Origin of the sequence: Mesorhizobium atlanticum, assembly GCF_003289965.1 — a bacterium.
In the GTDB taxonomy this organism is placed as follows: Bacteria; Pseudomonadota; Alphaproteobacteria; order Rhizobiales; family Rhizobiaceae; genus Mesorhizobium; species Mesorhizobium atlanticum.
The window spans coordinates 501660-614820 of sequence record NZ_QMBQ01000004.1 but is presented as its reverse complement, the minus strand read 5'-3'; the positions used below and the strand labels follow the sequence as shown (position 1 = coordinate 614820).

Annotated in this window: 105 protein-coding genes and 1 tRNA gene (2 of these 106 only partly in view); 69 read left to right on the top strand and 37 right to left on the bottom strand. The window is 64.5% G+C overall.

Features of this window, described 5'->3' with window-relative positions; genetic code table 11:
* The 7 genes from DPM35_RS16590 to DPM35_RS16560 form a co-directional block, all read right to left on the bottom strand.
* A protein-coding gene (locus tag DPM35_RS16590) for a UdgX family uracil-DNA binding protein (protein ID WP_112128324.1) crosses the window boundary here: on the bottom strand, nucleotides 1-70 show its 5' portion. Its footprint begins 611 nt before the window's first position; only the first 70 of its 681 coding nucleotides appear in the window; its start codon is at nucleotides 68-70; the stop codon falls past the left edge of the window.
* Between the two features lie 54 nt (nucleotides 71-124).
* On the bottom strand, nucleotides 125-1531 hold the full coding sequence (locus DPM35_RS16585; RefSeq protein ID WP_112128323.1) for a glutamine synthetase family protein: 1407 nt from the start codon (nucleotides 1529-1531) through the stop codon (nucleotides 125-127).
* An 11-nt stretch (nucleotides 1532-1542) separates the two neighbouring features.
* Nucleotides 1543-2922, bottom strand: coding sequence for an aspartate aminotransferase family protein (locus DPM35_RS16580; RefSeq protein WP_112128322.1), 1380 nt, complete (start codon nucleotides 2920-2922; stop codon nucleotides 1543-1545).
* A 138-nt stretch (nucleotides 2923-3060) separates the two neighbouring features.
* On the bottom strand, nucleotides 3061-4035 hold the full coding sequence (locus DPM35_RS16575) for a WD40 repeat domain-containing protein (protein WP_112128321.1): 975 nt from the start codon (nucleotides 4033-4035) through the stop codon (nucleotides 3061-3063).
* Between the two features lie 114 nt (nucleotides 4036-4149).
* Nucleotides 4150-4677 carry a GNAT family N-acetyltransferase gene (locus DPM35_RS16570; RefSeq protein WP_112128320.1) on the bottom strand — a complete coding sequence of 176 codons (528 nt, stop codon included), beginning with the start codon at nucleotides 4675-4677 and terminating at the stop codon, nucleotides 4150-4152.
* Nucleotides 4674-4952: a type II toxin-antitoxin system TacA family antitoxin gene (locus DPM35_RS16565; RefSeq protein ID WP_112128319.1), complete on the bottom strand. Its 279-nt coding sequence runs from the start codon at nucleotides 4950-4952 to the stop codon at nucleotides 4674-4676. The genes DPM35_RS16570 and DPM35_RS16565 overlap by 4 nt, the downstream gene beginning before the upstream one ends.
* An 80-nt stretch (nucleotides 4953-5032) precedes the next feature.
* The gene (locus DPM35_RS16560; protein WP_112128318.1) at nucleotides 5033-6082 is read right to left on the bottom strand and encodes a CobW family GTP-binding protein; all 1050 of its coding nucleotides are present in this window, start codon (nucleotides 6080-6082) and stop codon (nucleotides 5033-5035) included.
* A 386-nt stretch (nucleotides 6083-6468) separates the two neighbouring features.
* Here DPM35_RS16560 and DPM35_RS16555 point away from each other — a divergent pair, with 386 nt between their 5' ends.
* Entirely contained in the window at nucleotides 6469-6942 is a 474-nt protein-coding gene (locus DPM35_RS16555) for a MarR family winged helix-turn-helix transcriptional regulator (RefSeq protein ID WP_112128317.1), read from the top strand.
* 88 nt (nucleotides 6943-7030) lie between these two features.
* Here DPM35_RS16555 and DPM35_RS16550 read toward each other — a convergent pair whose 3' ends face one another.
* The gene (locus tag DPM35_RS16550) at nucleotides 7031-7927 is read right to left on the bottom strand and encodes an AraC family transcriptional regulator (RefSeq protein ID WP_112128316.1); all 897 of its coding nucleotides are present in this window, start codon (nucleotides 7925-7927) and stop codon (nucleotides 7031-7033) included.
* A gap of 45 nt (nucleotides 7928-7972) precedes the next feature.
* On the opposite strand from DPM35_RS16550, the gene DPM35_RS16545 reads away from it, so the two are divergent.
* The 5 genes from DPM35_RS16545 (at nucleotide 7973) to DPM35_RS16525 (ending at nucleotide 12296) form a co-directional block, all read left to right on the top strand.
* Nucleotides 7973-8380 carry a DUF2000 family protein gene (locus DPM35_RS16545; RefSeq protein WP_112128515.1) on the top strand — a complete coding sequence of 136 codons (408 nt, stop codon included), beginning with the start codon at nucleotides 7973-7975 and terminating at the stop codon, nucleotides 8378-8380.
* Nucleotides 8381-8798: 418 nt separating this feature from the next.
* A complete protein-coding gene (locus tag DPM35_RS16540) occupies nucleotides 8799-9683 on the top strand; it encodes a DMT family transporter (protein ID WP_181592052.1) in 885 nt (294 codons plus the stop codon).
* A gap of 65 nt (nucleotides 9684-9748) precedes the next feature.
* On the top strand, nucleotides 9749-10771 hold the full coding sequence (locus tag DPM35_RS16535; RefSeq protein ID WP_051334212.1) for a LacI family DNA-binding transcriptional regulator: 1023 nt from the start codon (nucleotides 9749-9751) through the stop codon (nucleotides 10769-10771).
* On the top strand, nucleotides 10768-11751 hold the full coding sequence (locus tag DPM35_RS16530; protein WP_112128315.1) for a 2-hydroxyacid dehydrogenase: 984 nt from the start codon (nucleotides 10768-10770) through the stop codon (nucleotides 11749-11751). Before DPM35_RS16535 ends, DPM35_RS16530 begins: the two co-directional genes overlap by 4 nt.
* Before the next feature lie 152 nt (nucleotides 11752-11903).
* The gene (locus DPM35_RS16525) at nucleotides 11904-12296 is read left to right on the top strand and encodes a hypothetical protein (RefSeq protein ID WP_112128314.1); all 393 of its coding nucleotides are present in this window, start codon (nucleotides 11904-11906) and stop codon (nucleotides 12294-12296) included.
* 27 nt (nucleotides 12297-12323) lie between these two features.
* Here DPM35_RS16525 and DPM35_RS16520 read toward each other — a convergent pair whose 3' ends face one another.
* On the bottom strand, nucleotides 12324-13097 hold the full coding sequence (locus DPM35_RS16520) for a gamma-glutamyl-gamma-aminobutyrate hydrolase family protein (protein WP_112128313.1): 774 nt from the start codon (nucleotides 13095-13097) through the stop codon (nucleotides 12324-12326).
* A gap of 242 nt (nucleotides 13098-13339) precedes the next feature.
* Between DPM35_RS16520 and DPM35_RS16515 the strand changes: the two genes are divergently transcribed.
* Complete coding sequence (locus DPM35_RS16515) at nucleotides 13340-14449, top strand: TRAP transporter substrate-binding protein (RefSeq protein WP_112128312.1); 1110 nt, start codon at nucleotides 13340-13342, stop codon at nucleotides 14447-14449.
* 251 nt (nucleotides 14450-14700) lie between these two features.
* Here the strand turns inward: DPM35_RS16515 and DPM35_RS16510 are convergent, their stop codons facing one another.
* From DPM35_RS16510 to DPM35_RS16495, 4 genes are all read right to left on the bottom strand, one after another.
* A complete protein-coding gene (locus DPM35_RS16510) occupies nucleotides 14701-15723 on the bottom strand; it encodes a zinc-dependent alcohol dehydrogenase family protein (RefSeq protein ID WP_112128311.1) in 1023 nt (340 codons plus the stop codon).
* Nucleotides 15724-15836: 113 nt separating this feature from the next.
* On the bottom strand, nucleotides 15837-17627 hold the full coding sequence (locus DPM35_RS16505; RefSeq protein WP_181592043.1) for a TRAP transporter large permease: 1791 nt from the start codon (nucleotides 17625-17627) through the stop codon (nucleotides 15837-15839).
* The gene (locus DPM35_RS16500; RefSeq protein ID WP_112128310.1) at nucleotides 17624-18229 is read right to left on the bottom strand and encodes a TRAP transporter small permease subunit; all 606 of its coding nucleotides are present in this window, start codon (nucleotides 18227-18229) and stop codon (nucleotides 17624-17626) included. Before DPM35_RS16500 ends, DPM35_RS16505 begins: the two co-directional genes overlap by 4 nt.
* A gap of 186 nt (nucleotides 18230-18415) precedes the next feature.
* Nucleotides 18416-19321, bottom strand: a complete 906-nt coding sequence (locus tag DPM35_RS16495; RefSeq protein WP_112128309.1) for a branched-chain amino acid ABC transporter permease — start codon at nucleotides 19319-19321, stop codon at nucleotides 18416-18418.
* Between the two features lie 193 nt (nucleotides 19322-19514).
* Here DPM35_RS16495 and DPM35_RS16490 point away from each other — a divergent pair, with 193 nt between their 5' ends.
* The 6 genes from DPM35_RS16490 to DPM35_RS16465 all read left to right on the top strand — a co-directional run bounded on the left by DPM35_RS16490 (nucleotide 19515) and on the right by DPM35_RS16465 (nucleotide 28209).
* Nucleotides 19515-20123 carry a CGNR zinc finger domain-containing protein gene (locus tag DPM35_RS16490; protein WP_112128308.1) on the top strand — a complete coding sequence of 203 codons (609 nt, stop codon included), beginning with the start codon at nucleotides 19515-19517 and terminating at the stop codon, nucleotides 20121-20123.
* Nucleotides 20116-20646, top strand: a complete 531-nt coding sequence (locus DPM35_RS16485; protein ID WP_112128307.1) for a hypothetical protein — start codon at nucleotides 20116-20118, stop codon at nucleotides 20644-20646. The genes DPM35_RS16490 and DPM35_RS16485 overlap by 8 nt, the downstream gene beginning before the upstream one ends.
* A gap of 197 nt (nucleotides 20647-20843) precedes the next feature.
* Nucleotides 20844-24317, top strand: coding sequence for an indolepyruvate ferredoxin oxidoreductase family protein (locus DPM35_RS16480; RefSeq protein WP_112128306.1), 3474 nt, complete (start codon nucleotides 20844-20846; stop codon nucleotides 24315-24317).
* Between the two features lie 148 nt (nucleotides 24318-24465).
* The gene (locus tag DPM35_RS16475; protein ID WP_112128305.1) at nucleotides 24466-26781 is read left to right on the top strand and encodes a putative bifunctional diguanylate cyclase/phosphodiesterase; all 2316 of its coding nucleotides are present in this window, start codon (nucleotides 24466-24468) and stop codon (nucleotides 26779-26781) included.
* 321 nt (nucleotides 26782-27102) lie between these two features.
* Entirely contained in the window at nucleotides 27103-27867 is a 765-nt protein-coding gene (locus DPM35_RS16470; RefSeq protein WP_112128304.1) for an N-acyl amino acid synthase FeeM domain-containing protein, read from the top strand.
* Between the two features lie 192 nt (nucleotides 27868-28059).
* Nucleotides 28060-28209, top strand: a complete 150-nt coding sequence (locus DPM35_RS16465) for a DUF3096 domain-containing protein (RefSeq protein WP_073989262.1) — start codon at nucleotides 28060-28062, stop codon at nucleotides 28207-28209.
* Between the two features lie 9 nt (nucleotides 28210-28218).
* Here the strand turns inward: DPM35_RS16465 and DPM35_RS16460 are convergent, their stop codons facing one another.
* Nucleotides 28219-29034 (bottom strand): alpha/beta fold hydrolase, encoded by an 816-nt coding sequence (locus DPM35_RS16460; protein ID WP_112128303.1) that lies wholly within the window; start codon nucleotides 29032-29034, stop codon nucleotides 28219-28221.
* 233 nt (nucleotides 29035-29267) lie between these two features.
* Here DPM35_RS16460 and DPM35_RS16455 point away from each other — a divergent pair, with 233 nt between their 5' ends.
* The 4 genes from DPM35_RS16455 (at nucleotide 29268) to DPM35_RS16440 (ending at nucleotide 32652) form a co-directional block, all read left to right on the top strand.
* Nucleotides 29268-29492: an aa3-type cytochrome c oxidase subunit IV gene (locus DPM35_RS16455; protein WP_042645175.1), complete on the top strand. Its 225-nt coding sequence runs from the start codon at nucleotides 29268-29270 to the stop codon at nucleotides 29490-29492.
* An 85-nt stretch (nucleotides 29493-29577) separates the two neighbouring features.
* Complete coding sequence (locus tag DPM35_RS16450; protein WP_112128302.1) at nucleotides 29578-30831, top strand: Re/Si-specific NAD(P)(+) transhydrogenase subunit alpha; 1254 nt, start codon at nucleotides 29578-29580, stop codon at nucleotides 30829-30831.
* Nucleotides 30831-31253 (top strand): proton-translocating transhydrogenase family protein, encoded by a 423-nt coding sequence (locus tag DPM35_RS16445; protein ID WP_112128301.1) that lies wholly within the window; start codon nucleotides 30831-30833, stop codon nucleotides 31251-31253. Before DPM35_RS16450 ends, DPM35_RS16445 begins: the two co-directional genes overlap by 1 nt.
* A 1-nt stretch (nucleotide 31254) precedes the next feature.
* Nucleotides 31255-32652, top strand: coding sequence for an NAD(P)(+) transhydrogenase (Re/Si-specific) subunit beta (locus DPM35_RS16440; protein ID WP_112128300.1), 1398 nt, complete (start codon nucleotides 31255-31257; stop codon nucleotides 32650-32652).
* 127 nt (nucleotides 32653-32779) lie between these two features.
* On the opposite strand, the gene DPM35_RS16435 is transcribed toward DPM35_RS16440, so the two are convergent.
* From DPM35_RS16435 to DPM35_RS16420, 3 genes are all read right to left on the bottom strand, one after another.
* A complete protein-coding gene (locus DPM35_RS16435; protein ID WP_112128299.1) occupies nucleotides 32780-33697 on the bottom strand; it encodes a hypothetical protein in 918 nt (305 codons plus the stop codon).
* A 241-nt stretch (nucleotides 33698-33938) separates the two neighbouring features.
* On the bottom strand, nucleotides 33939-36410 hold the full coding sequence (gene gyrB / locus DPM35_RS16425) for a DNA topoisomerase (ATP-hydrolyzing) subunit B (RefSeq protein ID WP_112128297.1): 2472 nt from the start codon (nucleotides 36408-36410) through the stop codon (nucleotides 33939-33941).
* A 242-nt stretch (nucleotides 36411-36652) separates the two neighbouring features.
* Nucleotides 36653-37225, bottom strand: a complete 573-nt coding sequence (locus DPM35_RS16420; protein WP_112128296.1) for an NADPH-dependent FMN reductase — start codon at nucleotides 37223-37225, stop codon at nucleotides 36653-36655.
* Between the two features lie 181 nt (nucleotides 37226-37406).
* Here DPM35_RS16420 and DPM35_RS16415 point away from each other — a divergent pair, with 181 nt between their 5' ends.
* Nucleotides 37407-38777: a cytochrome P450 gene (locus DPM35_RS16415; RefSeq protein WP_112128295.1), complete on the top strand. Its 1371-nt coding sequence runs from the start codon at nucleotides 37407-37409 to the stop codon at nucleotides 38775-38777.
* 9 nt (nucleotides 38778-38786) lie between these two features.
* Here DPM35_RS16415 and DPM35_RS16410 read toward each other — a convergent pair whose 3' ends face one another.
* The 6 genes from DPM35_RS16410 to DPM35_RS16385 form a co-directional block, all read right to left on the bottom strand.
* Nucleotides 38787-39770: a complex I NDUFA9 subunit family protein gene (locus DPM35_RS16410; RefSeq protein WP_112128294.1), complete on the bottom strand. Its 984-nt coding sequence runs from the start codon at nucleotides 39768-39770 to the stop codon at nucleotides 38787-38789.
* A 376-nt stretch (nucleotides 39771-40146) separates the two neighbouring features.
* Nucleotides 40147-41148, bottom strand: coding sequence for an Ldh family oxidoreductase (locus DPM35_RS16405; RefSeq protein ID WP_181592042.1), 1002 nt, complete (start codon nucleotides 41146-41148; stop codon nucleotides 40147-40149).
* A 95-nt stretch (nucleotides 41149-41243) separates the two neighbouring features.
* The gene (locus DPM35_RS16400) at nucleotides 41244-42053 is read right to left on the bottom strand and encodes an ABC transporter permease (protein ID WP_112128292.1); all 810 of its coding nucleotides are present in this window, start codon (nucleotides 42051-42053) and stop codon (nucleotides 41244-41246) included.
* Entirely contained in the window at nucleotides 42053-42763 is a 711-nt protein-coding gene (locus DPM35_RS16395) for an ABC transporter permease (protein ID WP_112128291.1), read from the bottom strand. The genes DPM35_RS16400 and DPM35_RS16395 overlap by 1 nt, the downstream gene beginning before the upstream one ends.
* Before the next feature lie 150 nt (nucleotides 42764-42913).
* Entirely contained in the window at nucleotides 42914-43711 is a 798-nt protein-coding gene (locus DPM35_RS16390; protein WP_112128290.1) for a transporter substrate-binding domain-containing protein, read from the bottom strand.
* 57 nt (nucleotides 43712-43768) lie between these two features.
* A complete protein-coding gene (locus DPM35_RS16385; RefSeq protein ID WP_112128289.1) occupies nucleotides 43769-44584 on the bottom strand; it encodes an ABC transporter ATP-binding protein in 816 nt (271 codons plus the stop codon).
* Nucleotides 44585-44793: 209 nt separating this feature from the next.
* Between DPM35_RS16385 and DPM35_RS16380 the strand changes: the two genes are divergently transcribed.
* From DPM35_RS16380 to DPM35_RS16360, 5 genes are all read left to right on the top strand, one after another.
* Entirely contained in the window at nucleotides 44794-45666 is an 873-nt protein-coding gene (locus DPM35_RS16380; protein ID WP_112128288.1) for a dimethylarginine dimethylaminohydrolase family protein, read from the top strand.
* Nucleotides 45636-46313, top strand: coding sequence for a TetR family transcriptional regulator C-terminal domain-containing protein (locus DPM35_RS16375; protein WP_112128287.1), 678 nt, complete (start codon nucleotides 45636-45638; stop codon nucleotides 46311-46313). The genes DPM35_RS16380 and DPM35_RS16375 overlap by 31 nt, the downstream gene beginning before the upstream one ends.
* Before the next feature lie 95 nt (nucleotides 46314-46408).
* Entirely contained in the window at nucleotides 46409-47989 is a 1581-nt protein-coding gene (locus tag DPM35_RS16370; RefSeq protein WP_112128286.1) for a 5-guanidino-2-oxopentanoate decarboxylase, read from the top strand.
* A gap of 5 nt (nucleotides 47990-47994) precedes the next feature.
* Nucleotides 47995-48948, top strand: a complete 954-nt coding sequence (locus DPM35_RS16365; RefSeq protein WP_112128285.1) for a capsular polysaccharide synthesis protein — start codon at nucleotides 47995-47997, stop codon at nucleotides 48946-48948.
* Nucleotides 48949-49101: 153 nt separating this feature from the next.
* Nucleotides 49102-49809 carry an SDR family NAD(P)-dependent oxidoreductase gene (locus tag DPM35_RS16360; protein ID WP_112128284.1) on the top strand — a complete coding sequence of 236 codons (708 nt, stop codon included), beginning with the start codon at nucleotides 49102-49104 and terminating at the stop codon, nucleotides 49807-49809.
* A 135-nt stretch (nucleotides 49810-49944) separates the two neighbouring features.
* Here the strand turns inward: DPM35_RS16360 and rpsA are convergent, their stop codons facing one another.
* From rpsA to aroA, 3 genes are all read right to left on the bottom strand, one after another.
* Entirely contained in the window at nucleotides 49945-51642 is a 1698-nt protein-coding gene (gene rpsA / locus DPM35_RS16355; RefSeq protein WP_040988866.1) for a 30S ribosomal protein S1, read from the bottom strand.
* A 196-nt stretch (nucleotides 51643-51838) separates the two neighbouring features.
* Nucleotides 51839-52489, bottom strand: coding sequence for a (d)CMP kinase (cmk, locus tag DPM35_RS16350; RefSeq protein ID WP_112128283.1), 651 nt, complete (start codon nucleotides 52487-52489; stop codon nucleotides 51839-51841).
* A gap of 100 nt (nucleotides 52490-52589) precedes the next feature.
* Nucleotides 52590-53948: a 3-phosphoshikimate 1-carboxyvinyltransferase gene (gene aroA / locus DPM35_RS16345; RefSeq protein ID WP_112128512.1), complete on the bottom strand. Its 1359-nt coding sequence runs from the start codon at nucleotides 53946-53948 to the stop codon at nucleotides 52590-52592.
* A gap of 194 nt (nucleotides 53949-54142) precedes the next feature.
* Here aroA and DPM35_RS16340 point away from each other — a divergent pair, with 194 nt between their 5' ends.
* The 3 genes from DPM35_RS16340 (at nucleotide 54143) to DPM35_RS16330 (ending at nucleotide 55289) form a co-directional block, all read left to right on the top strand.
* Nucleotides 54143-54538, top strand: coding sequence for a TIGR02300 family protein (locus DPM35_RS16340; protein ID WP_112128282.1), 396 nt, complete (start codon nucleotides 54143-54145; stop codon nucleotides 54536-54538).
* 165 nt (nucleotides 54539-54703) lie between these two features.
* Nucleotides 54704-54779: transfer RNA gene (locus tag DPM35_RS16335), tRNA-Ala, on the top strand.
* A gap of 153 nt (nucleotides 54780-54932) precedes the next feature.
* The gene (locus DPM35_RS16330; protein ID WP_245431556.1) at nucleotides 54933-55289 is read left to right on the top strand and encodes a hypothetical protein; all 357 of its coding nucleotides are present in this window, start codon (nucleotides 54933-54935) and stop codon (nucleotides 55287-55289) included.
* A gap of 13 nt (nucleotides 55290-55302) precedes the next feature.
* Here the strand turns inward: DPM35_RS16330 and DPM35_RS16325 are convergent, their stop codons facing one another.
* The gene (locus DPM35_RS16325) at nucleotides 55303-56415 is read right to left on the bottom strand and encodes a lactonase family protein (protein WP_112128281.1); all 1113 of its coding nucleotides are present in this window, start codon (nucleotides 56413-56415) and stop codon (nucleotides 55303-55305) included.
* Between the two features lie 262 nt (nucleotides 56416-56677).
* Here DPM35_RS16325 and DPM35_RS16320 point away from each other — a divergent pair, with 262 nt between their 5' ends.
* From DPM35_RS16320 to DPM35_RS16285, 8 genes are all read left to right on the top strand, one after another.
* The gene (locus DPM35_RS16320) at nucleotides 56678-57229 is read left to right on the top strand and encodes a MaoC family dehydratase (protein WP_112128280.1); all 552 of its coding nucleotides are present in this window, start codon (nucleotides 56678-56680) and stop codon (nucleotides 57227-57229) included.
* Nucleotides 57230-57232: 3 nt separating this feature from the next.
* Nucleotides 57233-58393 carry a CaiB/BaiF CoA transferase family protein gene (locus tag DPM35_RS16315; protein WP_112128279.1) on the top strand — a complete coding sequence of 387 codons (1161 nt, stop codon included), beginning with the start codon at nucleotides 57233-57235 and terminating at the stop codon, nucleotides 58391-58393.
* Nucleotides 58394-58407: 14 nt separating this feature from the next.
* Nucleotides 58408-59535: an ABC transporter substrate-binding protein gene (locus DPM35_RS16310; RefSeq protein ID WP_112128278.1), complete on the top strand. Its 1128-nt coding sequence runs from the start codon at nucleotides 58408-58410 to the stop codon at nucleotides 59533-59535.
* 26 nt (nucleotides 59536-59561) lie between these two features.
* Nucleotides 59562-60746, top strand: coding sequence for a substrate-binding domain-containing protein (locus DPM35_RS16305; protein WP_112128277.1), 1185 nt, complete (start codon nucleotides 59562-59564; stop codon nucleotides 60744-60746).
* Between the two features lie 200 nt (nucleotides 60747-60946).
* Nucleotides 60947-61684: an ATP-binding cassette domain-containing protein gene (locus DPM35_RS16300; RefSeq protein ID WP_112128276.1), complete on the top strand. Its 738-nt coding sequence runs from the start codon at nucleotides 60947-60949 to the stop codon at nucleotides 61682-61684.
* The gene (locus tag DPM35_RS16295) at nucleotides 61677-62414 is read left to right on the top strand and encodes an ATP-binding cassette domain-containing protein (RefSeq protein WP_112128275.1); all 738 of its coding nucleotides are present in this window, start codon (nucleotides 61677-61679) and stop codon (nucleotides 62412-62414) included. Before DPM35_RS16300 ends, DPM35_RS16295 begins: the two co-directional genes overlap by 8 nt.
* Complete coding sequence (locus DPM35_RS16290) at nucleotides 62411-63352, top strand: ABC transporter permease (protein WP_112128274.1); 942 nt, start codon at nucleotides 62411-62413, stop codon at nucleotides 63350-63352. The genes DPM35_RS16295 and DPM35_RS16290 overlap by 4 nt, the downstream gene beginning before the upstream one ends.
* Nucleotides 63353-63357: 5 nt before the next feature.
* Nucleotides 63358-64323, top strand: coding sequence for an ABC transporter permease (locus DPM35_RS16285; protein ID WP_112128273.1), 966 nt, complete (start codon nucleotides 63358-63360; stop codon nucleotides 64321-64323).
* A gap of 65 nt (nucleotides 64324-64388) precedes the next feature.
* Here DPM35_RS16285 and DPM35_RS16280 read toward each other — a convergent pair whose 3' ends face one another.
* Together DPM35_RS16280 and DPM35_RS16275 are read right to left on the bottom strand one after the other, a co-directional pair.
* A complete protein-coding gene (locus tag DPM35_RS16280; protein WP_112128272.1) occupies nucleotides 64389-65228 on the bottom strand; it encodes an amidohydrolase family protein in 840 nt (279 codons plus the stop codon).
* A 65-nt stretch (nucleotides 65229-65293) separates the two neighbouring features.
* The gene (locus tag DPM35_RS16275) at nucleotides 65294-66082 is read right to left on the bottom strand and encodes an IclR family transcriptional regulator (RefSeq protein ID WP_245431555.1); all 789 of its coding nucleotides are present in this window, start codon (nucleotides 66080-66082) and stop codon (nucleotides 65294-65296) included.
* Between the two features lie 167 nt (nucleotides 66083-66249).
* Here DPM35_RS16275 and DPM35_RS16270 point away from each other — a divergent pair, with 167 nt between their 5' ends.
* From DPM35_RS16270 to DPM35_RS16220, 11 genes are all read left to right on the top strand, one after another.
* Nucleotides 66250-67566 (top strand): ABC transporter substrate-binding protein, encoded by a 1317-nt coding sequence (locus tag DPM35_RS16270; RefSeq protein WP_112128510.1) that lies wholly within the window; start codon nucleotides 66250-66252, stop codon nucleotides 67564-67566.
* A 120-nt stretch (nucleotides 67567-67686) separates the two neighbouring features.
* Nucleotides 67687-68583: a carbohydrate ABC transporter permease gene (locus DPM35_RS16265; RefSeq protein ID WP_112128270.1), complete on the top strand. Its 897-nt coding sequence runs from the start codon at nucleotides 67687-67689 to the stop codon at nucleotides 68581-68583.
* A gap of 2 nt (nucleotides 68584-68585) precedes the next feature.
* Nucleotides 68586-69452, top strand: a complete 867-nt coding sequence (locus DPM35_RS16260; protein WP_112128269.1) for a carbohydrate ABC transporter permease — start codon at nucleotides 68586-68588, stop codon at nucleotides 69450-69452.
* Nucleotides 69453-69457: 5 nt separating this feature from the next.
* Nucleotides 69458-70555, top strand: coding sequence for an ABC transporter ATP-binding protein (locus tag DPM35_RS16255; RefSeq protein WP_112128268.1), 1098 nt, complete (start codon nucleotides 69458-69460; stop codon nucleotides 70553-70555).
* Nucleotide 70556: 1 nt separating this feature from the next.
* Entirely contained in the window at nucleotides 70557-71669 is a 1113-nt protein-coding gene (locus tag DPM35_RS16250) for a mandelate racemase/muconate lactonizing enzyme family protein (protein WP_112128267.1), read from the top strand.
* A gap of 10 nt (nucleotides 71670-71679) precedes the next feature.
* A complete protein-coding gene (locus DPM35_RS16245) occupies nucleotides 71680-72009 on the top strand; it encodes an L-rhamnose mutarotase (protein WP_095817634.1) in 330 nt (109 codons plus the stop codon).
* Entirely contained in the window at nucleotides 72002-73075 is a 1074-nt protein-coding gene (locus DPM35_RS16240) for a Gfo/Idh/MocA family protein (RefSeq protein WP_112128266.1), read from the top strand. The genes DPM35_RS16245 and DPM35_RS16240 overlap by 8 nt, the downstream gene beginning before the upstream one ends.
* Before the next feature lie 8 nt (nucleotides 73076-73083).
* Complete coding sequence (locus DPM35_RS16235) at nucleotides 73084-73530, top strand: MaoC/PaaZ C-terminal domain-containing protein (protein ID WP_112128265.1); 447 nt, start codon at nucleotides 73084-73086, stop codon at nucleotides 73528-73530.
* 17 nt (nucleotides 73531-73547) lie between these two features.
* Nucleotides 73548-74279, top strand: coding sequence for an SDR family oxidoreductase (locus DPM35_RS16230; RefSeq protein WP_112128264.1), 732 nt, complete (start codon nucleotides 73548-73550; stop codon nucleotides 74277-74279).
* Nucleotides 74280-74332: 53 nt separating this feature from the next.
* The gene (locus DPM35_RS16225) at nucleotides 74333-75610 is read left to right on the top strand and encodes an L-fuconate dehydratase (protein WP_112128263.1); all 1278 of its coding nucleotides are present in this window, start codon (nucleotides 74333-74335) and stop codon (nucleotides 75608-75610) included.
* 66 nt (nucleotides 75611-75676) lie between these two features.
* Nucleotides 75677-76333 carry a DUF2161 domain-containing phosphodiesterase gene (locus DPM35_RS16220; protein WP_112128262.1) on the top strand — a complete coding sequence of 219 codons (657 nt, stop codon included), beginning with the start codon at nucleotides 75677-75679 and terminating at the stop codon, nucleotides 76331-76333.
* Between the two features lie 27 nt (nucleotides 76334-76360).
* Here DPM35_RS16220 and dgoD read toward each other — a convergent pair whose 3' ends face one another.
* Both dgoD and DPM35_RS16210 read right to left on the bottom strand, forming a co-directional pair.
* Nucleotides 76361-77509: a galactonate dehydratase gene (dgoD, locus tag DPM35_RS16215; RefSeq protein WP_112128261.1), complete on the bottom strand. Its 1149-nt coding sequence runs from the start codon at nucleotides 77507-77509 to the stop codon at nucleotides 76361-76363.
* 14 nt (nucleotides 77510-77523) lie between these two features.
* Nucleotides 77524-78213, bottom strand: coding sequence for a FadR/GntR family transcriptional regulator (locus DPM35_RS16210; protein WP_112128509.1), 690 nt, complete (start codon nucleotides 78211-78213; stop codon nucleotides 77524-77526).
* Nucleotides 78214-78481: 268 nt separating this feature from the next.
* Between DPM35_RS16210 and DPM35_RS16205 the strand changes: the two genes are divergently transcribed.
* The 4 genes from DPM35_RS16205 (at nucleotide 78482) to DPM35_RS16190 (ending at nucleotide 82777) form a co-directional block, all read left to right on the top strand.
* Nucleotides 78482-79474, top strand: a complete 993-nt coding sequence (locus DPM35_RS16205) for an arabinose ABC transporter substrate-binding protein (protein WP_112128260.1) — start codon at nucleotides 78482-78484, stop codon at nucleotides 79472-79474.
* A 70-nt stretch (nucleotides 79475-79544) separates the two neighbouring features.
* Nucleotides 79545-81056: an L-arabinose ABC transporter ATP-binding protein AraG gene (araG, locus tag DPM35_RS16200; RefSeq protein ID WP_112128259.1), complete on the top strand. Its 1512-nt coding sequence runs from the start codon at nucleotides 79545-79547 to the stop codon at nucleotides 81054-81056.
* Nucleotides 81057-81065: 9 nt separating this feature from the next.
* Entirely contained in the window at nucleotides 81066-82016 is a 951-nt protein-coding gene (araH, locus tag DPM35_RS16195) for an L-arabinose ABC transporter permease AraH (RefSeq protein ID WP_112128258.1), read from the top strand.
* The gene (locus DPM35_RS16190) at nucleotides 82013-82777 is read left to right on the top strand and encodes an SDR family oxidoreductase (protein WP_112128508.1); all 765 of its coding nucleotides are present in this window, start codon (nucleotides 82013-82015) and stop codon (nucleotides 82775-82777) included. The genes araH and DPM35_RS16190 overlap by 4 nt, the downstream gene beginning before the upstream one ends.
* Nucleotides 82778-82967: 190 nt before the next feature.
* Here DPM35_RS16190 and DPM35_RS16185 read toward each other — a convergent pair whose 3' ends face one another.
* Entirely contained in the window at nucleotides 82968-83915 is a 948-nt protein-coding gene (locus DPM35_RS16185) for a GlxA family transcriptional regulator (RefSeq protein WP_112128257.1), read from the bottom strand.
* Nucleotides 83916-84031: 116 nt separating this feature from the next.
* Here DPM35_RS16185 and DPM35_RS16180 point away from each other — a divergent pair, with 116 nt between their 5' ends.
* The 7 genes from DPM35_RS16180 (at nucleotide 84032) to DPM35_RS16150 (ending at nucleotide 91165) form a co-directional block, all read left to right on the top strand.
* A complete protein-coding gene (locus DPM35_RS16180) occupies nucleotides 84032-84739 on the top strand; it encodes a DJ-1/PfpI family protein (RefSeq protein ID WP_112128256.1) in 708 nt (235 codons plus the stop codon).
* A 120-nt stretch (nucleotides 84740-84859) separates the two neighbouring features.
* Nucleotides 84860-85591, top strand: coding sequence for a FadR/GntR family transcriptional regulator (locus DPM35_RS16175; RefSeq protein WP_112128255.1), 732 nt, complete (start codon nucleotides 84860-84862; stop codon nucleotides 85589-85591).
* A complete protein-coding gene (locus tag DPM35_RS16170; protein WP_112128254.1) occupies nucleotides 85588-86790 on the top strand; it encodes a PLP-dependent transferase in 1203 nt (400 codons plus the stop codon). The genes DPM35_RS16175 and DPM35_RS16170 overlap by 4 nt, the downstream gene beginning before the upstream one ends.
* Before the next feature lie 27 nt (nucleotides 86791-86817).
* On the top strand, nucleotides 86818-88095 hold the full coding sequence (locus DPM35_RS16165; RefSeq protein ID WP_112128253.1) for an ABC transporter substrate-binding protein: 1278 nt from the start codon (nucleotides 86818-86820) through the stop codon (nucleotides 88093-88095).
* Nucleotides 88096-88322: 227 nt separating this feature from the next.
* Nucleotides 88323-89246 carry a carbohydrate ABC transporter permease gene (locus DPM35_RS16160; RefSeq protein ID WP_112128252.1) on the top strand — a complete coding sequence of 308 codons (924 nt, stop codon included), beginning with the start codon at nucleotides 88323-88325 and terminating at the stop codon, nucleotides 89244-89246.
* Nucleotides 89246-90094: a carbohydrate ABC transporter permease gene (locus DPM35_RS16155; protein ID WP_112128251.1), complete on the top strand. Its 849-nt coding sequence runs from the start codon at nucleotides 89246-89248 to the stop codon at nucleotides 90092-90094. Before DPM35_RS16160 ends, DPM35_RS16155 begins: the two co-directional genes overlap by 1 nt.
* Before the next feature lie 3 nt (nucleotides 90095-90097).
* Nucleotides 90098-91165: an ABC transporter ATP-binding protein gene (locus DPM35_RS16150; RefSeq protein WP_112128250.1), complete on the top strand. Its 1068-nt coding sequence runs from the start codon at nucleotides 90098-90100 to the stop codon at nucleotides 91163-91165.
* Here the strand turns inward: DPM35_RS16150 and DPM35_RS16145 are convergent.
* Entirely contained in the window at nucleotides 91162-92988 is a 1827-nt protein-coding gene (locus DPM35_RS16145) for a dipeptide ABC transporter ATP-binding protein (RefSeq protein WP_112128249.1), read from the bottom strand. The two genes, DPM35_RS16150 and DPM35_RS16145, sit on opposite strands and share 4 nt — an antisense overlap.
* A gap of 190 nt (nucleotides 92989-93178) precedes the next feature.
* Here DPM35_RS16145 and DPM35_RS16140 point away from each other — a divergent pair, with 190 nt between their 5' ends.
* From DPM35_RS16140 to DPM35_RS16100, 9 genes are all read left to right on the top strand, one after another.
* Nucleotides 93179-94537: an LLM class flavin-dependent oxidoreductase gene (locus tag DPM35_RS16140; protein WP_112128248.1), complete on the top strand. Its 1359-nt coding sequence runs from the start codon at nucleotides 93179-93181 to the stop codon at nucleotides 94535-94537.
* Between the two features lie 11 nt (nucleotides 94538-94548).
* Nucleotides 94549-95322, top strand: a complete 774-nt coding sequence (locus tag DPM35_RS16135; protein WP_112128247.1) for a DUF427 domain-containing protein — start codon at nucleotides 94549-94551, stop codon at nucleotides 95320-95322.
* Nucleotides 95323-95373: 51 nt separating this feature from the next.
* Nucleotides 95374-97014: an ABC transporter substrate-binding protein gene (locus DPM35_RS16130; RefSeq protein WP_112128246.1), complete on the top strand. Its 1641-nt coding sequence runs from the start codon at nucleotides 95374-95376 to the stop codon at nucleotides 97012-97014.
* Between the two features lie 31 nt (nucleotides 97015-97045).
* Nucleotides 97046-98005 carry an ABC transporter permease gene (locus tag DPM35_RS16125; RefSeq protein WP_112128245.1) on the top strand — a complete coding sequence of 320 codons (960 nt, stop codon included), beginning with the start codon at nucleotides 97046-97048 and terminating at the stop codon, nucleotides 98003-98005.
* On the top strand, nucleotides 98002-98889 hold the full coding sequence (locus tag DPM35_RS16120; RefSeq protein WP_112128244.1) for an ABC transporter permease: 888 nt from the start codon (nucleotides 98002-98004) through the stop codon (nucleotides 98887-98889). Before DPM35_RS16125 ends, DPM35_RS16120 begins: the two co-directional genes overlap by 4 nt.
* A 52-nt stretch (nucleotides 98890-98941) precedes the next feature.
* A complete protein-coding gene (locus tag DPM35_RS16115) occupies nucleotides 98942-99427 on the top strand; it encodes a hypothetical protein (protein WP_112128243.1) in 486 nt (161 codons plus the stop codon).
* 118 nt (nucleotides 99428-99545) lie between these two features.
* Nucleotides 99546-100985: an aldehyde dehydrogenase family protein gene (locus DPM35_RS16110; protein WP_112128242.1), complete on the top strand. Its 1440-nt coding sequence runs from the start codon at nucleotides 99546-99548 to the stop codon at nucleotides 100983-100985.
* A gap of 146 nt (nucleotides 100986-101131) precedes the next feature.
* On the top strand, nucleotides 101132-101707 hold the full coding sequence (locus DPM35_RS16105; protein ID WP_112128241.1) for a DUF1349 domain-containing protein: 576 nt from the start codon (nucleotides 101132-101134) through the stop codon (nucleotides 101705-101707).
* 91 nt (nucleotides 101708-101798) lie between these two features.
* Complete coding sequence (locus tag DPM35_RS16100; RefSeq protein WP_112128240.1) at nucleotides 101799-102800, top strand: glycosyltransferase family 10 fucosyltransferase; 1002 nt, start codon at nucleotides 101799-101801, stop codon at nucleotides 102798-102800.
* 9 nt (nucleotides 102801-102809) lie between these two features.
* Here DPM35_RS16100 and DPM35_RS16095 read toward each other — a convergent pair whose 3' ends face one another.
* The 4 genes from DPM35_RS16095 to DPM35_RS16080 form a co-directional block, all read right to left on the bottom strand.
* Nucleotides 102810-104375 carry a glycosyltransferase gene (locus tag DPM35_RS16095; protein WP_112128507.1) on the bottom strand — a complete coding sequence of 522 codons (1566 nt, stop codon included), beginning with the start codon at nucleotides 104373-104375 and terminating at the stop codon, nucleotides 102810-102812.
* Nucleotides 104376-104397: 22 nt separating this feature from the next.
* Nucleotides 104398-106497, bottom strand: coding sequence for a glycosyltransferase (locus DPM35_RS16090; RefSeq protein ID WP_112128239.1), 2100 nt, complete (start codon nucleotides 106495-106497; stop codon nucleotides 104398-104400).
* 12 nt (nucleotides 106498-106509) lie between these two features.
* A complete protein-coding gene (locus DPM35_RS16085; protein ID WP_112128238.1) occupies nucleotides 106510-107160 on the bottom strand; it encodes a bifunctional DNA primase/polymerase in 651 nt (216 codons plus the stop codon).
* Nucleotides 107161-107317: 157 nt separating this feature from the next.
* Entirely contained in the window at nucleotides 107318-108097 is a 780-nt protein-coding gene (locus DPM35_RS16080; RefSeq protein ID WP_112128237.1) for a helix-turn-helix domain-containing protein, read from the bottom strand.
* Between the two features lie 109 nt (nucleotides 108098-108206).
* On the opposite strand from DPM35_RS16080, the gene DPM35_RS16075 reads away from it, so the two are divergent.
* The 4 genes in view from DPM35_RS16075 to DPM35_RS16060 are tightly spaced (at most 14 nt apart) and all read left to right on the top strand, a layout consistent with a single transcriptional unit that may run on beyond the window.
* A complete protein-coding gene (locus tag DPM35_RS16075; RefSeq protein ID WP_112128236.1) occupies nucleotides 108207-110348 on the top strand; it encodes a hydantoinase/oxoprolinase family protein in 2142 nt (713 codons plus the stop codon).
* Nucleotides 110349-110362: 14 nt separating this feature from the next.
* Nucleotides 110363-112558, top strand: coding sequence for a hydantoinase B/oxoprolinase family protein (locus tag DPM35_RS16070; RefSeq protein WP_112128235.1), 2196 nt, complete (start codon nucleotides 110363-110365; stop codon nucleotides 112556-112558).
* Between the two features lie 6 nt (nucleotides 112559-112564).
* Nucleotides 112565-113071, top strand: a complete 507-nt coding sequence (locus tag DPM35_RS16065) for an acetone carboxylase subunit gamma (protein WP_112128234.1) — start codon at nucleotides 112565-112567, stop codon at nucleotides 113069-113071.
* Nucleotides 113072-113077: 6 nt separating this feature from the next.
* Nucleotides 113078-113161: the start of a glucose 1-dehydrogenase gene (locus DPM35_RS16060; protein WP_112128233.1), read on the top strand. Its footprint extends 687 nt past the window's final position; 84 of the gene's 771 nt are visible here — the first part of the coding sequence; its start codon is at nucleotides 113078-113080; the stop codon falls past the right edge of the window.

Genomic DNA, 113161 nt, shown 5'->3' with positions numbered 1-113161 from the left:
GCGCAGGAATGCGTCCGGCTGGACGCTTCGCGTCGCGCTGCAAGGCCGTTGTTGGCGGTGTTGTTGCCATCGTTCTGTCTCGCCCGCTTTCAAACTTGAAATGGGCGAGCCTGGCGATGGTTCCTCACACCTCGTGCAGATAGAGGTGGTAGTCCAGCTCGCTGACCGTGCGGGCGACGCGCAGATATTCGGCCTGCTTGATCGCCACGAAGGTCCGGTGCAGGTCTGGGCCGAGCGCCGATTTCAGGAAATCGGATCCCCTGGCCGCCTCGATCGCGGCGCGCCAGTCGGCCGGCATGGTCGATATTTCGCTCGCCTGCTCGTAGCCGTTCCCGGTGGTCTCTGGCCCTGGATCCAGGCCTTCGTCGAGCCCTTTGACGATGCCGGCCAGCACCGTCGCCGCCACCAGATAGGGATTGGCGTCGACGCCCGACGGCCTATGCTCGATGCGGCGGTTCCTGGCGTCGCCCGCCGGCACGCGCAGCGCCACCGAGCGGTTGTTGACGCCCCATGTCGGCGCCACCGGCGCGTAGGATTGCGAGACGAAGCGCCGCCATGAATTGGCGTGCGGCGCAAACACCAGCATCGATTCCGCCATGGTGTGGATCAACCCGCCAAGCGCGTTGAGCAGCTTCGGCGACCATTTCTCGCCGGTCGTCTCGGTGAAGACGTTGCGGCCGGCATCATCTTGCAGCGAGACATGGAAATGCATGCCGGAGCCGGCATAGGCCTCGATGGGCTTGGCCATGAAACAGGCGGTGACGCCGTGCCGCCGCGCCTGGGCCCGCACCAGCCGCTTCAGCATGACGAGGTCGTCGGCTGCCCGCATCACGTCCTTGCGGTAGTTCAGCGTCAGCTCGTACTGGCCGGGCGCGTATTCGGAAATGACGGTCTCGGCCGGAATGCCTTGCGCCTTGGCCGCTGCATAGATGTCGGAAAACAGCGGCTCCATGCCATGCAGATGGTCGACCGAATAGACTTCCGTCTTGGCAGAACGGCGGCCGTCGAGCACCGCGCGGGCAGGCTGCACCTTGCCGTCCGCGTCGCGTTCATTGGCAAGCAGAAAGAATTCCAGCTCGAAGGCGCCGGCCGGATGCAGGCCGCGCGCCGCCAGCAATTCCACCTGCCTTGCCAGCACCAGGCGCGGATCGGAGGTCATCGGTTGGCCATCGAGATGGTACATCGACATCAGCACCTGGCCGCGCGCCGGATTGGTGCCGTAGAGCGGAGCCAGCGTGCCCGGGATCGGCCATGCCCTGAGGTCGCCGTCGCCGGTGTCCCACACCAGGCCGGTCTCGTGGACGTCCTCGCCGGTGATGTCGAGGCCGAGGATCGAGATCGGCAGATGCCGGCCGTTCTCGAAAATGCCCACCAGCTCGTGCCGGCGTACGATCTTGCCGCGGCCTATGCCGTTGGCGTCGGTGAGCACGATGTCGAATGCCTCGATCTCCGGATGCGCGGCGAGAAAGGCCTTCGCCTCGGCGGGCGTCGAGCCGGAAGGGGACGTGGTAACGGCGTTCGGATTGTCCATGGCCGCTTTTCTCACGCCGTAAGCCGGGCCGCAACCGCGGCGAAGGCGGCGATCAGTCGGCTCACCTGCGCGGAAGTCGTCACCGGCGAGATCAGCATCATGTTGTGGAACGGCGCGATCAGCACGCCGCGATTGACCAGCGCGACATGGATGGCTGCTTCGAGCTCCGGCGCATGCGCCTTCTCGGCCTCGCCGCCGTTGTGAAGCGGTCCCGGCGCGCAGATGAACTCGACGCGCGCGCCGACCCGCGCGACATGCCAGGGCAGCTTGTTGCGCTGGATGACGGCGGTCAGCCCCGCGTCGAGCCGGCGTGCCAGCCGGTCCATATGCGCGTAAGCCTCCTCCGTCATCACCTCTTCCAGCGTCGCGCGCATCGCCGCGAATTGCAGCGGGTTGGCCGACAGCGTCGTGCCCATGCCGGAATAGCCGGGCTCCTTGGTCCGATTGTAGGCGCCGTAGCGGGTGGCGACCTCCTCGCTCATGCCCCAGATGCTCGCCGGCACGCCGCCCGCCACCGGCTTGCCGAGCACGAACAGGTCCGGTTCCAGCCCGTGCTTCTTCGTATAGCCGCCGGGACCGGTGGAGATCGTGTGAGTCTCGTCGATCAGGAGCAGCGTGCCGGCTGCCCGCGTCAGGCGCCGCAGCGCGTCGTGGAAGCCTGGATCCGGCAGCACCATGCAGGAATTGGTCAGCACCGGCTCGGTGATGACGCAGGCGACGTCGCGATCCGCAAGCGCTGCTTCCAAGGCAGGGACGTCGTTGAACTCGACGATCTTCGTTGCGCGCGTCAGGTCACGGAATTCGCCGGCCAATCCGGGCCGATTCACCGGCTTGCCGTCGATCAGCCGCACCATCGTCTCGTCGACCGAGCCGTGATAGCAGCCGTTGAAGACCAGGATCTTCTCGCGCCCCGTCACCGCGCGGGCGACGCGCAGCGCGAAGCGGTTGGCGTCGGTGGCGGTGGTGGCGATCTGCCAGTAGGGGAGGCCAAAGCGCTGTTGCAGGAGCGTCCCGATCGCCAGCGCGTCCTCGCTGGGCAGCATGTAGGTCAGGCCCCGAGCGGCCTGCCGGCGGATCGCGCGCGCGACCGCCGGCGGCGAATGGCCGAGCATCGAGCCGGTGTCGCCCAGGCAGAAATCGTCGAGCCTGTTGCCGTCGATGTCGGTGATCGTGGCGCCCTTCGCGCCGTCGACGAGGATCGGGAATGGCGTCGGCCAGTCGGTCATCCAATGCATTGGCACGCCGCCCAGGAAGCCGGCGATGCCATTGCCGAGTTTCGCCTCGGAGTTCGGCCGCGCCTTGCGGAAAGCGGCCGCCTCCGCCTCGCGCAATTCGGCGATGCGGGCGACGTCGATGCCGCCGATGGAAGTTCCTGGATTCGATGCCTGCATGAATGCCCCTCTGTTTGGCGCGGCACTCTGCCCATGGCTTTGAAAAACTGCAATTGGCCGCGCCGGGGGCGGGTGTTGGCTCAGGCAGTAGGCAGTAGGTGTCGTCGACCCTAAGCCCGACTGCCTATTCGCTACCGCCTACGCCGTAATATCGATGACGCCGCAATCGCCGGACGCGCTACCGAAGACGATGCGGCGCTCTTCCTTGTCCCACATCATCGAAGTGACGGCGCCCTTACCGGGGCGGCGCAGCAGCACTTCCTTGGCGTCGGCGAAGCGCGCCGCGATCACCATGCCGTCTTCATAGCCGATGGCCACTACGTCCTGGCTCGGATGGCAGGCGACACAGGTCACCATCGTGTTGCCGCGCGTGCCGAGCTCCAGCGGCGCCTTGCCCATCGGGCCATCCTTGCTGGCGAAGGGCCAGACGATCGCCGCCGGGGCGCCCGAGCTCGCCAGCCATTTGCCCTTCACGCTCCAGGACAGGCTCTTCACCTTGCCGGGATAGCCACTCATGCGCATGTGCTTGCCGTCGGCGAGCTTCCAGCCATGCAGCGCGTTTTCCTGCATGGTGGTGATCAGGAAAGCGCCGTCCGGTGAAAAGGTGATGCCGGTATGGGCGCCGGCCCATTCGAGTTCCACCGGCTTGCCCTCAGCCGCCGGGAAATGCAGCGTCGCGCCATTGTAACGGGCGACGGCAAAACGCATGCCCTTGGGTGAGAAGGCAAGCCCTTCCACCGAGCGCGGATGAGCGAATTCCTTGATCTTGCCGTCGGCGAAACGCACGAAGGCGGTCTTGCCGGAGGCGTAGGCGATGGCGCCCTGCGGTCCGGCGGCAACGCTGGTGACCCACTTTTTGCCGGCGCTCGCCAGTTCACCCACCTCGCCGCCGGCCTTCACGGCAAACACCTTGCCGTCCTCGCCGCCGGTGATCAGACGGTCGTTGGCCGCGTCATGGAAGGCGGCGAGCAGGCCGTCATTGGCCTGCACCGTCTTCTGCCCATTGTCCAAGCGGTGGATCGCGCCGTCAGCCAGAGCGAAATGCGGCACGTCGTTGAGGAAGACGGCGGCAACGCAATGGCCTTCGAGATCAAGCGGGGCGACTGTGGGCATGATTTCCTGAATGGACGAGATGTTGGATTTATCTGGCGGCTTACTCGACGTTTCCCGCTTCGGCAACAACTGTAGCGATCGGCAGCGGCCTCTCAAGGACTGGGAGGGAGGGCATCAGAGCAGCCCCTTTGCCCGCAATTCCGTCGCGAAAGTCGCAAGCGGCATAACCGGCGTCAGAGGTTGGCCTTTAAGAGGCTCCGCACCATAGCTGGCGTACCATCTTGCGGCCCGCTCGCTCTTGGCGTCAATGATGAGCAGAACGCCGCCGCCTTCGCCCGCGAGACGCAAGCAGCGGAGCGCGGCGGCGGCAAGCAGCTGACCACCCAGCCCTCGCCCCGCGACGCGGCGATCTGTGGCGAGACGGGCAAGCTTGAAACCCGAAACTTCGTGCCGCGCCAAACCCTTCGTCAGGGTCACTGGCACGGTTTCATGAGCCACTGCTGACGGCGCGATTGTATAAAAGCCGAGAATCCGGCCGGTGGTAGTGTCGTCAATCGCACAGAAGGTCTTGGCGGCATTTTGTTCATGGCTTTGTCGCGCGAACCGCCGCAAAAAATCATTCATCTGCGCGTCACCGCAATCGAACGAGGTCCGATCGTGCTGTTTCGCAATCGGCTGCTCGTGCCAGGACGGAAGCGTCACAGCGTATCCGGCAGGGCCTCGATTGCCGCACGCAGTTTTGCATTGGGTTTGGGCGGATGCTCCAGCAGGTCGAGTATACGTGTGAAATTACGGTCGGAAACTTTTGTGACCTCTGCGGCTTCGATCACAGCCTGTGCCTCGGGAACGACCTTGTTGAGGATGAAGTCGGCAACGTCCTGATGCGAGAGTGCAGCGGCGCGCGCGATTATTGCCTTCTGCGCGGGCGCAATCCGAATTTGATAGCGCTCAGTCTTCTGGTCGGCCGGTCGCGACATAAGGAGTCTCCTGGGTTCAGGTACACATGATATGTGTACATGAACTCACAAACAATCCCATCGGATCAACAATTCGGCGCTTAGGCCGCCTGGCAGGCTTCAAAACTCTTGCGCAACCGCTCGGCGTCGAGGTCGCGGCCGATGAAGACCAGCCGGCTCTCATGCTTCTCGCCGTCCTTCCAGGCGCGCTGATGGTCGCCCTCGAGGATCATGTGCACGCCCTGCAGCACGTAACGGTCCTCGTCGCCCTTGAGCGCGATGATACCCTTCAGCCGCAGGATGTTCGGCCCTTCCATCTGGGTCACCTTCTCGATCCAGGGGAAAAACTTCTTCGGGTCCATCTCGCCGCCGCGCAACGACACCGACTTCACCGTCACGTCATGGATGTCGGAAGCATGGTGATGATGGTGATCGTGCCCGTCATGGTCATGATGATGGTGGTCGTGACCATGATCATGATCATGATCATGGTCGTGCGCCTCGAGGAAATGCGGATCGTTCTCCAGCGCGCGCGACAGATCGAAGGCGCCGCGGTCGAGCACTTCGTTGAGCGCCACGCCGGACCGCTGCGTGCGATGGATTTTTGCCGCCGGGTTGATGGCACGGATCGTCGCTTCGACCTTTTCCAGCTCTTCCGGCGTGACCAGATCGGTCTTGTTCAGCACCACCACGTCGGCGAAGGCGATCTGGTCCTCGGCCTCCTTGGAATCCTTCAAGCGCAGCGGCAGGTGCTTGGCGTCGACCAGCGCCACCACCGCGTCGAGCTTGGTCTTGGTGCGCACGTCATCGTCCATGAAGAAGGTCTGCGCCACCGGCACCGGGTCGGCGAGGCCGGTCGTCTCGACGAGGATGGCGTCGAAGCGACCGGGCCGTTTCATCAGGCCCTCGACGACGCGGATCAGGTCGCCGCGCACCGTGCAGCACACGCAGCCATTGTTCATCTCGTAGATTTCCTCGTCGGATTCCACGATCAGGTCGTTGTCGATGCCGATCTCGCCGAACTCGTTGACGATGACGGCGTAGCGCTTGCCGTGGTTCTCCGACAGGATGCGGTTGAGCAGCGTCGTCTTGCCCGCGCCGAGATAGCCGGTGAGAACGGTTACGGGGATTTGCGTTTGTGCATCGCTCATGGCTTGCCTCGAAATCTTGGCCTCGAAAATCTTGGATTGTCGGCCTCATATAGGATGGGCGTCGCGCTTTTGCACGCGTCAAACCGATAGGCCAGGCGGACCCTCTGACCGGGATGGCGGCGAGGAGGGATTGGCGGCGGTCGAGGCCGGCCAAACCAGGGTGTCACGGCGGCGCGGAATAGCCTTGGCCGGCTTCCGCTATGAATCCCGCCTGCTCAAAAGTCGTTTGTCATCTAACTGAAATAAACATCTGGCATCACCTGCGCGGGCACCGCAATGCTTGCCGGCAAAGCGTTCCGCAAGCCGGTTTCTAAGAGATCGTCATTTGCCAACCGTCGGACAGCCTCTATGCTGGCCGCGCCGGTTGGGCCGAAGAGGGAATGGCCATGGCCAAGGCGGACAAGACAGCAACAATGAGCCGGCTGCATTCGGCGGCGAGGCTGGCCCGCACGGCGCTCGCGGCACGGCTTCTGGCGCACGGCTTTTATGCCGGCCAGGACCAGATCATGCTGGCGCTCGATCGCGAGGATGGCCAGACACCCGGCAACCTCGCCGGCAAGCTCGGCGTGCGTCCGCCGACCATCACCAAGACCATCAACCGGCTGCAGGCCCAGGGTTTCCTGGAAAAGCGCGCCTCCAACGCCGATGCCCGGCAGGCGCATATCTTCCTCACCGAGTCCGGCCGCGAAACCATCCGCGCCATCGAGAAATCGGTCAAGAAGACCGAGAAGCAGGCGCTGAAGGGTCTCGACAAGAAGGACCAGAAAGCGCTGTTCAAGCTGCTCGCCCGTATCGAGGCGAACCTGTCGAACGAAGACCTGGTCCTGATGGACGACGACGCGGAGATGGATGAGGCGTAAGCGCGACGCGTAGCGTCGTCGCTCCACGCACCACCAAAGGATTTTAGCTGAAAAGGGCGACGACGCTTCGCGTCGCGCCTGGGCGCGATCACCTGGCGTCTCGCGGTTGAGCGACGACGCTGCGCGTCGCGCTTTGCACCAGCGTCGCCCAACGCCCGGGCGTCATGCCGAATGCCTTCTTGAAATGTCGGTTGAAATGGCTCTGGTCGCTGAAGCCGGCGCCGGCGGCGATTTCCGCCAGCGGTTCTCCCTCGGCGATCATGCGCCGCGCCCTTTGCAGCCGGCGCATCAACAGGAAGCGGTGCGGGCTGGTCGAATAGGTCGCGCGAAAATGCCGTGACAACTGATAGCGGTCGAGGCCGGTAATAGCCTCGAGCTCATCGGAGCGCACCGGCCGCTCGGCGTTCTCCGCAAGATAGTCGCGGGCAAGCGCGGCGGCGCGCCATGCGGTCCTGCCCGTCGACTTTGCCGGCTTTCCTGCATGGCGTCTTAGCTGTTGCGCCAGCTGCGCGACGAAATCCGCCACGAACAGGTCGCCGAGCTCTTCGTCCAGCGGCGCCAGCGCCGACAGCAGCGTATCCCGCAGCGCCGGATCGTCGACCACCGCGTCACGCACGAAAGGCAGCGGTTCGCCGTCGAGGCAGTCGAGCAGCAGGGACGGCTCCAGGTAGAGGATCCTGTAGCGCAGCCCGTCTTCCGTGCCGGCGCCGCCGTCATGCAATTCGTCCGGATGCAGCACGATCGCCTGGCCGGGCAGGCTGTGTTGCAGCGCGCCGCGATAATGAAAGCGCTGCACGCCCTGCAACGTCACGCCGATCGCATAGGTGTCGTGCCGGTGCGGCTCGAAGGCGTTGCCATGGAAACGAGCCTCGATACGTTCGAGGCCCAGCCCGCCCGGCGCCGAAACGATGCGATCGCCATTGGCCCCGTCCGCGCACGAACGTTCAAGACCTTGCTTCGCTTCTGCGCCTAGAGCCTGCGCCATCGCCCTGTTCCGCCCGTCACGGGCCATCCCGGAGTCTCAATCTTGGTGTTCGATACGAAAATTGCAATTGTCCTGAGGGACGCTCTGCCCGTTTGGCAGAAGCTCAACGTCGCCGCCTTCCTCACCAGCGGCATCGTCGCACAGTTCCCCGAGATCATCGGCGAGCCCTATCGCGACCGTGCCGGCAACCTCTACAACCCGATGTCGATCCAGCCGGTCATCGTCCTGTCGGCCGACGCGGCGACGCTCAGCACGATCCATTGCCGGGCGCTGGAGCGCGGCGTGACGACGTCCGCCTATGTCGAGGAGATGTTTTCGACCGGCCACGACGTCGCCAACCGCGCCGTCTTCGCCGAATTCGCGCCGGACGACGCCAAGATCGTCGGCATCGCCTTGCGCGGCGAGAAAAAGCTCGTCGACAAGATCACCAAGGGCGCTCGCATGCATGGCTGATTTTATACCATCTTGAAACGTTCGAGATTGGCAGCAGCCTAGCCAGCTTCGTCATCCTTGGGCGTAGCGACGCGAAGCGGAGCGGAGCGAAGAACCCACGGATCCATGCCGTGACCTTCGCCGAAGTTTGCAACGAAGCAGAATTTGCACCCGTTGGTGGATGGACCCTCGGGTCTGCGCCGCGTCGCTTCGTTCCTTGCTCCGCCCGTGGATGACGACTCGCGAGAACCGTTCAAGCCAATCGCCGACGGCGATGCGCTCTAAGCCTGTCCAAAGCGCTTGTTGGGCCAGTCGCTTTTGGCTTGCCGGCCAGCGGCGGTTGCCGCACAAGGGGACGTTCTATCCTCCCTTCGGCCCGACCTTGAATATTCCCAAAAACAACGACGACAGCGCAACGCCGCCCGCGGCGATGCTTCTGATGCTTTGCGTCTATGTCTGCTTCACCTTCCTCGACACCTCCAGCAAATATCTGGTGCTGGCCGGCGTCTCGGCGCTGATCGTCGCCTGGGCCCGTTTCACAGTGCATGTCCTGCTGGTCGGGCTGTTCCTGCGCGGCTGGCGCGAGCCGGTACGCTTTCGCCCCAACAACCTGCCGGCGCATATATTGCGCGGCTGCATGCTGTTCGGCTCGACCATGTTCAACATCCTGGCGCTGAAGACGCTGCAACTGGCCGAGACGACGTCGATCTATTTCTTCGGCCCGATGGTCATCACCGCCCTTGCCGGTCCGCTGCTCGGTGAATGGGCCGGCTGGCGGCGCTGGCTCGCGATCCTCACCGGCTTTGTTGGTGTCCTGATCATCACCCGGCCGGGCGTAGGCGTGTTCGGCATCGGCCATCTCTTCGCGCTGTGCTCGATGCTGTCGAACAGTTTCTACGTCATCATGACCCGGCGCATGTCGGCGACCGAAACATCCGAGAGCCTGATATTGTTCTCGGCGCTGGCGCCGTCGGTGTTGCTGGCCCCGATGCTTGCCTTCTCGCCGGCTCTGCCGCACGGCGGCTTTCAATGGTTCATCGTCCTGATGCTTGGCGTCTTCGGCGCCGGCGGCCACTATCTGCTGGTCAAGGCCTATCGGTTGGCGACCACGACGCAGCTGGCGCCTTTCCCTTATTCGCAGATGGTGTGGATGATCATTTCCGGCTGGGTGATCTTCCACCAGTTCCCCGATCGCTGGACGTTGCTGGGCGCCGCCATCATCGTTGCCAGCGGCCTCTACATCATCCACCGCGAGCACCGGCTTCGCGTGCGCAACTCCGCCTCGCTCGACACCGAGGCAGAGGCGCTGGCGAAAAAACTTTGATTTGCTCCCGATCGATGGCATAAGGCCGGATTTAAACAGTTTAAAGACCCTGGGGAGCGAAGGGCCTGGCACAGAAGATCAAGCTTTCGACAATCGCGGATGCGCTCGGCGTCTCCACGGCAACGGTATCGCTGGCGCTGCGCGACAGCCCGCTGGTGGCCGGCGCCACGCGCGAGCGCATCAAGGAGCACGCGCGCGCCATCGGCTATATCTACAACCGCCGCGCCGCCTCGCTGCGCACCTCGCGCTCCGGCATCGTCGGCGTCGTCGTGCACGACATCATGAACCCGTTCTTCGCCGAGATCCTGCGCTCGATCGAAAGCGAGCTAGACCGCAGCCGCCAGACCTTCATCCTGTCCAACCACTACGACCAGCTGGAAAAGCAGCGCACCTTCATCGACACGCTGCTGCAGCTCGGCGCCGACGGCGTCATCATGTCGCCGGCCATCGGCACGCCCGCCGAGGACATCATCATGGCCGAGGAAAACGGCCTGCCGGCGGTGCTGATCGCGCGCACCGTGGCCGGCGCCGACGTGCCGGTGTTCCGCGGCGACGATGCCTATGGCACCGCACTGGCCACCAATCACCTGATCTCGCTCGGCCACAAGCGCATCGCCATGGTCGGCGGCACCGATCAGACCTCGACCGGCCGCGACCGCTACCAGGGCTATCTCAACGCCATGGAGGCGGCCGGCCTTGAGGTGAAGCCATCCTGGCGCATTCCCGGGCCCCGCACCAAGCAGGCGGGTTTCGAAGCCGCGGGGCAGTTCCTGGCGCTGAAGGACAAGCCCACCGCCGCCTGCTGCTGGAACGATCTGGTCGCTATCGGGCTGATGAACGGCATCGCGCGGGCCGGCCTCGTGCCCGGCGTCGATATCTCGGTCACCGGCTATGACGATCTCGAGGAGGCGGCGATCGCGACGCCGGCCCTGACCACGGTCTGGAATGGCCAGCGCGAGGTCGGCCGCCGCGCCGCAAGCGCCTTGCTCGACAAACTGAACGGGCAGGCGGTGCGGCCCTCGCAAGAGCTGATCAAGCCGGAACTGCATGTGCGGCAGTCGACCGGCAAGCCGGTGGAGCGTGCATGACCCGTACAGAAGGAAAATTGCCGGTCGCCATCCTGGTGCCGGGCGATTTCAACGACCATGCCGTCGGCCGCATCGACGAGGCGTTCAAGCTTGTGCGCATCGAACGCGCCGACCCTGGGCTGGTCACGGAAGAGATGCGCGCTGCTGTGCGGGGCATCGCCTCCTACGCGGGTATCAACGCAGCGATGATCGACGCGCTGCCCAACCTTGAGATCATCGCCAGCTTCGGCGTCGGCTACGATTCGGTCGACGCCAATCACGCGGCGAAGCGCGGCGTCATGGTCACCAACACACCCGACGTCCTGACCGAGGAGGTCGCCGACACCGCCATCGGCCTTTTGATCAATACCGTGCGCGAGCTCTACGCCGCCGAGAAATGGCTGCGCGACGGCGACTGGGTGAAAAGGGGCAATTATCGCCTGAGCCGGCTTACCTTGCGCGGCCGCCGCGTCGGCATTTTCGGCATGGGCCGCATTGGCCGGGCCGTCGCCCGCCGCCTTGAAGCCTTCGGCCTGCCGATCGCCTATCACAACCGCCGCAAGGTCGAAGGCCTGGCTTACGACTATCATGCCACTTTGAAAGGCCTTGCCGAGGCCGTCGACACGCTGATCTGCATTGCCCCGGGCGGCGCCTCGACGGAGAAAGCGATCAACGCCGAAATCTTGTCGGCGCTCGGTTCGAGCGGCGTCTTCGTCAACATCGGCCGCGGCTCGGCGGTGGACGAGACAGCGCTGGCCGCCGCCCTCGAGAGCGGCACTATTGCCGCTGCCGGGCTCGACGTCTTTGCCGATGAACCGAACGTGCCGCGGGCTTTGCTCGACGCTGCCAATGCCTCGCTTCTGCCGCATGTCGGCTCGGCCTCGGTCCACACCCGCCGCGCCATGGCCGACCTCTGCGTCGACAATCTCGTCGCCTGGTTCACCGAGCGCCGGCCGCTGACGCCCGTGCCGGAAACGATCAACGTCAGGCCGCGTGGCTAGAGCAATCCCAGGAAAGGGCTTTTCGGTAGCCCATGGGCGTTCAACCGTTCCGGGCGCTTCGCCACACTTGTTAATGCTTCGCCAGCTCCATTAACTCCCGATTAACTCTTTGAAATCATTTTCCATACTTGATCGAGTGTGGGAGAAGCGGCGTGAAGCTGGTTGCCGGGTTGGTTGTGTCGGTTGCGTTGTTCGGGGGCGCGCATGTCCTGTATGGCGGCCAAGGTCCGAGCACGGCCGTCGGGACTGTCTCCTCCAGCACCTATCGATTGACGGCCAATGGCGACGAAGCTGCCTGCGCCGTGCAGCGTGGCGCCGCCGTCTCGGACGGTCTGTCGCGGCTCGAGATCGCCCCGGATTGCCGCCAGCTGATGCCCGGCATCGAGCGGGCAAAATTCTGGCGCGAGCAGGCGGACGGTTCGGTTGCCTTCAGCGAGAACGGCATCGACCCGATCGTCACCTTCGGCGTCGCCGATGGCGACGGCTACGAATCCTACACGCCGACCGCGCCGCTTCTGGCCTTGAACAACGACAGCAGCAACTGAACTCAAGCCATTCCAGGGAACAGCGGATTATTCCGCCGCGGCGCGCACGCCCGCCTTTGCCGCCGCATGCAGCCTCACGGCATCGCCGAAAGCGCGAAAAATCTTGGCGGAATTGCTGTCCGACTTCACCCAGTATTCAGGGTGCCACTGCACGCCGACCGCGAAGGCGCGGGCGTCCTTGACGGAAACCGCTTCGATCGTGCCGTCGGTAGCCAAAGCCTCGATTTGCAGTTTCGAGCCGAGCCGGTCGATCCCCTGTCGGTGCAGCGAGTTGACCTTGATGTCGCCGGCGCCGAACACGCCTGCAAGGCAACTGCCCGGCTTGATCGAGATCGTCTGGTGGATGGCGAAGCGCTCGTCCTGATTGTCGCTCACCGGCGCGCGGTGATCGAGCGAGCCTTCGCGCTCCTGGATCTCGGTGCCGAGCGTGCCGCCCAGCGCCACGTTCAGCTCCTGAATGCCGCGGCAGATGGCAAGCAGCGGCACGCCGCGCTCGAGCGCCTTGCGGATCAGCGGCAGCGTGGTGGAATCGCGCGCCGGATCATAGGGACCGTTGGCCTCGCTCGGGTCGCCGTCATAAAGCGAGGGATGCACGTTCGATTTCGAACCCGTCAGCATGACGCCGTCGACCGACGACAGCAATTCGTCGACGTCGAGCCGGTTGCCGAAGGACGGCACCAGCAGCGGGAACACGCCCGCGCCGGCCACCGCCGCTTCCAGATATTGCTGGGGCGCGGCATGCCAGGTGTAGTTGTCGAACTGGCGGACGTCGGTTGAGACGGCGACGAGCGGCTGCTGCATTTTGGGTTTGGATTCCTTTTGAGAGCTAAGGAGTTAATCTGCCTACAAAATAGGCGATCTGAAGGCGGTTTGCCATGGTAAGTTTCGCCGCCTCGCATGGGCCAGGGCGGATGGCGTTAGACTATAGTTGCACGTTGCCCGCGATGCTGGACTCGACATCCTGCCGGTGTATTGTTTCGCGCAACCGGCCAAGGCAGCGAGGCCCATAGGCCGGTCAGCTGATCCGCAAGGGAGGAAACTGCATGGATCGTCGTTCATTCATCCGCAAGGCCGGAGCGTCCGGCGTGGGTGCCGCGGCAGCAGCCGCGACGCTCGCCGCGCCGGCCATCGCCCAGTCCAACCCGAAAGTGACCTGGCGGCTTGCGTCGTCCTTCCCCAAGTCGCTCGACACGATCTATGGCGGCGCCGAAGTCTTCTCCAAAATGCTGTCGGATGCGACCGACGGCAATTTCCAGATCCAGGTCTTCGCTTCGGGCGAGCTGGTGCCCGGCCTGCAGGCGGCCGACGCCACCGCGGCCGGCACCGTCGAGGCCTGTCATACGGTGGCATACTATTACTGGGGCAAGGATCCCACCTGGGCACTGGGCGCGGCCGTGCCGTTCTCGCTCAATGCGCGCGGCATGAATGCCTGGCACTATCAGGGTGGCGGCATCGACCTGTTCAACGAGTTCCTGGCCACGCAGGGCCTTTTCGGCCTGCCGGGCGGCAACACCGGTGTGCAGATGGGCGGCTGGTTCCGCAAGGAAATCAATACCCTCGCCGATCTGTCGGGTCTCAAGATGCGCATCGGCGGCTTTGCCGGCAAGGTGATCCAGAGGCTTGGCGTGGTGCCGCAGCAGATCGCCGGCGGCGACATCTACCCGGCGCTGGAAAAGGGCACCATCGATGCCGCCGAATGGGTCGGCCCGTATGACGACGAGAAGCTCGGCTTCTACAAGGTCGCGCCTTATTACTACTATCCCGGCTGGTGGGAAGGCGGCCCCACGGTCCACCTTCTGTTCAACAAGGCGAAGTACGAAGAACTTTCGCCGGCTTACAAATCGCTCCTGCGCACCGCGGCGCAGGCTGCGGACGCCAACATGCTGCAGAAATACGATTATGTGAATCCGCCGGCGGTGCGACGGCTGGTGGCCGGCGGCGCCAAGCTCAGGCCGTTCAGCCAGGAGATCATGGCCGCCTGCTTCGAGAAGGCCAACGAAGTCTATGCCGAGATGGAGGCCAACAACGCGCCGTTCAAGAAAATCTGGGAATCGATCAAGGCTTTCCGCAAGGAGCACTATCTCTGGGCCCAGGTCGCCGAATACAATTACGATACCTTCATGATGGTGCAGCAGCGCAACGGGAAGCTGTAGGAGGCGATTAGCCCCTTCTCCCCGTCACTATACGGGGAGAAGGTCCCGGCAGGGGGATGAAGGGCAGCGCCGGCTTCGGCAATTAGCAGTTCTCCAGATTCGGTAGGAGAGTCGAAGCCTCGGCTTGCCTGCCTGTCCAGCGTTGGCGCCGCCCCCCGCCTGCCTGCATCCTCTCCCCGCATAGAGACGGGGAGAGGGAGCTGTCGTCCATGGATTCCCAATCGCCGACGTTGCAAGACTGCGTCTTAGCCTCAGCTCGGCACCAGCAGCACCTTGACCTCGCCCGGCGCCGGCGGGTTGGCGATCACGTCCGGCGCCTCCTCCAGGCTGACCTGTTTCGAGATCAGCCGGTCGATCTCGATCGCGCCCGAGGCGATCAACTGAGCCGCCCTTCCATGCGTGAACGGGTTGAGGAAGGACCCCAACACCTTCAGTTCGCGAAACAGAAGGTCGAACGGCTCGATCTCCACCTTCATGCCTTGCGGCACCACGCCGACGACGACGACGGTGCCGCCGGGCTTGGCGATGCGCATCGACTGTTCGACCGTGTCGCGCACGCCGGCGCATTCCAACACCACGTCGACCCCACCGGGCGCCAGGCCATTCGGCCCGGCGATGGCCGCGATTGGATCGCCGGCGCTTGGATCGACCGTTGCCGTAGCGCCGAGCTCCTCGGCAAGCGCGCGGCGCGAGGCCTGCCTGGTCGACAGGATGATGGTCGCAGCACCCGCGAGCTTTGCCAGTTGCACGACGAGCAGGCCGATGACGCCGCCGCCAAGCACCACGACCGAGGCCCCCGGCCTTATCGCCGCAAGGTCCACGCCGTGCAGGCAGCAGGCGAGCGGTTCGCAGAAGGCGCCATGCGCCGGCTTGAGATTTGCCGGCAGCTTGAATGCCTGCCTGTGCGGCATCAGCACATGGTCGGCAAAGCCGCCGTCGCGATGGATGCCGATAGCCCTGAGATTGCTGCACAGGTTGACGCGGCCGGCATGGCAGTGGGCGCAGCGTCCGCAGGCGATGTTGGGATCGCCGGTGACGCGGTCGCCGACGGCAATGCCTGACACTGCCGCGCCGACGGCTTCGACAATGCCGGAGAATTCATGGCCGAGCGTCACCGGCGGCGTGCAGGGGAACTCGCCATGGAAAAGATGGCGGTCGGTGCCGCAGACACCGCAGGCCTCGATGCGCACGAGAACGTCCTCAGGCCCGGGAACGGGTTTGGGAACCTCGCGCAGCGCGATTTTGCCTACCGCCTCCAGACGCACGGCTCTCATGGGTCCTCACCTCAAAGCAATTTCAGGAAAAGTGCGAAGCGGTTTTTCGTCCGAAATAGCGTCAAAACAAAGAGATAGGGCATTTCGACGTTTCTGTGAAACGGTGAGATGACCTAGTTGAATTTGGGCGGCTGCGAGAGGTCCGGCGCGGGCGCTGCCGGTTCGGCTGGCGCGCCGCCAAAATTTGGCGGCTGCGACAGGTCCGGCGTGCCGGGTGCGGCAGGCACGCCGCCTTTGGCGGGAGCCGCGCCATTGTTCGCCGGCGGCGTGCCGAGCGGCGACAGTCCGGGGGCCTGCGGCACCTGGTAGTCGATTGTGCCGGGATCGACGGTGTCACCCTTGTATCGCATCACCATCTGGGGGAAGGCGATGGTGAGCCCGATCATGATCACCTGGATGCAAACGAACGGCACGGCGCCCCAATAGATCTGCCCTGTTGTAACCGGCGCGATCTGCTTGCCGGTGATCCTGTCCAGGTAAGGCACGCGGGCCGCGACCGAGCGCAGGTAGAACAGCGCGAAGCCGAAGGGCGGATGCATGAAGCTGGTCTGCATGTTGACGCCCAGCAGCACGCCGAACCAGATCAGGTCGATGCCGAGCTTGTCGGCGGCGGGCGCCAGCAGCGGCACGATGATGAAGGCGAGCTCGAAGAAATCGAGGAAGAAGGCAAGCAGGAAGACCAGGATATTGACGCCGATCAGGAAGCCGGTCTCGCCGCCGGGCAGCGAGGTCAGGAGATGCTCGACCCAGATGTGGCCGTTGACGCCGTAAAAGGTCAGCGAAAAGACGCGCGCGCCGATCAGGATGAACAGCACGAAGGAAGAAAGCCTGGTCGTCGAGGCGAGCGCCTGTTTGACGACGTCGAGCGACAGCCGCCCCTTGGCCGCCGCCATGATCAATGCTCCGACGGAGCCCATGGCGCCGCCTTCGGTCGGCGTGGCGATGCCGAGGAAAATTGTGCCCAGCACCAGGAAGATCAGCGCCAGCGGTGGGATCAGCACGATCACCACCTGCTGCGCCAGCTTCGACATCAGCTTGAGTCTCAGCCGCTGGTCGACGATGGCGGCGACATAGATGACGATGACGCCGACGGCGAAGCCGAGAATGTCGGCATTGTCGCCCTGCGTGGGCGCAAGATAGCGATAGGCCCCGTAGGAGATCGCGCCGGCAATCAGCAGCGCCACGATCAGCGACAGCACGCCGTGGCCGAGCGTGCGGGCCTCGAGCGGCAACGCCGGCATCGAGTTTGGCCGGACGATCGACATGATCAGGATGTAGAGCATGTAGATGCCGGTCAGCACCAGGCCGGGGATCAGTGCGCCCGCATACATGTCGCCGACCGAACGGCCGAGCTGGTCGGCAAGCACGATCAGCACCAGCGAGGGTGGGATGATCTGGGCAAGCGTGCCGGAGGCCGCGATGACACCCGACGCCAGTCGCCGGTCGTAGCCGTAGCGCAGCATGATCGGCAGCGAGATCAGGCCCATGGCGATGACCGAGGCCGCCACCACGCCGGTCGTGGCGGCAAGCAGCGCGCCGACGAAGATGACCGCATAGGCAAGGCCGCCGCGGATCGGCCCGAACAGCTGGCCGATCGTGTCGAGGAGGTCTTCTGCCATGCCGGATCGTTCGAGCACGATACCCATGAAGGTGAAGAACGGTATCGCCAGCAGCGTGTCGTTGGACATCACCCTGGTGCCGTAGAAATTGTCCGGCAGCGCATGCAGCAGCGGCCAGGCGAGGTTGATCGACCCGCCGGAATAGGGCGAGACCAGCACGCCGATGAAGAAGAACAGCAAGCCGTTGGCGGCGAGCGAGAAGGCGACGGGGTAGCCGATCAAAAGGAAAATGATCAGCGAGGCGAACATGATCGGCGCCATGTTCTGCGCGATGAACTCGATCATGGGCGGACCTCGCCCGCGATGGCTTTGGCTTCCTCGGCCAGCGCCTCCGCCTCGAGCCTGGCCTGCTCATGCGCCGATATGAAGGGAGTGGGATCGTCCATGTCGCCGCGCATGATGGCGATCTTCTTAATGATCTCGGAAACGCCCTGCAGGGCCAGCAGGAAGAAGCCGACGAGCAGGATGGCCTTGGCCGGCCAGACGATCAGCCCGCCGGCATTGGTCGACATCTCGCCGCTGTGGAAGGACAGCGACACATAGGGCACGAAATAGATCACCATCAGCACGACGAAAGGCATGAGGAAGAGCAGGTGGCCGAGCAGGTCGATCCAGTGCTGCACGCGCCGCGAGAACATGCCGTACACGATGTCGATGCGGATATGGTCGTTCTGCTTGAGCGTGTAGGCCGCGGCCAGCATGAAGGCGGCGCCGAACAGATACCATTGCAGCTCGAGCCAGGCATTGGAGGAGATGTCGAACACCTTGCGGATGACGGCATTGCCGGCGCTCACGAGGATCGCGAGCAGGATCAGCCATGACACCCAGCGGCCGATGAACTCGTTGATGCGGTCGATCGTCCTGGAAAGAGCGAGAAGCCCTGCCATGCATATCCTCCCTGACAATGCGGCGCGCCCGATTCCCCCTCCGGTGTCGCGTCGCCTGGCCCAACGGTATGCAGTGCGTGGTCCGGCAGGTCAACATGGCAAAGCCGCGCCGAACAGATCGGCGCACCGGACAATGCCGCAATGCCGCCGCTTGACGGGACGTCATGCAACCAAAGTCTGGGATGCTCAGGCGATCTTGGCCTGGTCGCGCCCGGCGCCGATCAGCACCAGCATGGCGACGAGGAAGAGATAGATCCAGGCGTCGCGCCATTCGAGCGGGAAGTAGCCGGCCCAAAGCGATTCGGCCATGCCGAAGGCCGCGGCGCCAAGGGCAGCCCGAAGCGGCGACAGGTAGCCGCCGACCGCCGTCACAAACAGGATCTTCAGGCCGTAGACCAGCCCGGTGCCGAAGGAGACATTGCCGTAGTAGAGGCCGGCAAGCACGCCGGCCAGGGCCGCGCAGAAGCCGCCGAACAGCACGGCGCGGCGGAACACCGCGCGCACATCGACCCCGCACATCGCCGCTGCTTTCGGGTCGTCGGAGACGGCGCGCCAGGCGCGGCCGAAGCGAGAATGCGAAAACAGCCAGGCCGCCAGCGCCACCAGCGCGACGACACCCGCGCAGTCGAGCAGCTGAATGACGGTAAGCGTGACCTTGAACCCTTCACCCTCGGCGAAAATGACCGGATCGGCGAGCATCGGCGGCAGCCAGAGATCATGCGTGTCGGCGGCGATGCGGCTGGCCTCCGACAGGAAAATCAGGATGCCGAGCGTCGTCACCACGATAGCGTTGGGCGAGCGGTCGGCGAGCCTCTCGAACACGCTGCGTGACAGGATGTGGCTGATCAGCACGGCGTAGAGCAGGCCCGCGGCCACGCCAAGCGCCACCGCTGCGGCGAGCGTCAGCCACAGCGCCTGATAGCCGAAGGCGGCGGTCAGGATCATCGTCTGGCCGCAGAAGGCGAACAGGGCGCCGTAAGCCAGGTTGGTGCGGTGCAGGATGCCGTTGGTCAGCACGTAACCGAAGGCGAGCAGCGCGTAGAGCGCGCCTGAATGCAGCCCGTTCAGCACCTGCTGGAAGAAATAGAGCATGCGGCATCCCCTACAGCGCCGCGCGCCCGTGCGGTGCGCAAAGGACGCTGTAGCATTTTGATTTTGCGCATGACCCTTTCCCAAAATCGTTCCGATTTTTGGGGTCATGCGCGGGCCGGATTATCCGACCTGCTCGAAAACTTGCACCGGGAATCTAACTTGTCAAATGCGTTTTATAGGTTAGATTTCTGCTATGACGGTTTCTTGGACCCCGCACCGCTTCACCGGCGGCATTCTTGCGCTCGATACGGCGAACACCGTGGTCCTGCGCAACGATCCGCAAAAGTCCTTCGACCGCTTCGAGGATCCGGCCGAGATCGCCCGTTTCGCCGAGGCGGCAAGCGGCTTTCGCGCCGCCGAGCTCGGCGGCCGGCGGCTACGGGCACCGGAGCCGGGCGAGATCAAACCAACCGTCATCTCGATCCGCGAAGCGACCGATCGTCTGTTTCGCCATGCCGTATCGAATGGCGCGGTGGCGACCAGCCACCTGCCGGATTTCCTCATGGCCTGCGCCAGCGGGCTGTCCAGTAGCGCGACCGAGATCGGAACGCCGGGCCAGCCCTTCGGCGACCCGCAGACGCCGATTGCCTTCGAGGCGGCTTTGGCCGTTTCGGCGCTGTCGCTGCTGCGCGACGAAACGGTGGCGAGGCTGAGGATATGTCCCAACTGCAGCTGGCTGTTCGTCGACCGCAGCCGCAACGCCAGCCGCTTGTGGTGCGACATGGCCGTTTGCGGCAATCGCCAGAAGGCAAACCGCTACTACCGCCGCCGTACGGCGGCCAGGGAGGTTCCCAATGCTTAGGAAATTTTCGCGTTCGGCCCTGGTCGGTGCCGCCCTGGTCGCCGCTGTCGCGCTCGGCGCCTGCCGCGACTCCGGCAAGGACCAGCTCTTTGCCATCTCGGGAAAACTGTTCGAGTTCAACTACCGGCTGGCCATCGCCACCTATGTCATCACGCTGAAGCCGCTGCGGCCGATGGTCGACGGCCAGGTTGCGGTGGTGAGCTTCCAGAATCCGGCCGGGGGCGACCCGCTCATCGTCAACCAGAAGATCTGGCCGAAGCTGCCCCACATCACCCTCACCAGCCCGCCGCTCACCTGCGTGGTCAAGGACAAGCCTTATTCCGTCTCGATCCGCATCCAGGATTCCAACGGCACGTTGCTGCAGAGCATCGACACCACAATGACCTCTTCCGAGGACCAGACGATGCTGCCGGACCGGCCCCTGGTGATCGGTCCGAAATACGAGCTCAACCCGGACCTTGCCGGCCACCCTGACGGCAAGCTGCCCGATGCTCAGAAGCCGGATTGTTCGAAAGCGACCTGAGCCACGAAATTTTTGTTCCTCACAAAGCGGTTAGCATGATCTTGCATGCGCCGCCGGGCACTCGCCAGACCGTTTGTTGCGTGTTATCTGGCCCCGGCGATTTTGTTTGACCTCACCGCCAAGGGACGAAAGACTGCGGCGTCCCACTCCGACGTTGGCCGCTTTTTGGTAAGCGCCGCCGCAGAGGAATTTGCCTGATGACGCTGCACGACGTCGCGCTCGACGACAAGTTCGACCTTGGCAAGGAGCGCGTCTTTCTGTCCGGCGCGCAGGCCGTCGTGCGCATGCTTCTGATGCAGCGCGAGCGCGATCGCCGCGTCGGCCTCAACACCGCGGGCTTCGTTTCCGGCTACCGCGGCTCGCCCTTGGGCGGCCTCGACATGCAGTTGTGGCGGGCGAAGAAGCAGCTTGAGCAAGCCGACATCGTCTTCCAGCCCGGCCTTAACGAGGAGCTCGCCGCCACCGCTTGCTGGGGTTCGCAGCAGACCGAATTGCTGGGCGAAGGCACGCATGACGGCGTCTTCTCGGTCTGGTACGGCAAAGGGCCGGGGGTCGACCGGTCCGGCGACGTCTTCCGCCACGCCAATCTTGCCGGTTCCTCGAAGCATGGCGGCGTGCTTGCCCTGATGGGCGACGACCACATGGCCGAATCCTCGACCAACGCGCATGCCACCGAGTTCCTGTTCGTCGACACCATGGTGCCGATCCTCAACCCGGCCGGCGTCCAGGAGATCATCGACTACGGCCTCTACGGCTTTGCCATGTCTCGCTTCGCCGGTACCTGGGCGGCGATCAAATGCGTCAAGGACAACATCGAATCGACGGCTTCGGTCGACGCCTCGATCGAGCGTCTGGGCATCGTCATTCCCGAATTCGACATGCCGCCGGGCGGCCTGAACATCCGCCACGAGATCGACATGCTCGGCCAGGAAGAGCGGCTGCACGAGTATAAGCGCGCCGCCGCATCCGCCTTCATCCACGCCAACGGGCTGAACTGCGTCGTCTATTCCGGCGGCCGCAATCCCAAGCTCGGCGTTATCACCATCGGCAAGAGCTATCTCGACGTCCGCCAGGCGCTGGAGGATATCGGCATCGACGAGGCGGCCGCCAACCGGATCGGCATCCGCCTGTTCAAGGTCGGTTGCCCATGGCCGCTCGATTTCCAGCACATTGCCGAGTTCGCCCGCGGCCTCGACACCATCGTCGTCGTCGAGGAGAAGCGCTCGCTGATCGAGGTGCAACTGCGCGAGAACCTCTATGGCACCGCCACGCAGCCGGTGATCGTCGGCAAGAAGGACGAGCGCGGCGACTGGCTGTTTCCGGCCAAGGGCGCGCTCGATCCGAACGAGATCGCGATCGCGCTCGGCGAACGGATCCTGCGCACCATCGGCCCGTCGGAAGAGATTGCCGCGCGGGTGGCGAAGCTGCGCCAGTTCCAGGCGATGCTCGCCGACACACTCGATATCGGCTCGCGCACGCCCTTCTTCTGCTCGGGTTGCCCGCACAATTCCTCGACCAAGGTGCCGGACGGCTCGCTGGCCGCTGCCGGCATCGGCTGCCATTTCATGGCGCTGTGGATGGACAGGAACACCGTCGGCTTCACCGCCATGGGCGGCGAGGGCGCGCAATGGGTCGGCCAGGCGCCGTTCTCCAGGCGCGACCATATCTTCCAGAATCTCGGCGACGGCACCTACAACCATTCCGGTGCGCTGGCGATCCGCTTCGCGCTGTCCTCCGAAGCCAACATCACCTACAAGATCCTCTACAACGATGCCGTAGCGATGACCGGCGGCCAGCCGCATGAAGGTGGCCTGACCGTCGACATGATCGCGAGGCAGGTGCGCGCCGAGGGCGTCGACCGCATCGCCGTCGTCACCGACGAGCCCGGCAAATATGCCGGCAAGGCCGATTTCCCGGCCGGCACAACCATCCACCACCGCGACGATCTCGATCTCGTCCAGCGCGAATTGCGCGACGTGAAGGGCGTTTCGGTGCTGCTCTACGATCAGACCTGCGCCGCCGAAAAGCGCCGTCGCCGCAAGCGCGGCACCTTCCCCGATCCGGACAAGCGCGCCTTCATCAACGAGCTGGTCTGCGAAGGCTGCGGCGATTGCGGCGTGCAGTCGAACTGCGTCTCGATCCAGCCGGTCGAGACCGAATTCGGCCGCAAGCGCCGGATCGACCAGTCGAGCTGCAACAAGGATTTCTCCTGTCTCAACGGTTTCTGCCCGTCTTTCGTCACTGTGCATGGCGGCAAGATCAGGAAGGCCGAAGGCATTGCCGGCAGGGCCGATCCGCTGGACGGAGTGCCGGCGCCGGCCGAATTCCGCATGGGCAACCAGGGCTGGGCGGCGATCATCGACGGCGTCGGCGGCACCGGCGTCGTCACCGTCGGCGCGGTGCTCGGCATGGCCGCGCATCTGGAAGGCAAGGGTTGCGGCATGATCGACATGGCAGGCCTCGCCCAGAAGGGCGGTTCGGTCTTCACCCATGTCCGCATCGCCCCGACGCCCGAGGACATCCACGCCATTCGCGTTTCGGCCGGCAAGGCCGACCTTGTTCTCGGTTGCGATCTCGTCGTCTCCGGCGCCAAGAAGGTGCTGGGCGCGGTGCGCGAGGGCCACACGATCTTCCTCGCCAACACCGCCGAGATCATGCCCGGCGAATTCACCCGCTCCGCCGACTTCTCGCTGCCGGTCGAGCGGCTGAAGAAGGCGATCCGGGCGGCTGCCGGCGACGACAAGGCGCATTTCTTCGACGCCACCCGCACGGCGACCGCCCTGTTCGGCAATTCGCTCGGCGCCAACATGTTCATGCTTGGCTTCGCCTTCCAGCATGGCGGCCTGCCGCTTTCGGCGCAAGCCGTTGAAAAGGCGATAGAATTGAACGGCGAAGCGGTGGCGATGAATATCGCCGCTTTCCGCTGGGGCCGTCGTGCCGCGCATCAGCCTGATTTCGTGCATGGCCTGGTCGCCCAAACCGGCAAGCCGGCGTCAAAACCAGCCGAGACGCTGGATGATGTCATCGCCCGCCGCGTCGCCTTCCTCACCGCTTACCAGAACGCCGCCTATGCCAGGCGCTACGCCGACCGCGTGGCGACGTTGCGCGCCGTTGAAGCCAAGGCCGTGCCGGGCTCGACCGCGGTGACCGAGGCCGTCGCCAGGAATCTCTTCAAGCTGATGGCGATCAAGGATGAGTATGAGGTGGCGCGGCTCTACACCGATGGCACTTTCGCCGCCGACCTCGCCAAGCAGTTCCAGAGCTACGAGAAACTCGAATTCCACCTCGCGCCGCCGATCCTCGGCCGCCGCGGCAATGACGGTAGCCCAAGGAAATCGAGCTTCGGCCCGTGGATGATGAAGGGCTTTCGGCTGCTGGCGGCGATGAAGGGCCTGCGCGGAACCGCGTTGGACCTTTTCGGCTACACGGCCGAGCGGCGCATGGAGCGGCAGGCGTTGAGAGAGTATGAGGCCGATCTCGACCTTATCGCCGGCGCGCTGGCGCCGGGCAGGGTGGAGGCCGCGACGGCCCTGGCCTCCGTGCCGGCGCTGATCCGCGGCTACGGCCATGTCCGGCAGGCCAGCGCCATAAAAGCGGCAAGCGAGCGCTCGCGGCTGATCGAGCGTTTGAATCAAGCCCCCGCGGAGCCATCGCTTCGGGCGGCGGAGTGATCGCGCCGGCGCGTTGATGGCGCCTGGAACCCCTGAATTCCCTTGTCTGTCCCACGGGTCTCAACCCTCTGCAACCGGCATGCAGCGCCGTTCTAAGCCTTTCTTAAGGCGGGTGTGGCATGACAAGGCGTAGCGTTGGGCCAACGGCATGGGTAGAACAAAGACCGAGAACATCCCGGCGGATGTTTATATCCAGTTCGTGCGGGCGTTGTCCGACAACGCCTACATGCTGGTGGTCGGCGGCGTATGCTACTGGATCCTCGGATTAATGATCTACCTGCGGACGCAAGATCCGCTGTATCTTGGCTTCGCCTTCCTTCTGTTGTCGGTCAGCCTCTGGCGTTACTTCAGCATCCGTAGCTTCCTCAGGGGAGGCGGCACCATACCCACTGTCGAAAAGGCAGAGGCGTGGGAACGCAGTTACATTTTCAAAGGCAGTGCGCAGGGCCTCGCATTGGGGTCACTGTGTTTCGTGTCAATCTACCTGCGTCCCGATGACTTTGCCGAACTGGCGTCCGTGTCATTGGCGTTGACCACCCTGCTCACGGTTGTCGGCCGAAGCTACGGATCCAGGCGCATGGTGCAGATTTTTTCCGTGACCCTGATTGGGCCGGCGGCACTTGCGCTCTTCCTGCGCCTGGACCTCCCCGACTTCGTCCTCGGGCTGATGATCATTCCGACGACAATCGTCACCATCAGCAGCGCCGACCATGTCCGCAACGTTCTGTTCTCGGCTGTCATAGGTCACAGGCAGGCCAAGGAGTTGGCGCAAAGGTTCGATCGGGCGCTCAATACGATGTCGCATGGCCTTGTCATGCTCGACGCGGACGGGAAGGTGGTCGTCGCCAATGCCGAGGCCGCTCACCTGATGTCGCTGAAATCCGCCGAGGCAATGCTCGGGCGCTCGATCCACGGCCTTCTGATGCGCGGCGTCGCTGGCGGTATGCTGGCGCCGAAAGATTGCCGCTACATCGAAGTGCAGCTGACGCGCGCCTTGCGCGAGGGCCGCGATCGCAAGGTGCTCGTTTCCCTCGCCAACGGCCAGCATTACGAATTCTCCGCCCGCGAGGGCAGCCAGGAACTGGGCGTCATCACCTTCGAGGACGTGACGGCGCGCGTCGAGGCGGAGGAAAAGATCCGCTTCATGGCGCGTTACGACAATTTGACCGGCCTGCCGAACCGCGCCTATTTCCACGAGCTGGTCGGCGAAGCGATGGCCTCCGGCGATCAGGACCGGCTCTGCGGCCTCGCGGTGCTGGATCTCGACGACTTCAAGAGCGTCAACGACACGCTCGGTCACCCGGTCGGCGACGGGCTGATTTACGCCGTGGCCGAGCGCCTCGCGGCGATCGCGGGACCGGGCATAACCGTCAGCCGCTTTGGCGGCGACGAGTTCATGGTCTTCTTCGACCGGGTCGAGGACGAGAGCCATCTCAGCACCTTGCTCGACGAGATTTTCGCCGACCTGCAGGGCGAAGTGGACGTCGCCGGCCACGGGCTGCGCATTCAGGCCAGCGGCGGTGCGGTGCTGTCCAAGGTCAAGGACACCGATGCGGACGCCATGATCGTCAAGGCCGACCTTGCGCTCTACAAGGCCAAGGAGCTCGGCAAGAACAGCTGGCGGCTGTTCGAGGCGGCCATGGATGCCGCCTTCCGCAATCGCCAGGTGATGAAAGCCGATCTGCGCAGCGCCGTGCAAGCCAAGGAATTGCGCGTCGTCTACCAACCGATCGTGTCGGTAAGCACGATGCGCATCGCCAACTGCGAGGCGCTCTGCCGCTGGGATCATCCGGATCTCGGCCCGATTTCGCCGAGCGTCTTCATCCCATTAGCCGAGGAAATGGGCATTATCTCCGAGATCAGCACCTTCGTGTTGCAGGCGGCCTGCGCGGAATGCGCCAAATGGCCGGCGCAGACCAGCGTTTCGATCAACCTCTCGGCCAAGGATTTCCGCAACCGCGACGTCGTGCAGAAGGTTCGCGACGCGCTGGCGGCGTCAGGCCTTGCGCCGCACCGGCTCGAAATCGAGGTCACGGAGACCGCTTTGCTCGACGACAAATCGCTGACACGCGAGCTGATCGAAGAGATGAAGACGCTTGGCGTCCGCATTGCGCTCGATGACTTCGGCACCGGTTATTCCAGCCTGAGCTATCTCCACAAGCTGCCGCTCGACAAGATCAAGATCGATCGCTCCTTCCTGGTCGATTTGAACCAGAACCGGCAGTCGCTCGACCTTCTGAAGGGCATTGTCGGCCTGTCCCGGACGCTGGGCCTTTCCGTCACCATCGAAGGCGTCGAGACCTTCGAGCAACTGAAGACGCTGGTCCATCTGGTCAAGCCGGACTTCGTGCAGGGCTTCCTCTTCGGCGCCGCGCTCAGCGCGTCGGGCATCGAGACGATGTCGAGCGTCACATGGCCATTTGCGGCGGAGTTGCATATCGCCGGCAAAAGGACAGCCAGCTGAACCGATTTCGGCCAAACTGTAACACTGCCCTCGGTGTCATCCGGGCTCCGATTTTGCGGAGATGACCGTCGCCGTCGCGCAAGTCTAAGCTTGCTACGCCTCGATGCCTTCGAGCCTTGAACTTAGGATGATCCAGCTGACCGCCGGCAGGTCGCCATAGCCGGCCTGTCGGCGTCGAGTTTGCCTTTTTGCTTCAGAGAATCTGCGAAAAGGCCCGGCCGTTAAGGTTAACAAGCGGTAAATCAGCAATATCGAATTTTCAGCTTGTGTCTCATTTCAACTCGAATAGCCTTAATTGCAGGCGGAATTCGAGGACTGACAATGGATGTTGCGAGGAAGAGCGTGTCGGCTGGCGCCAGCGCGAGGATGGACTCCGCGCTCAACCAATCCATGATGCAATTACTGGACCACGTCGAGTATCGTCTGATCACCGGGGGCGAAGATCTGGAGGCGATCTATCGGCTCCGCTACAACTCCTATCGGCGCTCAGGTATGTGCGGCCCGATCGCCGGCGGGATGTTCGAGGACCGCTGGGACAATCTCCCGAACTCCTACCGGTTCGGCGTCTACTTCGACGGCCACCTGGTAAGCACATTGCGGCTGCATCACCTCACCCGCGAGCATCCCTACTCGCCCTCCGTCGACGCCTATCCGGAAATATTAGCCGAGCGGCTGGCGCGCGGAGAGACTTTCATCGACGGAACCCGGTTCGCAACCGATCCAGACCTCGCCCCGGCGCCGGGAGTCTTGCCTTTCCTGACGCTCAGGATTTGCATGGTGGCCTACTGTTATTTTCGCCAGACCGCGATGTTTATCCCGATCAAGTTGGAGCATTCCGCTTTTTATGCCCGCTTTTTCAGCGCCAAGCAGATGACCGAGGGCAAGTCGTTTCCGGGCGTTATCCCTCCGCTCGCATTGTTCGAAATTTCCGGCAATGAAGAGAATTTTCACCGGATACTCGACCGGTTGCCGTTCTTCAGATCGACGCCCATGGAGCAGCGGCTGATGTTCGGCAACCCGGCCATCAACCGGCTGACGCCTCTGTCGATCGTGCCGACGGCGAAATTCTTTCGCGCGGCTGCCTGAACGCAGGTGTGAACCTTTCGCCGGCTGCGCCGTTATTTCGAGCAATTCCAGGAAAAGTGCGGGCGGTTTTCCGTCCGGAATTGCGTCAAACAACGAGATAGCGAGGTTCCTGGTTTCCGTGAAACGGTGAACTCCCTATCTCCGCAGCCCGTCTGACTGGCGTTCGCGCCTGTCGGAGGAAAGGATCCCCAGATGACCATCCATTCATTCGCGCTGACGCCGCTGATCTCGCTGATCGCGGGAGTGCTGATCCTGGTGATGCCCCGGCTGCTCAATTACATCGTCGCGCTTTACCTGATCGTTGTCGGCCTGCTCGGCCTGTTCCCGCATCTCGCCAGTTGAATGAGCCACTCAGCCGGCGAAGAAGCGAAGGGCTGCGGCGACAATCGCTTCGGGCGCATCTTCCTGCATGAGGTGCCCGGAGCCCGAAATGAGCGTCAAGCTGCAGTCGGGCAGCATGGCCGCGAGTTTCGCGCCGCTTTGCGGCGGGATCCAGCGGTCCTGCTCTCCCCACAGCAAGGCCACCGGGCAGCGGAACGCACCATAAAGCGGTTCGACTTCGTCGGTGAAACGCTGATCCATCTGCGCGATCTGCCGATAGAAGGCGGGCTGGCCGACCGGTCCGGTCCATGGTGCGATATAGGGCTGCAGGTCGCCGTCCGACAAAGGCCTGGCGGCTGCGCCCGCGATATAGGCCCTCAGGATCGCCGCCTGGATGTAGTCCGGTACGCCGGCGAAAGCCGGTTCGTGGCGCAAGACATGCTGGACGAAGGGTGAGCCCCAGGGCCGAACCGCCACCGGATCGATCAACAACAGTCTTTCATAATTGCAGCCGTTGATCAGGTGCGCGCGCAAGGCGGTAGCGCCGCCGAAATCATGGGCGATGACGTTCGGCCGGTCGAGCTTCCAGAACTCCAGCATCGCCGCCAGGGCGTTGTTCTGGGTGCCCAGCGAGACGTCCTGGCCTTCGCGTTTCTCGGACTGGCCATATCCCGGCAGATCGTAAAAGTAGAGCGTGTGGTCACGCGCCAGTTCAGGGGCAACGCGGTGCCAGACATGCGAGGAAAAAGGCGTTCCATGAACGAGCACAACGGCGGGGCCGGAGCCGACGGCGCCCCAGGCGATCATGGTGCCGTCCCAGTCGAATCTCTGCGTCGGCAAAATCATGGCGGTTCCTCAGTCGGCTACTCCGGGCGGGCAACGATAGTCTCCTCCCGTCGCGCGGGAAAACGCGAAATAGTCAAAGCATATTGAGAAGGGCTGACAGGCGCCGGCCTCTGTCCGCAGCGGTTTCAACTTTCATTTGAGGCTGTTGTCGCGGGCTGTGCGGCAATAGCGCCATTGCTCTTGGTTCGGCTTTTCGCTATGTGCCTCAAAGGCTTTTTCGAAGGGGTACTTCCATGGCTGATCACACGCCCGCCGGTCCGGTTGAGCTTGGCGCGCAGATGGACTATGCCGAGCACGACCGCACCTACAAGGCCTTCCTTGGCCTTGCCAAATACGGCTCGCTGGTCTGCGCCGCCATCCTCATCGCCATGGCCTTCGGCTTCTTCGTCGGCGGCTTCTTCTCGGGCCTCATCGTGTTCATCCTGATCACGGCCATCGGCACTCTCATTCTGCGGTAGACTTCCCAAGCCCATCGCCCTCGACGTCGCCGGACGTCCGGCCGACGCCTTGCGTAATCAAGGTTCCAGCCGAAAGGATCGTCCGGTGGGACAAATAGTGTTCATCCCTCGTGAGCTTGACCCGAACGAGCCGCGCGTCGCGGCCTCGCCGGAAACGGTCAAGCGCCTGGCCGGTCTCGGTTTCGACGTGATCGTCGAGAAGGGCGCCGGTCTCGGCTCCCGCATCCCCGACCAGGATTTTGCCGCGGTGGGTGCCGCGATTGGAACGGCGGCCGACGCCAAGAAGGCCGATGTCGTGCTGAAAGTGCGCCGGCCAACGGATGCCGAGCTGAAGGGCTACAAGTCCGGCGCCGCCGTCATCGCCATCATGGACCCCTATGGCAACGATGCCGCGGTGGCCGCCATGGCCAGGGCCGGCATCACCGCCTTCTCCATGGAATTCATGCCGCGCATCACCCGCGCGCAGGTGATGGACGTGCTGTCCTCGCAGGCCAACCTTGCCGGCTACCAGGCGGTGATCGACGCGGCCGCCGAATATGATCGCGCATTGCCGATGATGATGACCGCGGCGGGCACGGTGCCGGCGGCAAAAACCTTCATCATGGGGGTCGGCGTCGCCGGCCTGCAGGCGATCGCCACCGCGCGCCGTCTCGGCGCCGTGGTCACCGCCACCGACGTGCGACCGGCGGTGAAGGAGCAGGTGCAGTCGCTAGGCGCCAAGTTCCTGGCGGTCGAGGACGAAGAGTTCAAGGCGGCCGAGACCGCCGGCGGCTACGCCAAGGAAATGTCGAAGGAATACCAGGCCAAGCAGGCGGCGCTGACCGCCGAGCACATCGCCAAGCAGGATATCGTCATCACCACCGCGCTGATCCCTGGACGGCCGGCGCCGAAGCTGGTCTCGGCCGCCATGGTCGCCTCGATGAAGCCGGGTTCGGTGATCGTTGACCTCGCGGTCGAGCGCGGCGGCAATGTCGAGGGCGCGGTTCCCGGCAAGGTCGTGACGACGGAAAACGGCGTCAAGATCGTCGGCCATCTCAACGTGCCTGGTCGTGTCGCCGCATCGGCCTCGCTGCTCTACGCCAAGAACCTTTACGCCTTCCTCGAGACGATGGTCGACAAGACGACCAAGACGCTCGCCATCAAGCGCGACGACGAACTGGTCAAGGCGACGATGCTGACCGACGGCGGCAAGGTGGTGCATCCGAACTTCGCCAAGGCGGCGGAGGAGCCGCGCACCGAGCCGGCGGCCGTTCCGGCGACGACCATGGTTGCCGAAGCCGCCGATCCGAAGCCGGCGGCAAGGAAGAAGGCCGCAGCCAAGCCTAAGGGGACCGCGTGATGGATGCCTTGCAGAAAGCCCTCGACCAACTCGACCAGGCGACCGCCGCCGTGCGGCTGGCGGTGCAGGATCTTGCCAACGCGCCTGCCGGCGCCGAGGCCGCGGGCAACGCTGCCCACGCGCTCTCGGGCGGCGCCATCGATCCCTTCGTCTTCCGCTTCGCCATCTTCGTGCTGGCGATCTTCGTTGGCTATTATGTCGTGTGGTCGGTGACGCCGGCACTGCATACGCCGCTGATGGCCGTCACCAACGCTATCTCTTCGGTCATCGTCGTCGGCGCGCTGCTCGCCGTCGGCATTGCCGCTTCCGGCCTCGCCGCGGGCTTCGGCTTCGTCGCCCTGGTGCTGGTCTCGGTCAACATCTTCGGCGGCTTCCTGGTCACCCAGCGCATGCTCGCCATGTACAAGAAGAAGGAAAAGTGACGTGACCGTCAATCTCGCTTCCTTCCTCTATCTCGTCTCTGGCATCCTGTTCATCCTGGCGCTGCGCGGGCTGTCGCATCCGACCACCAGCCGCCAGGGCAATCTCTACGGCATGATCGGCATGGGCATCGCCATCGCCACCACGCTGGCGCTGGCGACTCCATCGGCCGGCCGCTTCGGCCTGATCGTGCTCGGCCTCGCCATCGGCGGCGGCATCGGCGCCGTCACCGCGCGCCGCATCGCCATGACCTCGATGCCGCAGCTGGTCGCCGCCTTCCACTCGCTCGTCGGCTTCGCCGCCGTCATGGTGGCCGCCGCCGCCATCTACGCGCCGGAGAGCTTCGGCATCGGCACGGCGGGCGACATCCATGCCCAGGCGCTGGTCGAGATGAGCCTGGGTGTGGCCATCGGCGCCATCACCTTCACCGGCTCGGTCATCGCCTTCCTCAAGCTCGACGGCCGCATGTCCGGCAAGCCGATCATGATCGGCGGCCGCCACCTGATCAACATCGTCCTCGGCGTCGCCCTGGTGGTGCTGATCGTGCTTCTGGTCGGCACCGAATCCAAGTTCGTCTTCTGGCTGATCGTCGCCGCCTCGCTGGTGCTCGGCGTGCTCCTGATCATCCCGATCGGCGGCGCCGACATGCCGGTCGTGGTGTCGATGCTGAATTCCTATTCGGGCTGGGCGGCGGCAGCGCTTGGCTTCACCCTCGGCAACCTTGCGCTGATCATCACCGGCGCGCTGGTCGGCTCGTCCGGCGCGATCCTGTCCTACATCATGTGCAAGGGCATGAACCGCTCCTTCATCTCGGTCATCCTCGGTGGCTTCGGCGGCGAGACGGCGGCCGCTGCCGACGACGGCATCGAGCGCACCGTCAAGCAGGGCTCGGCCGACGACGCCGCTTACCTGATGATGAACGCCCAGAAGGTCATCATCGTGCCCGGCTACGGCATGGCGGTCGCCCAGGCGCAGCACGCGCTCCGCGAGATGGCCGACAAGCTGAAGGCCAACGGCGTCGAAGTCAAATACGCCATCCATCCGGTGGCCGGCCGCATGCCCGGCCACATGAACGTGCTCCTTGCCGAAGCCAATGTGCCGTATGACGAGGTGTTCGAGCTGGAGGACATCAACTCCGAGTTCGCGCAGGCCGACGTCGCCTACGTCATCGGCGCCAACGACGTCACCAACCCGTCCGCGCGCGACGACAAGAGCTCCCCGATCTACGGCATGCCGATCCTCGACGTCGACAAGGCCCGCACCTGCCTCTTCGTCAAGCGCTCGCTCGGCTCAGGCTATGCCGGCATCGACAACACGCTGTTCTACAAGGACGGCACCATGATGCTGCTCGGCGACGCCAAGAAGATGACCGAGGAAATCGTTAAGGCCATGGATCACTAAGCCGTAAACTTCTGTAAGAAGGTTGTCGGCCTACCCTGCAGCCCTTGCACAGGAAGGTTATCGGCCTAAGCATCGGAATCGGAAAGCCCGGCCTAAGCCGGGCTTGTCTTTTCCGGGGTAGGTCCCTTTAACGGGTAGCCAGATAGGCGGTCTCTTCTTCGTCTCGCTGCCTGCCGCCGAGAGCGGCTGCGGCACCGGCGATGAAGGCGCCGATGATGAGCGACAGAGTGCCGAGCAGCGCGAAGGTTGCGCTCGCCTTCCGGGCCTTGTCGGCGGCCTGCTGCGCTTTTGTCTTGGCGTCCTGCGCCTTTGCCAGCAATGCGTCGACGCGTGTCTTGGCATCCGCCTCGGATAGGCCGGTGCGGGCCGCGACCAGTTGCGACAGATAGGCTTTGTCGTCGGGGGAGACTTCGCCTGCTGTGGCACTGGCAATCAGGATGCGCGTGGCCTGCGCGGTGGCCGCGGCGTCGCTTTCCGGATTAGCTGCCGCCAATTTGCTGGCGTCCGCCGGTCTAAACAGCGAATCCACCAGATAGGATGTTGCATTGTCCACCGTTGCCGGGCTGCCTGTCGTGGAGGCACCCGCCGAGGCGCCCATTGCGGCGCCGGATACCACTGTCGAAGCAGCCTGCACGCCGGAGCCCAGCATCGACGTCACCGCTGAGCCGAGCAGACCGACAGCAAGAAGCGTCGCAAGCGCCCAGGCCAGGAAGCCATGTGCAGTGTCGCGGAAGAACACCTCGTCTGTGTGAACGTCGACCCATTTGGTACGCAGACGTCCTGCGAGATAGCCGCCAACGCCGGATGATAGCCATTGGACGACGACCAGCCAAACCGCTGTCGAGATCGCGAAGGTGGTGACGGAAGCACCTGAACCCGCCCAGGGTGATATCATGCTGAGGCCTAGCCCGGAGCCAAGCAGCATCAGGACAAAACTCAACGTGGAAGCGGCAAAGGCGCCGGCGATGATCGGACCCCAGCTGATCGCCGAAGCAGAGGATTCGGTTGAAACGGTGCTGCCGACAGCCGAAAGAGTGGACTGCATATCAGCCCCCTATCGCGCGAACAGCATGATGAGGATGATGATTGGGATTGGAACTCCTAGCAGCCAAAGCAAGATGCCGCGTCCCATGGAAGCCTCCTGAGAAATCGTGATCGATGTTGTCACAATGTCCCGGCAGGCCTTCTGTTCCGGCGGCTTTTTGAAATGTCGTTCAAGGTTATCAAAACAATGCCGGCGCACTTGGCGCGACGGCATCGGAAAACAAGCTCAGTTTTGTGGGTATCTAAATATCCAGATTGGCCACCGACAGCGCGTTGTCCTGGATGAACTCGCGCCGCGGCTCCACCTCGTCGCCCATCAGCCGCGAGAACAGCGAGTCGGCGTCGGTCGCGTCATTGACCTTGACCTGCAGCAGCGAGCGCACATTCGGGTCCAGCGTGGTTTCCCAGAGCTGCTCGGCGTTCATCTCGCCGAGACCCTTGTAGCGCTGCATGGTGAGGCCCTTGCGGCCGGAAGCGAACACCGCGTTGAGCAGCGCCAGCGGTCCCGAAACAAGCTCGGAGTTCTCCTTGCGGCGCAGCGTCGGCTGCTCGCCATAGACTTCCGAAAGCCGCGGCGCGTAGCGGTCGAGCTGGCGCGCATCGGCCGAAGCGATCAGCCCGGCATCGAGCTGCACAACATCCTTCACGCCGCGCACGGTACGCTCGAAGACATAACCGCCGGAGCCGTCATTGGAGGTCGAAAGCCGTCCGGTCCAGCCGCGCTCGGTCTCCTCGGCGATCATGTCCAGCCGCTGCGCGACGCGCTCGGCCATGGCGTTGGCGCGGCCGAGATCGGCAAGCACGTCGGCGTTGAGCGCGCCGGCGATCGCCGCCTGCTCGACGACGCTGCGGTTGTAGCGTGTGTGCAGCCCGTTGATCAGCTGGCGCACTGCCAGCGCGTCGTCGACGGAGGCGCGCAGGTCCTGTCCCGTCCGCATCTCGCCGGAGGCCAGCACCAGCGAGGCTTCATCCAGCCCGGACTCGATCAGATATTCCTCATAGGCGGTTTCGTCCTTGAGATATTGCGAGCTCTTGCCCCGCGTCACTTTGTAAAGCGGCGGCTGGGCGATGTAGAGATGGCCGCGCTCGATCAGCTCCGGCATCTGCCGGAAGAAGAAGGTGAGCAGCAGCGTGCGGATGTGGGCGCCGTCGACGTCGGCGTCCGTCATCAGGATGATCTTGTGGTAGCGCAGCTTGTCGGCGTTGAACTCGTCCTTGCCGATCGAGGTGCCGAGCGCGGTGATGAGCGTGCCGATCATCTCGGAAGAGAGCATGCGGTCGAAGCGGGCCCGCTCGACGTTGAGGATCTTGCCGCGCAGCGGCAGGATCGCCTGGTTCTGGCGCGAGCGGCCGCCCTTGGCCGAGCCGCCTGCGGAGTCACCCTCGACGATGAAGATTTCCGATTTGGCCGGATCGCGCTCCTGGCAGTCGGCGAGCTTGCCGGGCAAAGAGGTGACGCCGAGCGTGCTCTTGCGCGTGATGTCGCGCGCCTTGCGCGCGGCTTCGCGCGCCGCGGCCGCCTGGATCACCTTCTCGACCACAACCCTCCCTTCGCTCGGATGCTCTTCCAGCCAGGTGCCGAGCGCCTCGTTGACCAGGCTTTCCACGACCGGACGAACCTCGGAGGACACCAGCTTGTCCTTGGTCTGCGAGGAGAATTTCGGGTCAGGCACCTTGACCGAAAGAACGGCGGTCAGGCCTTCGCGGCAGTCATCGCCGGTCAGCGAGACCTTTTCCTTCTTGGTCTGGCCTGAGGCCTCGCCATAGCCGGTGATCTGCCGGGTCAGCGCCGCGCGGAAGCCGGCCAGATGCGTGCCGCCGTCGCGCTGCGGGATGTTGTTGGTGAAGGCCAGCACGTTCTCGTGGTAGCTGTCGTTCCACCACATCGCCACTTCGACGGTGATGCCGTCGCGCTCGGCGCGGATGGCGATCGGGGCCTCGATCAGCGGCTTCTTCACCCGGTCGAGATATTTGACGAACTCTTCCAGGCCGCCGTCATAATGCAGCTCATGACGCACGAGATCGGCATGGCGCGCATCGGTCAGCACGATGCGCACGCCGGAATTGAGGAAGGCAAGCTCGCGCAGCCGGTGCTCCAGCGTGTTGTAGTCGAACTCGACCATGGTGAAGGTCTCGGCCGACGGGAAGAAGGTGATCTCGCTGCCGCTGCGGCCTTCGTAAGTGCCGGGCTGCTTGTCCTGCACATAGGTGCCGGTGACCTTAAGCGGCGCGTCGGCATTGCCATGCGTGAAGCTCATCTCGAAGATTTCGCCGTTGCGGCGGATCTTGAGCTTGAGCCAGGCGGAAAGCGCGTTGACCACCGAGACGCCGACGCCATGCAGGCCGCCGGAGACCTTATAGGAGTTCTGGTCGAATTTGCCGCCGGCATGCAGCTGCGTCATGATCACTTCGGCCGCCGAAACACCCTCCGAGGGGTGGATATCGGTAGGAATCCCGCGGCCGTTGTCGATCACGGTGACGGAACCGTCGGGGTTGAGCGTCACCGAGACGAGGTCGGCATGGCCGGCCAGCGCCTCGTCGATGGCGTTGTCCACCACCTCATAGACCATGTGATGCAGGCCCGAGCCGTCATCGGTGTCGCCGATATACATGCCCGGCCGCTTGCGCACGGCATCCAACCCCTTCAAAACCTTGATGGAATCGGCGCCGTACTCGGCTTCCGCGCCGTTGGCGCTTTCGGTCTGATCGCTCATGAAAACCTGTCTGATTGATGTCGCTGGTCCGGCGCGGAAAAATGGCCGCGAATCGCGCCGTTTTGATGTCCTAGATATAGGCGCAAATGGCGGATTTTCCAAGGTTTGCGGGCATTTTGCCGGCTTGGCGACAAGGCGTTTCCACGCCTGTGCGGGACGCGGCGCGCGCACGGGGACGTTCGGCCGTGAAAGCCGCACCGAAACGCGGCCTCGCAACTGCCTTCCTGGGGGAAACTTGGCGCCTATCCGGCGGCGCGCAGCGTCCTTAGCGCCTCGCTCCAGCGGAACAACTCGTCGAGCATCGTCTTCGCGCCGCCCAACACCTGTTCGCTCGGATGGTATGCGCGGTTCTGGTCAAGCAGCTTCGCATAGGCGGGCAGCGCCACGCCTTCCGGGATCGGCATGACGCCGACCGAGGTGAGCAGCGGCTTCAGCGACTGCGCCGCACGCAACCCGCCGGACACGCCGCCATAGCTGAAGATCGCCGCCGGCTTGTAGCGCCATTCATGCAGCAGATAGTCGATGGCGTTCACGATCGCGGGCGCCACGAAGTAATTATACTCGGGCGCCACGAACACGAAGGCGTCGGCGGCATCGATCGCCTTCGACCACGCCTTGGTGTGGTCGTTCTCATACTTGCGCAGGCGCGGATGATGCGGCTCGTCGAGCATCGGCAGGCTGAACGCGGCGATGTCTGTCAGCGCCGGCTCGAACTTGCCGTGCTCGCGCGCGAATCCTTCCAGCCATTCGCCGAAGATCGGGCCGGCGCGTCCCGGCCGTGTGCTGCCGATGATGATGTTCAACCGATGCTTCACGGGAGGGCTCCTTGCTTGGCGGTATCCATTGGTGACTAAAGCAGGTTGCCACCGGCAACAAGCAGCTATTGGCTGATGCTGCTCACAATCCGGCGATGCGGCCGATCGTATGCTGCCGTCCGGTCACATGGACGCCGGCCCTGTCGGGCACTACATTCACCGCTGTCAGCGGAGCATCTTCATGGACACCAAGCCCGCCCCCTTCGTGCCGCCGGCGCCCAAGCCGCGCACTGAGCCGCCTTCGACGCTGGAGATGATGCGCATCGTCTACCGCAACCCGCTCGAATTGTGGGGCGAGCACACCTACAACGAACCTTGGGTTTCGGCGAATGGTGTCGGCGGACATCTGATCGTCGCCAACGATCCTGGCCTCATCCGCCATGTGCTGATCGACAACGCCAAAAACTACAAGATGGCGACGGTGCGCCAGCTGATCCTGCGACCGATCCTGCGCGACGGGCTGCTGACCGCCGAGGGCGAAGTCTGGAAGCGTTCGCGCAAGGCGATGGCGCCGGTTTTCACGCCGCGCCACATCTTCGGTTTCGCCCCGCCAATGCTGAAGCGCACGCTGGAATTCGTCACCCGCTATGAAGCGGGCGGCACGACCGATGTCGCGCATGACATGACGCTGCTCACCTATGACATCCTGGCCGAGACGCTGTTTTCCGGCGAGATCGCCGGCGAGCCGGGCAGCTTCGCCAAGGAGATCGACCGCCTGTTCGAGACCATGGGCCGCGTCGACCCGCTTGACCTGTTGCGCGCTCCGGAATGGCTGCCGCGCCTGACCCGCATCCGCGGCCGCAAGACCATGGCCTATTTCCGCAACATCGTCGCCGGCACGGTGAGGATGCGCGAGGAGCGGATCAAACGCGATCCTGATGGCGTGCCGCAGGATTTCCTCACGCTTCTGCTGCGCGCCGAGGGACCGGACGGGCTGACCCGCGGCGAAGTCGAGGACAACATCATCACCTTCATCGGCGCCGGTCACGAGACGACCGCGCGGGCGCTGGGCTGGACGATCTATTGCCTGGCCGAGGCGCCCTGGGAACGCGACAAGGTCGAGCAGGAGATCGACGCCGTGCTGGCGCGCGAGCCCGATCCGACCAAGTGGCTGGACGCCATGCCGCTCACCCGCGCCGCTTTCGAGGAGGCGCTCAGGCTCTATCCGCCGGCGCCTTCGATCAACCGCGAGCCGATCGAGCCGGAGACCTGGAACGGCCTCTACATCCCGAAACACGCCGCCGTGCTGGTGATGCCCTGGGTCGTGCATCGCCACCGCAAGCTGTGGGACAGGCCGGACGCCTTCATGCCCGAGCGCTTCCATCCGGAAAACCGCGACCGGATCGACCGCTTCCAATACCTGCCTTTCGGCGCCGGTCCACGCGTCTGCATCGGCGCCAGCTTCGCCATGCAGGAGGCGATCATCGCGCTGGCGATCCTGCTGTCGCGCTTCCGCTTCGACGTGACCTCCGACACCAAGCCATGGCCGGTGCAGAAGCTCACCACGCAGCCGCAGGGCGGCCTGCCGATGCAGGTCACCCGGCGGGCGTAAGGCCCGTTTCTAGCGGTCGGCGATCGGCCGGCGCTGCTGGAACTGGCCGGCAGCGCGGAAGCGCCAGAGATAGCTGGGCAGGATAGTGGCGATCGCCTGCGGCTGGATGCCCAGGCCGGTCAGCGTCCGGGCGGCCTTGGCGGCTTCGTCCGAAACGACATTGTGCTCGCGCAGCTGCAGCACCTGGTCCTTGGTCAAGAGCGGATTGGGCAGCAGCTGGAGGATCGACGCCTGGATGTTGGCCACCCACCACGGCACCGGCACCAGCAGCCGCCGGCGCTCGATGACCGTCAGCAGCTCTTCCATGCATTCCTTGAAGGTCAGCACCTGCGGGCCGCCGAGCTCATAGACCTGGCCGCCCTTGACATCGCCGTCGACCGAGCGCGCCACCGCTTCGGCGACGTCGCCGACATAGACCGGCTGGAACTTGTTCTGTCCGCCGCCGATCAGCGGCAGCATCGGAGAATAGCGCGCCATGTTGGCGAAGCGGTTGAAGAAGGAGTCCTCCGGCCCGAAATTGATCGACGGGCGGAAGATGACGGCGTCGGCGATCGTATCGAACACCGCCTTTTCGCCGAGCGCCTTGGTGCGGGCATAGCTGGACGGCGAATTCAAATCGGCGCCGAGCGCCGAGATGTGGGTGAGGCCGGCGCCGACCGAGCGTGCGGCCTCGGCGACGGCGCGTGCGCCGAAATCGTGCACCGCGCCGAATTTCTGGCGACCCGTCTCATGCAGGATGGCGACAAGGTTGACGACATGGTCGGCGCCCTGCACGGCGCGGTCGACCGACCAGCGCACGCGCACATTGGCCTGCACCGGCTGGATCTGGCCGACATTGCCGAGCGGCTGCACGTGGCCGGCAAGGTCGGGCCGCCGGCAGGCGACGCGGATGCGGTAGCCGCGCTTGGCCAGCGCGCGGACGACATGGCGACCGACGAAGCCCGAGCCGCCGAAGACGACGACGAGCTTGGGTGTCTGCAGGATTTCGGTCATGACTGGCTCCGCGCGCGTGCTTGGCTGAAGCCGTTTCTTAATCGGTTTCTCGCCAAAGGCAAAGAGCGACCGGAGGTCGCCATTGCCCTGTTTTTGAACTTGCCCGGAATGCCGCTCCGCTGCACGGCGAAGAAACAGAAAACCCCGCCGAAGCGGGGTTTTCCGGGCAGTTCCACGCCGAAACAGGGTCCAACGAGGCGGCCTGACCTGAGACGGTATCAAGGTGGCGTGAAGCAAGCACGCCCGCCCCCGCCCTGAACGCCCGGCGCGGCGCCGCCAACCGCGAGCCGAACGAAGCCAACCAGGCGGCTCGCGGTGTGGGGTGCCGGATATGGGTGGCGTCAGGCGGGGAAAAGGTTCATCCGCGTCGGAAAAGTCAGGCCGAATAGCGCTCGGCGAATTCCGAAATGCGCTGCACCACCGCCCTGGACGTGGTGATGCCGCGCGCCTTTGCCTTCTCCGCAGCTTCGGCGCGAGAGCGGCCGGGAATATGCACGCCGTAACGCCGCCGCAACCGGTCGAGCTGGTCTTTCATGCGCTGCTCGAAATCCGGGTCGAGCAGTTTTGGCTCGATGGCGAGAACGAAGAGGCCGGTGCCGGGGCTGTCCGGTCCGCCGGTGAACCAGGGCGCGTCGAGTGACCAGTTGGCGCCGGAAATGCCGGCGGCCAGCACCTCGACCATCAAGGCGATGTTGGCGCCGCGCTGGCCGCCGAAGGCGAGCATCGCGCCCTTCATCGCCGCCGCCGGATCGGTCGTCGGGTTGCCGCTGGCATCCAGCGCCCAGCCCTCGGGGATTTTCTTGCCGTCCTCGGCCGCCTTGCGGATGTTGACGAAGGCGGTGGCGCTGGACGACTGGTCGATGACCAGCGGCGGCCCGTCGGCGGCGGGCGAGGCGAAGGACATCGGGTTGGTGCAAAAGACCGGCTTGACCGAGCCGGAGCCGGCAAGCACCGCCGGCCCGTTGGTGGCGGCGAAGGACACCAGCCTCTGTTCGGCCAGCCGCCCGGTGAAATAGCCGAGCGCGCCGCATGTATAGGCGTTCTTCTGCGAGAAGATCGACACGCCGAACAGTTTTGCCGCCTTGACCAGGTCGTCGATCGTGCGGTCGAAGCCGGTATGGGCAAGCCCGCCGCGCGCGTCGGAGTGGTAGACGGCGAGCGCCGGCCTTGTGATCACCGGATCGGCATTGCCGTCGATGCGGCCGGCTTCGAGCGCCTCCAGATAGTCGATGAAATGCGACAGCCCGACCGTCGACAGGCCCTCGGCTTCGGCTGCGATGATCGAAGCGGTCAGCGACTGCGCCGCCTCCTCATTGGCGCCGGCGCCGAGCGCCGCCATCCGGCATAGGCCTGTTGCCTGGTCGAGAGTGAGTTGCATCAGGGCTGCTCCTGAGTGAGTAGGAAGTAGGGAGTAGTCAGTAGGGTAAAACCAGCAAGCGGCCCACTACTCACCACTCACTATTCACTACTCACTTATCCGATCTTCACCGGAATCCGCGCCTCGATCCGGCTGAACACGAAGACCAGGATGCCGGTGATCGTCATATAGATCAGCGCCAGAAGCAGCAAAGGCTCGTAGGTCAGGTAGGTGTCCTGGCGCACCTTGGAGGAGACGGCGAAGATGTCGATGACACTGATTGTCGCCACCAGCGGTGTCGACTTCAACTGCAGCACCGTTTCGCCGGTCAGCGTCGGCAGCGCCCGGTAGAAGGCCTGCGGCAGCCAGATGCGGCGGAAGATCTTCCAGCGGCTCATGCCGAACGCGCGGGCGGCCTCCAGCTGTCCTCGCGGCACGCCGGCAAAGGCGCCGCGCATCACTTCGCCCTCATAGCCGGCGAAGGAGAAGGTCAGCGCCACCACGGCATAGGGCCAGGCCTGTCTGAGATATGGCCAAAGCCAGGATTCGCGGATCCACGGATATTGCGGGAAGATCGAGCCGAGGCCGTAATAGAGCAGCCAGAGCTGCAGGAGCAGCGGCGTTCCCCGGATGACGGTGCAGAAGACCTTGGCCGGTGCCGAGAACCAGATCGGTCCGCCGGCCTGGGCGAGCCCGAGCGGCACGGCCAGCGCGAAGCCCAGCGCGCAGGTGACGGCCAGGATCCAGAGCGCCCGCCAGATGCCCATCAGGCCCATTTCCCAATATTGCGGCAGCCAGTCCCAGCGCATGAAGAAGGCGGCGCAGAGGACCAGCGCCAGCGCAATCAGGATGAGCACGATGCGATGCGGCTTCAGCCAGATCGAGGCGCGCACCGCCATGTTGATCGCACTGGCTTCGGCCGACATCAGCGCGCCTCCTTGACAGAGGGCATGCCGCGCCGCGACCAGGCCTCGACGCGGCCGATGATCAAGTTGGAGAACAGCGTCACCGCCAGGTAAAGCACGCCGGCCGCGAGATAGAAGATCAGATAGGCTTTGGTGACGCCTGCCGCCTGCCGGGTCGCCAGCGTCAGCTCGAAGAAGCCGACGACGGCGAGCAGCGCGGTGTCCTTGGTGGCGATGAGCCACAGATTGGCAAGGCCGGGAATGGCGAAGGGCAGCATCGCCGGCAGGGTTATGCGCCTCAGCATCAGACCGGGCGGCATGCCATAGGCGCGGGCGGCCTCGATCTGGCCTTGCGGGATGGCGAGGATGGCGCCGCGGATGACTTCGGTCGAATAGGCGCCCTGGACGAAACCCAGCACGAAAATGCCGGCCGCCAGCCCGCTGATGTCGACACGGCTGTAGCCCATCGCCGCCAGCACCTGGTTGATGAGATCGGTGCCGGCATAATAGAGCAGCAGGATCAGCACTAGTTCCGGCACCGCGCGGACCACCGTGGTGTAGACGGCCAGCAGATCGCGCGTGACCGGCCCGCCATAGAGCTTGCCGAAGGCGCCGGCGACGCCGATCAGCAGGCCGAGGCAGGTGGCGCCGATGGCGATCTCGAGCGAATGCAGCAGCCCGACCAGCAGCGTATAGCCCCAGCCGGGCGGCACGGGCGACAGGAGTTCCATGATGCCGGCCGCGGAGGCCGGAAGAAAGGCGTCGATCAGCTTCGCCCCCGGATTGCTGGCAAGCCACTGAAGCCAAGGTCAGCGGCAGGCGTGCGTGGCAAGGATCGGGCATGGCGCGGACGCCATGCCCTCACTCATTTGCGAGAGGGTTCAGTTCGACTGCGGAGCGCCGCCATAGATGTCGAAGTCGAAATACTTCTTCGAGATCTCGTCATATTTGCCGTTGGCGCGGATCGCCTTGATGCCGGCGTTGAACTTTTCCTTGAGCGCGGTGTCTTCCTTGCGGATGCCGGCGCCGACGCCCGGTCCAAGCACCTCGTCGTCCGGGGCCACCATGCCCTTCAGGTCGCAGCAGGCCTTGCCCTGGTCGGTTTTCAGGAATTCGCCCAGCGCGATCGAGTCGGCCTGCACCGCGTCGATACGGCCGGCGGCCAGATCGTTGTTGGCCTCGTCCTGCGTCTGGTATTCCTTGATCTCCTGCGCACCGGTGAAGTGCTTCTTGGCGTAGACGGCATGCACGGTCGACACCTGGACGCCGATCACCTTGCCCTTGAGATCGTCCGGCGTGGCGCCGAATTTCTGGTCCTTCGGCCCGATGATCGCGGTTGGCGTGTTGTAGTACTTGTCCGAGAAGTCGATCGTCTTCTCGCGCTCGGCGGTGATCGACATCGAGGAGACGATGGCGTCGATCTTCTTGGTGGTCAGCGCCGGGATGATGCCGTCCCAGGCGACAGGGGTGATCACGCAGTCGAGCTTCTCTTCGGCGCAGACGGCGTCGACGAAATCGATCTCCCAGCCGACCCATTTGCCGCTGGCGTCGGGCGAGGTGAAAGGCGGGTAGGGCTCGGCGGCAACGCCGATCTTGACCTGCTCGGCCTTGGCCACGCCACCCATCGCCGCGACGCCGAGAAGCAGCGCGGCGGCGAAGGTCTTGAGAACAGTCTTCATGTCAGGACTCCCAATTTGTTGTTGTTCCCGGTTTTTCGCTCCGCTTGATGCCGGCCCCTAGCCGACATTGCGGAGGAATTGTTTGAGCCTTTCGGATTTGGGCGCGCCGAACAGCTGTTCCGGCGGGCCTTCCTCCTCGACCAGTCCGTTGTAGAGGTAGACGACATGCGTCGCGACCTCGCGGGCAAACTTCATTTCATGCGTCACCAGCACCATGGTGCGCCCCTCGCGCGCCAGGTCGCCGATCACTTTCAGCACCTCGCCGACAAGCTCCGGATCGAGCGCGGAGGTCGGTTCGTCGAACAGCATCACCCGCGGATTGATCGCCAGCGCCCGGGCGATCGCGGCGCGCTGCTGCTGGCCGCCGGACAGGAAGGCCGGATAGACGTCGCGCTTCTCCGCCAGCCCGACGCGGGCAAGCAGCTTCTCGGCCTGGGCGATCGCTTCGTCGCGCTTGACGCCCAGCACATGCACCGGAACCTCGATGACGTTCTCGATCAGCGTCATGTGGCTCCACAGGTTGAAATTCTGGAACACCATGCCGAGCCGCGAGCGGATCCGCTCGATCTGCCGGCGGTCGGCCGGAACGGTATGGCCGTGGCTGTCGGCCTTGAGCTTGATCTCCTCGCCATTGACCCGGATGATGCCGCTGGTCGGGTTTTCGAGGCAGTTGATGCAGCGCAACAGCGTCGATTTGCCGGAGCCGGAGCCGCCGATGATGGCGACCACCTCGCCGTCGCGAGCCGACAGCGAAACGCCCTTCAGGACGTGCAGCTGGCCGAATTTCTTGTGCAGGTTCTCGACATGGATGGCTTCGGCGGCGGCGCTTTGCGCCTTGCCGGATTGGACTGGGGCAGCGTCCGCCACGCTCACCGGGCGACCTCTATATGGTCGAAGGCAGTTCGTCGAACGTCCATCCGGCTAATCAACATACGCTGTACTGTCGCTCCAGATTTCAGCATGGACCCGACAGCGCGAGCCCGTCAATCCCGCTCATTACGGCACTTGCGGCGTTGTTGTGCAAGTGTATAAATAGCCTTTCATGAAATTTTTTCGCTTTTTTTCATCTTAGAAGGGCATCGATGAGCGCTTTCGGATCACAGTCGATGGCGGCGCCGCTGCGGCGCGTGCTGATGCGTTCGGCGGCCAACGCCATGCGCGGCGCCGACAGGGCCGCTTGGCACTATGGCCCGGGTTTCGACCCGGCGAAAGCTGCAATGCAGCACGCGGTCCTTGCCGAGCTGGTGGCGGCTTCAGGTGCCGAAATAGAATGGATCGAGGACAAGGCCGACGGTCTCGCGGATTCGGTGTTCACGCACGACCCGTCGCTGATGACCGATCGCGGCGCGCTGATCCTGTCGATGGGCAAGCCGTTGCGCGCCAAAGAGCCTTCGCTGCATGAGGAGACCTATAAAAAGCTGGGCATTCCGGTCCTTGGCCGCGTCGAGGCGCCCGGCCAGGTCGAAGGCGGTGACTGTGTATGGGTGGATGCCCGCACGCTGGCGATCGGGCGCGGCGTGCGCACCAACCAGGAAGGCATCCAGCAGGTCGCCAATCTGCTGACGCCGCTCGGTATTTCCGTCTACGGCTTTGACCTGCCGCTGTGGCAGGGAGAAGAGGCGTGCCTGCATCTGATGTCGGTGATCAGCCCGCTGGCCGACGACCTGGCCCTGGTCTATTCGCCACTTCTGCCGGCCCCGTTCTACCAGATGCTGAAGGCGCGCGGCATCCGCCTGGTCGAGGGCGATGCGCAAGAGTTCGCCGCCTCCAATGGCCTCAGCCTGAACGTGCTGCCGACCAGCCCGTTCAAGGTCATTGCCGTGGCCGGCTTTCCCAAGACGAAGGCCGCGATGGAAGCCGCCGGCTGCGTGGTCGAAACCTTCGAGGCGGATGCGCTCTGCATCGCCTGCGAGGGCGGCCCGACATGCCTGACGCGGCCGATCCTGCGCCAATGAATGCGCCGTCCCGTCGCAAGTTCCGTCGCGAGGGCGAGGAGCGGCGGCGGCAGGACCTGATCGACGCGACCCTGGACAGCGTTGCCGAACATGGCCTCGAGGGCGCCACCGTGCGCACCATCGCCTTGCGCGCCGGCGTCACCGCCGGGCTGATCCGCCACTATTTCCCCGGCAAGGAGGATTTGCTGCAGGAGGCCTATGCGGCGTTGATGGGCCGCATGACAGAGCAGGCGAAAGCGGCATTGCTCATGGAAGACGCTTCGCCGCGCCAGCGACTTGCCGCCTTCGTCACCGCCAATCTCAACGCGCCGATCATCGACCAGCGGGTGTTTTCGCTCTGGGCGACCTTCATCGGCCGTGCCGGCGCCGATCCGACGCTCGCCCGCGCCCACCGCGAAGGCTATCTCGGCTTTCGCAACGAGGTGGAAGCCGTCGTGGCCGAAGTGCTCGCGGCCGAACGGCGCAAGCCGGACGCAAGCGAACTGCGCCACCATGCCATCGCGATCAACGCGATCATCGACGGGCTCTGGATCGAAGGCTGCCTGGCCGGCGAGATGTTCTCGCCTGGCGAATTGGCGGCGATCGGCATCAAAGCCATAGAGGCCGAGCTCGGCCTCGCGCCGGAAAAGCAATTCCAGGAAAAGTGAGAAGCGGTTTTCCGTCCGGAATTGCGTAAGAAACAAGAGATAGAGCGGGTCGCTGTTTCCGTGGAACAGTGACACGCTGTAACGGGAGGAAATTGATGACCACCATCGGCGAAGCGTTGATCACGCTGCTCGAGGCGCACGGCGTCGACACCGTCTTCGGCATCCCGGGCGTGCACACGGTCGAGCTCTATCGCGGCCTGGCGCGTTCGAGGATCCGTCATGTCACGCCGCGCCACGAGCAGGGCGCCGGCTTCATGGCCGACGGCTATGCGCGCGCCGGCGGCCGGCCGGGCGTCGCCTTCGTCATCACCGGACCGGGGCTGACCAACACCATCACCGCCATGGGCCAGGCGCGCGCCGATTCGGTGCCGATGCTGGTCATCTCCGGCGTCAACGCCACCGACACGCTGGGCAAGGGTCTGGGCTTCCTGCATGAACTGCCCGACCAGCGCGGCATGATGGAGAAGGTGGCGCTGTCTTCCGAGCGCGTCACGGAGGCCGCGCAACTGCCGGGCGCGCTCGCCCGCGCCTTCGCGCTGTTCTCGTCGGCCCGGCCGGGGCCGGTGCATATCGAGATCCCCACCGACGTCATGGTCAAGCCCGCCGACGGCGTCGCGGCAGCGCTGAGCAATGCCGCGCCGCCCGCGCCGGCCCCTGCGGCGATTGCCGATGCGGCGAAGCTCATCAAGGCTGCACGCCGGCCGCTGATCCTCGCCGGCGGCGGCGCCAGGAAGGCCGACGCAGCGTTGCGGCGTCTGGCCGAAACGCTCGGCGCTCCGGTCGTCGAGACTGCCAATGCGCGCGGCCTTTTGCATGGCCATCCGCTTTGCGTGCCGGCCAGCCCCAGCTTGAAGGCGGTGCGCGCGCTGATGGCGGAGGCCGACCTGGTGATCGCCGCCGGCACCGAGTTCGGCCCGACCGATTATGACGGTTATGGCGATGGCGGCTTCGTGCTGCCGAAGAACCTGATCCGCATCGACATCGGCGCCGACCAGATCGCGCGCCGTCCGGTGACGGTCGGCATCCAGGCCGATTGCGCCGAGGGGATCGAGGCCTTGCTCGCGGCAATCGGCCCCGGTCATCCTGCGGTGAAGGACGGCGAAATCCGCGCGGCGGTGGGGCGAGAGGCGGCTCTGGCCGAGTTGAAGCCGGAATATCTGGCGCAGGTGCGCGCGGTGGAAATGATCCGCGACGCGCTGCCGGGCGCCATCATTGTTGGCGATTCGACCCAGCCGATCTATGCCGCCAACCTCTATTACGACCACGATCGCCCCGGCGCCTGGTTCAACGCGGCGACTGGCTTCGGCGCGCTGGGCTACGGCCCGCCGGCGGCGATCGGCGCAGCACTTGCCGTTCCGCAAGCGCCTGTGGTGTGCCTCACCGGCGACGGCGGCTTCCAGTTCACCTTGCCGGAGATCGGCGCCGCGCTCGATGCCGAGACGCCGGTGATCTTCGTCGTCTGGAACAATCGCGGTTATCGCGAGATCGAGACTTCGATGCTCGATGTCGGTGTCGAGCCTGTTGGCGTCTCGCCGGCGCCGCCGGATTTCTGCAAGCTCGCCGAGGCCTATGGCATCGCGGCCGAGCGGTTGACCGGGACCGCTGATCTGGCCGGGGCGCTGAAGCGCGCGCGGGCGGCTGGCAAGCCGCGTCTTATCGAGGTTTCGGTGGATTGACCGTCATGGCACCATCGGGGGACAATGGCCCGGATAGCGCCTTTTTCACCGAACCGCCATTCGACGATCCGCTGAGGCGCCGTCACCTGGCGCCCTTGCGCTGGGCGGCGTCTTCGCCTGCCTTGCCGTGGCTGTTGCGCAAGCGCGCCGCCAAAGTCCACATCACCTTGGCCCGACGCCGGGACCGTCGCGCCCGAAAAGCTGCCGTCGATCATTCGCAATGGTGCTCGGCCAGCGCGCCGACGGGCGGTCTGGGGCCGATCTGGCAATATTGGGCGCAAGGCGTCGACAACGCGCCACCCCTGGTGACGGCATGCCTTCGTTCGGTGCAGCGGTACAAGGGCGACCGCGATCTCATCGTCCTCGATGACACCACCGTGCCAAACTATGTCGATCTGCCGGGCCATATCTGGGACAAGCGCCGGCGTCAGCTGATGAAAAACCAGCACTTCTCCAATTTCATCCGGCTCAGCCTGCTGTTGCAGCATGGCGGCACCTGGCTCGATGCCACCATTCTGCTCAGGCAACCGGTTCCACGCCAGATCGAGAGCGAGGATTTCTACATCCTGCGCGAAACCAACCGCGCGCCGCGGCTTGTGGAGACGTGGTTCATGCATGCGCGCAAGGGACATCCGCTGGTCGAGACGGTGCTTCATGGCCTTGCCGACTACTGGCTCAAATACGATCGGCTTCTCGAGTATTTCATGTTTCCGCATCACATCGAGGCTTCTCTGTTGCTGCACCGGAAGCTGAGGCAGGATTTCCTGAACATGCCGCAGGTCGGCGCCGACAGGCCGCATGAGTTGCAATGGCAGCTCTTGAAGCCTTTCGACGAAGTGAAGCATCGCGCTATGTATGACGGCTTCTGGCTGCACAAGCTCAACTACAAGGTACGGCGTCCGCAGACGAACGAACGTCTGCTTTGGGACGCCATACTGGATGGCTGGCCGCTGGTCTGACGAAAACTGTCCGGAGCGCAGGACACATGCAAAGACGCTGCGCCAGCCATGTCGATATTTCAATTGAGTGACAACGCGAAAGGCGCGACGTTCGAGCCTGGGGCGGCATAACCCAAGATATAATCATAAAAAAATGACAGGAGCGGTCAAAGTATGACGGAAACGCTTAACGGCAGGCATGTCGTGATCACGGGCGGCACTGGAGCGCTCGGCGGCGCGGTTGTCGGCAGATTGCTGGAGCAAGGCGCGATCTGCCACGTGCCCAATGCCCACGCGGCGGCCCCGCCGCATTTTCCTTACGCAGCCCACGCCAGCGTGCATCTGGCGCACAATGTCGACCTTTCGGATTCGGCCAAGGTCGAAGCCTTCTACCATCAGGTCCCCGCGCTCTGGGCCTCGATCCACCTTGCCGGCGGTTTCACCATGGCGCCGATCGAGAAGATCGAGTCGGCTTCCTTCGCCGAAATGATGGACACCAACGCCCGCACGGCCTTCCTGTGCAGCCGCGCTGCGGTGCGCTCGATGCTTGCATCCAATACGGCCGGCCGCATCGTCAACGTCACCGCGCGCGCCGGTCTCGATCCGAGGCGCGGCTCCGGCATGGTAGCCTATACCGCGAGCAAGGCGGCGGTCGCGGCAATGACGGTGGCGATGGCCGAGGAGCTGAAGCACAAGGGCATACTGGTCAACGCGGTGGCGCCCTCGACGCTCGACACGCCCGCCAACCGCGCCGACATGCCCGACGCCGATTTCAGCAAATGGGTCAGCCTCGAGGCCGCAGCCGAGGCGATCGCCTATCTCGCCTCGCCCGCCAACCAGGCCATGAGCGGCACGCTGGTTCCGCTCTACGGCAGGGCCTGAACTCCATCTCTTTGTTTTGCGCAATTCCGGGCGGAAAACCGCCGACATTTTTCCTGGAATTGCTCTGATATCCCGACAAAAGAAAAACCCCGCCGGATCGCTCCGGCGGGGTTGTCGTTTGCTGTGGAAGCGAGCTTAGTTGCCCTGCTTCTTCAGTGCCGCGCCCAGGATGTCGCCAAGCGAGGCGCCGGAGTCGGTCGAGCCGTACTGGGCGACCGCTTCCTTTTCCTCGGCGATTTCCAGCGCCTTGATCGAGACCTGCAGCTTGCGGGTCTTCTTGTCGAAGGCGATGACGCGGGCGTCGACCTTCTGGCCGACGGTGAAGCGCTCGGGGCGCTGCTCATCGCGGTCGCGCGAAAGGTCGGAGCGCTTGATGAAGGTCTCGATGCCGCTGTCGACCAGCCGCACGTCCAGACCGCCATCCTTCACGCCGATGACCTCGCAGGTGACGACGGCGTTCTTGCGCAGCTCGCCGCTGTTGGCCGCTTCGCCGACCGTGTCACGGGCCAGCTGCTTGATGCCGAGCGAGATGCGCTCCTTCTCGATGTCGACGTCGAGCACCTGCGCCTTGACCATGTCGCCGCGATTGTACTCTTCGATGACCTGCTCGCCCGGACGGGTCCAGTCGAGGTCGGACAGGTGGACCATGCCGTCCACGTCGCCTTCCAGGCCGATGAACAGGCCGAACTCGGTCTTGTTCTTGACCTCGCCCTCGACCTGGCTGCCGACCGGATGGTTGCGCGCGAAGGCTTCCCACGGGTTCTCCAGCGTCTGCTTGAGACCGAGCGAGATGCGGCGCTTGGCCGGATCGACCTCGAGCACGACCACGTCGACTTCCTGGGTCGTCGACAGGATCTTGCCGGGGTGCACGTTCTTCTTCGTCCACGACATTTCCGAAACGTGGATGAGCCCCTCGATGCCTGGCTCCAGCTCGACGAACGCGCCGTAGTCGGTGATGTTGGTGACGGTGCCCTTGATCTTCTTGCCGATCGGGAACTTGGTGCCGATATCAGACCACGGATCCGACTCGAGCTGCTTCATGCCGAGCGAGATGCGGTGGGTTTCCTGGTTGATGCGGATGATCTGCACCTTGACCGTCTGGCCGATGTTGAGGATCTCGGTCGGATGGTTGACGCGGCGCCATGCCATGTCGGTGACATGCAGCAGGCCGTCGATGCCGCCGAGGTCGACGAACGCACCGTAGTCGGTGATGTTCTTGACCACGCCCTCGACCACCTGGCCTTCCTCGAGGTTCTGCACGATTTCCGAACGCTGTTCGGCGCGGCTCTCCTCGAGCACGGTGCGGCGCGACACCACGATGTTGCCGCGGCGGCGATCCATCTTGAGGATCTCGAAGGGCTGCGGGTTGTGCATCAGCGGGGTGACGTCGCGGATCGGGCGGATATCGACCTGGCTGCGCGGCAGGAACGCCACGGCGCCGTCGAGGTCGACGGTGAAGCCGCCCTTGACCTGGTTGAAGATGACGCCTTCGACGCGCTCACCCTTGGTGAACTTCTCTTCGAGACGCACCCAGCTCTCCTCGCGGCGAGCCTTCTCGCGCGACAGCATGGCTTCGCCAAGCGCGTTCTCGATGCGCTCGACATAGACCTCGACGGTGTCGCCGACCTTGAGTGAGGAGTCCTTGCCCTTGGCGCCGAATTCCTTCAGCGGCACGCGGCCTTCGACCTTGAGGCCGACATCGATGATGGCCATGTCCTTTTCGATCGCGGTGATCGTGCCCCGGACAACCTGGCCCTCGCCGGAATGGCCGGCGGTGAATGATTCTTCGAGCATGCTCGCGAAATCGTCGCGAGACGGGTTAGCTACTGACATTGTTTCTCCTGGAATGCCCCGCGTTTCGAACGGGGCGGGCGCCGTGGGTTAGCGTTGCGTGAGCCTGCCGGCGTTCCGGGCTGAAGAGCCCTTGGCCGCTTTTCGAGCGGCAAGTCCGGCGCATGAAGAATGCTGGCAGGCTGGTTCGTGCCCGATATGGGTATTTTAGCCGCCGACGGCAACCGAAAACCCTAAGTCAGGCCTTGTTTCTCTTGGCGAAGACCTCGTCAACGATCGCCATCGCCGCCAGAAACGCGGCCTCTATAGCCATTTCGCTGGTATCTAGCAAGTGCGCGTCCGCCGCCGGCTTCAGCGGCGAGGAGGCTCTGCCCATGTCGCGCTCGTCGCGGCGCTCGATATCGGCGAGGATTGTGGCGAAGTCGGCGCTGCCGCCCATGCTCTCGATCTCGGCCAGCCGGCGCCGGGCACGCACCTCGGCGCTCGCCGTGACATAGAGCTTGATGTCGGCGTCAGGGCACACGACCGTGCCGATGTCGCGGCCGTCGAGCACCGCGCCCGGCGGCGCCTTGGCGAAGGCCCGCTGCTTCTCGACCAGGATGCGCCGCACCGTGGGGATGACCGCGACCTTCGATGCCGCTTCGCCCACCGCATGCGCCGACAGCACGGTCCGGTCGAGGTTGGAGAGGTCCACCTGCCGCGCCGCGGTTTCGGCCGCAGAGACATTGTCGAGCGGCAGGCCGAGCTCGAGCAGCTTGTGCGCGACCGCGCGATAGGTCAGGCCGGTGTCGAGAAGGTTCAGCCGGTAGTGGTCGGCTAGCCGCCGGGCCAGCGTGCCCTTGCCCGCGCCCGCAGGGCCGTCGATGGCGATGGTGAAGGTGTGGGTCATGGATGGAGCGTCGCGGTTGGAGGGGGCGACAAATACAATAAGCGCCGCGATCCTTCGCGCTGTCCCGCCAGCATCTCAGTTCGGCTCCAACCCATCGCCGTCACTCGATCTCCGCGCCCAGCCCCTTCATCAGTCCCATGAACTCCGGAAAGCTCGTCGCGATCATGTTGGCGTCGTCGATGGTCACCGGCTTCTCCGTCGCCAGCCCCATCACCAGGAAGCTCATGGCGATGCGGTGGTCGAGATGCGTCTTCACCACCGTATCCTGGCCGTTAGGATGAGCGCCCAGCCCCTTGCCCCCCGGTCTGCCGCGCACCGCAAGCGATGCCTCGCCCTCGGTGCAGTCGACGCCGTTGAGCTTGAGCCCGTTGGCTACAGCCGACAGCCGGTCGGATTCCTTGACGCGCAATTCCTCCAGGCCCTGCATCAGCGTCTCGCCCTCGGCGAAGCTCGCGGCAACGGCCAGAACCGGGTACTCGTCGATCATCGACGGCGCGCGCTCCGGTGGCACCACGACGCCCTTGAGGTCGGAGGAACGCACCCGCAGGTCCGCCACGTCCTCGCCGCCGGCATTGCGCGGGTTGAGGATGTCGATCCTGCCGCCCATTTCCTGCAGCGTCAAAAGCAGGCCGGTGCGGGTCGGGTTCATCAGCACGTTTTCGATCACGATATCCGAACCCGGCACGATCAGCGCCGCGACCAGCGGGAAGCCGGCGGAAGAGGGGTCGCCGGGCACGGCGATCGTCTGTCCGGTGAGCTTGCCCTGGCCCTCGATGAAGATGTGGCGCACGCCGCGCTCGTCGGTCTCGACCGTCAGATTGGCGCCGAAGCCCTTCAGCATCTTTTCGGTGTGGTCGCGCGTCATCACCGGCTCGATCACCGTGGTGATGCCGGGCGTGTTCAAGCCGGCAAGCAGCACCGCCGACTTCACCTGGGCCGACGCCATCGGCACGCGATAGGTGATCGGCGCAGCGTGCTTTGGGCCGCGCAGCGTGATCGGCATGCGGTCGCCCGGTGCCGCCTTCAGCACCTGCACGCCCATCTGGCGCAGCGGGTCGAGCACGCGGCCCATCGGCCGGCCGGATAGCGAGGCGTCGCCCATGAAGGTGGTTTCCATGTCATAGGTGCCGACGAGACCCATGGTTAGCCGCGAGCCGGTGCCGGCATTGCCGAAATCGAGCGGTTCTTCCGGCTGCAGCAATGCGCCGTTGCCGGTGCCGCGGATCACCCATTCGGCGCCGTTCTTTTCGATATGCGCGCCCATCGCCTTCATGGCCGCGCCCGTGCGCATCACGTCCTCGCCTTCCAGCAGGCCGGTGATGCGCGTCTCGCCGGAGGCAAGGCCGCCGAACATGAAGGAACGGTGCGAGATCGACTTGTCGCCCGGCACGCGCGCGGTGCCGGCAAGGGCAGGGGATTTGCGGGCCGTGGCTGGTTTAGCGGCGGCGGAATGAGACATTTTGTCGTCCAAATGAAATGCCGGCTGGCCGGCCCGGTTCGTCGTGATGCGGCGGTCTCGTACCACGGTACGCGGCAATGGTCATCCCCTTGGCGCAAGCCTTTGAAAAGCGGGTTTCGGGCACATGTCTTTTGGCTTTGACAGCACGGAAAACTGCGGTTAAGGGGACCATTCTTTTTTTGACGAGGCCTGACGTGGCAAAAGCTGAACTTGGCACCAAGCGTATCGACCCCGAAACCGGTCGGAAATTCTACGATCTGAACAAGGACCCGATCGTCTCGCCCTATACCGGCAAGAGCTATCCGCGCTCCTATTTCGACGAAGGCAAGATTTCCGCCCTCGAGGAAGATGAGGAAGTCGCCGACAAGGAACTGGACGGCGACGAGGAAGAAGGCGCCGAAGTCGTGTCGCTCGAGGAAGCCGATGACGAGGCCAAGGGCGGCGGCGACGATCTTCCCGATCTCGGCGATGACGAGGACGATGTCGATCTCGGCGATGATGACGACGACACCTTCCTTGCCGACGAAGAGGAAGAGGACGACGACGTCTCCGACATGATCGGCGTCGGCGACGACGAGGACGAGGTCTGATTCTGATCGTTTGCCGGCGATTTTCGCCTGTGACGAAAAAGCGGTCTTTGAAGGCTTGATCTTGACCGAAGGCGGCGCTAGAAGCCGCCAGCACTAAACGACGGCGCGGTTCCCGACTGCGCCGGATCTCTTCGCCGGAAACGGCGCCGGCTGACTGCCGGGAGTGGGGCCATAGCTCAGTTGGGAGAGCGCTTGAATGGCATTCAAGAGGTCGTCGGTTCGATTCCGATTGGCTCCACCAAACAGTCTCTTGGCAATCATTGGCTTTGCGGTATTCGCACTGGTTGCCTGCCAGTCGACTCCGGACACACAGCCTGTTGCTGGTTCGCAACCTGTTGCCGACCCGCAATCCGCTCCGGCCGCCGCTCCCGCTCCGGCCTTGCCGAATTCGGCCGTGCTCGATCAGACGGTCGCGGTCGTTCCGCCCGCCAAGGGCGTTCCGGCGAGATACGCCGCCTTCTCCGGCATATGGGCGGGTCAGCTCAACGGCATGTATGACGGCAAGCTCGCGGTGCTGACCGTGTCTTCGGGCGGCCAGGTGACGGTCAGCTACGCATGGGGCGATCTGGCTGACAACAAGCCGGGCGTCGCCGACGGTTCCGGCAGGATTTCCGGCAATACGTTGAAGCTCGGGCGCCTGCCGAACGGCGCCGACATTACCGCCACGATGCCGTCGCCGGGGACACTCAACGTCACCTACGCGCTTGCCGGCCAGACCTATACGGGCTCGTTCCTGCGCGTCAGCCAGTAAGCAAGCCTGGTAGCTAGGATCGAAGCGGGTCGCGCGTGATCCGCACGCACATCGGCGTTCCGATCTCGATGGCATGCCCGGTGTCGGTCAGCCGGCCGCTAGCCTCGTCGCGGGCGAAGATCGAGATGCGGTCGGCATTCTGGTTGGCCGAAAACAGATGCTTGCCCGACGGCGTCAGCGCCAGGTTGCGCGGCGTCGCGCCGCCGCAAGGCGTGAAGTCGATCGTTTGGAGCTTTCCCGATTGCTGATCGACAGCGAAGATCGCGACGCTGTCGTGGCCGCGGTTGGAGCCATAGAGGAAGCGGCCGTCGGGCGAGATCTGGATGTCGGCGCAGTGATTGTGCGCGCGCGCCTGCGCCGGCACCGCCGGCCTGGTGTCGATGAGTTCAAGCCTGCCGCAAGCAGGATCAAGTGCCAGCGACACGACCGTCGAGTCCAACTCGTTCATGACGAACACGAAACGGCCGTTCGGATGCAGCGCGACGTGACGCGGCCCGGCGCCGGGCGCGAGCGCCGAGGAGGCGAGTTTCACCAGCGCGCCGTCGGGCTCGATCCGGTAGGAGACCAATTGGTCGATGCCGAGATCGGCGACGATGGCGAGGCCGCCCTGGATGGTCTCGGTGACGCTGTGCGCATGCGACCGCTCCTGCCGCTCGGCATTGGGGCCGGTGCCGGAATGCGCGACGCTCGCCAGCGGCGCGGTCAGGCCGCCATTGGCCGCAAAGCCGAACACGGAGACCGCCTTGTCGGGGCCACCGCTGCCCATGCCGTAATTGGCGACCAGAAGCTTGCTGCCGTCGCGGGTGATCGTGTTGTGCGCGGTGATGCTGCCGAGCGAGGGCTGCTTGTTGATATAGGCGAGTGAATTGGTGGCGCGTTCGAAGCGATAGGCCGTGACCGTTCCTTCACGCCAGGCGAAGACTTCCGAATTGGCATAGATGCGCGTCCCGTCCGGCGTCACCGACAGGAAGGTCGGATTGTCGACCTCGTCGGTCTCGGCAAGCTTCTGCGCGGCAAGCGTCGCCTCGTCGAAGGCATGGACGCCGAGGCCGACGCCGCGCGCGCCCTGGAAATAGGGCGCCTCGCGGTTGAGGCTGCCGACAAACACAAGACAGGCGCTTTGCATCGATCTTCCTCCTGAGCAGGTTCCGCAAAAGTGTCCCACGGTTTTGCGAAGAGAACCTGCGAAAAACAACAATACCGGCGGCTCCTCCGCCTGTGCCGGCTTTGCAAAAATTTCGCCGATCGTCGCTTGCAAGGCAATCCCATATGTGAAAATATTATTCACAAAAGAAAATTGACGGGAGGAAAGCGATCATGCGTCTCGCCATCCGGGATCGTGCCCGGAACCGTTTTGCAGGGCCCGCCGGAAGCTCCCGGAGAGGACCATGAGCGCGTTCGCGCCGACCGTCGGCGTTGCCTCGACGCATCCGGCCGACATGCCTGAGGCGCATGCCGACATCCCCGTCTGGAATTCGGAAAACTGGTTCTACGAGGACTGGCAGCCCGGCCACAAAATCCGCTCGCTCCGCCGCACCATCGCCGAGGGCGAAAGCCATATGTTCAATGCGCTGGTGCTGGATATCCACCCTTACGTCCAGGACCAGATGTTCGCCGAGCGGGAAGGCATTTTCGGCAAGCGGCTGGTGGCCGGCGCCTTCGTGTTCTCGGCCGGGCTCGGACTCGTCGCCACCAACTGCGTCAACGCCTTTTCCTATGGTTACGACAAGCTCCGCTTCATCAAGCCGGTCTTCATTGGCGACACCATCTACTCGATCCGCACCAACCTCGACAAAAAGCCCCGCTATCAGGACATGGGCCTGATCCGCGCCAGTTATGAAGTCTTCAAGGGTGAAGGAGAGCTGGTGCTCTACTGCGAGCACCTGCAGACGGTGAAATACAAGAACCCGGCCGATTTCGTCGGCAAGACAGAGAAGTGAGCCGTGGCTGCTGACACTGAACTTCCGTTGACCGGCCTCGTCGTCATCGACATGAGCCAGTTCCTGTCGGGACCCTATTGCTCGCTGCGTTTGCTCGACCTCGGCGCGCGGGTCATCAAGATCGAGCGGCCGGATGGCGGCGATCTCTCGCGCCGGCTCTATCTCAGCGACACCGAGATCGGCGGCGATTCCACCATTTTCCATGCCATCAACCGCGGCAAGGAGAGCCTCGCCGTCGACCTCAAGGACGAGGCCGACCTCGCCGCGCTGCGCGGCCTGATCGCCAAGGCCGACGTGCTGATCCAGAACTTCCGGCCGGGCGTCATCGAACGGCTCGGCCTCGACTATGAGCATGTGAGGACGATCAACCCGCGGCTCGTCTACGCCTCGATCAGCGGCTATGGCGAGGACGGCCCCTGGGTGAAGCGCCCGGGGCAGGATCTGCTCGCCCAGGCGCGCTCCGGCGCCATGTGGCTGAACGGCGACGAGGGGCAGGGGCCGGTGCCGTTCGGCCTGGCGATCGCCGACATGCTGGCGGGCGCGGCCTGCGCGCAAGGCATCCTCGCCAAGCTGGTGCGGCGCGGCATCACCGGCGAGGGTGGCCATGTCGAGACCAGCCTGCTCGAGGCACTGGTCGATTTCCAGTTCGAGGTGCTGACCACGCATCTCAATGACGGCCGCCGCCTGCCGAAGCGCTCGTCCTTCCGCAGCGCCCATGCCTATCTCTCGGCGCCTTACGGCGTCTATCCGGCCAAGGACGGCTATCTGGCGATCGCCATGACGCCGATCCCGAAGATTGCCGATCTGCTCGAATTGGCAGAGCTCGACCCGTTCCGCGACAAGCCCGCGACCTGGTTCACAGCCCGCGACGAGATCAAGGCGATCATCGCCAGGCGCATCGCCGAGAAGACCGTCGACGAGTGGCTGGCCATTCTCGAGCCCGCCGACATCTGGTGCGCCAAGGTGCTGACCTGGCCTGAGCTGATGGAAAACGACGGCTTCAAGGCGCTCGACATGCTGCAGACCGTGACGCGCGAGGACAATGTCTCGATCCTCACCACGCGTTCGCCGCTGCGCGTCGACGGCGTCCGCGCCAAGGTGGACCGTGCCGCTCCGCGCATCGGCGAGCACAGCGAAAAGATCCGCGCGGAGTTCGGCCTGTGATCCGGTTGAAAGGCATGACCTGGAGCCATCCGCGCGGTTACGATCCGATGGTGGCGTGCTCCGCGCTGTGGCAGGAAAAGACCGGCGTTTCGATCGAATGGGAAAAGCGCTCGCTGCAGGATTTCGAATCCTTCCCGGTGGAAGAGCTCGCCCGCGCCTATGACCTGATCGTCATCGACCACCCGCATGTCGGCCAGATCACCGCCGAGAAATGCCTGGCGCCGCTCGATGTGCCCGGGCGCGAGGCGGAACGAGCAGCGCTCGCCAAAGGAAGCGTCGGCAAATCCTACCCAAGCTACACCTGGCAGGGCCGGCAATGGGCTTTCCCGATCGACGCCGCCACCCAGGTGCAGGCCTGGCAGCCCGATCTCATCGAGGCAGCGCCCACGATCTGGACCGAAGTGCTGGCGCTTGCCGAGCAGGGTCGCGTGCTCCTGCCGCTCAGGCCGCCGCATTCGCTGATGTGCTTCTACACGCTTGCCGCCGAGCTCGGCCGGCCCTGCGCGGTCGACGGTTCGGCCGATCTTGTCGATGGCGAGACCGGCGAAACCGCCTTCGAGATGCTGCGCGAGATCGCGGCGCTTGTCGATCCGCAATGCCTGACGATGGATCCGATCGCGGTGTTCGAGAAAATGGCCGAACTCGGCTCGCCTATCGCCTGCGCGCCGCTGATCTACGGCTATGTTCCCTATGCGGTGGCGGGTTTCCGGCCGCATCGCCTCGCCTTTGGCGACATGCCGGTCGTTGGCGGCAACGGCCCGGTCGGCTCGGCGCTCGGCGGCACCGGCATTGCCGTCTCGGCCTTCTCCGCCGAGCGCGAGGCGGCGATCGACTTCGCCTACTGGATCGCCAGCGGTGACGTGCAGCGCGGCCCTTACGCCGCCGGCGGCGGCCAGCCCGGCCATGCCGCGGCCTGGGAGGACGACGCCGTCAACGCCGCGGCCGGTAATTTCTATCGCGACACGAGGGCGACGCTCGAAGGCGCCTGGGTCCGCCCCCGCCATGATGGCTACATGGCGTTCCAGCAGCATGCGTCCGACCGCATCAACGAAGGCCTTGCCGGCAGGCAGGACGCCCGCCGCGTCGTCGCCGACATCAATTGCCTGTTCCGGGAGAGTTTCGCGCCGGCTGCCGCCGGCTAGTTCACTGCAACCAAAGGGAGGAAAAAATGACCAGCCTGATACGCGGCCTGCTCGCCGCAACCGCCTTAGTCTCGATCCCGTTCGCCGCCCGTGCCGCCGACGTGAAGTCGGTGATCGACGGCCTGCCTGCCGATCTCAAGGCGCAATATGACGGCGCGCCGCAGAAAGTGCTGCCCTCGGCCTGGGATAATTTCACGCCGCCGGCGAAGCCCTGGAAGTGGTGCCATTCGGAGAGCTACCAGGGCAATCCGTGGCGCGTCTCGGTCACCAAGGAGCTGAAGCGGCTGGTCGACGGCCTCATCGCCGACGGCACGGTGTCGAGCTTCGAGGTGTCGGATTCGAACAACGACCCGAGCCAGCAGATCAACCAGATACGCGCCTTCATCGACAAGAAATGCTCGATCATCACCTCGATCCCGGGCTCGGCGACGGCGCTCGACGACGCCGTGGACGCCGCCGCCAAGGCGGGTATCCCCTTCATCACGGCGGCCGGCTCGATCACCAGCCCCAACGCCATCAATGTCGATTCCAACTATGCCCGCTGGGGCTATGACATGATGACGGCGATCGCCAAGGCCAAGCCCGACTCAAGCGTGCTGGTGGTTGAGGGCATCGCCGGGCATCCGATCGTGGTCCAGGAAAAGCAGGGCGCCGACAAGGCGCTCGCCGAGAACAAGGGCCTCAAGGTCGCGCGCACCGTCAACGGCAACTGGACGGCCAACGTCACCAAGACGGTGGTGCTGCAGGCGATCGCCACCAATCCGGCGCCGATCGACGCGGTGTGGACGACCGGCAGCGAAAGCCGGGTCGTCGCCGAGGCCTTCGCCGAAGCCGGCCGTCCCGCGCCGCTGATCACCGGCTCGATCACCGGCGATGCGCTCGGCTACTGGAAGGCCAATCCCGACAAGTACCGCTTCGAAGGCCATGCCGTGCTGCCGGGCTGGACGGCGCAGACTTTGTTCCGTGTCGGCGAGCGCATGCTCGACGGCCAGAAGCCGAAGCTCAACACGCTGCTGATCCCGATCCCGCCGGTGCACACCGCCGAGCTCGACAAATGGTACAAGGACTGCATGACGCCGGATGCCGTTTCTGTCTTCCCTGTGCCGCCGACCGACCCGATGCCGGAGGACGTGCTCGACGCCTATTTCAGCAATCCGGCGCCGACCAAGGGCTGGGACTATTCCAAGGTGCCGGACGCCTGCGCCAAGTGATGTAATGCGAAGCCGGCTCTCGCTAAGGTGTGCTGATATTCAGGTGATGCCGGCCTGCAAATGGCGGTTTCCTGCGCTTCCGGTGCTCACGTACGAAAAGTACGCTCCGCTCCGGTTCTCGGAAACCACCATTTTCGGCGCGGCCTGACCTGAATCTCAACACCCCTTAAAGGGACCGGCTTCTCCTTTCGGGAAGAAAAATGCTCGAAGTCCAAGGCGTCTCCAAACGCTATGGCGAAACCGTCGCGCTGGCGGAGGCGTCGATCGCCTTCCGTCCAGGCACAATCCATACAATCCTGGGCGAGAACGGCTCGGGCAAGAGCACGCTGGTGAAGCTTTTGTCCGGCATCGTGCAGCCGGATGGCGGCGCCATCCTACTCGATGGCCAGGCATTCTCGGGTACGCAGCCCGCCGCCTTCCAGGCCGCCGGCTTCGCCACCGTTTTCCAGGAGGTGCTGGTCGCGCCCGATCGCTCGGTGACCGACAACATCCTGCTTGGCCTCGACGGTCTGTGGCGGCGGGACGTGCCGCGCGGCGAGCGGCGCGCGCGGGCGCTGGCCGCGCTCGGCCGCTTCGCGGTGACGACGATCGATCTCGACCGGCCCTGCGGCGAGCTGCCGCTTGCCGCGCGCCAGCTTGTCGTGCTTGCCCGCGCCGTCATCCGCAACCCGCGTGTCCTGATCCTCGACGAGGTGACGGCGGCGCTCGACTTCGTCGACCGCGAGTCGGTCTTCGCGCTGATGCGCGCGATGGCCGGGGCGGGCACGCTGATCCTGTTCATCACGCATCGCATGGACGAGGTGATGGCTTTGTCCGACCGTATATCAATCCTGCGCGCCGGCCGCGTGGTGAAGACCGAAGAGCGCGGCGTATCGACTCCTGCCGAGCTTCTGGCGGTGATGGCGCCGCAAACGGCAGCGGAGCTGGCGCATGGCTGAGGCAAAGGCTCTTCGTGTGCGTGGGCTTGTCATCGCGCCCGGTGTCGATCCGATCAGCCAGACCATCGCACCGGGCGAGATCGTCGGTCTTGCCGGCCTCGACGGCCACGGCCAGGAACGTTTTTTGCGCGCGCTCGCCGGACTCGAGCAGCCGGTGGCAGGTGAGATCGCCGTCGACGGCAAGGCAGGCTCGATCACCAGCTTCCGCAAGGCCGTCGCCGGCGGCATCGCCTATCTGCCGCGCGATCGCCGCTCGACCGGCATTTTCCCGACCCAGTCGGTGCTCGACAATTTCGCCATCTCCACCGTGTCGAACGACCGCCGTCTCGGCCTGCTCAGCTTCGCGGCGCGGCGCCGGCGCTACGAGGCGTACCGACAAAGGCTCGGCATCGTCGCGCCACGTCCGGACGCGGCGATCACCACGCTGTCCGGCGGCAACCAGCAGAAGGTGCTGCTCGCCCGCGCCCTTGCGCTGGAGCCAAGCTTCCTTCTGCTCAACGACCCGACGCGCGGCGTCGACGTGGCGACCCGGCACGTGCTCTACGACGTTTTCCGTGGCCTTGCCGCCGAGGGCATGGCGCTGGTGATCCTGTCCAGCGAGATCGAGGAGATACTGCTTCTGTGCCACCGAGTGCTGGTGTTCCGCGAGCAGCGCGTGTCGGCCGAGTTCTCCGGCGCGGAGATGACCACCGACACCGTGATCGCCGCCATGTTCGGACGCGCTGCATGAGCCCGGCCATTCGCAAGCTCCGTGGCGTCGGCTTTGCCGTGGTGATGCTCGTGGTCCTGCTGGTCCTCAACGTCGCGCTCAATCCGGCGCGCTTTCAGCCCTCGTCCTGGGGCACGCTGCTTGGGTTGGCTGCGCCCCTGATCGGCGCGGCCGTCGCCTCCGCGCCGGTCATCCTGGCGGGGCGCGGCGGTATCGACATTTCCGTCGGCCCGCTGATGGGCTTCGTCAACGCCCTGGTCATCCAGGTGCTGTTTCTCAATCTAGGCATTTCGTCGCCATGGATCATCGTTCCCGCCGCGCTGCTGGTCGGTGCAGTGGTCGGCGCCGCCAACGGCGTGCTTGCGACGATCGTCCGCATCCAGCCGATCGTGGCGACGCTCGGCGCCTATCTGATCCTGACCGGCGTCACGCTCACCATCCTGCCGGCGCCGATCGGTCCGGCACCTGACTGGCTGAAGGCCATGGCCGGACCGCTCTCGATCGTGCCGCTGGCGGTGATCGGCCTCTGCTGGCTGCTCATCCGTCGCACGCCCTATTACGACCTGCTGATGGCCGTCGGCAGCGACGACCGCGCCGCTTACACCGCTGGCGTGCCGGTTAGCAGGGTGCGGCTCATCGCCTATGTCCTGACCGGGCTCTTCGCCGCCGCAGCCGGGCTGATGCTGACCTCGCTGATCGGCTCGGCCGATCCCAATATCGGCCCGACCTACACGCTTATCGCGATCGCCGCGGTGGCGCTCGGCGGCGTCAGCCTCGCCGGCGGGCGCGGCGGTCTCGGCGGCGCCGCGATCGGCGCCATCGACATCTTCCTGCTGCAGAGCCTGCTCACCACTTTCAACGTTTCAACCTATGTGCTGCAGATAGCCTATGGCCTGATCCTCGTTATCGCCGTGGTGCTCACGGCGCTGCAGGAACGGCTGTCGCGGCGGAAAGGCTGACCGGGATGACAAGCAACTGGTTCCAGTCCACCAATGCCCGCATCGCCGGCGCCTTCCTGATGGCGCTGCTGTTGCAGGTCGTCGGCACGCTACTCATCCCCGGCTATTCGGCGCCTTTCGCCATCCGCGCGCTGCTGGTCATCGCCTCGCTGCTGGCGGTCGCATCGATCGGCCAGACGCTGGTCGTCATCCTCGGCGGCATCGATCTTTCGATTCCTTTCGTCATCGGCTTTGCCAATGTCGTGGCGGCACAGCTTTACGGTCAAGGCTGGAACTTCGCCCTGGTCTGCTTTCTCGTCGGCATCCTTGCCATTGCGATCGGCGCGCTGAATGGACTGATCTCGCGCGGGCTCAACATCCATCCGCTCATCGTCACGCTCGGCATCGGCATGATCGTCCAGGGCGCCGTGCTGTTGTGGACTGGCGGCTTCCCCTCCGGCTCGGCGCCGGAGGCCGTATCCAGCTTCGTCTCGATCGGCGGCTCGGTCGGTCCCTTGCCCGTACCCCTGCTGGTGCCCTGCCTCGTGGTGCTGACGGCGCTGATCGTGCTGGTGCTTGCCCGCACGCCCTATGGGCGCCGTCTCTACGCGGTCGGCAGCAACCCTGAGGCGGCACCTCTGGCGCTGATCGATCCGCTGCGCATGTGGGTCGTCACCTATGCGGCGAGCGCCTTCTTCGCGGCGGTCGCCGGTGTGCTTTTGCTCGGCTTCACCGGCTCGGCCTATGGCGATGTCGGCCAGCCCTATCTCTTCCAGACGATCGCCGCCGTCGTGGTCGGCGGCGCGGCCTTGGTCGGCGGGCGCGGCAGCTATCTCGGCACCATCGCAGGCGTCCTGGTGCTCACCGAGATCAACACGCTGCTGATCGGCCTGGGCTTCCGGCCGTCGACGGTGCAGGCCGCGCTCGGCCTGGTCATCCTGCTTCTCGTCTCGCTCTACGGCCGCGAGCGCCACGTGCGGACGATGATCTAGGTGCAATTCCAGGAAAAGAGTGAAGCGGTTTTCCGTCCGGAATTGCATCAAAACAAGGAGAGCGATTATCCAAGCTGCCACAGCCGGCGCGCGTTGCCCGAGAGCAGCCGTGTCCGCTCCGACTCGCTCGTGCCGGCGAGCAGCGCATGCGTGGCGGCGATCCAGGTGGTCAGCCCGCCGCCCAGCGTGCAGACCGGCCAGTCGCTGCCCCAGATCACCCGGTCCCAGCCGAAGCTGCCGATCGTGTGCTCGACATAGGGCTTGAGCGTCTCGACCGTCCAGGTTGCCGGATCGGCATAGGCGACCACGCCGGAGATCTTGCCGACGATGTTGGGCCGTTTGGCGATCGCTTCCATATGCTCACGCCACGGATGTTCCGCATTGCCCTTGATGTCGGGCACGCCGCAATGGTCGAGGACGAACTGCACGTCGGGCGCGAGGTCGACAAGCGCCATCGCTTTCGGGATCTGATGCGGCAGCACCACCAGGTCGAAGGTCAGGCCGGTGCCGCCCAGCCGCTTGATGTTCTGGCGAAACAGCGCCCCTTCGGAGACCTCGTCGGGAACGACATGCAGCACGCGGCGGAAACCCTTGACGAACGGCTCGGCCTTGACCGTCTCCAGATAGGCCTCGAAACCGGCCTCCTCCGGCCGGCAGGCGGCGATCGCTCCACGAAGCAGGCTCCCGGCCTGGCCGGCGAGCGACTTCACATGGGCGGTCTCGGCGGCGATGTCGGCGGGGTCGACATCGACCTCCATATGCAGCACGCCCTCAATGCCGGAACGCAACGCGTCGGTGGCATATTCCTGGTAGGAGAAATCGCGGTTCAGCGCCGGCACGCCGGCCAGCCACGGGTAGCGCAGCGCGGCCTGGTCGATGAGGTGCAGATGCGTGTCGATGATCATGGCGGCGTCTCCTCCCGTTGTGCCGGACAATATCCCGCCTAAAAATCCATTATTCAAATAAGAAATTACGACGATTGCGGTACATCCGACCCGGCAAGTTGCGACAACCTCGCGGCAGCGTCCTGCAGGTGCCGAATCGTCAGCGTGATGTCCGGCGCCGTGGGCGCGTTGACGAGGGTGATATAGGGGATGGTAAGCGCCGCGATCGCCCTGCCGTCGGGTCCGAGCACCGGCGTCGAGAGATTGTAGACGCCGGCGGTCTGCAGCGAGGCCATCATCTCGTAGCCGCGGTCGCGCACCTGATCGAGGCGGGCGAAGAACTCCGGCGTCAAATTGAGCTGTTCGGTGCTCTGCAAATGCTCCGCGATCATCATCTTGCGCTCCTCGGGCGAGCGGAACGCGAGCAGCACATGGCCGGAGCCGGTGTCGAACAGGCTGATATGCGAGCCGACACGGATCGAGATGCCCCAATACCGCGGCGCCTCCTGCTGGGCGATGACAACGGCGGCGCCGCGGTCGAACACCACCAATTGATTGGCCTGCCATGAGGTTTCGGCGAGTTCCCGCATGATCGGCGTCGCATAGGACACCAGACGCCGCACCGGCGCGTGTAGCTGCGCCAGCCCGAAAAGCTTGAGCGTCAGCGAATAGCGGTCGCCGTCGATCTTGGTGACGTAGCCGCGCCGCACGAGGCGGTCGAGCATCCGATAGAACTCGTTCGGGCTGCGGTCGAGCCGCTTGGCGATCTCCGCCTGGGTCAGCCCGCCGTCGACGCTCGCCAGCAGTTCGAGAATGTCCAGTCCCTTGTCGAGCGCCGGCGCGCGGTAGCGGTCCCCGTCGTCTTCCTCGGCCACCTGCCCCTCCAGTGAATTTTCTCCTGCATATATGCATGAAGTTCGCATCGCTGGAAGCATAATCGGCTTGACCCGGGAATGAAAATGCTATTTGCATATGAATGAAGCTTAAGCGATCGGCTGCGCATCCGGCCGGCCATTGCCGCGAGCTCGTGGGAGGAGAGAACATGACGAGACTGCTTCTAGGCATTTCCGCCGGCCTGGCCGGTTTGCTGCTGAGCGGCACGGCGTTTTCAGCCGATCTGCCCGGCAAATTTCCGGGTGTGACGATCGACGCCAAGCTGATCGGCGGCCAGCAATATGAGAAGCTCTACGAGCGCATTCCTGAATGGGAGAAGTTGACCGGCGCCAAGGTCAACATCCTGTCGAAGAAGAACCACTTCGACCTCGACAAGGAGATCAAGTCGGACATCGCCTCCAACTCGATCACCTGGTGCGTCGGCTCCAACCACACCTCGTTCGCGCCGCAATATCCGGGCATCTACACCGATCTCGCCAAGCTGCTGCCGAAGGAGGAGATCGACGCCTTCGTGCCGGCCAACATCGCCGCCGGAACGCTGGACGGCAAGCTGGTGATGCTGCCGCGCGCCCAGTTCGACGTCTCGGCGCTCTACTACCAGAAGAGCCTCTACAAGGACGAAGCTAAGAAGAAGGCCTACAAGGACAAATACGGCGAGGAACTCGCACCGCCGGACACGTTCGACGAGATGGCGCAGCAGGCCGAATTCTTCGCCAGCCCGCCTGACTTCTACGGCACGCAATATGCCGGCAAGGAAGAGGCGATCAACGGCCGCTTCTACGAGATGGTGATCGCCGATGGCGGCGAATATCTCGACAAGGACGGCAAGCCGGCGTTCAACTCCGAGGCCGGCGTCAAGGCGCTCGACTGGTTCGTTAAGCTCTACAAGGCCAAGGCCGTGCCGGCCGGCACCACCAACTATCTGTGGGACGACCTCGGACAGGGCTTCGCCTCGGGCACCGTGGCGATCAACCTCGACTGGCCGGGCTGGGCCGGCTTCTTCAATGACCCCAAGTCGTCCAAGGTTGCCGGCAATGTAGGCGTCAAGGTCCAGCCCAAGGGCTCGTCCGGCAAGCGTTCCGGCTGGTCCGGCGCGCACGGCTTCTCGGTGACCGAGAACTGCGCCAACAAGGAAGCCGCCGCTTCGCTGGTCTGGTGGCTGACCAATGAGGACAGCCAGAAGCTGGAAGCCGCGGCCGGCCCGCTGCCCACCCGCACCAAGGTTTGGGAATGGGATCTCGAGCAGGCCAAGTCCGATCCGTACAAGACAGAAGTGCTGCAGGCCTTCCAGGAAGCCGCGAAGAACGCCTTCCCGGTGCCGCAGACGCCGGAATGGATCGAGATCTCCAACGCCGTCTATCCCGAGCTGCAGGCCGCCATCCTCGGCGACAAGACGTCGAAGCAGGCGCTCGACGACGCTGCCGCGAAGGCAACGCAGATCCTCCAGGACGCGGGCAAGCTCTAGGCTGCCCCGCCCCGCAACCGCCTCCCTGTCAACCGGGGAGGCGGCCGCGTAGCCCCGCGGAATATGCCATCCCCGGTTGCGACCGGGGCTGGATCACTTCACCTCGCTGACAGGGTCCCGATGAAGGGCTTCAAGCCATCCGCGCCGATTCTCCTGCTGCTGCCGGCCCTCGTCGTGCTGGCGGCGGTGGTGCTCGTACCGCTGCTGCTCTCGCTCTACTCCAGCTTCACGCCCTTCCGCTTGACCCGGCCCGAGACTTTCTTCGTGCTGATCGGCTTCCGGAACTACATGTCGATCCTGAGCAATCCGGACTTCTGGTGGGCCTTCGGTCGCACCGTTCTGTTGCTCACCGTCGCGCTCAACCTAGAAATGCTGCTCGGCCTCGGCCTGGCCATGCTGGTCGAGAAGGCAACGAGCGGCCAGCGCATCCTGCGCACACTGATGATGTTCCCGATGATGTTCTCGCCGATCCTGGTCGGCTTCCAGTTCAAATTCATGTTCAACGACAATATCGGCCTGGTGAACAACGCCCTTCAGTCGCTGGGCGTTACCCAGGACGCCATCCCGTGGCTGATCGAAAGCCACCTCGCCTTCACCGCCATCACCATCGCGGAAGTCTGGTCGTCGACCTCGATCTTCGCCATCCTGATCCTGGCCGGTCTGCTCGCCATGCCCAAGGAGCCGATCGAGGCGGCGCGCGTCGACGGCTGCACGCCCTGGCAGACCTTCCGCTATGTGACCTGGCCCTTCGTCATGCCCTTCGCCTATATCGCCATGACGATCCGCTCGCTCGACGTCGCGCGCGCCTATGACATCGTCAAGATCATGACCGATGGCGGCCCGGCCGGCCGCACCGAGCTGTTGTGGACGCTGGTCGGGCGCACCGCTTACAGCGATGCCCGCATGGGTCTCGCCAACGCCATGGCCTATTTCTCGATCCTGCTGTCGATCGCCTTCACGGTCTATTTCTACAACAAGCTCGCCGCGGCGCGCGCGCAGATCGGCGCGGAGTGGTGAGAATGGATGAGAACGCATCCGCCCGCCTGACGCGCCGCACGCTGATCGTCGCGCATCGCGTCGGCCTCTTCCTCGCCATGCTTGTCATCTGCCTGCCCGGCATCTGGATCGTGCTGTCGTCGCTCAGGCCCACGGTCGAGATCATGGCCAAGCCGCCGGTCTGGATCCCGCAGCAACTGTCCTTCGACGCTTATGTCGCCATGTTCAGCGGCATCGGCAAAGGCGGCATCCCGGTGCTCGACTATTTCCGCAACTCGCTGATCATCTCGGTTTCCTCGACGGTGATCGCGGTCGCCATCGGCATGGCCGGCGGCTATGCCTTCGCGCGCTACAGGTTTCGCGGCAAGTCGGGCATGTTCCTCGGCCTGATGCTGACCCGCACCGTGCCAGGCATTGCCATGTCGCTGCCGCTCTTCTTCGTCTATGCGCGGCTCGGCATCATCGACACGCATTTCGGCATGATCCTCGCCTATGTGGCACTGAACATTCCCTTCACCATCTGGCTGATCGACGGCTTTTTCCGCCAGGTGCCGAAGGACCTCGCCGAGGCCGCGCAGATCGACGGCTGCACGCGCTGGCAGGCCTTCTGGCAGGTCGAATTCCCGCTGGCGCGTCCCGGCATCGCCTCGGCCGCGATCTTCGCCTTCCTCACCTGCTGGAACGAGTTCGCGCTCGCCTCGCAGCTGACCCGTTCCGTCAACTCCAAGACGCTGCCCGTCGGGCTGCTCGACTACACGGCCGAGTTCACCATCGACTGGCGCGGCATGTGCGCGCTGGCCGTGGTGATGATCATTCCGGCGCTGACCCTCACCTACATCGTCCAGAAACACCTCGTCGGCGGCCTCACCTCCGGCGCGGTGAAAGGTTGAACTGCATGGCAACGGTTTCGCTGAAAAAGCTCACCAAGCGCTACGGCAATATGGAGATCGTGCACGGCATCGATCTCGACATCGCCGACCGCGAATTCATCGCGCTGGTCGGCCCGTCAGGCTGCGGCAAGTCGACGACGTTGCGCATGATCGCCGGCCTCGAGGATATCAGCGGCGGCAACATCGACATCGGCGGCCGCGTGGTCAACGACCTGCCGCCGCGCTCGCGCAACATCTCGATGGTGTTCCAGTCCTACGCGCTCTATCCGCATATGACGGTGCGCGAGAATCTCGGCTTCTCGCTGAAGATCGCGGGCGCCGCTAAGGACGACATGGACCGGCGGGTCGCCGAAGCCTCCGCCATCCTCGGCCTCGACGAATTGCTTGAGCGCCGCCCCTCGCAGCTTTCCGGCGGCCAGCGCCAGCGCGTCGCCATGGGCCGCGCCATCGTGCGCGATCCGGACGTGTTTCTGTTCGACGAGCCGCTGTCGAACCTCGACGCCAAGCTGCGCACGCAGATGCGTACCGAGATCAAGAAGCTGCATGCCAAGGTGAAGTCGACGGTCATCTACGTCACCCACGACCAGGTCGAGGCGATGACGCTCGCCGACCGCATCGTCATCATGCGCTCCGGTTACATCGAGCAGGTCGGCACGCCGGACGAGGTGTTCAGCCGTCCCGCCACCCGCTTCGTCGCCGGCTTCATCGGCTCGCCGCCGATGAATTTGCACGAGGCGACCGTCAGCGACGGCAGACTGGTTTTCAGCCGCGGCGACAGCCTGCCGCTGCCCGGCCAGTTCAAGTCTAAGACAGCGGCCGGCGACAAGGTCGTGTTCGGCATCCGCCCCGACGACTTCTATCCCACCGGCCACGGCCTGAGCTCCGGCGGCGAGACCGAAGTCCACCGCGTCGATTTGCCGGTCAGCATCACCGAACCGCTCGGCAATGAAACGCTGGTCTTCGCCGAGTTCAACGGCGCCGACTGGGTCTCGCGCATGCTCAATCCCAAGCCGCTGAAAGCCGGCGACCGGATCGGCATGAGCTTCGATCTGAGCCGCGCGCATCTGTTTTCCGCCGAAACCGGCAAGTCGCTGAGGAACTGACATGGCGAAAATCGAGAAAATCGAACTGCGCATGGTCGACCTCGTGCCGAAGGTGAAGCGCACGGACGCCATCCAGAGCTTCGTCAGCCAGGAAACGCCGATCGTCACCATCACCGATGCCGACGGCGCGACAGGCACCGGCTACAGCTACACGATCGGCACCGGCGGCTCATCGGTGATGCGGCTTCTGGCCGACCATCTCGCGCCGCGCCTGATCGGCCGCGACGCCGACCAGATCGAGGCGATCTGGCACGAGCTCGAATTCGCCACCCACGCCACCACCATCGGCGCCATCACCGCGATCGCGCTGGCCGCGATCGACACCGCGCTTTGGGACCTGCGGGCGAGAAAACAGAACCTGCCGCTCTGGAAGCTTGCCGGCGGCGCCAAGGACCGCTGCCCGCTCTACACCACCGAAGGCGGCTGGCTGCATATCGAGACGCAGGCTCTGGTCGACGATGCGCTGCAAGCGAAGGCCAAGGGCTTTACCGGCTCGAAGGTCAAGATCGGCAAGCCGCACGGTTCCGAGGATTTTTCGCGGCTGTCGGCGGTGCGCAAGGCGGTCGGCGATGGCTACGAGATCATGACCGACTGCAACCAGGGTTTTTCCGTCGACGAAGCGATCCGACGGGCCGAGCGGCTGCGCGAGCTCGATCTCGCCTGGATCGAGGAGCCGCTGCCGGCCGACGACATAGACGGCCATGTGCGGCTGTCGAATTCGACGGCGACGCCGATCGCCGTCGGCGAGTCGCTCTATTCGATCCGGCACTTTCGCGAATATATGCAGAAGGGCGGCGCCAACATCATCCAGGTCGATGTCGGCCGCATCGGCGGCATCACGCCCTGGCTGAAAGTCGCCCATGCGGCGGAGGCCTTCGACATGCCGGTCTGCCCGCATTTCCTGATGGAGTTGCATGTCAGCCTGGTCTGCGCCATCCAGAACGGCAAATATGTCGAGTATATTCCGCAGCTCGATGAGTTGACGGGCGCCAAGATGCGCATCGAGGATGGCCATGGGCTGGCGCCCAGCGAGCCGGGCATCGGCATCGACTGGGACTGGGACGCGGTCAAGGCAAGAAGCATCGCCGAATTCACCACGGCGATCGTGAAATAGGGAGGCGGGTATGCAGCGCATGGGCATGGTGCTTGGATTGAAACCCGAGAAGGTCGAGGAATATGTCCGCCTTCACGCCGCCGTCTGGCCGGATGTGCTGACCATGATCTCGGCCTGCAACATCAAGAACTACTCGATCTACCTGAAGCGGCCGGAAAACCTGCTGTTCTCCTATTTCGAATATCACGGCACCGACTACGCCGCCGACATGGCCAAGATGGCGGCTGATCCCAAGACCCAGGAGTGGTGGTCGGTCTGCATGCCCTGCCAGGAGCCGCTGGAAACCCGCAAGGAAGGCGAATGGTGGGCGTCGATGGACGAGGTCTTTCATCATGACTGATGCCTTCGACCCGGCATCGCTGTCGCAGTCCTGGCTGAAGCCGTCGAAGCCGCGCCCGATTGTCACCTTCGGCGCCGGCTCGATCGTGGGCGACGCGCATTTTCCCGCCTACCGCAAGGGCGGCTTCCCGATTTCCGGCCTCTACGATCCGGATCAGGCCAAGGCGCGGAAGCTTGCCGAGACATGGGGCGTGACGGCGTTCCGTTCGGTCGAGGAGGCAGCGGCGGTGAAGGACGCGATCTTCGATCTCGCCACGCCGCCGGGCCGGCATGCCGAGGTGCTGAAGGCGCTGCCCGACGGCGCCGTGGCGCTGATCCAGAAGCCGATGGGTAATTATCTGGGCGAGGCGACGGAAATCCTCGAAATCTGCCGCGCCAAAAAGCTCAAGGCCGCGGTCAATTTCCAGCTCCGCTTCGCGCCGATGATGCTGGCGCTGAAGGACGCCATCGCCAAGGGCTGGCTGGGCGAGGTGGTCGATTTCGACGCGCTTCTGGCGCTCGACACGCCCTGGCAGCTCTGGGAATTCCTGCTCAAGGCGCCGCGCGTCGAGATCGCCATGCATTCGATCCATTATCTCGACCTGATCCGCCAACTTCTCGGCGATCCGCTGGGCGTGCACGCCAAGACGCTCGGCCATCCCAACCACAAGGTCGCGCAGACCCGCACCAGCGCCATCCTCGACTATGGCGATACGGTGCGCTGCGGGCTGTCGATCAACCACGACCACAAATTCGGCCGCCGCTACCAGGCCTGCGAGTTTCGCATCTGCGGCACGGAGGGCGCGGCCTATGTCAAGCTCGGCCTCAACCTCGACTATCCGCGCGGCGAACCGGACATTCTGGAAATCCATCCCAAGGGCGGCTCGGATTGGGTCACCGTGCCGCTTGCCGGCGAATGGTTCCCCGATGCCTTTGTTGGCCGCATGGCCAATGTCCAGCGCTTCGCGTCCGGCGAGGATGCGGAACTCGTCAGCTCCGTCGAGGATGCCTGGCACACCATGGCGCTGGTCGAGGCCGCCTATAGATCGAGCGCCGCGCCGGCGACGCCGCTGGCCGCGAAGCCCTAAGGCCGGACATGGAACAGACCACCTATTTCGAGGATTACGAGATTGGCTCGTCGCGCCTCACCAGCGGCCGCACCATCACCGAGACCGATTTCGTCGTCCATGCCGGCCACACCGGCGATTTCTTCCCGCACCACATGGACGCCGAGTTCATGAAGACCACGCCCTTCGGCGCGCGCATCGCACATGGCACGCTGGTCTTCTCGGTCGGCGTCGGCCTGACGGCGAGCGTCATCAATCCGGTCGCCTTCTCCTACGGCTACGACCGGCTGCGTTTCATCAAGCCGGTTTTCATCGGCGACACCATCCGCACGCGCACCACCATCGCGGCCAAGGAAGACGACCCGAAACGGCCAAACGCCGGGCGCGTCATCGAGCGCGTCGAGGTTTTGAACCAGCGCGACGAGGTCGTGCTGGCCGCGGACCACATCTACATCGTCGAGCGACGGCCCGGCTGAAAGACGGAGACAGAAGAATGGCTGACATCACAGGCAAGGTCGTGGTCGTCACGGCGGCCGCGCAAGGCATCGGACGGGCAAGCGCGCTGGCCTTCGCGAAAGCGGGCGCCATCGTCCACGCCACCGACATCAACGAGACGGCCCTGGCTGAACTTGCGAACACGCCCGGGATCGCGACGAGAAAACTCGATGTGCTGAACGACGAGGCGGTGAAGGCCGCCTTCGCCGGGATCGGCCGCGTCGACGTGCTGTTCAACTGCGCCGGCTTCGTCCATGCCGGCTCGATCCTGGAGATGAAGGACGGGGATCTCGACTTCGCCTTCAACCTCAATGTGCGCGCCATGATCCGCACCATCCGCGCCGTGCTGCCCGGCATGCTGGAGCGCGGCGACGGTTCGATCATCAACATGGCATCGGTTGCCGGCGCCCCGAAGGGCGTGCCGAACCGCTTTGCTTACGGCGTCACCAAGGCCGCCGTTATCGGCCTGACCAAATCGATCGCCGCCGACTATGTCGCCAAGGGCATACGCTGCAACGCCATCTGCCCGGGCACGGTGGAGAGTCCCTCGCTTCAGGGCCGCATGCAGGCGCAAGGCGACTATGAGGCTGCGCGCGCGGCCTTCATCGCCCGCCAGCCGATGGGCAGGATCGGCACGCCGGAAGAGATCGCCGACCTCGCCGTCTACCTGGCCGGCGCCACCTATACGACCGGGCAGGCCTATAATATCGACGGCGGCTGGTCGATCTGAGGCGGTTTCGGCAGGCAGTTGAGCGCGGGCAGCAATTCAGTCACGAGGCAGCAATGACCAAGATCACGGACCTCAGAACCTTCGACCTCCGCTTCCCGACATCGCAAAGCCTGGACGGCTCGGACGCGATGAATCCCGACCCGGATTACTCGGCCGCCTATGTCATCCTCGACACCGATGTCCCGTCGCTGAAAGGCCACGGCCTGACCTTCACCATCGGCCGCGGCAACGAGATCTGCTGCGCGGCGATCGAGGCGCTGCGCCATCTCGTCGTCGGGCTCGACCTCGACTGGGTGAAAGAGGATCCCGGCCGCTTCTGGCATCACGTGACCGGCGACAGCCAGTTGCGCTGGATCGGACCCGACAAGGGCGCTATGCATCTCGCGGTCGGCGCGGTTGTCAATGCCGTCTGGGATCTTTGGGCGAAGGAAGCCGGCAAGCCGGTCTGGCGTCTGGTCGCCGAGATGAGCCCGGAAGAGATCCTGCGCATCGTCGACTTCCGCTACCTCACCGACGCCATCACGCCGGCCGAGGCGCTGGCAATTCTGAAAAAGGCCGAGTCCGGCAAGGCCGGGCGCATCGCCACGCTCGAGCGTGAAGGCTATGCCTGCTACACCACCTCGGCCGGCTGGCTGGGCTATCCCGACGACAAGCTGCGGCGCCTTTGTCAGGAAGCGGTCGACGAGGGTTTCAACCATATCAAGCTCAAGGTCGGCCGCGACCGCACCGACGACATCCGCCGCCTCAGGATCGCCCGCGAGGTGATCGGTCCGGACCGGTACCTGATGATCGACGCCAACCAGGTCTGGGAGGTCGACCAGGCGATCGACTGGCTGAAGGACCTCGCCTTCGCCAAGCCCTTCTTCATCGAGGAACCGACCAGCCCCGACGACGTCGCCGGCCATGCCAAGATCCGCAAGGCTGTCGCGCCGATCAAGGTCGCGACCGGCGAGATGTGCCAGAACCGCATCATGTTCAAGCAGTTCATCGCCGGCGGCGCGATCGACGTCGTGCAGATCGATTCCTGCCGCATGGGCGGACTGAACGAAGTGCTGGCCGTGCTTCTGATCGCCGCCAAGTTCGGCCTGCCGGTCTGGCCGCATGCCGGCGGCGTTGGTCTGTGCGAATATGTCCAGCACCTGTCGATGATCGACTATGTCGCGGTATCGGGCAGTAAGGATGGGCGCGTCATCGAATATGTCGATCATTTGCACGAGCATTTCCTTGAGCCCTGCGTCATCCGCGATGCCGCCTATATGCCGCCCCAGGCGCCCGGTTTCTCGATCGAGATGAAGGCGCGGTCGATCGAGGATTACCTGCATCGCGCCTGACATCGATGCCCGTGACCGCAATGGTGTCGCTGGGCCGACCAGCCGCGAATCGGCTATGCCTGTCGCATGCAGGAGACTTCCCTCTACGAGCCGGTGAAGCGGTTCCTCGAGAGCATGGATTTCGCCGTCAAGGGCGAGGTCGGCGGCTGCGACGTGGTCGGCGTGCGCGCCGGCGAGCCGCCAGTTGTGGTGATCTGCGAGCTCAAGCTCCAATTCAACCTCGAGCTGGTCCTGCAAGCCGTCGACCGCGCGGCGGCCTGTGACGAGGTCTGGCTGGCCGCCTTGATGTCGGCGCGCGGCAAGGGCCGGGAACACGACCGACGCTTTCGCGCGCTTTGCCGCCGTCTCGGCTTCGGCCTGCTCGGTGTCAGCGCCAAGGGGGAGGTGGAGTTGATCCTCAGCCCGGCCGCCTTGCCGCCGCGACGCGATCCGAGGCGCCGTTCACGCCTAGTCGAGGAGCATCACCGCCGCAAGGGCGATCCGTCCATCGGCGGCAGCACGCGCAAGCCGATCATGACCGCTTACCGGCAGGAGGCGCTGGCCTGCGCCGCCGCCTTGGTCGACGGCCCGAAGCGGCCGCGCGATCTGAAGGCGCTTTCGCCACGTGCGGCCAGCATCCTTCTACACAACTACTATGGCTGGTTCGCCAGGGCCGAGCGCGGCGTCTACGCGCTGACGGAAGCCGGGCTTGCGGCGATTGGGCCTTTGCCGGCGGCGTTATAAGCTTTCGCGCTCGGAATCTTCGCCGGCTTACCACTCGGCAAATGAGCCGTCCTTGTGGCGCCACACCGGGTTGCGCCAGCGGTGTCCTTCCTTGGCGCGCTCCTTCACATAATCCTCGTCGATCTCGACGCCCAGGCCGGGCCCATCCGGGATCGCGACATAGCCATCCTCGTAGCGGAACACGTCCTTGTTGGCGGCATAGTCGAGCAGGTCGTTGCCGGCATTGTAGTGGATGCCCAGGCTCTGCTCCTGGATGAAGCAATTGTAGCTTACGGCGTCGAGCTGCAGGCACGCGGCAAGCGCGATAGGGCCGAGCGGACAGTGCGGCGCCACCGCCACGTCATAGGCCTCCGCCATCGCCGCGATCTTGCGGCATTCGGTGATCCCCCCGGCATGCGACAGGTCGGGCTGGATGATGTCGACGACCGCCTCCTCGAACACCGACTTGAAGTCCCAGCGGCTGTAGAGCCGTTCGCCGAGCGCGATCGGCGTCGAGCCGAGTGTCGCGATTTCCTTCAGCGCCTCGCGGTTTTCGCTCAGCACCGGCTCCTCGATGAACATCAGCCGATATGGCTCCAACTCCTTGACCAGGATGCGCGCCATCGGCCGATGCACGCGGCCGTGGAAATCGACTGCGATGCCGATATTGGGGCCGACCGCCTCGCGTACCATGGCGACCCGCTCGACCGCGGCATCGATCCTGTCGTGGCTGTCGACGATCTGCAACTCCTCGGTGCCGTTCATCTTGAGCGCCCGGAAGCCGCGCGCCACCACGTCCTTGGCGCCAGCTGCCACCTCAGCCGGCCGGTCGCCGCCGATCCAGGAATAGACCTTGATCGTCTCGCGCAGCTTGCCGCCGAGCAGCTCATGCACCGGCACGCCGAGCGCCTTGCCCTTGATGTCCCATAGCGCCTGGTCGATGCCGGCGATCGCGCTCATCAGGATCGGGCCACCGCGATAGAAGCCGCCGCGATGCATGACCGTCCAATGATCCTCGATCAAGCGAGGGTCCTTGCCGATGAGGTAATCGGCGAGTTCCTTGACCGCCGCCTCAACCGTCAGCGCCTTGCCTTCGACCACCGGCTCGCCCCAGCCGCTGATGCCGGCATCGGTCTCGATCTTGAGGAAGAGCCAGCGCGGCGGAACGATGTAGGTGGTTAAAGCGGTGATTTTCATGCGGGCGGTCAGTCTCAGTTGTTTTTCAGTTTCTTGGCGCTGGTCAGGTCGCGCGCGGCCAGATCGAGTATCTTGTTGGCTGCATTGCGCGCGGCGACGGCGTCGCGCATGCGCAGCGCCTCGACCACCTCGCCATGCGCGACGGCCGCTTCCATGCGCCTGACAGGAGAAATCGTCGCCGTGGCTTCCAGCGAAAACAGCAGCGCCGTATCGATCAGCTTGCCGATCTGGCGGAAGATCGGATTGTGGCTGGCGCCGTAGACGATCTGGTGGAAAGCGATGTCCGAGCGAGAGAACTGCGTCAGATCCTCGCCGGCGCCGGCCATGCCTTGCCAGGCCATCTCGAGATCGGCAATCTCCTGCAAAGTGGCCCGCGTCGCCGCGAGCTCCGCGACCAGCGGCTCGATGGCGCGGCGGGTTTCGAGGATCGCGTCGAACAGCTTGTCGTCCAGCGCATGCGGCGCGTGCCAAGCCAGCACTTGCGGATCGATGATGTTCCAGTTGTCCTGGTCGCAGACCACCGTGCCGATGCGCGGCCGGGACAGCACCAGGCCCTTGGCTGCAAGCACTTTCAGCGCCTCGCGGATCACGGTGCGGCTGACGCCATATTCGACACCGAGATCGTTCTCGGTGGGCAATGACGACCCGGCCGGATAGCGGCCTGAGAAAATGTCGGAGGCAAGTGCCTTGGTCACATCCGGCATGACGCGCGGACGGCGCGCCGCCTCGCGCGTTTCCTTGTCCTCGTCAGCTTTTTTCGGTGTTTCGTTCACCTCAGTTCCTCCTCCAAGGCAGCGAACCTCTGGCTTGCACGCGCCTGGACTGGCCCTACCGGATGCCGGTGATTTGCGCCAGCGTTTCTGACCTGACCATTAAATCATTTATCATACCAGATCAATTGACGTGTATGATGAAATTGATTAGAGACGGGAAATCCGGGCCCGGCGCCCGGCCGTTCACTGGGAGGTAAACATGCGACTTTTGAAAACCGCGCTCGTCGCGAGCGCTCTCGCTGTCTTGTCGGTCACGACGATCGCGTCCGCCTATGCGCAGGACACCAAGATCGGCTTCGTCGTCAAACAGCCCGAGGAACCTTGGTTCCAGGATGAATGGAAATTCGCCGACCAGGCTGCCAAGGAGAAGGGTTTCACCCTGGTCAAGATCGGCGCCGAGGACGGTGAGAAGCTGATGTCGGCGATCGACAATCTCGGCGCGCAGGGGGCGCAGGGCTTTGTCGTCTGCACGCCGGACGTGAAGCTTGGCCCGGGCATCGTCGCCAAGGCCGCCGCCAACAATCTGAAGCTGATGACGGTGGACGACCGCCTGGTCGGCGCCGACGGCAAGCCGCTGGAAGACGTGCCGCATATGGGCATCTCCGCCACCAAGATCGGCGAGGCCGTCGGCCAGGCCATCGTCGATGAGATGAAGGCGCGCGGCTGGAAGATGGACGAGGTCGGCGCGATCCGCGTTTCCTACGACCAGCTGCCGACCGCCGTCGATCGTGTCGAAGGCGCGATTTCGGTGCTGAAGGCCTCCGGCTTCAAGGCTGGAAACATCTTCGACGCCCCCCAGGCCAAAACCGACACGGAAGCCGCCCTCAACGCCGCGACCGTGGTGCTCAACGCCCATGCCGATATCAAGAAGTGGATCGCCTTCGGCCTTAATGACGAGGCGGTGCTGGGCGCCGTGCGCGCTTCCGAAAGCGTCGGCATTCCGGCGGACGGCATGATCGGCGTCGGCATCGGCGGCGCGGAATCGGCTATCAACGAGTTCAAGAAGCCGGCGGCCACCGGCTTCGTCGGCACGGTGATCATCTCGCCCAAGCGCCACGGCTACGAGACGGCGCTCAATATGTATGACTGGATCGCCAACAACAAGGAGCCGGCTAAGCTGACGCTGACCGCCGGCGCGCTGGCCAAGCGCGACGACTATCAGAAGGTGCGCAAGGACCTCGGCATCGAATAGTCCTCCCTGTACAAACGGGCGGCGGTGTATACCGCCGCCCGTTTGGCATCGCACAGAAGGATCGAGGCTCGTGTCCTTTCTCGAATTCTCCAGCATCACCAAGACCTATCCGGGCGTCAAAGCCTTGTCGGATGTGTCGTTCGGCGTCGAAAAGGGCGCCGTGCACGGGCTGATGGGCGAGAACGGCGCCGGCAAATCGACGCTCATCAAAATCCTGTCCGGCGACCAGCATGCCGATGCCGGCGAGATAAGCATCGACGGCGAGGTTCAGGCCTATGCCTCGACGAGAAACGCCTTCGACAACGGCGTCATCGTCATCCATCAGGAATTGCAGCTCGTGCCCGAGCTGACCGTCGCCGAGAATCTCAGCCTTGGCCGTTTTCCGGCGAGCGGAGGCATTATCGCCCGCCGCCGCATGCTCGACGATGTCGGCGCCAAGCTGAAATCGGCCGGCATCGAGATCGATATGCGCCGCAAGGTCAAGACACTGTCGATCGGCGAACGCCAGATGGTCGAGATCGCCAAGGCGGTGATGCTCGACGCCCGCGTCATTGCGCTCGATGAACCGACCTCGTCGCTGTCGTCCCGCGAAAGCGAGATCCTCTTCGCGCTGATCGACCGGCTGCGCGGTGAGGGCAAGGTCATCCTCTATGTTTCGCACCGCCTCGACGAGGTGTTCCGGCTCTGCGACAGCCTGACGGTGCTGCGCGACGGCAAGCTCGCGGCACATCATCAATCACTCAAAGATGTGACGCGCGATCAGGTCGTCGCCGAAATGGTCGGCCGCGAGATTTCCGACATCTGGGGTTTTCGACCGCGCAAGGCCGGGGATGTCCGGTTGAAGGTCGATGGGCTGAGCGGCGCCAAGCTGCGAATGCCGGCAAGCTTCGAAGCCCGCGCCGGCGAGATCGTCGGCTTCTTCGGCCTGATCGGGGCCGGTCGTTCCGAGCTGATGCGGTTGGTCTTCGGCGCCGATCCGCGCTCCGGCGGCACGATCACCGTCGACGGCGAGGCGGTTGCCGCCCCCAGCCCGCACGATGCGATCCGGGCCGGCATTGTGCTCTGCTCTGAAGACCGCAAGCATGACGGCATCATCCAGGGCCGCTCGATCGAGGAGAACATCAACATCTCGTCAAGGCGCCATCACACGCACTTCGGCGTCTTGAATCGAGCCAGCGAGATCGCGACCGCGGAAACCTTCATCAAGAAGCTCAAGGTGCGCACGCCGTCGCGCAAGCAGGACATCGTCAACCTCTCCGGCGGCAACCAGCAGAAGGTCATCCTCGGCCGCTGGCTGTCGGAGCAGGGCATTCGCGTTCTGATCGTCGACGAGCCGACGCGCGGCATCGATGTCGGCGCCAAGTCGGAAATCTACGAGCTGCTCTACCAGCTCGCCGGGGACGGCATGGCGATCGTCGTGGTCTCCTCCGAACTGCCGGAAGTGATGGGCATTTGCGACCGCATCCTGGTGATGTGCGGCGGGCGCATCAGCGCCGAGCTTGCGCGCGACCAGTTCGCCGAAAAGGCGATCCTGGCGGCAGCTCTGCCCGACAAGAAAACCCCCGACGCGATCGCATCCTAAGGATTTGTAATGACCGACCGGTTGAAAAAAATCCTGCTCGGCGAACAGGGCCTCGTCGTCATCTTCGTTGTCGCCTTCGCGCTGGTGTCGCTCCTGGTGCCGAACTTCCTTACCGACCGCAACATGCTTGGCCTGCTGCAATCGGTGGTCACCGTAGGCATCGTCGCCTGCACCATGATGTTCTGCCTCGCCGCGCGCGACTTCGACCTGTCGGTCGGCTCCATCGTCGCCTTTGCCGGCATGGTTGCGGTGATGGCGTCGAACACCACGGGCTCGATCCTGCTCGGCCTTATCGCGGCAGTCGCCTGCGGCGCCGTCGTCGGCTGGGTCAACGGCGTGGTCATCGCCAAATTCCGCATCAATGCCTTGATCACCACCCTGGCCACCATGCAGATCGTGCGCGGCATGGCGCTGATCTCGTCCGACGGCCGGGCCGTTGGCATCAACAGCCCCGATTTCTACCAACTCGCCCTGTCGAAGTTGCTCGGTATCCCGACCCCGATCTGGGTGCTGGCGGTGCTCTTCGCCATTTTCGGCTTCGTGCTCAACAGCACCGTCTTCGGCAAGAACACGCTGGCCATCGGCGGCAATCCGGAAGCTTCGCGCCTCGCCGGCGTCAATGTCGACAGGACGCGCATCTGGATCTTCACGCTGCAGGGCGTGGTCTGCGGCATCGCCGGCATCCTGCTCGCATCGCGCATCACATCGGGTCAGCCAAACGCAGCGGTCGGGCTCGAGCTGTCGGTGATCTCGGCCTGCGTGCTCGGCGGTGTCTCGCTTGCCGGCGGCAGGGCGACGATGTCGGGCGTCATCGTCGGCGTGCTGATCATGGGCATCGCCGAGAATGCGATGAACCTGCTCAACATTCCGGCATTCTACCAATACATCGTGCGCGGCGTTATCCTGCTCCTGGCCGTGCTGCTCGACAATCTTCGTTCCTCGGCATTGGGGCGGCGCTGATGGCAAGGCTCAACGGAAAACGCATCTTCCTCACCGGCGCCGCGCAAGGCATCGGCTACGCCATCGCCGAGGCCTGCCTGCGCGAGAAGGCCGAGCTGTTCCTGGTCGACTGCGACGCGAGCCTTCTCGCCGAAAGTGCTGCCCGTTTGGGCAAGGTCGCGCATGCGGCCGTCGACATCGCCGACGCCGCGGCGATCGACGCCGCGATGCAGGCGGCGACGAAGGCCATCGGTCCAGTCAACGCCGTCATCAACAATGCCGGCATGAACGTCTTCTCGACCCCGCTAGACGCCACCGACAACGAGTGGACCCGCAATCTCGACGTCAATGTCAAAGGCGCATGGCACTGCGCTAAGGCGGCGCTGCCCGGCATGATCGGGCAGGGCGGTGGTGTCATACTGAACATCGCCTCGACGCACGCCTTCACCATCATCCCGCACACCTTCCCCTATCCCGTCGCCAAGCATGCGCTGCTCGGCCTGACCAGGTCGTTGGCGATCGAATATGCCGGCAACAATATCCGCGTGAATGCGCTGGCGCCCGGCTATGTCGCCACGCAGAAGGTCATCGACTACTGGAACAGTTTCGACGATCCGCAGGCCGCCCGCCGCAAGACACTCGCCTTGCATCCGGGCGGGCGGATCGCCACCCCGGAAGAGATCGCCATGGCAGCGGTCTTCCTGGTCTCCGACGAATGCCCCTTCATCAACGCCGCCTGCCTCGTCGCGGATGGCGGCCTGAGCGTGCTTCATCACCCCTGACACAAAGCCATTGATCGGAGGAAACAATGGGAAATGGTGTCTTCGCAAAATCCCTGGCGACACCTCGCCAAGCGCTTGCGCTTGGTTGCGGAAAGCTCGCGCGATAACCTTGGTGCCGGCGACGCCTTTCGCCCGTTGAGGTCACGCCGGGCCGTGGCCAGACTGCCATAAGCGGGGCTGTCGATCGCGCTCAGAAACGCTCGCGGTAGTCGCGCGGGTTGGTGCCGAGGACGCGTAGAAAGCCGCGCCGCATCGTTTCCTCGGAACCGAAGCCGCAGCGCCGGGCCGTCTGGCCGACCGTCTGTCCCCGCTCCAGCATCCGCCGCGCTGCTTCGATGCGGATTTCCTCGACGGCACGCGCGGGTGTCCGCCCGGTCGCCTCCTGATAGCGTCGCGAGAAACTGCGCCGGCTCATATTGGCGCGGTCGGCCAATTGCTCCAGCGAAAGGTCGGCGCTGAGATTGTCCAGGATCCAGCCATGCAGCCGGTCGAAGCGCCCATCGCCTTCCTGCAGCTTGAGGGTCTGGCTGAACTGCGCCTGGCCGCCTGGGCGTTTCAGGAAAACGACCAGCTCGCGCGCCACCGCCAGCGCCATGCGCCGGCCAAGGTCGGCCTCGACGAAGGAAAGCGCGAGATCAATGCCCGACGTCACGCCGGCCGATGTCCACACATTGCCGTCGCGAATGAAGATCGGGTCTGGGTCGAGCCGAACCCTTGGAAAGCGCTTGGAGAACTCCGCGCAGCGCCCCCAATGGGTAACCGCGCGGCGGCCGTCGAGCAGGCCGGCCTCGGCCAGCAGCATGGCGCCGCTGCAGACGGAGGCGGTTCGCGTCGCATCGCGCGAGCGGCCGATGATCCACTGCACCAGGTCGGTATCCTCGCAGGCTGCGTTGACGCCCCAGCCGCCGGGCACGATCACCGTATCGATCTCTGTCCCATGCGCCGGCAGCGCCGCCGCCTCCAACACCAGGCCGGACGATGTCCTGATCCGCGGCGAGGCGGCGACGACGACGACCTCGTAGGCAGGCGCTTCGCCGGCCTGGATCCTGAAGTCGTTGGCACTGGCGAACACCTGTAGCGGTCCGCTGACGTCGAGGAGCTGGATGTCGGGATAGGCGAGGATTTCAATGCGGCGCATGGCTTTGGCCTGAAACGAGGGATGATTGGCGATCGGGCCAAAGCATGATGCCGTACATTGCCCGAAGTCAACCTGCCCCCAAGTCAACCTGCTCAAGTCAAACTGTGGAGATTTCCATGAGCCTTCGTTTCGGCATTCTCGTATTTCCCAACGTTCAGCAGCTCGACCTCACCGGGCCTTATGAGGTTATGGCGACCGTCAAGGGTGCGGAGGTGGAACTGATCTGGAAGGATCGCGATCCGGTGATGTCGTCGACGCGCCTCTCCCTGACACCGACGGCGACCTTCGACGACTGCCCGCCGCTCGACGTGCTGTGCATTCCGGGCGGTGGCGGCGTCAACGCGCTGCTGGAGGACAAGGCAGTTCTCGATTTCGTCTGGGAGCGCTCCGCGCAGGCGCGCTACATCACCTCGGTGTGCAGCGGCGCTCTGGTGCTTGGCGCTGCCGGACTGCTCAAGGGCAAGCGGGCCACCACGCACTGGTATGCCCATGATTTCCTTGAAGAGTTCGGCGCAATCCCTGTCGATGCGCGGATCGTCGAGGACGGCAAGCTGATCACCGCCGGTGGCGTCACATCGGGCATCGATTTCGGCTTGGCGCTGGTCGCAAGACTGCTCGGCCAAGCGGAAGCTGAGATCGTCCAGCTCTCGCTCGAATATGCGCCGGCGCCGCCCTTCCGCTCCGGCACGCCGGCCGAGGCTTCGCCTTCTGTCCTGGCGGAGGCCAAGGAGCGGCTTTCGGGTTCGAGGCGGGTTCGCGAGGAGATGTTCGCGCGCTGGCGCCAGGAGCGCAGGGCTGCCGAGCCAAAGCGCGTCCGCGCCTGAACCGACCGGTCGGATGGCGGATATCTCGCCATTCGGCCGCTGCCCATTTCGACTGTTGACTCGTCATTCCGCTTATGCACAAATTGGTTGGACCATTGAACCACTTTAGGCGCAGCCGGATTGACCGATCTTTTGCCCCCGATCCAGACGACGGCCCGCGATGACGCGGTGCTGAAGGCGTTGGCGGGGTTCGTGCGGCAGGAGGCTCTGGGCCCGGGCGAAAAACTGCCGACCGAGCGCATCCTCGCCGAACGCCTCAAGGTGAGCCGCAACACGGTGCGCGAGGCCCTCACCCGCTGGGAGGGATTGGGCCTCGTCGAACGGCGCCAGGGCTCTGGCACCTATCTCAAGGCCGCGGTCTCGCCCGATATGCTGCACATGCCGCTGACGCTGGCCGGCGGCAATGATTTCGCCGGCCTGATGGCGACGCTGGAGATCCGCCGCGCGCTGGAGGCGGAGGCGGCCGCGCTTTGCGCCATTCGTGCCGGCAAGGCCGAGCTCGCCGAGATCGAGCGCAAGCTCGACCTCATGGAGGAGGCCTTCCAGACTCGCGACGGCATGTCCTCGGAGGAGGATTGGGAATTCCACCAGGCGGTCTTCCGCGCCTCCGGCAACCCGCTCTTCGAGCAGATCATCGCCGCCATGTACGAGATGTTCCACCGCTTCTGGGAACATCCGCTCGGCGTGCGCGATTTCGGCCATGCCAGCTTTCCTTATCACCGCACCATCTTCAATTGCATCGCCGCGCATGACCCCGAAGGCGCCCGCGCCGAGGCGCTGAAGCTTATCGCCACCGTCGAGGACGATCTGAAGCGCGGCGCCGCCAACCTCAAGCTTTCGGACCGCAGATGAACGAGCAGCCCAACACTTTTGATCCGGCCTCCCTGGCCGGCGACTATCTCGGCGAGGCGGCGACGCTGCTGGCGCATGACGATCCGTTTCCCGGCGGCGCGGTGGTGCCGCCGATCTACCAGACTTCGCTCTTCACCTTCGCCAATTACGCCGACATGGCCGACACCTTTGCCGGCAGAAGGAAGCAGCCGATCTATTCGCGCGGCGACAATCCCACGGTGATGGAGTTCGAGGCGCGCGTGGCGGCGCTCGAAGGCGCCGAAGCCGCGCGCGGCTTCTCCAGCGGCATGGCGGCGATCAGCGCGACCGTGCTCGCCTTCGTCGGCGCCGGCGAGCGCATGGTCGCCGTGCGCAACTGCTATGGCGATGCCTACCGGTTGTTCGAGCGGCTGTTCCCGCGCTTGAACATCAAGGTCGACTATGTCGACGGCTCCGACCCGGACGCGGTCGCCGCGGCACTTCCCGGCGCCAAGCTGCTCTACCTCGAGAGCCCGACCTCGATGATGTTCGAGCTGCAGGATATCGGGCATCTTGCCCGGCTGGCGAAGGAACAGGGCATCGTCACCACCATCGACAATTCCTGGGCCAGCCCTGTCTTCCAGAAGCCGATCACGCATGGCGTCGACCTGGTGCTGCATTCGGCCTCGAAATATCTCAGCGGCCACAGCGACACCGTCGCCGGCGTGGTGGCGGGCTCGGCCGCCAACATCAAGCACATCAACGAGCAGACCTATTCCCAGCTCGGCGGCAAGCTGTCGCCCTTCGAAGGCTGGCTGCTGCTTCGCGGCCTGCGCACGCTGCCGCTGCGCCTGCCGCATCACATGAAGAGCGGGCTCATCCTCGCCGAGCGGCTGAAGGCGCATGGCAAGGTCGAGCGGGTCAACCATCCCGCCTATTCCAACCATCCCGGCAAGAAGACCTTAGCCGGCTATGCCGGGCTGTTCTCCTTCGAGGTCACGGAGGATGTCGACATCCCGGCCTTCGTCGATGCGCTGAAGCTCTTCCGCATCGGCGTCAGCTGGGGCGGACATGAAAGCCTGGTCGTGCCGGCGAAGGCCTCGCTCGAGCAGACGCCGGGCATCAATTCGATGGCGCGCTTCGGCGTCAGCCCCCGAACCATCCGCTTCAATGTCGGATTGGAAAATGTCGAGGACCTCTGGGCCGACATCGCCCAGGCCTTTGACAAGTCAAAAAAATAACGAGTGTTCAAAATGGGAGTCCTGAACATGAAAAGACTGACCTTCATGCTTGCCGCCGTCGCCGGCCTGGCGATCTCCGCCAGCGGCGCGCTGGCCGACACCACCATCAAGCTGGTCGAGGTGATCACCAGCCCGCCGCGCACCGAATTCCTGAAGAAGCAGATCGCCGAATTCGAGAGCGCCAATCCGGGGATCAAGGTGGAGGTGGTCTCGCTGCCCTGGGGCCAGGCCTTCGAAAAGTTCCTCACCATGGTGCAGGCCGGCGACACGCCAGACGTGGTCGAGATGCCGGAACGCTGGATGGGTCTCTACGCCAATAACGGCCAGCTCGAGGACCTCGGCCCCTACATGGCCAAGTGGGACGACGCCAAGACGCTCGGCGACCGCGCCAAGCAGTTCGGTTCGACCGTCAACAACACCCAGTTCATGATCCCCTATGGCTACTATGTGAACGCGCTGTTCTGGAACAAGAAGCTGTTCAAGGAAGCCGGCCTCGACCGTCCGCCGGCAACGCTGGACGAGTTCGTCGACTTCTCCAAGAAGATCTCGGCCATCCCCGGCAAATATGGCTACTGCCTGCGCGGCGGTCCCGGCGCCTTCAACGGCATGCACATGTTCATGAACATCGCCGACGGCAAGGGCGGCTATTTCACCGACGACGGCACCTCGACCATCAACGATGAAGGCTCGGTGAGAGGCCTGCAGATGCTCGCCGACATGTACAAGAACGGCCTGGCGCCGAAGGACGCCGTGAGCTGGGGCTTCAACGAAACGGTCACCGGTTTCTATTCCGGCACTTGCGCCATGCTCAACCAGGATCCCGACGCGCTGCTCGGCATCGCCGACAAGATGAGCGCCGACGACTTCGCGGTGGCGCCGCTTCCGGTGGGCCCAAGCGGCAAATCCTATCCGACGCTGGGCTATGCCGGCTGGGCGATGTTCGCCAACTCGCAGCACAAGGACGAGACCTGGAAGCTGATGGCCACGCTTTTGTCGCCTAAGGACAATCTGGAATGGGCGAAAGAAGTCGGCGTCATCCCGATCCACAACGGCGCCGACCAGGACGCGCATTTCAAGACCGAGCAGTTCAAGGGCTGGTTCACCGAGCTCAGCGACAGCTCGAAATATGAAATGGTGACGCCGCCGACGCATCTGGAAAACCTCGGCAACTTCGTCGACCAGGTGGCCATCAAGAACTTCCAGGAAGTGCTGCTCGGCCAGAAGCCGGCCAAGCAGGTGGCGGACGAATGGGCCGCGTTCCTCACCAAGGAACAGAAGGACTGGCTGGCCAAAAACAAGAAGTGACCTTCTTTCCTTCTCCCGTTCTACGGGGAGAAGGTGTCACGAAGTGACGGATGAGGGGCAGTACTAAGTTCTGAAAAGCTAGCGCCGCCCCTCATCTGCCTGCCCTCCTTCGCCGCAGCTGCGCTGCTGCCACGGAGGGTGAACCGGCATCTTCTCCTCGTAGAGCGGGGAGAAGGACGCTGTCGCATACGCCAGCATCCACCCATCACCCGTAGAGCCAAGAACTTATGACCTACGCAGTGTCCGAAATCCGATCCGCCGCGCTGCCGCGCAAACGGCGGCTGAGCAAGGCCGCGATCGAGCCATGGCTCTACCTTTCGCCGGCTATCGTGCTCTTGGTCCTGGTGCTTCTGGTGCCGCTGATCATCGGCATCAGCTATTCCTTCCGCAAATTCTCGGCCTTCAAGTCGCAATATGTCGGCCTTGCTCAGTACCAGGCGATGCTCTCCGACCAGGTGCTCGGACAGGCGCTGATCAACACGCTGTGGTGGACCGTCGCCAGCCTGTTCTTCCAGTTCTTCTTGGGGCTCGGTCTGGCGCTGCTGCTCGACAAGCCCTTCTATGGCCGCAAGGTCGTGCAGGCGGTGGTCTTCCTGCCCTGGGCGGTGCCGTCCTTTCTGTCGGGCCTCACCTGGGCCTGGCTGTTCAACCCGATCATTGGGCCGCTGCCGCACTGGCTCTTCGCGCTCGGCTTGAAGGCCGAGCCGACCAATGTGCTTTCCGATCCCGCCACCGCCATGTGGGGGCCGATCGTCGCCAACATCTGGTTCGGCATCCCTTTCTTCGCCATTACCCTCTTGGCGGCGCTCAAGTCGATCCCGTCCGAACTGCATGAGGCGGCGGCCATCGACGGCGCATCGCCATGGCAGCGCTTCACCAAGGTGACGTTGCCCTTCCTGGCGCCCACCATCGTGATTACCGTCATGCTGCGCACCATCTGGATCGCCACCTTCGCCGACCTGATCTTCGTCATGACCGAAGGCGGGCCTGCCGGCTCGACCAGCACTGTGCCGGTCTACATCTATGTCAGCGCCTTCAAATCGCTGGACAAAGGCTATGCCTCTGCCGTGGCGGTGCTGCTTCTGGTGCTGCTCATCGCCTATGCCATCGGCCTGATCGCCATCCGCCGCACGCTGGTGAGGCACGTCTGATGATCGCCGGTCGCTCCACCTCCTCGCGCATTTTCGGCGGCCTCGGTCTCTATGCTGCAATCGCGGCTTACGTGATCTTCGCGCTGTTCCCGATCTTCTGGACGCTGAAGATCTCGGTGACGCCCGAGCGTCTGCTCTATTCAGAAGGCATCACCTTCTGGCCGTCTGAAACCACGCTCAAGAACTTCGCCACCGTGCTCGAGGCGTCCGACTTCCCGCGCTATTTCCTGAACAGCGTCATCGTCTCGGTGTCGACGGCCGCGCTTGTCACCGTCATCGCCACGCTCGCCGGCTACGCCATGTCGCGCTTCACTTTTCGAGGCAAGGCGACGCTGGCGATCCTGCTGCTGCTGACCCAGACCTTTCCGCTGGTCATGGTCATCCCGCCCATTTACCGCATCATGGGTGATCTGGGCCTCACCAACAGCCTTATCGGCCTGATTATCATCTACACCGCCTTCAACACCGCCTTCGCCACGTTCCTCATGCAGTCCTTCTTCGACGGCATCCCGAAGGACCTGGAGGAGGCGGCGATGATCGACGGCTGCACCCGCGCGCAGGCCATGCGCCGCGTGATCGTGCCGCTGACCTTGCCCGGCATGGGGGCGACACTCGGCTTCGTCTTCACCGCCGCTTGGAGCGAGTTGCTGTTCGCGCTGATGCTGATCTCCAGCGACGAGCAGAAGACCTTCGCCGTCGGCCTGCTCACCTTCATCGGCAAGTTCGCCGTCGACTGGGGGCAGATGATGGCGGCCTCCATCCTGGCGCTGATCCCGGTCTGCGTCTTCTTCGCCTTCCTGCAACGCTATCTCGTCACCGGCCTCACCGCCGGCGCGGTCAAAGGATAAAAGATGGCTTCCGTCACGCTGCAAAACGTCGAGAAGGACTATGGCGCGCTGCGCATCCTGCATGGCGTCGATCTCGAGATCGCCGATGGCGAGTTCGTCGTCCTGGTTGGCCCGTCCGGCTGCGGCAAGTCCACGCTGCTGCGCATGATCGCGGGTCTCGAAGAGGTCACCGGCGGCGAGATCCATATCGGCGAGCGCCTGGTCAACGATGTCGCGCCGAAGGACCGCGACATCGCCATGGTGTTCCAGTCCTACGCGCTCTATCCGCATATGGACGTCTCCTCCAACATGGGCTTCAGCCTGATGCTGAAGAAGGCCGAGAAGACGACGATCGACGACAGGGTGGGCGCCGCCGCCAAGCGGCTCGGGCTCGACTCCTATCTCGGCCGCCTGCCGCGCCAACTGTCCGGCGGCCAGCGCCAGCGCGTCGCCATGGGCCGCGCCATCGTGCGCGACCCAAAGGTGTTCCTGTTCGATGAGCCGCTGTCGAACCTCGACGCCAAGCTGCGCGTCCATATGCGTGCCGAGATCAAGGCGCTGCATCAGCAGCTCAAGACCACTTCGGTCTATGTCACGCATGACCAAGTGGAAGCCATGACCATGGCCGACCGCATCGTCGTCATGCATGACGGCTATGTCCAGCAGGTCGGCCGTCCGCTCGAGCTTTACGACCGTCCGGCCAACACATTCGTCGCCGGCTTCATCGGCTCGCCCGGCATGAATTTCTTGCCGGCAAAAGTCGCCAAGGGCGGCAAGGTCGATGCCGTGCTCGCCGACGGCCAGAAGCTGCGATTGCCCGATGGCCTGCCGCTCAAGGACGGCGATGCGCTCACCATCGGGCTACGGCCTGAGCATATCAAGCTGGTCGACGATGGCGCGCTGAAAGCCGAGGTCGAAGTGGTCGAGCCGCTGGGTCTCTCGACGCAGTTCTATGTCAGGCTGGCCAATCAGCAGATCTGCGTCTTCGTCATGGGTCGCAGCGATGTGAGGCCGGGCGACACGATCCGCCTGGCCGCCGATCCAGCGGCGCTGCATCTGTTCGATCCGAAAAGTGGAAATCGGATCGGCTAGCCGGCCAGCAGCTTGTCCGTTCGCCGGCAGGCGATCAGATGGCCGTCGCCCACATCGGCGGCGGGCGGTTCCGCTTCCCGGCATCGAGGCTGCGCCAACGGACAACGGCCGGCGAATGCGCACCCGCTGTTCGAAATGATCTCGGCCGCGGTCTCCGCCTGGGCTGACACTGCCGGCGCCTCATCCGAAGACGCCGCCAAAAGCAGCTTCGTGTAGGGGTGATTGGGTCCGCGAAAGACCTGTTCGGACGTGCCGGTCTCGACCAGCCGGCCGCGGTAGAGCACGCCGATCCTGTCGGCCATGTAGCGCACGACCCTGAGGTCGTGGCTTATGAACAGATAGGTCGTGTCCCTGTCGCGCTGCAGGTCGTTGAGCAGGTTGAGCACCGTCGCCTGCACCGAGACGTCGAGCGCCGAGGTCGGCTCGTCCAGCACCACCACTTTCGGCGCGCCGGCGAAGGCCCGAGCGATCGCCGCCCTTTGCCGCTGGCCGCCGGACAGCGAGCGTGGCTTCTGTTCCGCGGTCGTGTCCGCCAACCGTACGGAGCGCAGCAGGTCGCCGACGCGGTTCTTCGCATCGCTCCGGCCAAGCCCCGCAAGCCGCCGCAGCGGCCGGCTGATGATCCGCCCGATCCGGTGGCGCGGATTGAGCGTTCGGTCCGGCGACTGGAAAACCATCTGCACGTCGCGCCGCTCGCCCGGCGCCCGCCTCTCGGCGCGGGGCGCCACCGTCCTGCCGAACAGCTCCACCGATCCCTCAGTGGGCGTCTGCAGCCCGGTGACGATCCTTGCCAGCGTCGATTTGCCGGAGCCGGATTCGCCGATCAGGCCGAAGGTCTTGCCCTGCTCGACGCTGAGGTCGATCTTGTGCAGCACCTCTTGCTCGCCGAAGGAATGACTGATTGCCTTGCAGGCGACGGCGATCTGCCCGTTTCTTTCGTCGGAATCTCTTTGATCGGGAGCTGTCGCGATCGCCTTGGGGCGACCGCGAACGGTCGTGCCGATCTCGGCCAGGCGACCGTCCCGCTTGGTGAAATTGAGCGCCGGGATCGAGGCGATCAGCGCCTTGGTATAGGCATGAGAGGGGTTCTCGAACACATCCTCGGCATCGCCGCTCTCGACCACGGCGCCCGACTGCATCACCGCGACGCGGTCGCAGGAGCGGCGGATCAGGTTGATGTCGTGGCTGATCAGGAGAATGCTGGTTTTGTGCTCGCGGCGCAGGTCGTCGAGGATTGCGATGACCTCCGACTGCACGCTGGCATCGAGCGCGGTCGTCGGCTCGTCCAGCACCAGTAGCGCCGGGTCGAGCGCGATGGCGATGGCGATATTGGCCCGCTGCTGCATGCCACCGGACAATTCATGTGGATAGAGATCGAGCACCCGCTCCGGATTGGCGACCCGCACGCGTTTGAGCAATTCGGCCGAGCGCCAGCGCGCTTCCTCGTGACGCACCGGGCGATGGCGCATGATCGTCTCGCCGATCTGCCTCCCGATCGTCATGGCCGGGCTGAGCGCGGCGCCCGGATGCTGGTAGACCGCTGCGATGCGATCACCCCGCAGGCCGCGCAGCTCTTCGCCTGAGAGGCTGCCGATTTCTCGGCCCTGGAACTCCAGCGCCGAGGCGGCGATCCGGGCATTCCCCGGCAGGTAGCGCAATATGGCCAGCGCCACCGAACTCTTGCCCGAACCGGATTCGCCGACCAGCCCCAACGCTTCGCCCTGACCTATTACGAGCGACACGCCATCGACGGCGGATTGCCATCCTCTTTTCCCGCCATAGGCGATGGAAAGTTTCTCCACATTCAGTACCGAAGGGGACATCAAGACCTCGAAATCGCTTTCTGCCGGTGCCCTAATCGAGGGCAATCGCTTCCGCTTGAATAGTATATTATCTCTATAAAATTACTCGAATTATAGCTGGGCGCAATCTAGCCTTTTGCAAATTGGAGATCGCGGGCCGCCGGACAACGCGGCGCCCCGTCTCTCTCCCAGCGATTTGCAGGAGGCCGGCATGGCGCGAAATCAGTTGATCCTCAGCGCGTTCTTCTTCAACCCGCAGGGCGACCATCGCATGTCGTGGCGCCATCCGCGCGCGCCCGGCCGGGAAGTGCTCGGCTTCGACTATTACCGCGAGCTGGTCCAGGCGGCCGAACGCGCCAGGATCGACACCATCTTCGTCGCCGACCACGTGTCGATCTGGGACTCGGTGAAGAGCGGCGTCGCGCATTATGCCAATGCCCGCCTCGAGCCGCTGACGCTGCTTTCGGCACTGGCCGGCGTGACGAAGCATATCGGCCTCATCACCACCGCTTCGAGCTCCTACAGCGAGCCCTACAACGTGGCGCGCCTGTTCGCCTCGCTCGACCATATCAGCCAGGGCAGGGCGTCATGGAATGTCGTCACCTCGGCCATGGACGAGGAAGCGCGCAACTTCGGCCGCGACGGCAACATCGAGCATGCCTTCCGTTACCAGCGCGCCGCCGAATTCCTCGATATCGTCAAGGGGTTGTGGGACAGCTGGGAAGACGAAGCCCTGCTGTTCGACAAGGAAACCGGCTATTTCGCCGATCCGGACAAGGTCCATGTGCTCGACCATCGCGGCGCGCATTTCAAGGTGCGCGGTCCGCTTAACGTGTCGCGACCGCCGCAGGGCCATCCGCTGATCGTCCAGGCCGGTTCCTCGGAAGACGGCAAGAACTTCGCCACCGCCCACGCCGATGCCCATTTCGCCATCTACAGCACCAGGGAAGACGGCATTCGGTACCGCGAGGACATCAACGAGCGCCTCGCCCGTCACGGCAGGCGCCCGGAAAGCTTCAAGATCCTTCCCGGCATCCTGCCGATCGTTGCCGCGTCCGAGGCCGAGGCGCGCGACAGGCAGGATTATCTGCAGACACTGCTGCCGGATCGCGTCGGCATCGACCTCCTGTCGAGCTGGAGCGGCATCGATCTCTCGGCCTATCCGCCGGACGGTCCGCTGCCGCAGCTTCCGGATGAAAGCACCTTCAATGGCGGGCGCACCTCGCTCAACCGCGTCAGGCAGTGGGCGACCCAGAACCTGACCCTGCGCGAGATCGCCCGCAAGCTGGCGAACAGCGGCTCGGTGCCGACCGTTGCAGGGACGCCGAAGCAGATCGCCGACCAGCTGCAGGATTGGTTCGAGGCGGGCGCCGCCGACGGCTTCAACCTGATGTTCCCGCTGCTGCCGGAAGACTGGATCAATTTCGCCGAGCAGGTCGTGCCCGAGCTGCAGCGTCGTGGCGTCTTTCCGACCGAATACGCGCCCGGAACGCTGCGTGACCGCTTCGGCCTCGCCCGCCCAGCCAACCGCTTCGCCGAGCAGCGCGCCAACCAGCGCGCCGTGTCCTGAGGAGAGCCGTCATGACCGCCCAACCCAAACTGCAGCCGCGCGAAGCGACCGCCCCACAGCTGATCAATGTCCTGCACAGCCCCAAGCGCATCCGCGTCAAGTTCGGCGGCCGCGTCATCGCCGACAGCCGCAACGTGCTGGTGCTGCGCTCCAACCATTTTTTGCCGATCTATTTCTTCCCGCTGGCGGCTGTCGACCAGTCGGTGCTGAAACCGTCGAAGCAGGGTCAGCAGCATGCCGTGGGCGGCGAGACCAAATACTGGGATATCGAAGCCGGCGACCGGCGCGCCCCCGATGCCGCCTGGTCGTTCACGGCGCCGCCAGACGAGAACCTTGCGCCGCTCGCCGGCCGCGTCGCCTTCACCTGGAACTTGGTCGACCAGTGGTTCGAGGAGGATGAAGAGGTCTTCGTCCATGCCCGCGATCCCTATGCGCGCATCGACGTGCTGCAGAGCTCCATCCATGTCGAGGTCTGGTTCGACGGTGAGCTGATCGCCGACAGCCGCCGTCCCGTGCTCCTGTTCGAAACGCATCTGCCGACACGCTTCTACCTGCCGCCGGAAGATGTCCGGCTCGACCGGCTAAGGGCCTCGTTGACGAGGACCCGATGTCCCTACAAGGGCATCGCGTCCTACTGGTCGGGCGTGCTCAAGGGCGGTTCGCTGCGCGAGGACATCGCCTGGAGCTATCGCGATCCGATCGCCGAGATGCCGAAGATCAAGGGGCTGATCGCCTTCTATCCGCAAGCGGTCGACCGCATCCATCTCGACGGCCAGCCGGTCTGATCCGGCCCCCTCGCCACTTCATTTCAAACCCCAATTTTCACAGAGGCAAAAATGACCAAACGCAACGAAATCGACGCTCTTCGCAATCTCTCCGGCGACATCTGGAACGTCGCCGTCGATGAATACGCCAAGGGTTACCTCAAGCGCCGCGACCTGTTGAAATACGCCGCGCTGATCGGCCTGACCGGCTTCGCCGCTTCGCAAGGCCTCGGTTTCTCCCGGGCCCGCGCGGCTGCCGCCGGCGGCACGGTTCGCGTCGGGCTCGGCCAGCCGACCAAGGCGATCGATCCGGTCACGGTTACCGATCCGGCCAGCATCGGCGTGCTCAGCCAAGTCGGCGAATATCTGATCCTCGACGATCCCAAGGACGGGCTGCAGCCGAAGCTCGCGCTGTCCTGGGAAGCCGACGAGACGGCCAAGCGCTGGACCTTCAAGCTGCGGCCTGGCGTGAAATTCCATGACGGCCGCACCGTCACCGCCAAGGACGTCGTGGCAAGCTTCGAGCGTCTGGTCGACCCGAACAGCGGCTCCTCGGCGCTCTCGGCTTACAAGGGCATCCTCTCCAAGGGCGGCGCCAAGATCGTCGACGACGAGACGGTCGCCTTCGATCTCGACCAGTCGAACTCGAATTTCCCCTTCTATGTCTCCTCGGACGTCTATAACGCCGTGATCCTGCCGGCCGACTATGCCGGCGACTTCGAGAAGAACTTCAACGGCACCGGTCCGTTCAAGCTCGAATCCTTCCGTCCCAAGCAGGGCGCAAGCTTCGTGCGCAATCCCGATTATTGGGGCGACAAGGCGCTGCCCGATCGGATCGAGATAAAATTCTTCGATGACGAGCAGGCGCAGGTCGTGGCGCTGCAGGCCGGCCAGCTTGACGTCATCCCGAGCACCACGCGCCTGGAACTGGCGATCGAAGGCAATGCCAACTTCAAGCTGCTGAGCGTGCAGGCGAGCTCGCATGACGTCGTGCATCTCAGGACCGACCAGGCGCCGTTCACCGACAAGCGCATCCGCCGCGCCCTGGCGCTCACCCTCGACCGCGAAGCCATCGTCAAGGGCCTGCTCAAGGGTCGCGCCATCGTTGGCAACGACACGCCCTTCGCGCCGATCTTCCCCTCGGCCGATCCTTCGGTGCCGCAGCGCAAGCAGGACCTTGCCGAGGCCAAGCGGCTGCTGGCCGAAGCCGGCGTGCCGAACGGCTTCCAGGTGACGCTGACCACCGAGCGCGCCTACGACATTCCCGACTACGCGGTGATCATCCAGAACTTCGCCAAGAAGGCCGGCATCGACATCAAGCTCAATGTGCTGCCGCAGGATGCCTATTACGGATCGGCGGCCTTCGGCAGCTCGCCGTGGCTCGATTCCAATCTCGGCATCACCGATTTCGGCCATCGCGGCACGCCCGACATCTTCCTCAATGCGACGCTGAAGAGCGATGGCGCGTGGAACGCCGCGCATTTCAAGAATGCGGACTATGACGCGTTGCTGGTCGACTACGGCAAGGCCCGCGACCTGCAGGCACAGCGCATCGCGGCCGGCAAGATCCAGGCCCTGCTGCTCGACGAAACGCCGGAGATCATCAGCTACTTCTCGCAATACAGCCGCATCGCGAGCTCCAAGGTCGAGGGCGTGCGCTTCACCGCGATCTCGCATCTGCTGCTCGACCGCGTTTCCTTCGTCCAGGCATGATGCGGAAACGCCAAACCGGCCGGGGCACTGGATGCTGACCGGCCGCACCTTGTCGGCGCGCGTGGCCTCGCTGCTCCTCACTTTGTGGCTGGTCAGCGCGCTGGTCTTCCTCGCCGGGCAGGTCCTGCCCGGCGATGTAGCGCGCGTCATGCTGGGTCCCTTCGCCGACGCGCAAGCCGTCGCCGCGCTGAACAGACAGCTCGGCGCCGACCAGCCATTGCTGGTCCAATACTGGCGCTGGTTCAGCGCGGCGCTTACCGGCGATTTCGGCACGTCGCTGTCCATGCGCGCGCCGGTCGCGCCTTTCGTGCTGGCAAGCCTCGGCCGCTCGGCCGCACTTGCCGGGATCATCCTTTTGTTTCTCGTGCCGCTGGGCATCGGCGCAGGCATTGCCGCCGGCCTCAACCAGGGCCGGCTCCCCGACCGGCTGATCGTGCTCGCCGGCGTCTCCTTCGGCATCGTGCCGGATTTCGTCTCCGGACTGCTGCTGCTCCTGGTCTTCGGCCTGTGGCTGAACTGGCTGCCGATCACGGGTGCTGCGCCCGACGGCGCCGGCTTCTGGACGAGCGGCTACTACCTCATCCTCCCGGCGCTGCCGCTCGTGCTCAATCTCGCCGGCTATCTGGCGCGCATGACGCGGACCGGTGTCATCGAGGCGCTGGCCGCCGACTATACACGCACCGCCATCCTGAAAGGGCTCGATCGCCGGCAGGTCATTGTCCGCCACGTGCTGCCCAACGCGCTGACGCCCACCATCGCGGTGCTGGCGACGCAGAGCGGCTATATGCTCGGCGGGCTGGTGGTGATCGAGGCGCTGTTCGGCATCCAGGGTCTCGGTAATCTTGTGCTCAATGCCGCCAAGTCGCGCGATTTCCCGATGCTCGAGGCAGGCGTCTTGGTCATGGCGACGATCTTCGTGCTGTCGGCTGCGCTCGGCGATTTCGTCCAGGCGCTGCTCGACCCGCGGCAACGGCGACGGGCGTCGCTATGATGGATCTCCTGGAATTCCCGGCACCGTCGCACGCGCCGATTGTCCTGCGGGTCGCCGCCAGGCTGGGTCGCGCCGTCCGCGGCCTTCCTCTCTCCGCTATCATCGGATCGCTCATCCTCGCCTTCTGGATCGCCTGCGCTTTGTTCGGCGACCGGCTGGTTCCCTACGATCCCTATGCCGAGGACTTCCTCGCCACGCTGACGCCGCCGGACGCCGCGCACTGGTTCGGCACCGATCATCTCGGCCGTGACGTGCTGTCCCGCATCATCGTCGGATCACGCGATATCCTGTTGGTGGCGCCGCTCGCCACGCTTGGCGGCGTCGCCGCCGGCACCGTGATCGGACTGGTGCTCGGCTATTTCGACGGGCTGGTCGACGCAATCGGCGCGCGGCTGCTAGACACGCTGATGGCCTTCCCCTTCATCGTGCTCGTCACCATGACGCTGGTCGCGCTCGGGCCCTCGAACCTCACCGTCATCCTGGTGATCGCCATCGCTTATGCGCCGCTGGTGGCCAGGACCGTCCGCGCCGCGGTGCGCGAGCAGAAAGAACGCGAATATGTCAGCGCCGCGCGTCTCGGCGGCGAGAATGCCTTCGCCATCATGGTGTTGGAGATCCTGCCCAACATCAGGGAGACGATCCTCATCGAGCTCGTCACAAGGCTCGGCTACGCCTTCTTCTCGATCGCCACGCTGAGCTTCCTCGGCCTCGGCATTCAGCCGCCTTCGGCCGACTGGGGCCTGGCGGTCGCCGAAGGCTACGGCTTCCTGACCGGTGGCAAATGGTGGGTTGTCGTCTTCAACTCAGGCGCAATCGTCTCGCTGGTCATGGCGACCAACCTCATCGCTCAAGGTGTCGGCGCCTTCGAGAATATCGAGAGGTGAATTGCGGCTTTGATTGCTAGACTCCCGTTGATTCGTCTCAACAGGGAACGGCATGAGCAAGGCCCTCGGCACATTCGCACTGGTCACGGTTTTGAGCGCCTTGCTGATGGCGCTGTCATTGGCCGTGGCGAGGCACGGTTATCCCTATGGCGCGTTCGGCGTGAAGCGTCTCGACGGCATTGCCGACGCCGGCTCCTTCCTGGCGATTGCCGCCGTCTATTTCTTCGGCGCCATGCTGATGATGATCCTGCCGATCCGCGCCGCCGGCATCGTGCTGACCCATGCCGCCGACGCGATCTTTTGGGCGACGATCATGCTGTTCGCGACCATCGTCGGCTCGCTGATCGCCAGATGGGCCTTCGGCCAGCATGAGGTGCTTTGGGCGCTCTTCAACTGGCGCTTCCTGTTCGTGGCAGTGATCGTGGCGGCGCATCTCACCATGAACGAGCTTCGCCGCAACATCCTGCTCAGAAGCCTGTTCTTCGTCATCTTTGGCGCGGTCACGCTCGCCTGCCTGTTCTGGTCGTTCTCGACCTGACGCGAACCGGCTCTAGGTTTAAGATCGCGGGTGGACCTCCTCTCGGGCAATGACTATATCATTTGTCCGACAATTGACCGGCCGAAGGCTGCCGCGACCAAACCCAAGGAAAAACAAGATGACCCTGCTCCGCAAGAACCTGATCGACGGCGAGTGGCTTGGCGAGGCCGGCTCGCGCAACATCAACCCTTCGAACACCAACGACGTCGTCGGCGAATACGCTTCGGCCGGGCCCGAGGAGGCAAAACAGGCCATCGCCGCCGCCAAGGCCGCCTTTCCGGCATGGTCACGCTCCGGCCCGCTGGCCCGCCACGCCGTGCTGAAGAAGACTTCCGACGAGATCATGGCGCGCAAGGACGAGATCGGCCGGTCGCTGGCGCGCGAGGAAGGCAAGACGCTGGCCGAGGGCGTCGGCGAGACGATCCGCGCCGCGCAGATCTTCGACTTCTTCGCCGGCGAGACGCTGCGCCTGTCGGGCGAGATGGTGCCGAGCGTGCGGCCGGGCGTCGGCGTCGAGATGACCCGCGAGGGCGTCGGTGTCGTCGGCATCATCACGCCATGGAATTTCCCCATCGCCATTCCCGCCTGGAAGATCGCGCCCGCGTTGGCCTACGGCAACACGATCGTCTTCAAGCCAGCCGAGCTGGTGCCTGAAAGCGCCTGGACCATCGTCGACATCCTGCATCGCGCCGGCCTGCCCAAGGGCGTGCTCAACCTCGTCATGGGCAAGGGCTCGGTGGTCGGCCAGGCGATGCTCGACAGCCCCGACGTCAACGCCATCTCCTTCACCGGCTCGGTCGGCACGGGCAAGCGCGTCGCCGCGGCAAGCGTCGAGCATATGCGCAAGTTCCAGCTCGAGATGGGCGGCAAGAACCCGCTCGTCGTGCTCGACGATGCCGACCTCGCGGTGGCCGTCGACTGCGCCGTCAACGGCGCCTATTTCTCGACTGGACAGCGCTGCACCGCGTCCTCGCGCCTGATCGTCACCGACGGCATTCACGACCGTTTCGTCGACGCCGTGAAGGAGCGGCTGGACAAGCTCGTCATCGGCGATGCGCTGGACGCCAAGACCCAGATCGGTCCGGTCGTCGACCAGACCCAGCTGAAGCAGGATGAGGACTACATCGCCATCGGTGTCAGGGAAGGCGCAACGCTCGCCTTCGGCGGCGAGCGGCTGGAGCGCGGCACGCCCGGCTTCTATCTGAAGCCGGCGCTGTTCGTCGGTTCCACCAATGCCATGCGCATCTCGCGTGAGGAGATCTTCGGCCCGGTCGCCAATGTCATCCGTGTCAAGGACTATGACGAGGCGCTGGCTGTCGCCAATGACACGCCATTCGGCCTCACCTCCGGCATCTGCACGACCAGCCTGAAGCACGCGACGCATTTCAAGCGCAATTCCGAAGCCGGCATGGTGATGGTCAACCTGCCGACGGCGGGCGTCGACTTCCACGTGCCGTTCGGCGGCCGCAAGGGCTCGAGCTACGGTCCGCGCGAGCAGGGCCGCTACGCCATGGAGTTCTACACCACGGTGAAGACCGCCTATACATTCGCCGGCTAAAGCAATTTCCAGGAAAAGTGTGAGCGGTTAGGCTCGGCGACTTTGCCGTAGCCTTCCGTTCGGAATTGCGTAAAAACAAGGGGATAGGGCGGTTCGCCGTTTCCGTGAAACGGTGAAACGCGCCAGTCCAGTTCGGGAGGAGATCGATGAGCGTGGCCGACATGACATGGCTCAACCCGCCGCCGCACCACGTGTTCGGCGACGGCACGCTCACCGTCCGCACCGGCAAGGATACGGATTTCTGGCGCGAGACTTTTTACGGCTTCTGGCGCGACAACGGCCATTTCCTCTACCGGTCCGTCGAAGGTGACTTCAGCGCCGAGGTCACCGTCAAGGGCGACTACAAGGTGCTTTATGATCAGGCGGGGCTGATGCTGCGCTTGAGCGAAATGCACTGGATCAAGGCCGGCATCGAATACACCGACGGCCTGGCCTATTTCTCGGTCGTCGTCACCAACGACACTTCCGACTGGTCGCTGGTCGCCATCGCCGCCGGCAAGGACGGCGTCAGAATCCGCCTGACGCGTCACGCCGAGGCGATCCGCATCCAGTATCTGGACGTCTCGGACGGCCACTGGAAGCCGGTGCGGCTGGCCTATTTCCCGATCTCGAAGTCGGTCGATGTCGGCATGATGTGCTGCTCGCCCCAGCGCGAGGGTTTTGAGGTGACATTTTCCGGCTTCACCGTCGGGCCGGCGATTTCACGGGATTTGCACGACTGACATCCGGGGCGGTTGTGGACCAGCCGCCTGCCCTTTCGCGATGGCCCATCGAAGCATAAGAACAATGGATCGACCGAGCCGCAGGGGGCCGATGACGTCGAAAGTTCCGCTGATCCTTTTTTATACCCGCGTCTTCGGCAGGCCGGTCGATATTGCGGCTGCGCCGGCTTGTACCGTTCCGGTCGTGTGGACCAATGACCGGCGACGGCTCTCGGAGGCCGACGCCGTGGTCTTCCATTTGCCGAACCATCCCGGGATCGGCGACGCCCGCAAATATCCCGGCCAGATTTGGGTTGCCTGGTCGATGGAGAGTGTCGTCAACTATCCAATCATGGCGGACGCCGCCTTCATGCGGCACTTCGATGTCGTCATGACCTACGAAACCGGATCGGACGTCTGGACGCCGTATCTTCCGGATGCCGGCTGGTGGGAAGCCGCCCGCCACGTGCCCATACCGCCTAAGCCCGAGCGCGCCCCGGCGGTGCATTTCCAGTCATCGAGCTTCAACAAGAGCGGGCGTGATACATTCATCGCCGAACTGTCCCGGCACATCGCGGTCGATTGCTACGGCCGCTACCGGCCCAACCGCGAGATCATAGGCCCTGATCTCGGCCGGCAGACCAAGCTCGATACCATTGGCCGCTATCATTTCTGCCTGGCGCTGGAGAATTCGATCGCGCCCGACTACGTCACCGAGAAGATGTTCGATCCGCTCGCCGCCGGCACGGTGCCGGTCTATCTCGGCGCGCCCAATGCCGCCGCGTTCGTTCCCGACAATTCCTTTATCGACGCCGCGTCCTTCGGCACTCCGGCGGAACTCGCGGCCTATCTTCGCCATCTCATCGAGACACCCCAGGCCTATGCAGCCTATCTTGCCTGGCGATCGAACCCGCTGCCCGAGAAACTGGCAGCCCAGATTGCCAGCCTTGACACGCCTCCGCGCTGCCGGCTCGCTCGGCTCGTCACTCAGCGCCTGACGCAGCACGGCGCCAGCCAGCCGCCTGGCAAACCCTCGCTGCCGTTTGGTGGCAAGGCGTTTCTGCGCACCAGGTGGCGCCGTTGGCTGGCTGCCCGCCGGGGCAGGCCGATGTAAGGTGGACGTCTACCACGGCACGTGCAGGATTTCGAGCTTGGGCAAGCCCACAGGCCGGATACCAAGGTCGTTGGCCAGCATGCCGAAGGCTTCCGTCTCGATCAGGTCGCGATAGGGGATCTCTGGAAAGCGAAGTCCGCCGCGATGCAAGGCCGCGTCGACGAGAAGCATGGTGCCGCCGACCCCGTCGAGGCCGATGCTGTCGAGATGCCTGACGTCACTGAGATGGAGACGGGCATAGGAATAGGCCGGAGGTTGATAGATGCCGCCGCGTATCTGGCGATAGTAGCGATAATCCTTCTGTTTGCGCACGCTGACGAAGCTGTTGAGGTCGAAACTGTCGCCGCCGGCGATCTTGACGCAGTTTGGGACCACGATGCGATTCCCGCTTTCGATAAGCCGGCTCAGGATATCGCGGGGAAATCGCCACACGTCGATATCGACCCACAACGCCCAATCGTCGCTCGCGGCGAGGCCCTGGTCGATCAGGTGGTTTCGCACCTTGGCGATGGCGCCGCGCCTCATGCGCTGCAGGCTTCGCTTGGCGCGCTTCATCCGATCGAGCCGGACGCCTGTCTGCTTCCGTAGAAGAACCACGTCCCGATAAATTTGGGTCAGCGGCGCGACGGCTTGCTGCAACCGCTCCCAGCTTCCGTCCACGCTGTCGCCCTCGCAAAAGACCAGCTTGATCCTGTCCTTCGGGAAGTCGAGCGCGCCGACGGCATCGAGGAAGGGTAGGATATGATCGGCCGCGTCGCGCAGCGGCACCAGGATGGCGACGGTGCCACCCGACGGGATCGGCGCCGCGAGGGCCGCCTGGCTCACGCCCTGCCTGGCGGCTGCTTCGCTTAGATGGGCGCCGCGTGTCAGATGGTGCCAGGACCGGTAGGCATGCGTGCGGATCTTGTCTCGCCAGCCCGGCGCCGGAGTGCGTGTCCACCACGTGCCGGCCCAATGGTGGATGGAAAGGGTCGGTGTCCCATCGTCGCCCCTGCGCCCGGCCGAATCGACCGGGGCGAACAGCGCCGAAGGGTGGATGGCGAAGGCGGATTGGTCGCCGTAGCTGAGCTGGGCCGAAGTCATCACGCAGGGGCCGGTGGCGTCGATGGCTTCCTTGGCGTGGGCGAGCCCCGGCAGGAAGGACAGGAGGTGAAGCCAGAAGGGATGGCCGGCCGGGCTGGCGATCGTGCCGTTGAACAGCAGATAGGGCAGCCGGCGGAAATCGGCCTGCACCCGAGCATGCGTGTCCGGTTCCTTGCAGAAAACGATCCGGTCCTCGTTGGCTAGCGGATCGAACGGCGCCACGCATTCGCAGTCGATATCGGCGTAGACCCCGCCGAAGTGATGCAGAAGCAGGTACCGTCCGGCATCGGCCCTCAGCACGCCGCTCTCGTAACTGCAAAAGGTCGGCAGGAAGTCGGGATAGTGCCGCGCGACGAACTCGAGCAGCTGACGATCGTTCCAGAACATCATCGTCCAGTCCGGATGGTGCCGCTTCCAGCTCTCGATATAAGTCTGGAACCGGATCGGAATCTGGTCGGTCTTCCAGGTCTGGTGCAGGATCTTGGGGATCATCAAAGGCTCGTTGTGCGGCGGTTCATCGGCTGGGTTCGTCCAGTCCCAGGCCGTGGCGAACGGCATCGCGGATGGCCTGAGGTCCGAAGCGGGACCATGCGGTATCATGGGCGCGGGCACGCAATCTCGCCATGCGGGCCGGGTCGGAACAGAGTGCGACCGCCAGGTCGGCCAGTCCTTCGTCGGCGTCGGACAAGAGCAGGTCTTCACCGCCGGCGAGGTCGAGCCCCTCCGCCGCCAGCGGCGTCGCGATCACCGGCACGCCCGAGGCCATCGCCTCCAGGATCTTGATGCGCGTGCCGCCGCCGATCCTGAGCGGGACGATGCAGAGATGCGCTGCCGACAGCAGGGGACCCATATCGTCGGGGTTTTCGATCAGGACGACGCCATCGAGTTTGGCCAGGATACGAACGGCCGGATCGGGCGAACGACCGGCTAGGATGAGCCGCGCGGCCGGCAAGGCCTGTCGGATCAGCGGCAGGATGATACCGGCCAGGCGCTCCGCGGCATCGATGTTTGGGTGGTAGCCGAGGTGGCCTGCAAAGAGGATCACCGGAAATCCATCGGACGTACCGGGCGATGGCGGCAGCGGCTCGGACGTCCTTTTGGCGCGCGGAACCCCGTTCGGCACGATATCGACCGGCGTTTCATGCGCGGTTATCGCCTTGAGCCGCTCGCGGTCCAGCTTCGAACAGACCCAGATGCGGTCGACGATCGCCGCCGCCCTCCGCTCCAACTGCCTTATCTCGGGCGACACGGCCGGCGGGGCATTGCCGGGCGTCTGGGCGGCGAGATCGGACTCGACATTGTGCATATCAAGAATGAGCCGCCTGGTCAGCGGCCGCAGAGGCTGCAGCAGCTTGAACAGCGGTATGCTTTCGACGACGATAGTGTCCGGACGGAACTCGCGCGCCAGGGCTTTGAGCCGGACGAGCGCCGGACGCGGAATCCGGTTCTCGCCCTTGATCCGTCGCAAGCCGAGCGAATGCGATCGCTTGTCGGCTTCCGTGGTCAATGAGACCACGCGGATGTCGAGGCCGGATGGCTGCAGCGAGCCGGCAGGCCGCACCGAGGCAAGGCGCACGGGTCCGATTGCGGCGGCGGCGACGGCATTGCCGAAGGTCCTGAGATCGGCTCCCGAGGCGGGCGGGTAGGCCGGGTCGAAGCTGACGATCAGCGTGCGCCGGGGCGCCGCCGAGCCGGCGGCCGGTCCGAAGCCGGCCAGCCGCCCGAACCGGATCCTGGCCAGGTATTGGGCCGCCTTCCAGCTTCGGCCGAGCTCCTTGTGCGCCATGACCGCGCGCATCATGCCGGCGGCGTCAGCGAACATCCGGTGCTTGATGAGCTGGCGGGCAATGCGTTGCGCTATCCAGGCCTTTCGCCATTGCAACGCGTCTCGCTCGACGCCGGCGGCTTCGAGGCTGTCGAGCTCGCGCGCTATGGCGAGGAACGTCTTGCGCGGCGCCGTGATGAAGCGACGCGCCATCCGCTCCTCATTGTGGTGATAGAGGAGCACCGGCGCCTCGATCGCGACGACTTCGGCGCGCGCCAGCAGCGCTGCCCAGTAGCAGGTGTCCTCGTCGAGGCCGATCGTTTCCGGAAAGCGAATGCCGGCTGTCGCCCGGTTGGCCACCAGCGCGCTTCCCATCGCGATCGGCCACAGCTCGTTGCGCAGGTATCGGCGCGTGTTCTGCCCTCTGTCGGGACCATAACCATACGGCGTCTTGAGCTTGTCCGGGCGGCCTTTCGTGCGCCGTATACTGGCCCCGACGGCCAGGCCGGCGCGAGGCTGGCCTGCGAGCGCCGAACCCAGCAGCGACAGGCTGCCGGGCATCACCTCGTCATCGGCGTCGAGAAAGAAGATGGAAGTGCCGCTTGCCCGCTCGATCCCCAGATTGCGCGCGGCGCCCGCGCTGCCCAGGCGAATGCTCACCACATCCAGTGGCAAGCCAAGGCGGCGCGCGCTCTCACTCGCCACCTCGGCCGTGCGGTCATCCGAGCCGTCGTCTATCGCCAGGATCTGGCGGATCACCGGCTTGTCGGACAGAAGGCTGCTCAGCGCCGCCTCGATCGTTGCGGCTGCATTTCTTGCCGGGATGACGACGGTTATGTCAGCCGTCATGCGCTGGGCCGTTCATTGGCGTTCGAAGAAGCCGCGCTTGAGCAGGCGGTCATAATGGTGCTTGAGCATCGACACCGGGCGCAGCGAAAGACTGCCAAGACCATCGACGACCTGCGGGTCGACATCGAATGGCGACTGGCCTTTGACCCAGCTGTAGCAGGAACCGTCCCTGAGCACCGAAGGGGGCCCGACCACATAGCCGCCGAGCGCCTTGACGTGGCCGACCCGGCGCAAGCCGAAATGCAGGCTGGAGGAAACCGTCGGTTCGCGCGTCCTCAGATAGACATGAAACCCGCTCGGCGATCTTGCCATCGGCGTAGCGTTCACGATTGCTTTGTGGTCGGCGAGCCAGGCCCGGTAGCCGGCCTCGTCGTCGAAATCGAGGATCATCAGGTCGGAAAACCCTCCCAGGATGCCGACATTGCCGGCAAAGCCGCGAAACCAGCGCGCGATGTCGCCGCTGCCTGGCGGCCTCTGCGCCAGTTGGAAGGTAGTGGAGGTGAAGGCCAGTTCCTTCAAATCCTTGCGCAACGTCCGCAGATGCAGCGGATCATACTCCATGGCCGCGAGGTCGAGATGCTTGCCGCCGGCACGCAGCGGCAGGCATATATAGCCGCGCTCGAGCAGCCTCGCGGCGTATTCGCTCAACTCCCCGGGCAGCATTCACCAGTATCTCCCATGGAATTTTCCGCTCGATCTTTTTTAGCCTGCGGCATCCCGGTCAAGCATCGGATCAGGAGCCATGCCGGTTCTTCATCACGTTGCTGCGATTCATGTACGCAGAAACTGCGCCCCGATTACATCATCGAAACATTGCTGGCTACACCTCCACCCGGTGCTGGAAGAACTGCAGGAACAATTCCCGCTCGGTCGTGATGTCGAGCTTTTCGTAGATGCGGCGGCGATGGTTCTTCACCGTGCCGACGGTGATCCCGAGCCGCTCGGCGATGTTGGCGGTCGGATGGCCGGCCAGGATCAACTGCACCAGCTCGCGCTCGCGCAGCGACAGCTCGGGCCACAGGCTGTCCGGTATGCTCGGCTTCTGCTGCGGCGAGGCGCCGGGGCCGCTCGGCGCCGAGGTGCGGGAGAAGTCTGAGCCGCGCGCCTTGATGTCCAGCGCATGCAGCGCCTCGAACACCGGCAGCCGCTCGGTGAGCAGCGCGATCTCGCTGTCCTTGAACGACACCATCGAACGGTCGAGGAAAATGCCGAGGCACCAGTCGCCGCCGTCGGCCAGCATGATGCCGACCTCGTCGCAGATCTCCGACTGCGCGAGGAAGCCGGCTATGTACTGGCCGCGCTTGGCCTCCTCGTCGGCAAGGCCCTTGAGCGGCATGATGCCGAGCCGACGCTGGCTGCGCCACGAGGCGTAGAAGGGGTCGAAGACGTAGTAATTGTCGAGATAGCGCCGCACCATCTCGTCGGAGAAGCGCCGGTGCTTGACGAATTCCGGTGTCCTGGTAGCCGAATAGCGCGTCACCGTCACCAGGTCATGCGCGATGTCGGCGCCGATCAGGTCGATCAGGCAGTCGACATGCCGGTCGGTGCCGGTGGCGGCGATCGCCCTGGCCAGCGGCGCCCAGATAGTGCCCATGCGCATGCCCTTTTCTCGGCGAACCGCGCCGCCCGGTCATTGTGTCTTTAGGCATATGGCGCGATCTGGCTGGTCGAATCTAGTCTGTGGTCATTCTCGGCAAGGGAAAGCGACCGTGGACCAGATCACCACCAATCCAATCGTCATCGGCATCGACGCCGGCGGCACCATGACCGATACGATCCTTGTCGATCAGGACGGTCACTTCAAGATCGGCAAGTCGGCGACGACGCCGAAGAACGAGGCCGAGGGCTTCCTCGCCTCGGCGGAGGACGCGGCGGACGCCTGGGGCATCTCGCTGCAGGACCTGTTCTCGGGCGTCAATGTCGTGCTCTATTCCGGCACCGGCATGCTCAACACGTTGCTGTCGCGCACCGGCCGCAAGCTTGGGCTGATCACCACCAAGGGCCTTGAGGACATGATCCTGATGGGTCGCGGCCTGCAGGCCTGGGCGGATTATTCCTATGCCGACCGCCTGCATGCGGTGACTCATCACCATCCCGATCCGCTGGTGCCGCGCCGCCGCACCCATGGCGTCACCGAGCGCATCGACCAGTTCGGCGACGTCATCCTGCCGCTCTACGAGCACGAAGTGCACGCGGCGGCCAGGAAGCTGATCGCTGACAAGGTCGAGGCGATCTGCATCATGACCATCTTCTCGCATGTCAATCCGGTGCATGAGAAACGCATCGCCGAGATCTGCCGCGAGGAGATCGCCGCCGCCGGCGCGGACATCCTCGTCTACACCAGCCACGAGGTGCGTCCGGTCATCCGCGAGCAGTCGCGGCTGAACTCGGTGCTGATCGAAGCCTACGCCACCTCGCGCGGCCGCAAGCAGCTCAAGGGCATCGAGGACGTCTCGAAGAAATACGGGTTCAAATATGGCGTGCAGACGCTGCTCTCCTTCGGCGGCCTGACCTCGATCGACCATCCGCGCCTGCACGAGACGATGATCTCCGGGCCGATCGGCGGCATCCTGGGCGCGGCCTATGTCGGCAGGCTGATCGGCAACGACTCGCTGATCTGCTCGGACATGGGCGGCACGTCCTTCGACATGGGTGTCATCACCCGTGGCCAGACGCGGATCGAGAACGAACCGCTGATGGACCGTTTCAAGCTCAACGTGCCGACGCTGCATCTCGACACGATCGGCGCCGGCGCCGGCATGATCCTGAAGGTCGACCCGCTGACCAGGAAGGTTTCGCTCGGGCCGGAAAGCGCTGGATCCGACCCCGGCCCGATCTGCTTCGCCAAGGGCGGCACCGAGCCGACCATCGCCGATTGCGACGCCATCCTCGGCCGCCTGAACCCACATTACTTCCTCGGCGGCAAGGTCGTGCTGCAGGTCGAGAAAGCGCGCAAAGCCTTCGAGGAGAAATGCGCCCGCGTGCTCGGCGTCGGCGTCGAGGAAGCCGCCGAAGGCATGATCGACATGCTCGAGGCCGACGCCAACAACGCGCTGCGCCGCGTCATCTCCGGCCAGGGAATCCACCCGTCGGAATTCACGCTTCTATCTTATGGCGGCTCGGGACCGCTGCATCTGGCCGGCTGCTCCAGGGGTATCGGCTTCAAGGACATCATCACCTTCCAGTTCGCCGCAGCCTTCTCGGCCTTTGGCTGCACCACCGCCGATTTCATGCGCCGTCATTCGGTGTCGACGCAGATCGACATCGGCGCGCGCGCCAGCGACGACGAGCTGCAGGCTTTCGGCGCGAAGGTCACGGGCGTCTGGGATGACCTGACCAAGGCCGCGGTCGACGAAATGGTCGCCGACGGCCACGCGCTCTCCAAGATCAAGACTGTGCCGTTCCTGATGATGCGCTACACGGGCCAGCTCGAGGACGTCGAGGTGATGGCGCCGCTGTCGGCGCTTCGTTCGGCCGACGACATGCGCAAGGTTATCGCCGAGTTCGAGGCGGTCTACGCCAAGGTCAACCACCGCGTCTCGCGCTACGGCGAGGCAGGCTTCTCGATCACCGAGCTCGGGCTGATCGCCACCGCCGATAAGGTGAAGCCGATGCTGGTCAAGCGCCCGCTCGTCAAATCCGACCCCGCTTCCGCCCACAAGGGCGTGCGCGAGGCCTATATCGGCGGCCGCTGGCACAAGGCCAATCTCTACGAGATGGACCTGTTGCAGCCCGGCCACGAAGTGATCGGCCCGGCCATCATCGAACACCCGGCGACGACGCTCGTCGTCCATCCGCAGGATCGCGTCCACCTCGATGAATGGACGTTGCTTCACTACACCCACGCTTGAGAAGGGCGAACGCCATGCTGGACAAACCCGCCTCGGCCCTGCGCATCCGCGAAAGGCTGCTCGAATCCGAACGGCTGATGGACGAGACCGGCTGCTACGATGGCATCACCGAGCTCCATCTGCGCAACCAGGACCCGCTGAAGTTCGAGACGCTGCACACCAAATTGCGCGCCTATTGCGTGTCGGCCCGCGAGATGGCCCGTCGCATCTCCGCCTCGCCCGGCGTGCGCGAGGTCGGCGAGATGGTCGTCGCCATCTACACGCCGGAAGGCGACGCCATCGCGCTCTCCAACGGCATCATGGTGCATGTGCACACGATGAGCCGCTTCATCAAATGGATGGTCCGCAACGGCTACGAGGAGAACCCGCAGATCCGCGACGGCGACATCTTCGCCAACAACGATGCCTTCATCGGCACCGTGCAGGTGCCGGACGTGATGGACGTGGTGCCGATCTTCCACTCCGGCAAGCTGGTCGGCTGGGCCGGCGCCGTCTGCCACGAGCTCGAAGCCGGCGGCATCACGCCCGGCGGGGACGTGGCGCTGGCGCAGGAGCGCTTCACCGAGGGCCTGTTCGTCTGCGCTGAGAAGGTCGGCGAGAATGACCAGCTCAGGCGCGACTACGTCATCCGCTGCGAACGCAATCTACGCATGCCGATCTACTGGGTGCTGGACGAGAAGGCCAAGGTGGCGTCGTGCATCGACATGCGCGAGAGCGTCAAGGCGCTCATCGACGAGATAGGCCTCGATTACTGGATGCAGGTATCGAAGGAATTCATCGAGGAGGGCCGCCGCGCCCAGCTTGCGCGGACCCGCCAGCTCACCGTGCCCGGCATCTATCGCGGCCACACCTTCTACGGCCATGTCACCGCCGGCAAGCCGGGCTATCAGCCGCTCGGCGATCCCGACTGGCTCTACAACATCCCGATCGAGATGGAGATCACCTCGGATGGCAAGATCATCATGGACTTCGAGGGCACGCAGCCCTGGGGCTACCATTCGATGAACTGCACGCCGGCCGGCATGGATGGCGGCATGTTCGTGACGCTGACCCAGCACATGAATTTCGAGGGCCTGGTCAATGACGGCGCCTGGATGGCCACCGAGCTGAAGTTGCCGCACGGCACCTGGACCAACCCGGACAACGAGATGGTGGCGACGGCCACCTCCTGGGCGCTGCTTCTGCCGGCCTACGGTGTGTTCCAGCGGCTCCTGTCACGCTCCTTCATCGCGCGTGGCTTTGTCGAGGAGGCCTTTGTCGGCCAGGTCAACAGCCCGATGATCGAGATGGGGGGCACCAGCCAGTACGGCACGCCCTTCGGCATGGCGCATTTCGAATGCGCCGCCGCCGGCTCCGGCGCGTTGGCCATCAAGGACGGGCTCGACACCGCCTATGTCGGCTGGAACCCGGAATCCGACATGGGCAACATCGAGATATGGGAGCAGAACATGCCGATGCTCTATATCGGCAGGTCGATCGTTCCCAATTCCGGCGGAGCCGGCAAATATCGCGGCGGCTGCTCGTTCCTGTCGACCTGGCTGGTCTCGAAGACCGATCATCTGCGGCTGGTGACGTCTGAACATTCCTCGCGGGTGTTCGACAATGGCGGTCTCTGCGGCGGCTATCCGGCGCCGACCTGCCAGAAGCACCGCGCGGTTCGCGATTCGAACATCTTCGAGCTGGCTGAGAATGGCGCGCCGCTGGCGCACCACACCGGCACCAATCCATATCGCTCTGAGCTGGAAGTGCGGCTGGAAGGCGAGCATGTGACGCTGGAAGGGCCTTACATCACCGCGCCGCACAAGACCGGCGACGTCTTCGCCCACTCCTACAATGGCGGCGGCGGCTACGGCGACGTGCTGGAGCGCGACCCGGTGAAGACCGCCTGGGATGTCGAGAACGGTTTCCTTACCAAGGAGGCTGCCGAAGGCATCTTCGGCATCGTGCTCGATGAGGACGAGGAGGGGTTCCCGGTCGCCAATCTGGACGCCACCAAACGCCATCGCGCCGAGATGCGAGCAGAGCGCCTGGCGCGCGCGAAGCCGGTTTCGGAGTGGATGGCCAAGGAGCGCGAACGGGTGAAGGCGGCCGATTTCGCGCCCGAGGTGAAGAAGATGTATGCCAGCGCGATCAAGCTGTCGCCGCGCTTCACCAGGGACTTTTCGGCCTTCTGGGATGTCGACGCAAAATCGACCTTCGGCGCGGAGTAAGGAACCATGACCTCATACAGCAAGGAAGTCATCGCCGATCTGGTTGCCGGCACGCTGCCCTGGCCGCAGACGCGCCGCATCATGAGCGCCTACAAGGACGACGATCGTTTCTTCAAATATGTCGCGGTGCTGCAGGAGCGCGTCGGTTGGAAGGATCCGATCCTGCTGCCCGTCGGCGACCACCTCTTCATCTGCCAGAGCGGCGATGAGCGGGTGACGAAATGCGAATGCGGCCACTCCTTCGGCGACTACCGAAAGAACTGGAAACTGAAGGCCGCGATCATCGTGCGCGACAGCGAGGAGACGCTGCGCGAGATCTACCCCAACAGCGACCTGCCGGACCCGGACTGGATGGAGATCCGCGAATTCATCTGCCCGGAATGCGGTACGCTGCATGAGGTCGAGGCGGCGGCGCCCGGCTATCCGATCGTGCATGATTTCGAGCCCGATCTGGAAGGTTTCTACCGCGATTGGCTGGGCAAGCCGCTGGAGCCCTTGAACAAGGGAGGCTGATCCGCAATGGGCCGCGTCGCAGGCAAGGTGGCGCTCGTCACCGGGGCCGGGCTCGGCCTCGGACGGGCGTCGTCGCTCTTGCTGGCATCG

Coding starts and splice junctions, on each gene's coding strand:
- DPM35_RS16585 (WP_112128323.1), bottom strand. CDS start 1,531: ATGGACAATCCGAACGCCGTTACCACGTCCCCTTCCGGCTCGACGCCC.
- DPM35_RS16580 (WP_112128322.1), bottom strand. CDS start 2,922: ATGCAGGCATCGAATCCAGGAACTTCCATCGGCGGCATCGACGTCGCC.
- DPM35_RS16575 (WP_112128321.1), bottom strand. CDS start 4,035: ATGCCCACAGTCGCCCCGCTTGATCTCGAAGGCCATTGCGTTGCCGCC.
- DPM35_RS16565 (WP_112128319.1), bottom strand. CDS start 4,952: ATGTCGCGACCGGCCGACCAGAAGACTGAGCGCTATCAAATTCGGATT.
- DPM35_RS16560 (WP_112128318.1), bottom strand. CDS start 6,082: ATGAGCGATGCACAAACGCAAATCCCCGTAACCGTTCTCACCGGCTAT.
- DPM35_RS16555 (WP_112128317.1), top strand. CDS start 6,469: ATGGCCAAGGCGGACAAGACAGCAACAATGAGCCGGCTGCATTCGGCG.
- DPM35_RS16550 (WP_112128316.1), bottom strand. CDS start 7,927: ATGGCGCAGGCTCTAGGCGCAGAAGCGAAGCAAGGTCTTGAACGTTCG.
- DPM35_RS16540 (WP_181592052.1), top strand. CDS start 8,799: ATGCTTTGCGTCTATGTCTGCTTCACCTTCCTCGACACCTCCAGCAAA.
- DPM35_RS16530 (WP_112128315.1), top strand. CDS start 10,768: ATGACCCGTACAGAAGGAAAATTGCCGGTCGCCATCCTGGTGCCGGGC.
- DPM35_RS16520 (WP_112128313.1), bottom strand. CDS start 13,097: ATGCAGCAGCCGCTCGTCGCCGTCTCAACCGACGTCCGCCAGTTCGAC.
- DPM35_RS16515 (WP_112128312.1), top strand. CDS start 13,340: ATGGATCGTCGTTCATTCATCCGCAAGGCCGGAGCGTCCGGCGTGGGT.
- DPM35_RS16510 (WP_112128311.1), bottom strand. CDS start 15,723: ATGAGAGCCGTGCGTCTGGAGGCGGTAGGCAAAATCGCGCTGCGCGAG.
- DPM35_RS16505 (WP_181592043.1), bottom strand. CDS start 17,627: ATGATCGAGTTCATCGCGCAGAACATGGCGCCGATCATGTTCGCCTCG.
- DPM35_RS16500 (WP_112128310.1), bottom strand. CDS start 18,229: ATGGCAGGGCTTCTCGCTCTTTCCAGGACGATCGACCGCATCAACGAG.
- DPM35_RS16495 (WP_112128309.1), bottom strand. CDS start 19,321: ATGCTCTATTTCTTCCAGCAGGTGCTGAACGGGCTGCATTCAGGCGCG.
- DPM35_RS16490 (WP_112128308.1), top strand. CDS start 19,515: ATGACGGTTTCTTGGACCCCGCACCGCTTCACCGGCGGCATTCTTGCG.
- DPM35_RS16485 (WP_112128307.1), top strand. CDS start 20,116: ATGCTTAGGAAATTTTCGCGTTCGGCCCTGGTCGGTGCCGCCCTGGTC.
- DPM35_RS16480 (WP_112128306.1), top strand. CDS start 20,844: ATGACGCTGCACGACGTCGCGCTCGACGACAAGTTCGACCTTGGCAAG.
- DPM35_RS16475 (WP_112128305.1), top strand. CDS start 24,466: ATGGGTAGAACAAAGACCGAGAACATCCCGGCGGATGTTTATATCCAG.
- DPM35_RS16470 (WP_112128304.1), top strand. CDS start 27,103: ATGGATGTTGCGAGGAAGAGCGTGTCGGCTGGCGCCAGCGCGAGGATG.
- DPM35_RS16465 (WP_073989262.1), top strand. CDS start 28,060: ATGACCATCCATTCATTCGCGCTGACGCCGCTGATCTCGCTGATCGCG.
- DPM35_RS16460 (WP_112128303.1), bottom strand. CDS start 29,034: ATGATTTTGCCGACGCAGAGATTCGACTGGGACGGCACCATGATCGCC.
- DPM35_RS16455 (WP_042645175.1), top strand. CDS start 29,268: ATGGCTGATCACACGCCCGCCGGTCCGGTTGAGCTTGGCGCGCAGATG.
- DPM35_RS16445 (WP_112128301.1), top strand. CDS start 30,831: ATGGATGCCTTGCAGAAAGCCCTCGACCAACTCGACCAGGCGACCGCC.
- DPM35_RS16435 (WP_112128299.1), bottom strand. CDS start 33,697: ATGCAGTCCACTCTTTCGGCTGTCGGCAGCACCGTTTCAACCGAATCC.
- gyrB (WP_112128297.1), bottom strand. CDS start 36,410: ATGAGCGATCAGACCGAAAGCGCCAACGGCGCGGAAGCCGAGTACGGC.
- DPM35_RS16415 (WP_112128295.1), top strand. CDS start 37,407: ATGGACACCAAGCCCGCCCCCTTCGTGCCGCCGGCGCCCAAGCCGCGC.
- DPM35_RS16410 (WP_112128294.1), bottom strand. CDS start 39,770: ATGACCGAAATCCTGCAGACACCCAAGCTCGTCGTCGTCTTCGGCGGC.
- DPM35_RS16405 (WP_181592042.1), bottom strand. CDS start 41,148: ATGCAACTCACTCTCGACCAGGCAACAGGCCTATGCCGGATGGCGGCG.
- DPM35_RS16400 (WP_112128292.1), bottom strand. CDS start 42,053: ATGTCGGCCGAAGCCAGTGCGATCAACATGGCGGTGCGCGCCTCGATC.
- DPM35_RS16395 (WP_112128291.1), bottom strand. CDS start 42,763: ATGGAACTCCTGTCGCCCGTGCCGCCCGGCTGGGGCTATACGCTGCTG.
- DPM35_RS16390 (WP_112128290.1), bottom strand. CDS start 43,711: ATGAAGACTGTTCTCAAGACCTTCGCCGCCGCGCTGCTTCTCGGCGTC.
- DPM35_RS16380 (WP_112128288.1), top strand. CDS start 44,794: ATGAGCGCTTTCGGATCACAGTCGATGGCGGCGCCGCTGCGGCGCGTG.
- DPM35_RS16375 (WP_112128287.1), top strand. CDS start 45,636: ATGCCTGACGCGGCCGATCCTGCGCCAATGAATGCGCCGTCCCGTCGC.
- DPM35_RS16370 (WP_112128286.1), top strand. CDS start 46,409: ATGACCACCATCGGCGAAGCGTTGATCACGCTGCTCGAGGCGCACGGC.
- DPM35_RS16365 (WP_112128285.1), top strand. CDS start 47,995: ATGGCACCATCGGGGGACAATGGCCCGGATAGCGCCTTTTTCACCGAA.
- DPM35_RS16360 (WP_112128284.1), top strand. CDS start 49,102: ATGACGGAAACGCTTAACGGCAGGCATGTCGTGATCACGGGCGGCACT.
- rpsA (WP_040988866.1), bottom strand. CDS start 51,642: ATGTCAGTAGCTAACCCGTCTCGCGACGATTTCGCGAGCATGCTCGAA.
- cmk (WP_112128283.1), bottom strand. CDS start 52,489: ATGACCCACACCTTCACCATCGCCATCGACGGCCCTGCGGGCGCGGGC.
- aroA (WP_112128512.1), bottom strand. CDS start 53,948: ATGTCTCATTCCGCCGCCGCTAAACCAGCCACGGCCCGCAAATCCCCT.
- DPM35_RS16325 (WP_112128281.1), bottom strand. CDS start 56,415: ATGCAAAGCGCCTGTCTTGTGTTTGTCGGCAGCCTCAACCGCGAGGCG.
- DPM35_RS16320 (WP_112128280.1), top strand. CDS start 56,678: ATGAGCGCGTTCGCGCCGACCGTCGGCGTTGCCTCGACGCATCCGGCC.
- DPM35_RS16310 (WP_112128278.1), top strand. CDS start 58,408: ATGACCTGGAGCCATCCGCGCGGTTACGATCCGATGGTGGCGTGCTCC.
- DPM35_RS16305 (WP_112128277.1), top strand. CDS start 59,562: ATGACCAGCCTGATACGCGGCCTGCTCGCCGCAACCGCCTTAGTCTCG.
- DPM35_RS16300 (WP_112128276.1), top strand. CDS start 60,947: ATGCTCGAAGTCCAAGGCGTCTCCAAACGCTATGGCGAAACCGTCGCG.
- DPM35_RS16295 (WP_112128275.1), top strand. CDS start 61,677: ATGGCTGAGGCAAAGGCTCTTCGTGTGCGTGGGCTTGTCATCGCGCCC.
- DPM35_RS16290 (WP_112128274.1), top strand. CDS start 62,411: ATGAGCCCGGCCATTCGCAAGCTCCGTGGCGTCGGCTTTGCCGTGGTG.
- DPM35_RS16285 (WP_112128273.1), top strand. CDS start 63,358: ATGACAAGCAACTGGTTCCAGTCCACCAATGCCCGCATCGCCGGCGCC.
- DPM35_RS16280 (WP_112128272.1), bottom strand. CDS start 65,228: ATGATCATCGACACGCATCTGCACCTCATCGACCAGGCCGCGCTGCGC.
- DPM35_RS16270 (WP_112128510.1), top strand. CDS start 66,250: ATGACGAGACTGCTTCTAGGCATTTCCGCCGGCCTGGCCGGTTTGCTG.
- DPM35_RS16265 (WP_112128270.1), top strand. CDS start 67,687: ATGAAGGGCTTCAAGCCATCCGCGCCGATTCTCCTGCTGCTGCCGGCC.
- DPM35_RS16260 (WP_112128269.1), top strand. CDS start 68,586: ATGGATGAGAACGCATCCGCCCGCCTGACGCGCCGCACGCTGATCGTC.
- DPM35_RS16255 (WP_112128268.1), top strand. CDS start 69,458: ATGGCAACGGTTTCGCTGAAAAAGCTCACCAAGCGCTACGGCAATATG.
- DPM35_RS16250 (WP_112128267.1), top strand. CDS start 70,557: ATGGCGAAAATCGAGAAAATCGAACTGCGCATGGTCGACCTCGTGCCG.
- DPM35_RS16245 (WP_095817634.1), top strand. CDS start 71,680: ATGCAGCGCATGGGCATGGTGCTTGGATTGAAACCCGAGAAGGTCGAG.
- DPM35_RS16240 (WP_112128266.1), top strand. CDS start 72,002: ATGACTGATGCCTTCGACCCGGCATCGCTGTCGCAGTCCTGGCTGAAG.
- DPM35_RS16235 (WP_112128265.1), top strand. CDS start 73,084: ATGGAACAGACCACCTATTTCGAGGATTACGAGATTGGCTCGTCGCGC.
- DPM35_RS16230 (WP_112128264.1), top strand. CDS start 73,548: ATGGCTGACATCACAGGCAAGGTCGTGGTCGTCACGGCGGCCGCGCAA.
- DPM35_RS16225 (WP_112128263.1), top strand. CDS start 74,333: ATGACCAAGATCACGGACCTCAGAACCTTCGACCTCCGCTTCCCGACA.
- DPM35_RS16220 (WP_112128262.1), top strand. CDS start 75,677: ATGCAGGAGACTTCCCTCTACGAGCCGGTGAAGCGGTTCCTCGAGAGC.
- dgoD (WP_112128261.1), bottom strand. CDS start 77,509: ATGAAAATCACCGCTTTAACCACCTACATCGTTCCGCCGCGCTGGCTC.
- DPM35_RS16210 (WP_112128509.1), bottom strand. CDS start 78,213: ATGCCGGATGTGACCAAGGCACTTGCCTCCGACATTTTCTCAGGCCGC.
- DPM35_RS16205 (WP_112128260.1), top strand. CDS start 78,482: ATGCGACTTTTGAAAACCGCGCTCGTCGCGAGCGCTCTCGCTGTCTTG.
- araH (WP_112128258.1), top strand. CDS start 81,066: ATGACCGACCGGTTGAAAAAAATCCTGCTCGGCGAACAGGGCCTCGTC.
- DPM35_RS16185 (WP_112128257.1), bottom strand. CDS start 83,915: ATGCGCCGCATTGAAATCCTCGCCTATCCCGACATCCAGCTCCTCGAC.
- DPM35_RS16180 (WP_112128256.1), top strand. CDS start 84,032: ATGAGCCTTCGTTTCGGCATTCTCGTATTTCCCAACGTTCAGCAGCTC.
- DPM35_RS16170 (WP_112128254.1), top strand. CDS start 85,588: ATGAACGAGCAGCCCAACACTTTTGATCCGGCCTCCCTGGCCGGCGAC.
- DPM35_RS16165 (WP_112128253.1), top strand. CDS start 86,818: ATGAAAAGACTGACCTTCATGCTTGCCGCCGTCGCCGGCCTGGCGATC.
- DPM35_RS16160 (WP_112128252.1), top strand. CDS start 88,323: ATGACCTACGCAGTGTCCGAAATCCGATCCGCCGCGCTGCCGCGCAAA.
- DPM35_RS16155 (WP_112128251.1), top strand. CDS start 89,246: ATGATCGCCGGTCGCTCCACCTCCTCGCGCATTTTCGGCGGCCTCGGT.
- DPM35_RS16150 (WP_112128250.1), top strand. CDS start 90,098: ATGGCTTCCGTCACGCTGCAAAACGTCGAGAAGGACTATGGCGCGCTG.
- DPM35_RS16145 (WP_112128249.1), bottom strand. CDS start 92,988: ATGTCCCCTTCGGTACTGAATGTGGAGAAACTTTCCATCGCCTATGGC.
- DPM35_RS16140 (WP_112128248.1), top strand. CDS start 93,179: ATGGCGCGAAATCAGTTGATCCTCAGCGCGTTCTTCTTCAACCCGCAG.
- DPM35_RS16135 (WP_112128247.1), top strand. CDS start 94,549: ATGACCGCCCAACCCAAACTGCAGCCGCGCGAAGCGACCGCCCCACAG.
- DPM35_RS16130 (WP_112128246.1), top strand. CDS start 95,374: ATGACCAAACGCAACGAAATCGACGCTCTTCGCAATCTCTCCGGCGAC.
- DPM35_RS16125 (WP_112128245.1), top strand. CDS start 97,046: ATGCTGACCGGCCGCACCTTGTCGGCGCGCGTGGCCTCGCTGCTCCTC.
- DPM35_RS16120 (WP_112128244.1), top strand. CDS start 98,002: ATGATGGATCTCCTGGAATTCCCGGCACCGTCGCACGCGCCGATTGTC.
- DPM35_RS16115 (WP_112128243.1), top strand. CDS start 98,942: ATGAGCAAGGCCCTCGGCACATTCGCACTGGTCACGGTTTTGAGCGCC.
- DPM35_RS16110 (WP_112128242.1), top strand. CDS start 99,546: ATGACCCTGCTCCGCAAGAACCTGATCGACGGCGAGTGGCTTGGCGAG.
- DPM35_RS16105 (WP_112128241.1), top strand. CDS start 101,132: ATGAGCGTGGCCGACATGACATGGCTCAACCCGCCGCCGCACCACGTG.
- DPM35_RS16100 (WP_112128240.1), top strand. CDS start 101,799: ATGACGTCGAAAGTTCCGCTGATCCTTTTTTATACCCGCGTCTTCGGC.
- DPM35_RS16095 (WP_112128507.1), bottom strand. CDS start 104,375: ATGATCCCCAAGATCCTGCACCAGACCTGGAAGACCGACCAGATTCCG.
- DPM35_RS16090 (WP_112128239.1), bottom strand. CDS start 106,497: ATGACGGCTGACATAACCGTCGTCATCCCGGCAAGAAATGCAGCCGCA.
- DPM35_RS16085 (WP_112128238.1), bottom strand. CDS start 107,160: ATGCTGCCCGGGGAGTTGAGCGAATACGCCGCGAGGCTGCTCGAGCGC.
- DPM35_RS16080 (WP_112128237.1), bottom strand. CDS start 108,097: ATGCGCATGGGCACTATCTGGGCGCCGCTGGCCAGGGCGATCGCCGCC.
- DPM35_RS16070 (WP_112128235.1), top strand. CDS start 110,363: ATGCTGGACAAACCCGCCTCGGCCCTGCGCATCCGCGAAAGGCTGCTC.
- DPM35_RS16065 (WP_112128234.1), top strand. CDS start 112,565: ATGACCTCATACAGCAAGGAAGTCATCGCCGATCTGGTTGCCGGCACG.